We start from the raw sequence: 114,273 nt of genomic DNA, 5'->3' as shown, positions 1-114,273 counted from the left end.
AGACGGGCTGCGGTGACTTGCGCGCCCTCTATCTCGAGGTCGACGGTGATCGGCCCGAGACGCAAGGCGGACAACGTGATTCGGCCCCATTCCGGCGGCACCAGCGGGCGCACGGTGATGGTGCGGTTGGGCACGTCGGGGTCGAGGCCGAGGAACGCGCGCACCAGCAGCAGCGGCGCCGCGCTCGCCCACGCCTGCGGCGAGCAGGAGGTCGGGTACGGCACGGGGGCAGGGAACCTGGACCGCGGGAAGCCGCAGTACAGCTCGGGTAGTCTGCCGTCGAAAGCCGCTGCGGCGTCGAGCAATCCGGTGGCGAGGCGGGTCGCGAGGTCGACCGCGCCGGGCACGTGCCGGTAGCGCAGCAGACCGGCCACCGCGATGGCGGTGTCGTGCGGCCACACCGAGCCACAGTGATAGCTCATCGGGTTGTAGGCGCCCATGTCCGAGGACAGGGTGCGCAAGCCGAAGCCGCTGTCCATCTCCGGTCCCGAAAGTCGTTGCACCAGTTCGGCAGCGTGCCCGTCGGCGGCGATGCCGGACCAAAGACAGTGCGCCACATTGCTGGTGAGCGCGTCGACGCGGCGCTTGCCCTGGTCCAGCGCGATGGCGTACCACCCGCGCTCGGGCAACCAGAACTGCTCGGCGAACTTGCCGCGCAATTCGGCCGCCTGATCGCGCAGCTCGGCCGCGCGCGCCGGGTCGTCGAACGCGTCGGCGAGTTCGGCGCGCGCCAGCAGCGCGGCGTGCACGTACCCCTGGACCTCGCACAGCGCGATCGGGGCCTCGGCGATGTGGCCCTCCAGATCGTTGACGCCGTCCCAACTGTCCTTCCACCCCTGGTTGACCAGGCCGCGATCGGTGGCGCGGCGGTATTCGACGAACCCGTCACCATCCCGATCGCCGTAGTCTCTGATCCAGCTCAACGCCGCGTCGGCCGCGGGCAGCAGCTCCCTGATCGCCGCGGAATCCGCGCCCCAGCGCAGGCATTCGGCCAGCAGCATCACGAAAAGCGGTGTGGCGTCGACGGTTCCGTAATAGATGTTGCCGCCGAGCACCAGCCCGCCCGCCGGCCCGCGGCGCATCTCGTGCATGATCCGCCCCGGCTCCTCCTCGGTCAGCGGATTCACCGTCTGCCCTTGGAGTTCCGCCAGTTGTTGCAACGTGCCGAGCGCCAGGTCGACCTCGAGCGGCAACGCCATCCACGCGGTGAGCAGGCTGTCGCGGCCGAACAGCGTCATGAACCAGGGCGCGCCGGCCGCGACGAACGGCCGGTTCTCGCCGGTGTCGTCATGAATCTGCAAGGCGCCCAGGTCACTTTCGGTGCGCCGCAGCACCTGACTCAGCTCCGGCAGCGACGCCGCGATGTCGGTGGCGGTATGCCGCCAGGCGGCGATCTTCCGTCCGGGGGCACTCACCCCGTAGTGCTCGCCAGGAGCCAGCGGAGCCTGGAACCGTTGATTACCGAGCGTGGGCTGCGCGGCGATGTCGGTCTGCCAGCTCCCGCCGACGGGCACGACCACCCGCCACACCAGAGTGCCCGGCAAGACGGTGGGTTCGACGGTCGCCGACACCGAGAGGCCGCGCATCCGGTCGGCCCGATCCTGGAACAGCAGCTCGCCCTCGGCCACCGTCACCTCGGACCGGCCGTTGCCGACCCGCCCTTCCTTGACCGCGAACAGGTCGACGAAGTCCGCGTCGACGTGCAGTTCGAGGGTGACCGCCGTGGGCTCGCGGCCCATGTTCTCCAGCGTGAGCACCTCGTGCATGCCGTCGGCGATGACCCGCTCGCGCACCACCAGCAGCGTGCTGTCGGCCAGCCCGGCGGTCGGCGGTCTTCGCAGCACGAACCGCGCCGCGAACGCCTCCGGGCTGAGCACCGAAAGCGGTTCGGGCAGATGGCCGTCCACCAGCAGCTCCCACCGGGAGATGACCCGCGCGTCCCGGAAGAACAGGCCGTGCGGACGGCCCGGCTCGACATCGCCGAGCCGGTTCGACAGACAGAAGGTGCCGCCCTCCACCAGCGTCACCGAGCCCGCCCCGCCGAACCCCGTCGGCTCACCGGAATTCAGCGGGGCGGGGCTGAGCGGGGCGGTGGGATCCGCCGTCACGCGAGACCGCTCGCCGCGGCGGGCATCGGGACGGCCTGGTCCTGGTACCAGCGGTAACCGGTACGCTTACGCGCCCGCATCAGCTTGCGGTAGACCAGTTCGTAGCCGCGCCCCAGCGTGTCGGAGCCGAAATTGGCCTCGACGTGCGCGCGGCAGGCGGCCGGATCCATGGTCTGCACCTCGGCGATGGCGGTGGTGAGCTCGGCCGGGTCGTCGCACACGCGACCGGTCACCCCGTCGACGATCACCTCGGCCACCGCGCCGCCGCGCAACGCGACCACCGGGGTGCCGCACACCATGGACTCGATCATCACCATGCCGAACGGTTCCTCCCAACGGATCGGGAACAACAGACATTTCGCGCCCGCCAACAGCTTTCGCTTGTCCGTGGCGTCGGCGAGGCCGAACACGTGGTCCTGGTCGGTCAACAACGGGCGTACCTGCTCCTCGAAGTATTTGATCTCGGGCGGCTCGCTGCACTTACCCGCGAGCACGAGTGGCATGCCCGCGGCGTGCGCGGCCTCCAGCGCCAGATGCGGCGCCTTGCACTCGTTGAAGCGGCCGAGGAACAGCGCGTAGTCGTCCTTCTCCGCACGGAACGGCCACTCCTCGGGATGCAGAGCATTATGCACTCGCCCAGCCCAATTCAAATCCGGAGCCAGCTCGCGCTGCCGGTCGCTGATCGCCACGAGCGAGATGTCGTCGCCCATTTCCCGGTAGTACTCATGGCATTCGCCCTCGACCGGCCCGTGCACGGTGACCACGGTCGGCAAGCCAAGGGCCCTATACGCCGGTGCGTTCAACGGGCCCGCGAAGGTGTGCTCGTGCACCAGGTCGATGCTGCCCGCGGCGGCCAGCTTCTCGATCGCCCGGCGCGCCCGCAGCGCGTGCAATACCTCGGGGAACGGCTCGCCGAGCCGCTCGGGGCAGATGGCGTCCCACAGCGGAATGAACCTCGCGGCCTTGGTGCCCGGTTCCCCCGCACCGAGCAGGGTGACGTCGTGTCCTCTAGCCACCAGCGAGTCCACCAGATCGGCGACGACGGCCTCGACACCTCCGTACGCCTTGGGTGGCACATCGAAGTACGGGGGAACAACCATCGCGATGCGGAATCGGGACCCGCTGTGATCGATCGACAGCAAGTCCGAGGTCGAAGCCTGGCGCGAAACCGCCATGGGAAACTCGCTCATGACCCTCCTTCCAAAGGGCACAACCGTGCAGGGACACAACCATTTGCTTGGGCACAAACCGTGAGCAATTCGCACACCCCGCGCTTCGAGCGCACGCGGAGCATCGAGCTGTGGCCGCCTCGGCGGAGGTGAAGCGTTGCCGCACCGCCGGTCCGTAGGGCTTGGTTGGCCTGATCATCAAGCGCGATCAGGAGGGGCCGCCAGTGATGTACCTCACCGGCGGACGCTCAAACCATGCAGTTGGATATGTTGCCGATCGATAGCCGTAATCGCCAGGTGGGAGTGGCTTTTACCAATTTTTCCCGAATACGTCTACAGGGCTGGATATTCGCTCACCCCTCGATGACGACCTTCCCGTCCTGACCGGGAACGACGAAGGTCAGCATGCGCTCGGCCTCGACGCGCAGCTCCTCCGCCTCGGCCGCCGACAACGGATGCCACGGAGTAACCCGAATAGTGCTGTCGTCCAAGGACCACCGGCCGTGCACGAAACCGTCGACCAGGTACATCGGCACACCCCCGGACGCCTCCCCGGCGATCCGCCGGTAGTCCTCGTCGCTGATGATCCGGCGACGGTCCTTGTGGCCGAGCAGCGCATTGTCGAAGGCGGGCAGAAACCGCACCGGCACGGCCAGATTCGGATCGGCCAGCGGCGCGTCCGGCAGGTCGAACAGCACCCGATGCTGGTCGTCGGTGAAAACGCGCAGCTCGGTACGCATCTCGTCGACCACCTCGGCGAGCCGGGTGACCCCGGCCCACGCCTGCATGTCGGCGACCGTGGCCGGGCCGAACGCGGCCAGGTAGCGCAGAATCAGGGTCTGCGCCTGCGGTTCCGTCGCCATCGGCCGGCCGATCCACTCGTCGGCCAGGGCGACGGTCACCGAACGATTACGCCACTTGCCCCAGGCGCCGGTGACCGGACTGTGCACCATGGGAACCAGCAGCTCCGCCGACTCGGCGAGCCTGCGCGGGAGCCGGCCCGGAAAACGCTCGCCGAGCAGCTGACCGAGGTCGCCGCGGGACAGGATGCGGCCGGACAACGCCGCCCGGCCCGCGTCGGCGAGCTCGTCCAGATCGATGCCCTCGATCTCGTCGCGGTAGTAGGCCGCCTGCAGCGCGGCGTGCACGACCGGGCGCACCGTCGGGCGCAGCCAGCGGAAGTCGTCCGCGTCGGCCAGGTGCACGGTGCGCCGGATCATGGCCGACCGCACCAGTTTTCGCTCGCGCAGCAGCGCGGCCAGGTCGTCGTGCGCGAACTCGGTCAGACGGGTCCACAACCCGACGTAGGGCCAGTTGGGTTCCTGCCCCTGTACCGCCACCAGATGGCGCACCAATTCCAACGGGGTCATCGCGACCCGCTGCGCCAACATCTGACGCACCAGCAGGGTTCGATTCAGCTCACGCAGCGATAGTTCCGTCATACCTGCCATCTTCGCCGATACCACCGACAGATCGGGGCCCTTCGGCGATCAACCGCGCATACGTATACGTACAATTAACCTATGTTCGATCCCCTCACCCTGGCGGTCGGCGCCGCGATCCTCGGCGTCGGCTGGGCTGCCGGGCGATACGGCCACCGCGGCGCCCTCGGCGGCACGACGAAACGCAGCGTCGCGAACTGCGGATGCGGGCACGACCTCGCCATCCACGACGCGCAGGCCGGCGAGTGCCACGCCGAGGAGCGGCGGTCGATCGCACCGGCCACCTGGGAGTGGGTGCGCTGCCCCTGTCGCCGCTACACCGGGCCGCTGCCGGTCGAGGACTACTTCACCCGGCCGATCCTGCCGCCGACGGACTGATTCCCGCCGCGAACACAGCCCGCCCGGCAGCCTTCAGCCGCCCGAGCGGCGTCAGACCGCCCGCCATCGGCGACCCGTTGCCGATGAGACACACCCGGCGTAGTGTCTCCCGTGAGACATCACAGTGGGTGTGTCTCACGTGTTGACGGGGCGCCCGGTCGGCGCGCCGACCGACTACGAATCGAGGTTCGGCAGATGGGCGCACAGGACGGTTTCGATTGGAACTGGGCGAGCGGCACCGGCGGCAAGCTCGACCGGCGGCAGATGGGCAGACTCCTCATCGCCGCGGCCACCTTGGTACCCGGCGCGTTCAGCAGTCATACGCTGTCGTTTCTGGGCGTGCAGGGGTCAGCCGGCCTGAACGAGGTCCAGATGCGAATTCCGGACACCGCGCTGGCGCGAGAAGCCGAAGAAGAGGCGCGCCGCAGACTGACCCCGTGGGTGCTGGAACACTCCTACCGCGTCTACTACTTCGGCAAGGCGCTGGCGAAGCTCGACAACGTGCCACTCGACGAAGAGCTGCACTTCACCACCGCGATTCTGCATGACATCGAGTTCGAACACCCCGTTCCCGGAAGGTGTTTCGCGGTGCGCGGCGCCGAGGACGCCGAACGTTTCCTCACCGGCCTCGGAATAGCCAGGGACAAGGTGGTGCTCGTGCGCAACGGCATCTCCGGCCACATCACCTTCGGTGTCGAGAAGGATCTGTCAGATCTGGCCGGCGTCGTCTCGGCCGGCTGCGAAACCGACCTGGGCGGCACTCGCATCGAGGAAATGAACCGCGCGTGGGTGGATGCGGTGGTGGCCCAGCATCCGCGGCTCGACTTCAAGCGGCGGGTGATCGAGGCCGTCCGCAGGGAATCCGAAGCCGTGCCCGACGGACGCACCGCGTTGATGCGCGAACTGGGATTCGAGCCGGGCGTGCTGAGCGCGCCCTTCGCGGAGTGATATCCGCGGGCGGCGGCTAGCGGAGCAGCCGCCCGATGATGACCGCCGCGGCGCCGGGATCGGCCGGCTCGCCGGTGATGAACTCGCGGTAGTAGAAGGATTCGGCGACGCGCACCACGGAATAGGCGAGGGTGCGGCTGTCGATGTCGTCCGGTTCGCCGATTTCCGCGACGATCCAGTCGGTGATTTGGGCGATGAACCTCTGCTGAACCACACCGTGCCGCGAGGTCAGTACCTGCAATGCCGTATCGGTGTGCTCAGTGAGAAATGTCCGCATCGAGGTGCGAACGACACTGCGGCGCAGTAACTCCTCGATGGACTCCGCGATTCCGGTCGCACCCCGGCCTCGATGCCGGGCACGCAGGTCGGCCAGATCGGCGGCGGCCTGTGACCACACCACTTCGCCCAGAATGCGGTCCCGGTCGCCGTAGCGGCGATACAGCGTCGCGCGACTGACTCCACTGGCCGCGCCCAGCCTGCGGACATCAATCCAGCCGTCACGCACGAACATCTCCAGCGCGCGGGCCAGCACCGGATCATCGACAGGAAACGGGGCCGACGCCTGCTGCAACACCACGGGATAAGTGTCTCACACGCCGCCGGCACCCCCCGGTCGCCCGCCGATCCGCTTGCGCGTCAGTCGACGTCGGGCTGCATCCGCAGCGGCACCCCGATACGGTTCCACAGGTTGATCATCGCGGCGACCGCCACCAGGCCGGCCGCGGCGCCCTCATCGAAGTGCTGCTCGACATCGGCCCACACCTCGTCGCTGACGCCGTGGTCGCCGAGCGTGGTGACCGCTTCGGTGTAGGCGAGGGCCGCGCGTTCGGCGTCGGTGTAGAGCGCGGACTCCCGCCAGGCGTTCAACTGGAAGATGCGCTTCTCGGTTTCCCCGGCCAGCCGGGCATCGGTGGTGTGCAGGTCGATGCAGTAGACGCAGCCGTTGATCTGCGAGGCGCGAATCTTGACCAGCTCCCGGGTCACCGGGTCCAGCGGCCCGCGGCGAATGGCGCCCTCGGCGGCGAACCACGCCTGGTACAGCTCCGGAGCCACCTTCGCCAGCTTCATCCGTGACACGTTGTCGTCCTTTCCTCGGCGTTTCCTACATCACCTAGACGAGACAGCCACCGGATGTGTGACGCGGGCTCAGGAATCCGGCAGGCACCGCCCCGGATCGGGCAGATCGGCGCACGGCGCGTTGCCGTGCGCGCGCAGCACGTCCTTGCCCGCCTGGTCGACCAGGAAGTGCAGGAACGCGGCGGCCAGCGAGTCGCCCGGCAATTCGCCGTAGCTGTAGGCGTATTCGACACCCCAGAACGGGTATGTACGGCCGATCGCCGCGTCCCGCCCCGCGGCGACCCCGCCGATCGTGACCGTCGGCAGACCTGCCGCGAGCGCTTCGGAGGACTCCGAATAGCCGATGGCGCCGGGGATTTCGCCGACCGCCTTGTGCATGTCCTTGGTCACCTGCACGTCGCAGTGCGTCGCGGCGGAGATCACCGTGCCCTTGATCGCGGTGCAGCTCACGTGCGGCCGATCCGGTTGCCCCGCGCCGAGCAGCCTGCGCTCGAACGTATTCCGGGTGCCCGAACCCGGGATCCGATTCACCAGCACCACCGGCAGATCGGGTCCGCCGACCTCGCGCCAATTGCCGATCCGGCCCTGATACAGATCGCGGATCTGCGCGTCGGTGAGGTTCCGCACGCCGACGCCCTGGTTGACGATCACGCTGAACAGCGACAACGCCAGCGGTCGAGGCACCAGCGCGGGATACCCGCTGCCCTTGGGTCCGTCGCTGATGGCCAGCATGCTCGAATCGTCCTTGCCCGCTTCGACCAGCCGGTCCAGCCCGCGTTCGGTGCCCTCGAAACCGAACGCGAATTCAGCCCCGGTACAACGCTTTCCGTATTGATCGGCGGCCTGCCGCACGACCGGCGCGAACGCCGACGAGCCGATCACGGTGAGCTTGCCCGCGGCACACTCCAGCGGCGTCGGATCGGGTTCGACCGCGGCGACGATGAGCTGAACCGCGATCACCAGCACCAGAAAGATGGTCAGCCCCACCATCATCCGGGGAACGCCGGTGCGGCTTCGGGTTTCGAGGATGCGCCCACCCTTGATGCCGCCGGTCAGCACCGGAACCGGGTACTCCCCCGCGCCCTCGGCGCGTTGCAGGATGGCCAGGATCTTGTAGTGCTCACCGCGATTCAGCGGCACCTTGGGCAGATCGATCACGCCGATGTGCCCGGCCATGTCCTCACGCACCGCGATGCCGGAATCGCCGTCCAGGCTGTCGGCCAGGCCGGGGTCGCTGAGCTCGGTCACCGCCATGCCGATCACCAGGCGCTGTGGGAACCGCAGATGCAGGCCGACCCGGGCCGGATCGGGCGCCCGGTAGTCGCTCGTGTCGATGGTGGTCGCACCACTGTTCTCGATGCGGACCAGGACCACCGACAGATCCTTCAGGTCCGGACTCGCGCCGTCGCGCGCGGGACGCAGCTGCGGCAGCACGCCGGGGAACACCGACTCCACCTCGCCGGTGACGGGCGTGTCCATCTGCACGCGGTAGCCGAGGCGCTTACGCCCGACGAAGACGAACTCGTACAGGAACGCGCCGATCGGCACCGCGATACCGATGAGCGCCAGCACGATCTCGACCGGAAAGTCGCCCAACGGTCAGTCCACCCCCACACATTCTGTCTGGCAACCATTTTCGGCCGGGAGCGGCGAAAATCGCCGAAACAGCCGGACTATTCGGCAACCGTTAACCCGGCGGCCATCACGCGCCGGCCGACTCCGTCCAGGCCAGCAGGTCGGCCAGCGGCCAGGTGTTGATCACCCGTTCGGCCGCAACACCATTGGCGAGGGCACGTTCGCAACCATAACCCTGCCAGTCCAATTGGCCGGGAGCATGGGCGTCGGTGTCCACCGCGAAGTAGCAGTCCATCTCGACCGCCAGTTGGATGAGCCGCGACGGCGGGTCGCGGCGTTCCGGCCTGCTGTTGATCTCGACGGCGGTGCCATAGGCCCGGCACGCCTCGAAGACCAGCTCCGCGTCGAAGGTGGACTCCGGGCGGGTGCCGCGCCCGCCCTCGACGAGGCGGCCGGTGCAGTGGCCGAGCACGTCGACGTTGGGGTTGGCCACCGCGTAGACCATGCGTTTGGTCATCGTCGCGCTGTCCGCGCGCAGGTGCGAGTGCACACTCGCCACCACGATGTCGAGTTCGGCGAGCAGGTCGGCCTGCTGATCGAGGGTGCCGTCGTCGAGGATGTCCACCTCGATGCCGGTGAGAATGCGGAACGGCGCCAAGCGGTCGTTGAGTTCGGCGATCACGTCGAGTTGTTTGCGCAGCCGGCCGGCGGACAGCCCGTTGGCGACGGTCAGGCGCGGCGAATGATCGGTCAGCGCGCAGTATTCGTGACCGAGCGCGGCCGCGACACCCATCATTTCGGCGATCGGGCTGCCGCCGTCGGACCAGTCCGAGTGCGTGTGCAGGTCGCCGCGCAGCCGAGCGCGCAGCGGTTTGCCCGGCACACCGATCGGCTGGGCCGCCTTGCGCAGGTCGAGCAACTGCTGCGGCACCGTGCCGGAGTAGGACTCTTCGATGACCGCGGCGGTCTTCGGCCCGATCCCGGCGATCTCGCGCCAGCTGCGTGCGGTGCGGTGCGCCGCGCGCTCCTCGTCGGACAGCTCGGCTACGATGTCGGCCGCGCGGCGGTACGCCTTGACCCGATACGTTTCCGCCCGCGAGCGTTCCAGCCAGAAGCCGATCTCGCGCAGCACCTCCACCGGACCCGGCGTGGCGGCCGGGTCCGCGGCGATCGAATCGTCGTCCGCCACAGCGGTTATCGCATCCTGCTGTACTTCATGAAGGCCACTCCGTCCTCGAACACCCGGCTGGTGATCACCCGGAACTTGGCCGCGTCGGGCAGCCGCGGCCCGGAACCGAACAGCGACTTACCCCGGCCGAGCAGCACCGGGTACAGCTTGAGGAAGATCTGATCGATCTCCGGCAGCAATTCCTGCGCCAGTTCGCCGCCGCCACACAGCCAGATCCCGAGGCCGTTGTCCCGCTTGAGTTCTCGCACCTTCCCCAGCGGATCGGACGCGATCAGCTCGACATCGGGATCGGGGTTCTCCGGCAGCGTGGTGGAGACCACGTACTGCTTCAGGTGCGCGTACGGGCTGGAGGTGCCGGTGCGCACGCCGAAGTCGTGCGTCTTGCGTCCCATCAGCACGGTGTCGAAGTAGCGATTGCGCTTGTCGATACCCATCGATTCCCGCACCTTGGTCGGCAGGGTCTCGGGGTATTGCGCGGTGATCGCAGGCCCGTGGTCGCCGCCGACCGGGAAAAAGTCGACCGATCCCTCTTCGGTGGCGATGTATCCGTCGATGGTCGACGCTACGTAATACGTGAGCTTGCGCATGTGTCCTTCCTCCACGGCCGGACCGACTTCCCGAACCGCCTACAAGAAAGGTAGCTTGCCCTCGCTAACGGAGGCGAGGCTTCGGTTGGCACCGCGGGCAAGAATACGAGGAACGATTCATGAACTTTTCCCGCCGAATCGGCGCACCGCAGCGACGGCACGGCTCGTCTTCGCGGCCGTAGACGGCGAGCGAGCGTTCGAAGTAGCCGGACTGGCCGTTGACGTTCACGTACAGCGCGTCGAACGAGGTGCCGCCGGCCGCGAGCGCCTCGGCCATGACCGCACCCGCGTCGGCGATCAGGCCGCGCAGGGCGGGCCGGGACAGCCCGGAGGCGATGCGCAGGCTGTGCAGCTTTGCCCGCCACAGGGATTCGTCGGCGTAGATGTTGCCGATGCCGGAGATGACGTTCTGATCGAGCAGCAGGCGCTTGATGTCGACCTGCTTGGCCCGCATCCTGGCCACCACGGATTCGGCGTCGAAGCGCGGATCCAGCGGGTCGCGAGCGATGTGCGCGACCGGCTCGGGCACCAGGGTGCCGTCCACCTCGACCAGTGGCGCGAGCGCCCAGCCCCCGAATGTGCGCTGGTCGACGAAGCGCAGCTGGGTACCGTCGTTGAGGCTCGCGCGGATGTGCGCGTGCTTCTCCACCGGTGCGTCGGCGGCCTGGACCAGCATCTGCCCGCTCATGCCGAGATGCACGACGAGTGCGGTGTCCGGCTCGTCGAAGGTGAGCCACAGGAATTTGCCGCGCCGCTCGGCGGACTCGACCTTCAGGCCGGTCAGCCGGGCGGCGAGATCGGCGGCGCCCTCCAGGTGGTTGCGCACCGCACGGGGATGGCTGATCGCGACCGATTCGATGACGCGTCCGACCACGTGTTCGGCGACGCCGCGCCGCACCACCTCTACCTCGGGAAGCTCTGGCACGATTCAGGATTCCGCGGTCAGCGCCTGGTAAGCGGTGCCCGCGGCCTTCTGCTCGGCTTCCTTCTTGGAACGACCGACGCCCTGGCCGTAGGCCCGGCCGCCGACCACGGTGGTCGCGGTGAATTCCTTGTCGTGATCGGGGCCCGTCGAGGTGATCTCGTAGCTGGGCACGCCGAGGCCGCGTTCGGCGGTGAGCTCCTGCAGGCTGGTCTTCCAGTCGAGGCCAGCCCCCATCCGGGGACCGCGCTCGAGCAGGTCGGCGAACAGCCGCAGCACCACCTCACGCGCGACGTCGATGCCGTGCTCCAGGTGCACCGCACCGAGCAGCGACTCCATGCCGTCGGCGAGGATGCTCGGCTTGTCCCGGCCGCCGGTGAGCTCTTCGCCCTTGCCGAGCAGCAGGTGCACGCCGAGGCCGCCTTCGCCGAGCTGACGCGCCACCTCGGCGAGCGCGTGCATGTTCACCACGCTCGCCCGCAGCTTCGCCAGTTCGCCCTCGGACTTGTCCGGATGCTCGTGGTAAAGCCGCTCGGTGATGCTCAGGCCGAGGACGGAGTCGCCCAGGAATTCCAGGCGCTCGTTGGTCGGCAGGCCGCCGTTCTCATACGCGTACGACCGGTGCGTCAGCGCCAGGCGCAGCAACTCCGGCCGCACCTCGACGCCGAGCGCCGCGAGCAGGCTCGCGTGTCCACTGGACGAGTCGGGTTCGTCAATCACGTCGATACGACAGGTTGAACTGTCAGACAGCTGCGGTGACCTGACGGCCCTTGTACGTGCCGCAGGAGGGGCACGCGATGTGCGGCAGGGTCTTCTCGCCGCAGGCACGGTTCGGGCAGGTGATCAGGGTCGGCGCGGTGGCCTTCCACTGGCTGCGCCGCGACCTGGTGTTGGAACGGGACATCCGGCGCTTGGGAACGGCCACGACTACTTCTCCTCTGTCCTATTGCTTGCCATTTCGGCTGACTGGTCTGCTGCTGTGGCCGCACCCTGGTCGGGGCTGCCGTTGCCGGGCGATGCAGTGGCGAATTTCGCCAGCCCGGCCCAGCGAGGGTCAAGTATCTCATGCGAGTGCTCGGATCCCGCAATCGCCATCCGGACGCCGCATTCGGCGCACAGTCCGGCGCAGTCGGGCGTGCACAGCGGCTGCAGCGGGAGCTCGATGCCGACCGCGTCGATGGTCACCGGTTCGAGGTCGATCGTGTCGTCGACCATGCGGTAGGAGTCGTCGTCATCGGTGGTCTGCTCGGTCGTGCTGTCCGGATAGGCGAACAGCTCGGTGAGGTACACGCTGACCGTGTCGGTGAACGGCTCCAGGCAGCGCGAGCACTCGCCCTCCAGCGGCGCGCTGGCCGTGCCGGTGACCAGCACCCCTTCGGATACCGCCTGGAGTTGCAGGTCGAGCTCAAGTTCGGCACCCACCGGCACCGCGACGAGATCGAGCCCGATCCGCTCGACAGTGGTGATGGTGCGCTGGAACTCACGCATCGTCCCGGGCCTGCGGCCCAGGCTGCGGACGTCCAGCACGAAGGCCGCGTCGGGTTCCCGGCGCACGACCGAGCCTTTACGCGGGGCAGAACTGGAACCGGCGGACATCACGAACTCACTTCACTATCGAGGGATTGGGCAACCACACCACGATACGCGAGCGCCCCACTCGACCCAAATGCGGCGCGGCGTCAGCGCCGGTAGTCGGCCGCGTAGTCGATGGCGCCCGCGCCGGAGCGAAGCTGGTGCCGGCCGCGGCCGACGGTGCGCAGGGTGTTGCTCAGGGTCTCCTCGAAGTCGGCGAGCTTGGAGTCGACGTAGACGTCGCATTCCTCGCGCATCCGGTCGGCCTCGGCGTGCGCGCCGTCGATCACCCGCGCGGATTCGGCGTGCGCGGCGCGCACCACCTCGGTCTGCGCGACCAGGCGATCGCGCTCGGCCTCGCCGTCTGCGACGGAACGCTCGTAGGAAGCCTTGCCCGCCTCGATCATTCGCTCGGATTCCAGCCGGGCCCGGCCGGTGACCGCCTCGAACTCGGCGTTGCCGTCGGCGACGATCCGGTCGGCCTCGGCCTGCGCGGTGCTGACCAGATGGTCGGCGTGCGCGCTCGCCTCGGCGACCATCCGGTCGGCGTGCGCCTTCGCGTCGGCGAGGATGCGGTCGGCTTCTTCGCGGGCCGCGCCGATCGTATGACTGGCCTGCTCGTTGGCGCCGGTCACCGTGGCATCGGCGGCGGAACGGGCGTCCGAGACGATCTTGTCCCGGATGTCGAGCACGTCCTGGGCATCGTCGAGCTCGCCCGGGAGTGCGTCGCGCACGTCATCGAGCAGCTCGAGCACGTCGCCGCGCGGCACGATGCAGCTGCGGGTCGGCGGGATGCCACGCGCCTCCTCGACGATGGCGACCAGCTCGTCGAGGGCTTCGAATACGCGATACATGCTGACTACCCCACTCTCCTACGACTCTGTGGCGAACTGTCCGCCGAGCCCCAGTGTGCCCCTCATCACGGTCTGTGCCGAGTCACCCTCCGGTGTGTCGTCGCAGTGTCTCGTACGCCACACAAATCAAGTGGAGGATCTGTCTCCGCTTCGTGTTATCGTCGATACGAAGATCGACAAGGTCTTCATCCCGAGCGCGGCCCCCACCGGGACCGCGGGATTGAGGAAGCCGGAGGGAAGGGCTCAACCAATCCGCCGAGTGTTGACAGGTTCCGAATGTTCAGCAAATACTGAACACACTGCACGAGCGGAACCTGTCAAGAGTCGGCGGGAAGGAAGCGATCACCGTCGCTGTTGTCCCCAACGAAGGCTCATGTTCGATCGGAAAGACCATGACTGTTCTGGATCTACAGAGATCGGCGGGAGTTAGCACCACCAGCTACTTCATGCCGTGGGTAGGCCCATATCCGGTGCTGACGGCGCCGCCGGTGTCGGCCCGGTTCGAGCAGCTGATGACCTACCTGCGCGGCGACCGCGCCTTCGCCCAGCTGATCCGCTTCGCGCTGGTCGGCGGCTCCAGCAATATCGCCTACGTGCTGCTGTTCTTCGCGATGCACGGCATCGGCCCGCTGCTGGCCAACGTGGTCGGCTCGATCGTCAGCACGGTGATCGCCAACGAGCTGCACCGTCAGCTCACCTTCCACGCGAGCGGCCGCGTCGGCTGGTTCACCGCACAGTGGGAAGGCGGCGGCCTGGCCCTGGTCGGCCTCGCCATCACCACCGCGGGCCTGGCCGCGCTGGACGTCTGGGCGCCGACCATCGGCGGCCCGGCCGAAGCCACCGCCATCCTCGGCATCACCGCGGCCGTCGGCGGCATGCGCTTCCTGGCCCTGCGTGGCCTGGTCTTCTAGGCCTCGTCGAGTGAGGGGAATCAGCCCCGGTCCCAACGATTTCGGGACCGGGGCTGATTTGCGTCCAGGGTCAGCTCTTACGTTCCGCGAGCCGGGCGAGCAGGCGCTTGTGCACCGACGGCGGAAGCATGTCGGTGACGTCGCCGCCGAAGGCCGCCACCTCCTTGACCAGTGAACTGGACAGGAAGCTGAGGGCCGGGTTGGTGGCGATGAAGAAGGTGTCGACGCCGGAGAGCTTCTTGTTCATCTGGGCCATCTGGATCTCGTAACCGAAGTCGGTCGCGTCGCGCAGACCCTTCACGATGGCCGTGATGCCCTGTTCCCTGGCGAAGTCGACGGTCAGGCCGTACCACGACTCCACCCGGATGTTGGGCAGGTGGGCGGTCGCCTCACGCAGCATCTCGATGCGCTCGTCGACGCTGAACATGCCCTGCTTGTTCTTGTTGATGTTGACGGTGACAACGACCTCGTCGAACTGGGCCGCGACCCGGGTGAAGACGTCGATGTGACCGTTGGTCACGGGGTCGAAGGACCCGGGGCACAATGCTCCTGCCATGGTCAGACGCTATCCTGCGGGACCGCCGGGGCGGCACCGAGGGTGCTCGAGCGCACACCGCTAATCGAAAGTCGCCATCTCGATGCGGGTTTCGCCGTACTTGCGCGGCTTCATCGCCGAATAGCCCGCCGGCCATTCGATTTCCGGCGATCGGCGGGCCCGCTCGACCACGACCAGGGCGCCGGGGCACAACCAGCCGTCGGCCAGCGCCCGCAGGTCGGCGAGGACCGCGTCGATCTCGACCGCGTACGGCGGGTCGGACAGCACCAGATCGAACTCGCCCGCACCGCCCAGCGCGAGCACGCTCGCCACGGTCGCGACGCGCAGTTCCGCGCCGGGCAGCCCGACATCGGCGATATTGCCGCGCACGACCTCGGCCGCCTTGCGATCGGCCTCGACCAGCAGCGCGTGCCCGGCCCCGCGGGACAGCGCCTCCAACCCGAGCGCACCCGAGCCCGCGTACAGGTCGAGCACCCGGATGCCGTCGAAGTCGATCCGCGCGTCGAGGGCGCTGAACACGGCCTCGCGCACCCGGTCCGAGGTCGGACGGGTGCCGGCGGGCGGCACGCGCAGCCGCCGCCCGCCCGCCGTTCCGGCGACGATCCGGGTCATTCGGACTCGCGCACGGCCAGCTCGATCAGCAGGTCGCCGCCCTCGACCTGCTGTACCCGGCCGATCGCGACCCGGCCGACGGTGCCCGCCCGCGGCGCGGTGATGGCGGCCTCCATCTTCATCGCCTCGATGGTGCCGACGGTGTCGCCGGCCGCGATCGAATCGCCTTCGGCGACAGCCAGGGTCACGACGCCCGCGAACGGAGCGGCGATGTGGCCGGCATTGCCCTTGTCCGCCTTCTCGGCCGCGGGGACTTCGCTGGCGATGGAGCGGTCCCGCACGGCCACCGGGCGCAATTGGCCGTTGAGGATGCACATGACGGTGCGCATGCCGCGCTCGTCGGGCTCGGAGATGGCTTCGAGACCGATGAGCAGGGTTACGCCCTTCTCCAGTTGGACGCGATGTTCCTCGCCGTGGCGCAGACCGTAGAAGAACTGGTTCGCCGACAGCCCCATGGTGTCGCCGTACTTCTCCCGGTGCGCGTTGAATTCGGCGGTCGGCGCGGGGAACAGCAGACGGTTCAGGGTCGCGCGACGCTCCGCCGAGGTACCCGCCAGGCCGGCCTCATCCGCCGCGGTGAGCGGAGTCTCCGGCTTCGCCGTGCCGCGCCCGGCCAACGCCCGGCTGCGGAACGGTTCGGGCCAGCCACCCGCCGGAGTGCCGAGTTCCCCACGCAGGAAACCGATTACCGAGTCCGGGATGTCGTAGCGGCCCGGATCGGCGGCGAAGTCCTCGATGTCGACACCGGTACCGACCAGGGCGAGGGCGAGATCACCGACGACCTTCGACGACGGGGTGACCTTGATCAGGCGCCCCAGAAGACGGTCCGCGGCAGCGTATTTGGCTTCGACTTCTTCGAACCGGTCACCCAGGCCGAGGGCGATGGCCTGCTGGCGCAGGTTCGATAACTGACCGCCGGGGATCTCGTGGGTGTAGACGCGGCCGGTCGGTGCGGGCAGTCCGGATTCGAAAGGCTTGTAGACCTTGCGCAGGGCTTCCCAGTACGGCTCGAGGTCGCACACGTTCTGCAGATTCAGGCCGGTGTCGTAGTCACTGTGCGCGGCCGCGGCGACGATCGCGGAAAGCGCGGGCTGGCTGGTGGTTCCGGCCATCGCGGCGCTGGCGCCGTCGACCGCGTCGGCACCGGCCTGCCAGGCGGCGAGGTAGGTGGCGAGCTGTCCGCCGGGGGTGTCGTGGGTGTGCACATGGACCGGCAGGTCGAAGTTGGCGCGCAGCGCGGTCACCAGCTTCGCGGCGGCCGGAGCACGCAGCAGCCCGGCCATGTCCTTGATGGCGAGGATATGCGCGCCGGCGTCGACCATCTGCTCGGCCAGCTTGAGGTAATAGTCCAGGGTGTAAAGGGTTTCATCCGGGTTGGCCAGGTCGCCGGTGTAGCTCATCGCGACTTCGGCTATGGCGGTGCCGGTTTCGCGGACCGCGTCGATCGCCGGACGCATCTGGTCGACGTTGTTGAGCGCGTCGAAGATCCGGAAGATGTCGATCCCGGTCGCGGTCGCCTCGGACACGAACGCCCGCGTCACCTGCTCCGGATAAGGCGTGTACCCCACCGTGTTCCGGCCGCGCAGCAGCATCTGCAGACAGATGTTCGGCACGGCCTCGCGCAGCGCGGCCAGCCGCTCCCACGGGTCCTCGTACAGGAACCGCAGCGCCACATCGTAAGTCGCGCCGCCCCACGCCTCGATCGACAGCAACTCCGGCGTCAGCCGGGCGACGTGCCCGGCGACACCGAGCAGACCATTGGTCCGCACCCGGGTCGCCAGCAACGACTGATGCGCGTCCCGGAACGTGGTGTCGGTGACCCCAACAGCCTTCTGCGCCCGCAACGCCTGCGCGAAGCCGTCCGGCCCGAGCTGCAACAGCCGCTGCCGCGACCCGTCCGGTGGCGGCACCGACAGGTCGATGGCGGGCAGCTTGTCATGCGGATACACCGTCGTCGGCCGCTCCCCATGCGGCTTGTTGACGGTGACATCGGCCAGATACGTCAGGATCTTGGTCCCGCGGTCGGCCGAACCACGCTGGTTGAGCAGCTCGGGTCGCTCGTCGATGAACGAGGTGGTCACCCGTCCGGCCCGGAAGTCCGGATCGTCGAGCACCGCGAGCAGGAACGGAATGTTGGTGGTAACACCGCGAATTCGGAACTCGGCCAGCGCCCGCTGGGCCCGCGACACCGCGGCGGGGAAGTCGCGCCCGCGGCAGGTGAGCTTCACCAGCATCGAGTCGAAGTAGGCGCCGATCTCCGCGCCGAGGTTGGCCCCGCCATCCAGGCGGATGCCCGCGCCGCCCGGCGTGCGGTAGGCGGTGATCCGGCCGGTGTCCGGGCGGAATCCGTTGTTCGGGTCCTCGGTGGTGATCCGGCACTGCATCGCGGCGCCGCGGATGCTGACCGTGTCCTGGCTGAGCCCGAGCTGTTCGAGGGTCTCCCCCGCCGCGATGCGCAGCTGCGACTGCACCAGGTCGACATCGGTGATCTCCTCGGTCACCGTGTGCTCGACCTGGATGCGCGGGTTCATCTCGATGAAGACGTGGTTGCCGCGCTCGTCGAGCAGGAACTCGACGGTGCCCGCGCAGCTGTAGCCGATCTCCTTGGCGAAGGCCACGGCGTCGTTGCAGATGCGTTCGCGCAGTGCGGGATCCAGGTTCGGCGCGGGCGCGAGCTCGATCACCTTCTGGTGGCGCCGCTGCACCGAGCAGTCGCGCTCGAACAGGTGCATCACGTTGCCGTGCTGATCGGCCAGGATCTGCACCTCGATGTGGCGCGGGTTCACCACGGCCTGCTCGAGGAAGACGGTCGGATCGCCGAACGCCGACTCGGCCTCGCGCGACGCGGCCTCGATGGATTCGCGCAGGTGATCGGCGTCGGCGACCCGGCGCATGCCGCGCCCGCCGCCGCCGGCCACCGCCTTGACGAAGATCGGGTAGTCCAGCTCGTGCGACGCGGCGAGCAGCTCGTCCACGTCGGCGGACGGTGCGCTGGAGCGCAGCACCGGCAGCCCGGCCGCCTTGGCCGCCGCGATCGCCCTGGCCTTGTTTCCGGCGAGCTCGAGCACCTCGGCGGACGGGCCGATGAAAGTGATCCCCTCGCGGGCGCAGGCCGCCGCCAGATCCGGATTCTCGGACAGGAAGCCATATCCCGGGTAGACGGCGTCGGCGCCCGCCGACTTGGCCGCGTCGATGATCGCGTCGATCGACAGGTACGCCCGGACCGGGTGCCCCTGCTCGCCGATCTGGTAAGACTCGGCCGCCTTCGTCCGATGGACCGAGTTGCGGTCCTCGTACGGGAACACGGCCACCGTCCCCGCGCCGAGTTCGTAGGCCGCGCGGAAGGCCCTGATGGCGATCTCGCCGCGGTTGGCTACCAAGACTTTCGTGAACATTGGCCTAAGGTACCCGGACCGAGCCCCCGCACAGGCACGGAAGGGGCCTTCGCAAGCATCTTCACAACGAGGTCTAGCAGCGTTGCGAAGATCCGTTCATCCGGCCGTCACATCCTCAGAGCCAGTGCATCGTGTGGTGCCGCAGCCCGCCGCGGAACTGACCCACCGCCAGTCCGATCATCAATCCGCGCTCCTCGGGAACCAATCCACGGGTAAAAGGGAGCCGAATCATCCGTAACATAACTTCCGGAAGATGAATCTCGGGTAAACCATTTCCGGGGAATTCGGCATTCAGCCGCGCCAGACCGATTCCTCTGCTACGCCCCTGCCGGTAGCCGGGCCGGAAACCTTGACGATACCGATAGGCGACGAGCGCCTCGGCGAGATAACCGAGCCGGTACCCCTCCCGGTGCGCGCGCCAGCCGAATTCCAGATCCTCGTTCGCCGCGTAGCTGACATCTTGTCCGCCGAGCTTGCGATAGACCTCGGCGCGGCACGCCATGCTCGTCCCGACGATCACAGGTGCATAAACACCGGGTGGCTGGAATTGGTCGGGCGCCGGGATGTTGGCGACCCGCCGCGGGTGCTCCGCGTTGAGCGAATCGCCCTCGATCGCGGAACATGTGAGGTCGTACCCCTCGTCCAGGAACGCGAGCATGCGGCTTATCCAATTCGGATGCACACGATCGTCGTGATCACAGAACAGCAACGTCTCACCGGTGGCATGCGCGGCTCCGACATTCCGCGCAAATGCGGCACCCGGGGTGCCTGACGCGTCAACATATCTGATCTCGAGCCGATCCCTCGCCGCGAGGCTTTCAATATGAGCCTTGACATTGACAGGCGAGCCGTTGTCGGCTATCAAAACATCGAATTCCCCCCTATAATCTTGACGCGTCAAGGCGTCTAGTTGCACATCCAGGAGATCACGGCTCTCGGCCGTCCCGACGTACGTTGGAATGACGATCGATACCGACCGTTCAGTCACCACATGCACTCCCGCTATCGATTCCCCACGCTGGAGCCCTCCCCCAAGGGTGACAACTTTAGACACAATTCGGAAATTCGGGCTACACCACACTTCCGTGGGCTTCCTCACAGACTTGGACAAACGACCAAACCGCGGTGGGCGGACCGTCGGCCTTCGCCGGCGCTCCGCCCGGCCGCACCACGCGACCCTCGCTCCCCCTATGCTGGTGAGTGCAGCTGGTTCACCGCGCGCGTACGAGATGGAGCCCCGTCGTCGTGTCGCGGAGCCGAGTTCGTCCGCCTCGAAAGGGTGGACGGGCGAGAGGGAACCCGGTGGGAATCCGGGACTGTCCCGCAGCGGTAAGCAGGAACGACCGCCGTCACACGCACTGGGCCTCAGGCCCGGGAAGCGACGGCCAGTAGGTCGGCCGAGAGGCCGGTGCCTGTGAGTCCGAAGACCTGCCAGCCGTGTCGGGTACGCCGTATCCGACGGCCACCGCCTCGTGGATCTGGGCGCGCGGTTCTACCAGTACGTGATGTGTCGGGGCTCTGTTGGCGGAATCTCCTGACATATCTCCGGTAGCCGCGTGTGCCCGTATGGCGACGGCCTACGACACCAGCACTGGAGAGACAACGTGACTGTTGTAAATCAGACACCGTTCACCGCAACGGTTCTCGGGCTACCTAGGGTCGGACCGCGGCGTGAGCTCAAGCGGGCCACCGAGGCCTACTGGGCCGGCAAGATCGACGCCGAGCAGCTCCATACTGTCGCGCGCGACCTGCGCCACGCCCAGCTCACCGAATTACTGGCCGCGGGCCTGGATTCGATCCCGGTCGGCACCTTCTCGTACTACGACCAGGTGCTCGACACCGCCCTGCTGCTCGGCGCGCTGCCGCCGCGGGTGGCCGGGATCGCCGATCCGCTGGACCGGTACTTCGCCGCCGCGCGCGGCAACGAGACGGTCGAACCGCTGGAGATGACCAAGTGGTTCGACACCAACTACCACTACCTGGTCCCGGAGATCGACCAGGACACCGTGTTCGCGCTGAACCCGGAGAAGCTGCTCGGCGAGGTGCGCGAGGCACTGGCGCTCGGCGCGCCGGCTCGTCCGGTGGTGATCGGCCCGATCACCTTCCTGAAGCTGGCCAAGGCCACCGGCGGTGCGCCGCTGGACCGGCTCGCCGAGCTGGTTCCGCTCTACCGCGACCTGCTCCGGCAACTGGCCGAGGCCGGTATCGGCTGGGTGCAGATCGATGAGCCGGTGCTGGTCACCGATCTCACCGACGACGAACTCGCCCTGGTGCGAAGCACTTACACCGAGTTGTCCGCCGCGTCCGAGCGCCCCGCGATCGTGGTGGCCACCTACTTCGGCCACACCGACGCCGCGCTGACCGCGTTGGCGGGCACCGACATCGAGGGCATCGCGCTCGATTTCACCGCGGGCACAACCGTTTCCGACGTGGCCGCGGTGCCCGCGCTGGCGAGCAAGCTGCTGGTGGCGGGCGTGGTGGACGGGCGCAACGTCTGGCGCGCGGACCTCGACGCCGTGCTGTCCACCCTGGGCACGCTGCTGGGTTCGGCTGCGTCGGTGGCGGTTTCGACCTCGTGCTCGCTGCTGCACGTGCCGTACACGCTGGCCGCGGAGACCAAGTTGGACGAACGGCTGCGCTCGTGGCTGGCGTTCGGCACCGAGAAGGTGACCGAGGTCCGGCTGCTGGCCACCGCTCTGGCCGAGGGCACCGACGCGATCGGCGCCGAATTGGCCGACACCCGTGCGGCATTGGCGACCCGGCACAGTGACCCGCGGCTGAACGACGCGCAGGTGCGGGCCAAGCTGGCGGCGCTCGGCCCGGACGCGATCCGGCGCGCGCCCGCCGACGAGCGCCGGGTGTTGCAGCAGGAGCGGCTCCAGCTGCCGCCGCTGCCGACCACCACCATCGGCTCCTACCCGCAGACCTCGGCCATCCGGTTGGCCAGGGCCGCGTTCACCAAGGGCGAGATCGACGAGGCGGAGTACGTCCGCCGGATGCGCGCCGAGGTCGCCGATGTGATTGCGCTGCAAGAGAAGCTGGGCCTGGACGTGCTGGTGCACGGCGAACCCGAGCGCAACGACATGGTGCAGTACTTCGCCGAACAGCTCGACGGCTTCGCCGCCACCGAGCTGGGCTGGGTGCAGTCCTACGGTTCGCGCTGCGTGCGGCCGCCGATCCTGTTCGGCGACGTCAAGCGGCCGACGCCGATGACCGTCGACTGGAGCAGCTACGCCCAGTCGCTCACCGACAAGCCGGTCAAGGGCATGCTCACCGGGCCGGTCACCATCCTGGCCTGGTCGTTCGTCCGCGACGATCAGCCGCTCGGCGACTCGGCGCGGCAGGTCGCGCTGGCCATCCGGGACGAGACGGTCGACCTGCAGGCCGCGGGCATCCGGATCATCCAGGTCGACGAACCGGCACTGCGCGAGCTGCTCCCGTTGCGCAAGGCCGATCAGCAGGCCTACCTCGACTGGTCGGTGCAGTCGTTCCGGCTCGCCACATCCGGCGTCTCGGATGCCACCCAGGTGCACACCCACCTGTGCTATTCGGAGTTCGGCGAGGTGATCGACGCGATCGCCGGGCTGGACGCCGACGTGACCTCGATCGAGGCCGCGCGTTCCCGCATGGAGGTGCTCGACGACCTCAACGCGGCGGGCTTCGATCTCGGCGTGGGGCCGGGCGTCTACGACATCCACTCACCGCGCGTGCCCAGCGTGGAGGAGATCACCACCTCGTTGCGCGCGGCATTGAAAGCCGTTCCCGCCGAACGACTGTGGGTCAATCCGGACTGCGGCCTGAAGACCCGCGGCCAGGCCGAGGTGGAGGCGTCCCTGCGCAACATGGTTACCGCCGCGGCGTCGGTGCGCTGATCGCCCCGGCAGTTCGCTGACGTTCAGCCCCCTTCGCCGGACGAAGGGGGCTGAACCGCTCCTCACTCGGATTCGGGCTCCGGTCGCAGACTCTGCCGTGGCCTGCGCGAGGTGTACCGCTCACACGGCTGCGCGGCCCGCGCGACCGGTTGCTGCCGCGACCTGGAGCTCATCCCTCGTCGCCACGCCGTATGACACCCGGGACACCGATCCATCCCAACCCCTCCTTGCACCTAGTGAAACCCACTCCATGAATCGCCCCTATCCACCTTCGACGCGTGCCGCGGCGGTTCGGTTCCGACCAGTCGCCACGAATCTTCCGGGCGGACGCCGGTCAGCTGTCCGCGGCGAACGCGCTGTTGATGGCACCCATGTCGAAGTAGTCGCGCCAGGCGACGATGGCGCCGTCGGCCACCTCGAAGACGCCGGTGACCGGCAGCGGCACGGCCCGGCCTGCGGTGCGGAGCGTGTCGGTGCGTTCGTTCATCACCAGGTTGCCGGAGGTGATCTGGTGATGGATGTCGAAGTCGACGCCCTCGAAGGTGGCCAGGAAGCCCGCGAGGAACTCCCGGATGGCGGCGCGGCCGACCACCGGTTCCATCGGAATGTTGTGGTAGACGGCGTTTTCGGCGAAGAAGGACGCGATGCGGTCGGGGTCCGGGTCGGACCAGCTGCGGCACATATCGCGGACGAGTTCGTCGGGAGTCGGCATGGACGGGCTCACTTTCTGCTGCCGGGCGGGCGAACCGCGTTGTGCGCAACGCCCTCTCGATTGAACCAAGCAATTGCTCGGTTCGGAACCCCTGGGCAGTCAACGCCCACGGCCGACCGGCTTAGGCTGGGGGTATGAATGATCGTCCCCTGCGCTACCGCTTGATCACCGGCGTCGACGACGCCTCGTTTTGCGAGCGGATCAGCGGCCTGCTCGACCAGGGCTATCGCCTGCACGGCTCCCCCGCGGTCACGTTCAACGGCACCGACGTGATCGCGGCGCAGGCGCTGGTCTGGGACGGCGAGTAGCGACCGGCGCTCTTCGCACGCTACGCAGCCGGGGTCTCGCGCAAAATACCTTGCCGCAGCATATTTCCAGACAAAACAAGTGCGGATATTGCGATGATTGCGAATGTCCAGGTCTACGATCTTTCCGTGCGGAAGATGTATGCGGGCGCGCGCCTTCGGCGGTTGCGCGAGGAACGCAGACTCACCCAGGCGGCGCTGGCCAAGTCGCTCGATCTGTCGCCCAGCTATCTCAACCAGCTGGAACGCGATCAGCGCCCGCTCACCATCCCGGTGCTGCTGAAACTCAACTCCACCTTCGATCTCGACGTGCAGTTCTTCGCGGCCGACTCCGACGCCCGCCTCGTGTCCGACCTGCACGAGGTGCTGATCGACGCCGCGGGCGGGCACACCGCGCCGCTGACCGAGGTGGAAGAACTGGCGACCAGGCAGCCCGATGTGGCCCGGATCGTCGTCGCGATGCACCGCAGGTTGCGCGCCGCCACCGACCAGCTCGATCTGCTCTCCGCCCGGGTGTCCGCGCCGACCGGCGCCCCCGGCATGCCCATGCCCTACGAGGACGTGCGGGACTTCTTCTACGACCATCACAATCACATCCCGCAGCTGGATCTCGCCGCCGAGCAGCTGTTCGAGCAGTCCGGGCTGACCATCGGCTCGCTGGATCGCCAGCTCGCCCGGGTCGCCGAGGAACGCGCCGGGGTCACCGTGCTGGTCCGCGGCGACGGCGCGGACCCATCCATCCCGAAACGGCACTACGATCCGGACAGCCGCACGCTGACCCTGGCCCGGCGACTTCGACCGGGGCAGCGCGCCTTTCAGATCGCCACCACCTTGGCCTTCCTGCTGTACGGGACCGAGCTGGACGGGGTGCTCGCCGAAACCCCCTCGCTCACCGGCGAATCCCGCACGCTGGCCCGGGTCGGGCTGGCCAACTACTTCGCCGGCGCGCTGGTGCTGCCGTACGGGCGGTTCTTGCGCTCGGCCGAGGAACTGCACTACGACATCGACCTGCTCGCGCTGCGCTTCGAGGTGGGCTTCGAAACCATCTGCCACCGGCTGAGCACCCTGCAGCGGCAGGGGCAGCGCGGGGTGCCGTTCTTCTTCGTCCGCACCGATCGCGCGGGCAACATCTCGAAACGGCAGTCCGCCACCGCCTTTCACTTCTCCCGGGTCGGCGGCAGCTGCCCGCTGTGGGTGGTACACGAGGCATTCGCGTATCCGGGCCGGATCCTGACCCAGATCGCGGAGATGCCGGACGGGCGGCGGTACCTGTGGATCGCGCGCACCGCGATGTCCGCGCCGCACGGATTCGGCACCGCGACAAAGAACTTCGCGATCGGGCTGGGCTGCGATATCGAATACGCGGACCGGCTGGTGTATTCGTCCGGACTTCAGCTCGACGATCCGGCGACGGCGGTGCAGATCGGCGCGGGGTGCAAGGTGTGCGAGCGGACGTCCTGTCCGCAACGCGCGTTTCCGCACATCGGCAGTCCGCTCGCCGTAACCGAGAACACCAGCACCGACCTGCCCTATCCGCGCGTCGGGCACTGATCCGCCGCGGTACCCGGCCGCCACGCATTCCACTTCCGCGGCAAGCGGTTCGAGGCAGACGACGGATATCTTCGCCGAGACCGAGCACGGGTGCCGGTATTCGCTCGCCCACATCACGCCGTCGCGGCGGGATGCACCGATTCGATTGCCGGACAGCCGGTTACGACTTGGCCAAGTACTCCAGGCGTTCGGAGTCGACCGCGGCGTGCATCATGCTCGCCAGCCCGGGATGCTTCCGCAAGCCCGGGTCGGCCTCGACCACCTCGCGGGCGAGTTCCTGTGCGGCGGTGATGACTTCGAGGTCGTCGAGCAGCGAGAGCAGCTTCAGCGAGCGCGCGGTGCCGGACTGGGCCGCGCCGAGCACATCACCCTCACGGCGGGTGCGCAGGTCGAGCACGGCGAGTTCGAAGCCGTCGGTGGTGGCGGCGACCGCGTCCAGCCGGGCCATCGCCGAACCGCTCGGCGCGGAATCGGTGATGAGCAGGCACAATCCGGGGTGCTTGCCACGCCCGATGCGGCCGCGCAGCTGGTGCAGCTGGCTGACGCCGAAGCGGTCCGCGTCGACGATCACCATGACGGTCGCGTTCGGCACGTCGACGCCGACCTCGACGACGGTCGTGCAGACCAGCACGTCGACGGAGCCGTCGTTGAAAGCCCGCATCACCTGGTCTTTTTCGTCCGCGGGCAGGCGCCCGTGCAGCAGGCCGACGCGGAGTTCGGACAGCGGACCGGTGCTCAGCATCTCGAAGACGTCGATGGCGGCCTGCGTGGTCGGGCCCTCCTTCTCCGGCTCCGCCGCCTTCTTGCCGTTACGGGTCTTGCCGGCGCCTTCCTCGTCGTCGCCGATGCGGGAACACACCACATAGGCCTGCCGACCGGCCTTGACCTCCTCGACGATGCGCTCCCACGCCCGGTCGACCCAGTTCGGATGCTGCTTGCGCGGAACGACTTTGGAGGTGATCGGCGAACGTCCGCGGGGCAGCTCGCTGAGCGTGGAGGTCTCCAGATCGCCCAGGGTGGTCATCGCGATGGTGCGCGGGATCGGCGTCGCGGTCATCACCAGCAGGTGCGGGCTGGTGCCCGCCTTCGCCTTGGCGCGCAACGCGTCGCGCTGCTCGACGCCGAAGCGGTGCTGCTCGTCGACGACCACCATGCCGAGGTCGAAGAACTCGACGTTGTCCTGGATGAGCGCGTGCGTGCCGATGACGATGCCCGCCTCGCCGGTCATCGCCTCCAGCAGCGCCGCCTTCTTGGTCGCCGCCGACATCGAGCCGGTGACCAGCACGACCTTGGTCGCGTGCTCCCCCGCGCCGAGTTCACCGGCGTTGCCGAGATCGCCCAGCATCCCGCGCAGCGACCGATAGTGCTGTGCGGCAAGCACTTCCGTCGGTGCGAGCAACGCGCACTGCAGGCCGGCGTCGACGATCTGCAGCATCGCCTCCAGCGCGACGATCGTCTTGCCCGAGCCGACCTCGCCCTGCAACAACCGGTGCATCGGATGGGTGCGGGACATGTCCGCGGAGATCTCCGAAACCACCTGCTTCTGCCCGGCGGTGAGCTCGAAGGGCAGGCGCTTCTCGAACTCGGCCGCGATGCCGTCTGGTCGCGGCGGACACGGCCGCGCGGCCCGGCCGGACACCTCGTGCCGCCGTTCGGCGAGCACGAGCTGCAACGCCAGCGCCTCGTCGAAACGCAACCGCTCCTGCGCCTGATCGATATCGGACTTGCGCTCCGGCAGGTGGATCAGGCGCAGCGCGTCGGAGATCTTCATCAGCGAGCGGTCCGACCGCAGGTCGTCGGGCAGCGGGTCGTCGATCGGATCGAGCTGGTCGAGCACCTGGCGCACACACGCGAGCACGTCCCAGCTCTGCACCTTCGCGGTGGCCGGGTACACCGGGATGAATTCGCGCTCCATGAACGAGGTGTCCACGCCCTCGGCGCCTTTCGCGCTCTGCGCGAGCCCGCGCAGGTCGCCGCCGCCGCGCACGGTCTTCACCGCGCCGACCGACTCGTCCTCGTTCTCCGGCAGGATCAGATAGCCCGGATGGTTCAGGTTCCATTGGCCCGGCCGCCAGTAGCTGACCGTGCCCGACATCATCGCCCGAAGACCTTCCCGGACAACGTATTTCACCTTGTCACCGTTGAAGAAGGTCACGTCGACGCCGCGGCCGGTGCCGGATCCGGTGTCCAGCACCACCTTCAGCAGCGAGCCGCGCCGGTTGCGCATCGGCCGCAGCTCGGCCTTGGTGATCCGGCCGATCACGGTGATGTGCGTGCCGTCCTCCGGCTCGTCCTCGGTGAGCGGCTGCCCCTGCGTCGCGTAGCGCAGCGGGTAGTGCCGCAGCAGGTCCTCCACCGTGTGCATGTCGAACGCGTCGACCAGCGAACCCGCCGCCTTCACGCCGAGAATATGGTCGAGCCGATCACTCAGGGTCGCCATCTACTCCACTCCGATCTGCACCAGATCCCCGTGCTGCCCACCGGAATACACGGTGACCTCCACGCCGGGAAAGCTTTCGCCGATGTGTGCCGCGAGTTCGCCGGCCAGGCCGTCCGGGGCCGCCGCACCCATCAGCAGGGTGACCAGTTCGCCGCCGAAGGCGAGCATCCGGTCCAGCAGGGTCAGGCCCGCCGCGCGCACATCGTGGTCGATCACCACCACATCGTGGCCGACCAGGCCGAGGCCGTCGCCCGCGGCGCAGGTTCCGACCATGGTGAGCGCGCGTTCCGGTGCGGCGCGCAGCGACCCCCAGCGGGTGGTCGCGGCCGCCTCGGACATGGCGAAGGCGTCGTCGACGGCGATCCGGCCGCGGTCGTGCACGGCCAGCGCGGCCAAGCCCTGGACCATGGACGCGCTCGGCAACAGCAGGACGTCGCGGTGCGCGTCCCGGGCGGCGACACCGATCGCGACCAGGTCGTGCGCGGGTAGCGCGCCGTTGGGCAAGACCAGGACCTCGCGGTTCGGCATCGCGCGGATCGCCGCGAGCAAGCCGGCGGCGGTCACCTCGCCATCACCGGCCAGCACCACGGCGCCGGCGTCCTCGAACAGTTCGGCGGCGCCGGCACCGGCGGCCACGGCCAGGACGCCGCGGTCGGCCGGTCCACCGGTTTCCGTCGCCGAGCCCATCGTGGCGGGCGTGCCGAGGCGCCCGGATGTCATGTCGTGCGGTGCTGTGTTGTCGTGCGGTGCTGTGTTGTCGTGCGGCGCGCCGTGGTCGGCGGTCGCGAAGCTCTCGATGCGGATTCCGCTGAGCTTTCCGGCGGCGAGACCGGCCTCCACCGCCGCACCCGCGTCCGCACAGTGCACGTGGGCGGACCAGGAACGATCGCCGTCGCCGACGACCACCACCGAGTCGCCGAGTTCGGCGAGCCGGGTGCGTAGTCGCGCGATCCGTTCCCGATCGGTGTCGGCGAGCAGGTACATCACCTCGTATCGCGGTTCCGCCGAACCGGTTTCGAGATTGCCCGCGGCGGGGCGCGCGGCACCGGGATCCGGCGGGTGGTACTCCGGCCGGACCGGGATCTCGCCGAGCGTGAGCTCGACCAGGCAGTCCAGCAGCACCACGAGTCCGCGCGCGCCCGCGTCGACCACTCCGGCCGCGCGCAGCACACCGAGCTGCGACGGAGTGTCACCGAGCGCTTTGGCCGCGCCGTCGGCCGCGGCCAGGGCCACGTCGGCGAGCGAGGTGTCCGGGCATGCGGCCGCGCTGGCCGCCGCGCAGTCGAGCACCGTGAGGATGGTGCCCTCGATGGGCTCGCTCAGCGCTTCGCGGACCAGGACCGAGGCCCGGTTCAAGGCATCGCGCAAGGTCGTGGCCGTCAACGGCTCGCTCCGCACCGCTTCGGCGATGCCGCGTAAGACCTGCGACAGGATGATCCCGGAGTTCCCGCGCGCGCCGATGGTCGCGCCGCGCGCCATCGCCGCCGCCACCTCGTGGGTCGTCAGCACGTCCACCGGTCCGCACGCCGCGGCGGCATCCATCGCGGCCCGCATGGTCGCCAGCAGATTGGTGCCGGTATCCGCGTCCGGGATCGGGAAGACATTGAGTGCGTTGATCTCCGCGCGCCGGTCGGTCAAACCGTCGAGGCAGGCTCGGCCCCAGCGCAGCAACGCCGTGCCGTCCATCACATCCCGCACTCCGGGCACCGTCACCCCTTCTGTATCCAGTGGCGCCACCAGCACCGCCCGCAAGATTAGCGGGCCAGACCGACATACTGCTGGTACCCACCACGTGTTCCGGCTACGTCCGGAGCGCACCCGGTTTGGTGGATCGGGGGCGGTCCCGCTACCCTTGCAGGGTTGCCTCGCGTGGCCGTTTCCGGTTTGCGCTGGCCGATGTCCATCGGCAGGGGTACGTCAAACATTGTTTCCGGACATGTTGCCCGCGGGCGACGGTCCTCCACATGACATGAAGGAGTTCGCGACTATGGCTGCCGTCTGCGACGTCTGCGCCAAGGGCCCCGGCTTCGGGAAGTCGGTCTCGCACTCGCACCGGCGCACCAACCGTCGCTGGAACCCGAACATCCAGACCGTTCGCGCCCAGGTTGCGCCGGGTAACACCCGTCGCATGAACGTGTGCACCTCCTGCCTCAAGGCGGGCAAGGTCGTCCGCGGCTGATTGCCCCGGCCGACCCGAGTACGAGAATTGACGCACGCCCCGGCACCCATCACGGGTGATCCGGGGCGTAGTCATTGACGGGGGACCATGACCCGGTCCGACTGGCGCATCGCCCCACTTGCCGCCGAGCACACCCACAGTCTCGCCGAATGCCACATCGCCTGCTGGCGCGAGGCCTACCGCGACCTCGTGCCCACCCACGTTCTCGACGCGTTCGACGTCGATCGGCGGGCCGAGCAATGGGAGCGCAATCGGGTCAGGTACCCCGGACGCACCTGGGTGGCGCTCGTCGGCACCCGGGTGATCGGCTTCGCCGGCGCGGGCGCGACCCTCGACGACCCACCGGAACCCGCACTTCAGCTGAACGCGCTCTACGTCCGTTCGGACTGGTACGGCACGGGCGTCGCCCGCGATCTGCTGTACGCCGCGGTCGACCCGACCGCCGAACACTCGCTGTGGGTCTTCGAGCAGAATCCGCGTGCCCAATCCTTCTACCGCAAGCACGGATTCGTGCTGGACGGCACCAGCCGCGTCGAGGCGTTCTCGCCGTCGATCGAGGTAAGGATGCGGCGCGCGCCCGGTCCCTGGAGCTGAGCACCCGGCTCCCCCGCACGCGTCCCGGCCGGACATTTCCACGCGATAGGGTGCTGATCATGACCTCCACCGAGCAAGCCGGGTACGTCAGCACCGTCGACGGCGTTCTGCAGATCACCATCGCGACCGCCGCCAACGGCACGTCCATGGACTTCGGCGGGATCGTCGCCGGCACCGCCGCGCTGCGCTCACTCGCTCCCGAGGTCGGCGCGGTCCTGCTGACCGGCACCGGCGCGAACTTCTGCGCGGGCGGCAATGTGCGCGGCTTCGCGGCCGCCGACGATCGGGCCGCCCACATCTACGGCCTGGCCACCGATCTGCACCACTTCGTGCGCGCGCTCGACGCGACCGCGGTCCCGGTGGTCGTCGGCGTGCAGGGCTGGGCGGCGGGCGCGGGCATGAGCCTGGTCTGCGCGGCCGACATCGCGCTCGGCGGGCCGAGCACCAAGCTGCGCCCGGCCTACCCCGGCATCGGCCTCAGCCCCGACGGCGGCATGTCCTGGACGCTGCCGCGCATCGTCGGCCTCGGCCGGGCCCGCGAAATCCTGCTCACCGACGCGATTCTGGACGCCGACGAGGCGGTGCGGCTCGGCATCCTCAGCCGGCTGGTCGCCGACGAGGAGGTGCAGGCCGAGGCGCTGACCCTGGCCCGAAACCTCGCCGCCGGACCGCGTTCCACCTACTCGAGCATCAAAACGCTGCTCGCACTGTCGGCTTCGTCGGCGCTCGGCGATCAGCTCGATCGGGAACGCGACGCGATCGCCGCCGCGGCCAACGGCGCGACCGGCCGTGAGGGCGTCGACGCGTTCGTGGCGAAGCGCAAGCCCAATTACGCGTAGCGGCTAAGTCGCGGTCCGCACAACGAATTTCGCGACCGCGTCGGTGAAAGAGTCATTGTCGTCGCTGGCGGCGGTGTGCGCCGCGCCGCCGATCTCGACCAGCTGCGCGTGCGGCACCAGCCGCTGAAAGGCCGCTGCCCCTTCGGAACTCACCACGTCCGATTGCATGCCGCGGACCAGCAGCACCGGAATCGTCAGCTTGCGCGCGGCCGATTCCATCTGTTCGGTCATGTCCGAGGGGTCCTCGACGCGCTGGGTCAGCATGTCCGGATCCCAGTGCCAGTACCAGCGGCCGTCGCGCTGACGCAGATTGCGCAGCAGGCCGTCGGTGTTCTTCGGCCGCGGCCGGTGCGGCAGATACTCGGCGACCGCGTCGGCGACCTGTTCGAGCGAGTCGAAGCCGTCGCGGTGCTTGCCGAGGAAGTCGATCACCCGCGCGACCCCGGCCTGCTCGGGCCTGGTCACGATGTCGACGAGGACGAGCGCGGTGATCGCCTCCCCGCCGGGGACGGCGGTGGCTAGCAGGCCGGTGACGCCGCCCATGCTCGCCCCGACCACGACCGCGGGCGCACCCAGCTGTTCGAGCACGAGCAGCAGGTCGCGCACCATGGTGTCGCGGCGGTAGTCGCCGTCTTCGGACCAGGCGCTGTCGCCGTGTCCGCGCGCGTCCAGCGTGACCACGCGCAGGCCGGCGGCGCCGAGCTTCGCGCCGGTTTGTTTCCACGAGTGCCTGGTCTGCCCGCCGCCGTGCAGAAAGACGACGAGCGGACCGTCGACCGGGCCGAACTGGTCGGCGGCCAGCTCCAGCCCACCCGAACCGCGCAGGCGCAACGGTGCGGGGTCGAGCAGATTGTTCGCGTTACTCACGAACCGAGGATCGCATAGAACCGGTTACGGTTCGCGGGCGAGCCTCCCGGACACAGGTTCCGCCTCAGCAGTCCCACTTGCCGGAGGCGCTGAGCGTGCGCTGCAACAGGCAGGCGACCTTCGCGTTGACCGAGGAGGAGATGGTGGAGGAGCCGTTGGACGTGAATTCCTCGCCGATCTGCGTCGACGGGGTGTTCGCGGGCACCGAGGTGGTGTCGGTGGCCGGCTCCAGCGGCAGGCCCGCCGCACTCGCGGTCGCGGCGCCGCCGGCGAGGGCGGCGCAGAGGGCCAGGGTGGCGGTGGTGCCGCGCAATGCGCCGCGAACAGTGGTGTTGGGCATAGAAAAGCTCCTCACTCGAATCAATCTAGATAACTCACACACAGACGCCTGCTCACGGCAGGCGCCAGTCGACGGGTTCGGCGCCCAGCTCGTCGAGCAGTTCGTTCACTCGGGAGAACGGGCGGGAACCGAAGAAGCCGCGCGAGGCCGACAGCGGTGACGGATGCGCGGATTCGATGTAGGGGATCTCGGCCTCGGTCAAGGTCGGCTTGAGCGTCGACGCGTCGCGGCCCCAGAGGATGGCGACCAGCGGCTCGTCCCGCGCGACCAGTGCGCGAATCGCCTGCTCGGTCACGGCCTCCCAGCCCTTGCCGCGATGCGACGCGGGCTGGCCGGGGGCCACCGTCAGCACCCGGTTCAACATCAGCACACCCTGATCGGACCAGGGGCTGAGGTCGCCGCAGGACGGCGTCGGGTGGCCGAGATCCTTGGTGTACTCGGCGAAGATGTTCGCCAGGCTGCGCGGCACCGGCGAAACATCCGGCGCGACAGAGAAACTCAGGCCCATGGCATGGCCGGGGGTCGGGTAGGGATCCTGGCCGACGACCAGCACGCGCACCGCGTCGAACGGACGTTGGAAGGCGCGTAGCACGTTCTCACCGGCCGGTAGGTAGCCGCGGCCCGCCGCGTTCTCCTCGCGCAGGAACTCGCCCATGGCGGAAATACGTTCCGCCACCGGCTCGAGTGCCTTCGCCCATCCCGGATCGATGATTTCCGACAGTGGTTTCGCGCCCATGACCGCACAACTTAGCGTGGTTGGCTCGCGCCCGCCGAGCCCGCCCCACCGAACGATTCCCAGCCGGCACTTCCCGGCCGGGGCGCGCCGTCGACCGTGACGCCCTGACCGGCGCACACGCGCCCGATCGGCCGCCAGCCGGCGGGCAGGTCACAGTCCGGTGACCACGTGCCGGCGAACGCGTGATCCTCGCCGCCGGTCAGAATCCATTGCGCCGCATCGGCATCCATTCGCGCGGCCAGCTGTTCGAGCGCGGAGTCCCGCACCGCCGCCGGATCCAGATCTATAGCGACACTGGATGACTGGGCGATATGGCCGAGATCGGCCAGCAGGCCGTCGGATACGTCGGTGAGTGCGTTCAGGCCGGTCGCCTCCATCGCCTCCAGTACCGCCGGGTAGGGCGGCTGCGGGACCCGGTGCGCGGCAAGCGCTTCGGCGAAGTCCCCGGATTCCGCGCCGGCGGTGAGGATCGCGAGCCCCGCGGCGGACCAACCGAGGCGGCCGGCGACGGCGACCGTGTCGCCCACGCGCGCACCGGCTCTCGTGATCGCCGACCGGCCGCGCAGATCGCCGAACGCCGTGACGGAGATGACCAGATCGCGGCTGCGCACCAGATCGCCGCCTGCGATGGAAGCGCCGGCCCGGGTCGCCTCCGCCCACATGCCCTCGGTCAGGCCGTCGATCACGTCCAGGGGAGTATCGGCCGGGCAGCCGAGGGCCACCACGAACGCGCTCGGCCACGCGCCCATCGCGACCACGTCGGCCGCGTTCTGCGCGATCGCCTTGCGCCCGATGTCTGCCGGACTCGACCAGTCGAGCCGGAAATGCCGGTCCTGCACGAGCATGTCGGTGGTCACCACGAACCGGCCGTCCGGCGCGGCGACCAGCGCGGCATCGTCGCCTGGACCCAGCAGGACGCTCGCCGCCTGGACCCGGCCGCGGTTGATCCGCTCGATCAGCGCGAACTCCCCCAGTTCACGCACCGTCCTGGGTCCCGTGTGCTCGCTGATGACCGGTCCTTTCCGACGCGCTGCCGACTGGAAACGACCCGAAGGTACCCTTTTCAGGGCAATCGACTGCTACCGGGCCGGTCACGGCGCCGCCCGGTCAGCGCGACAGGAAGGATCGGTGAGCATGGCGGCGGAATCGTCGGACCACGATTCGGCGAAGGAGCCGGCCGGGCAGGTCACAGGGGCTGAAACGGCTACCGACACCGAGCCCGCTGCGACCCCGAGCACCGACTCGACCGCGAGCACTCGCCAGTACTCCCCCGCGCTCATCGCCACCGCCGTCGCCTTGCCGGTCGTGCTGGTGGTCACCGTGCTGGTGCTCGCGATCCTCGCCGCCCGCGCCCCCGTCGAACGCGAACCGCTGGTCCTCGGCCCGGTCCCCGCGCCCGCCGCGGGCGGCCCCGCCTGCACCAACCTGCTCCCCGCCCTGCCCACCGAACTCGGCGACTACACCAAATCCACCCTCGTGGAGCCCTCCCCGCCGGCCACCCGCGCCTGGCAGCGCAGCGACGGCGGCGATCCGATCGTGCTGCGCTGCGGGCTCGATCGCCCGCTCGAGTTCAACCGCGCCTCGGCCTTACAGATCGTGAACGGCGTCCAATGGTTCGAGGCCCGCGACCAAGCCGCCAAGGCGAGCACCTGGTTCGCCGTCGACCGCGAGACCTACATCGCGCTGACCGTCCCCGACGGCTCCGGCCCGACCCCCCTGCAAGCGGTCTCCGACACCATCACCGCCACCCTCCCGGCCACCCCCCTCGACCCGGGCCCCCTGCCCAACTGAGGCGCTAACGCAGCCCGGTACCTCGCGCGATCGCCGTTTCGATCAAGGTGGACACCAGGTCTCGGTAGCCGATGCCGGTGGCCTCCCACATCCGCGGGTACTGCGAGATCGGGGTGAAGCCGGGCATCGTGTTGATCTCGTTGATCACCGGACCGTCGGCGGTGATGAAGAAGTCGACGCGGGCCAGCCCCTGACAGTCCAGCGCGCGGAACGCCCGCACCGCGAGTTCGCGGATGCTGTCGGAGACCTCGTCGTCCAGCTTGGCCGGCACGTCGAACTCGCAGACGTCGTCGAGGTACTTGGTCTCGAAGTCGTAGAACTCGGGGTTCGTCGCGGTGGCGGACTCCTCCGGGATCCGGATCTCCGACACCACACTGGCTTCCACCCGGCCGTCCGGGAATTCCAGTACGCCGCACTCGACTTCGCGGCCGACGATGCCCGCCTCCACGATCACCTTGGGATCATGGGCACGCGCCGTGGCGATGGCCGCGTCCAACGCGGACCAGTTGGTGACCTTGGTGATGCCGATCGAGGAACCGCCGCGCGCCGGTTTCACGAACACCGGCAGCCCGAGCGTCGCCCGGTCCGCCTCGCTCAGCGTGTCGGTGCCGCGCCGCAGCACCACCTGCCTGCCGATCGGCAGGCCTTCGGCCGCAAGCAGTTTCTTGGTGAACTCCTTGTCCATGCCCGCCGCGCTGGCCAGCACGCCCGCGCCGACATACGGCACACCGGCGAGTTCCAACAGGCCCTGCAACGTTCCGTCCTCGCCGAACGGCCCGTGCAGCAGCGGGAACACCACGTCGACCCCGCCGAGCGCGGCACCGGGATCGTCGAGTGCGACAAGCGCACCCGAGTTGCTCGGGCCGGAGGTCAGGGTCAACGCCGTGCCGCTGCTGTCCACCGACGGCAGCGTGCGATCGTGGAAACCGAGCGCCGCGACGTTCGAATCCGCCAGCACCCAGGCTCCTTCGGTGCTGATGCCGATCGGCACGACGTCGTACTTCTCCGGATCCAGGTTCGGCAGCACGCTGCCCGCCGACACACAGGAGACGGCGTGCTCATTGCTCCGCCCGCCGAAAACCACAGCCACCCGGATCCGGTTCGTCATGCCCCGAACCGTACCCGTCGCGGCGGACAAGCCGCACCGCTGGGACTACTCCGGCTTGATCCGCCGGCCGAGCAGATTGCCGACCGCTTCGCGGACTGCCATGCCCTCGTGGCAGACCTGGTTCACCGCGGTGGTCAGGGGCATGTCGACGTCGTGTTTCACGGCGAGCGCGCGGATCGATGTGCAGGACTTGACGCCCTCGGCCACTTGGCCGTGCGTCGCCGCCTGCGCGGTCTCCATCGAACCGCCGGCGCCGAGCGCATGCCCGAACGAGCGGTTGCGCGACAGGGGTGAGGTGCAGGTGGCGACCAGATCGCCCACCCCGGCCAGGCCGGCCAGGGTGGCGGGTTCGGCGCCGAGCGCGACCCCGAGCCGGATGATCTCGGCGAGGCCGCGGGTGATGATGCTGGCGACGGTGTTGTCCCCCAAGCCCATTCCGGACGCGATGCCGCAGGCGAGGGCGATCACGTTCTTGCACGCGCCGCCGACCTCGCAGCCGATCACGTCGGTGTTGGTGTAGGGCCGGAAGTATCCGGTGGCGCTGGCGTGCTGCAACGCGACCGCCCGGTCGGCATCGGAGCAGGCGATCACGGTGGCCGCGGGCTGCCCGACGGCGATCTCGCGGGCCAGATTCGGTCCGGACAGCACCGCGATCCGGCTCTGGTCGGCCCCGGTGACCTCGCCGATCACCTGACTCATCCGCAGCAATGTGCCGTTCTCGATGCCTTTGGCCAGACTGAGCAGCGACGCGTCCGGGGCGATCAGTGCCTTCCACTGTTCGAGATTCGCGCGCAACGACTGCGACGGCACCGCGAGCACCACGATGTCGGCGCCGTCGAGCGCGACGGCCGGGTCGTGCGTGGCCGCCAGCGGGGGCAGCGGAATATCGGTGAGGTAGGACGGATTGCGATGTTGAGTGTGCAGTACCTCGGCGACCTCGGCTCGTCGCGCCCAGATGGTGACGTCGGTTCCCGCGTCCGCCAAGACCTTTGCGAACGCGGTCCCCCAAGATCCCGCGCCCAGTACTGCCGCCCTCGTCATCTGCCCAATATGCCATGGAAGGATTGGACGCATGCGCCCGCACGCCGTGCATGCCGTGATCGCGGTCAAGAGCCTCGATCAGGCCAAGAGCCGACTGGCCGACCGGCTGCGCCCGGAACACCGGGCCCGGCTGGTCCTCGCCATGCTCGCCGACACCCTGGCCGCCACCGCGGCCGTCGCGGAGATCGTCTCGGTCACCGTCGTCACCCCGGATCCGGCCGTCGCCGACCTGGCCTCGTCCATGGGCGCCGCGGTGCATCCCGAGCCGCTGATCGGCGAGCACGACCCGCTCAACCGCGCCCTGGCCGACGCCGCGGCCGGGCTACGGCACCGGTACGGCCCGGTAGATCTGCTCGCCTTGCAGGCCGATCTGCCCGCGCTGCGGCCGGCGGAACTGGCCGACGTGCTGGCCGTCGCGCCGCGCGGATCGCGCTCGATCGTGGTCGACCACGCGGGCACCGGCACCGCCGCGCTACTTGTCCGCGACCCGGTCGCCGGTCTGGAGCCCCGGTTCGGCCCCGGTTCGGCGGGCAAGCACATCGCCGCCGGGGCGGTCGACCTGACCGGCGATTGGCCGGGTTTACGACTCGATGTCGACACCGCCGACGACCTGGACCTGGCGATTGAGCTCGGCGCGGGGAACGCGACCAGAGTCGCGCTGCACGACATCGGCTGGCCAGATCGCGTTCACCAGCCGGTTCGCCGGGTGTGCTAGGAGATCGCCAGACTGCGGTGACGCTCACGTCAATCATAGTGTCGGGCTCCACACCACCCGGTTCGTAGGGGATGATCGTTGGCGTGAGTGAGCGAAGCGAGCTATCCAACCGTCAGCGCGCATCGCGCGTGTCGGGGTCGATCCCCAGCGAGGTGACGGCATGAGCGATACCGAGACCGTCAAACAGCAGATGCTTCCGACGCCGCCACCCGCGGCGACCCCGGTGCCGACCGATGCGACCATCGAACAGTTGCCACGTGATCGCTACCTCAACCGCGAGTTGAGCTGGCTCGATTTCAACGCCCGCGTGCTGGCCCTCGCCGAGGACGCGTCGCTGTCCCTGCTGGAACGCGCCAAATTCCTCGCCATCTTCGCCTCGAACCTCGACGAGTTCTACATGGTCCGGGTCGCCGGCCTCAAGCGCCGCGCCGAGACCGGCCTGCTGGTGCGTTCCGCGGACGGCCGCTCGCCCGGCGAGCAGCTGGAACTGATCGCCGCCCGCGCGCAGGAGATCGCCGTGCGGCACGCACGGGTCTTCCTGGACGACGTGCTGCCCGCGCTGACCGCCGAGGGCATCGCGATCATCGACTGGACCGACCTGAACGACGATGAGCGCCAACGCCTCTCGGGGCACTTCCAGGATCAGGTGTTCCCGGTGCTCACTCCACTCGCGGTGGACCCGGCGCACCCGTTCCCCTACATCAGCGGCCTGAGCCTGAATCTCGCGGTGACGGTGAAGGATTCCGCCACCGGCGGCGAGCACTTCGCCCGGGTCAAGGTGCCGGACAACGTCGATCGGTTCGTCCGGGTGCGCCGCACCGACGCCGGATCGACCATCGCCGCGTTCCTGCCCATGGAAGAGCTGATCGCCGCGCACCTCGATCTGCTCTTCCCCGGCATGGAAGTGGTTGAGCAGCATTCGTTCCGGATCACCCGCAACGCCGACTTCGAGGTCGACGAGGACCGCGACGAGGACCTGTTGCAGGCCCTGGAACGCGAACTCGCGCGCCGGCGCTTCGGATCGCCGGTGCGCCTGGAGGTTTCCGACGACATGACCGAGCACATGCTCGAATTGTTGTTGCGCGAACTCGATGTCGACCCCGGCGACGTCATCCAGGTGCCCGGCCTGCTCGACCTGTCCTGCCTCTGGCAGGTGTACGGGGTGGACCGGCCGAACCTCAAGGACGCGCCCTACGTGCCCGCCACCCCGCCCGCGTTCGGCGAGCGGGAGACCCCGCGCAACGTGTTCGCCGCGCTGCGCGAGGGCGACGTGCTGGTGCACCACCCGTACGACTCGTTCTCCACCAGCGTGCAGCGGTTCATCGAACAGGCCGCCGCCGACCCGCAGGTGCTCGCGATCAAGCAGACGCTCTATCGCACCTCCGGTGACTCGCCGATCGTCAACGCGCTCATCGACGCGGCCGAGGCGGGCAAGCAGGTCGTCGCGCTGGTCGAGATCAAGGCCCGCTTCGACGAACAGGCCAACATCAAATGGGCACGCGCACTGGAACAGGCGGGCGTGCACGTGGTCTACGGCCTCATCGGCCTCAAGACGCACTGCAAGACCTGCCTGGTGGTGCGCCGCGAGGGCGCGACCATCCGCCGCTACTGCCACATCGGCACCGGCAACTACAACCCGAAGACCGCGCGGCTCTACGAGGACGTCGGATTGCTCACCGCCGCACCGGAAATCGGCGCGGACCTGACCGACCTGTTCAATTCGCTGACCGGTTACTCGCGAAAAGAGAACTACCGCAACCTGCTTGTCGCGCCGCACGGCGTGCGGGGCGGCATCATCGAGCGGATCCAGCGCGAGACCGAACTGGCGATCCAGGGCAAGGACGCCCGAATCCGGTTGAAGGCCAATGCGATCGTCGACGAGGAGATCATCGACGCGCTGTACCGGGCCTCGCTGGCCGGGGTGCCGGTGCAGATCGTGGTGCGCGGCATCTGCGGGCTGCGCCCCGGCGTGCCGGGGATGAGCGAGAACATCGAAGTCCGGTCGATCCTCGGCCGGTTCCTCGAGCACTCGCGGGTGATGCACTTCCAGGCCCAGGATCAGTACTGGATCGGCAGCGCCGACATGATGCACCGCAATCTCGACCGGCGGGTGGAAGTCATGGCACAGGTGAAGGATCCGCGGCTGACCGAGCAACTCGGCCAGGTTTTCGACTCCGCGTTGCATCCCGACACCCGCTGCTGGGTACTCACCTCGGAGGGTAACTGGCTCGCCCGGCCCGAGCACGCGGGCGACGACGACGTCAAAGTGCGTGACCACCAAGAGTTCCTGATGCGCCTGCGGAGGCCCGAACAGCAGTGAATGGTGCTACGGGGTACGAGATGGAAGGGGGTCCCTTCTGGGATCCCCGTATTACCGCCAACATTCACGCCGCGGGTGCGGTGGTGTGGCGGCGGGCGAGCAACGACGCGCTGGAGATCGCCGTCGTGCATCGCCCCAAATACCAGGATTGGTCGCTGCCCAAGGGCAAGCTCGATCCCGGGGAGACGCCGGTGCTCGCCGCGGTCCGCGAGGTCCGCGAGGAGACCGGCCTGGACTGCACGCTCGGCCGTTACCTCGGCCACGTCACCTATCCCGTTCCTGGACACCGCAAACTGAAGCGGGTGGACTACTGGGCGGCCGAGGTGGCCGGCGGCGAGTTCATCGCGAATGACGAAGTGGACGTGCTGGATTGGTATCCGCTCGACCGGGTGATGGAGCAGCTGTCCTACCCGATGGATCGCCAGGTGCTGCGCGCGTTCACCCGGCTGCCCGCGAGTACCCGCACGATGCTGCTGGTCCGGCACGCGAAAGCTGGTCGGCGCGACCGCTTCTCCGGCCCGGACCCGTTGCGCCCACTGGATCGGTCCGGGCAGGCCCAAGCGCAGGCGCTGGTGCCGAATCTGCTGGCGTTCGGGGCATCTCGGATCCATTCGGCCGATCCGGTGCGCTGCGTGCAGACCGTGACGCCGCTGGCGGAGAAGCTCGGGGTGGAGATCGTCCTGGAACCGCTGCTGTCCGAAACCGGTTATGCCACAGCGCAGGACGAGACGCGCAAGCGAATCATCGAGCTGGTGCCGGATTCCGGGGTGCCCGTTATCTGTAGTCAGGGCAAGGTGATTCCCGATCTGCTGGACTGGTGGGCCGCGCGCGACGGCATCACGTTGCCGTCCGCGCGGAACCGCAAGGGCAGTGTGTGGGTGCTGTCCTTCGTCGACGGCAGGCTGGTCGCCGCCGACCATCTGGACCGGTCGTTGAACGCGGGCTTCGTGAAGCCCTGAGCCGAACGGCCCCCGAAGGCACGAGCCTGACGGGACCGCCCCCGAATGATGGGTACGGACAGACGAAACGGCCCCGGAAGCATGCTTCCGGGGCCGTGTTCGATCGGTACAGCGGATGATTCGGCCGCTCGGCCGGTCATCCGGCGCCAATACCGTACTGGCGCAGTATCTAGCGGCGACCGCGAGCGGGAGCCTTCTTGGCCGCCGTCTTCTTGGCCGGCGCCTTCTTGGCGACCGTCTTCTTGGCGGCGGTCTTCTTGGCCACCGTCTTCTTGGCGGCGGTGACCTTCTTGGCCGGCGCCTTCTTCACAGCCGACTTGGCGGCCGTCTTCTTGGCGGGCGCCTTGGCCGCAGTCGTCTTGCGAGCAGCGGTCTTTGCGGGCGCCTTCTTGGCGGCCTTCTTCGCCGTGGTCTTGGCCGGGCCCTTGGTGGGGGTGGCCTTCTTGGCGGCGGTCTTCTTGGCCGCCGTCTTCTTGGCGGCCGCCTTCTTGGCTGCCACCGGGGCATTCACGCCGCGCTTGACGGCGGGACCGCTCTGGGCGAGCTTCTGCTTACCCGCGATCACGGCCTTGAACTGAGCGCCCGGACGGAACGCAGGCACCGAAGTGGGCTTCACCTTGACGGTTTCGCCGGTGCGCGGGTTCCGGGCAACTCGAGCCGCACGCTTGCGCTGTTCGAACACACCGAATCCGGTGATTGTGACGCTCTGCCCCTTGTGCACCGCGCGCACGATGGTGTCGACCACATGCTCGACTGCCGCGGTGGCCGTGCGCCTATCAGTACCCAACTTTTCGGTCAGAACGTCGATCAGTTCCGCCTTGTTCATTGAATCCTCCGCAGACTAATGGCCCGTCGTCGGACCGACTAGGTACCACGGTAAACCCACAATGGGCAAGAGTCTATGTGCCACGCCAAAATTCATGTGGTTTAGCACACGTCCAGCTATCGGCCCCGGTGCCATCCAGCTAACACCCAAGGGTGTTTAGGACTGCGAAATACGTGCTGGGAGGGTAGTGGGTTTCCATGCTGGCCTTGCGTTTTCGAACTCCGCGATGGTGTCACTGCGGCGCAGCGTGAGCCCGATGTCGTCCAATCCTTCGAGCAGACGCCACCGCGTGTAGTCATCAATATCGAACGGCAACACGGCGGTTCCGGCGGTCACGGTGCGCGCCTCGAGGTCCACAACCAATTCGAGTCCAGGCTGTTCCTCGAGCAACTTCCAGAGCATTTCGACATCGTTCTGTGACATCTGAGCCGCCAACAGGCCGCCCTTACCGGCATTGCCGCGGAAGATGTCGGCGAAGCGGGACGAGATCACCACCCGAAAGCCGTAGTCCGACAGCGCCCATACGGCGTGCTCACGCGAGGATCCGGTGCCGAAATCCGGTCCTGCTACCAGCACGCTGCCCCGGTTGTACGGCTCGTTGTTCAGAATGAAGTCCGAATCGTTACGCCACGCGGCGAACAGTCCGTCCTCGAATCCCGTGCGGGTCACCCGCTTCAGGTACACAGCCGGGATGATCTGATCGGTATCGACATTGGAACGGCGGAACGGCACGCCGATCCCCTTGTGCACGGTGAAGGCTTCCATTGATTCTCCTGAGTCGGTTGGGGTATCGCGTCCGGTCAGTCCAGATCCGCAGGTGAGGACAGGGTTCCGCGCACCGCCGTGGCGGCCGCGACGAGCGGCGAAACCAGGTGCGTACGGCCACCTTTGCCCTGCCTGCCCTCGAAGTTCCGGTTCGACGTCGAGGCGCAGCGCTGGCCCGGGGCGAGCTGATCCGGATTCATTCCCAGGCACATTGAGCAGCCCGCCTGCCGCCATTCGGCGCCCGCCGCGGTGAAAATCTCACCCAGTCCTTCTAATTCGGCCTGCGCGCGAACCCGCATAGAGCCCGGTACAACCAACATTCGCACCGAGTCCGCGACCCGGCGTCCTTTTAAAACCTCGGCCACGGCACGCAAATCCTCGATGCGTCCGTTGGTGCACGAACCGACGAATACCGTGTCGACCGCCACATCACGAAGCGGAGTTCCCGGCTCCAAATCCATGTACCGCAGCGCTTTCGCCGCCGACTCGCGCGCCGTCTCGTCCGCGATCTGGGCGGGGTCCGGCACCGATTCGCCGAGCGGCGCGCCCTGTCCCGGGTTGGTGCCCCAGGTGACGAACGGGGTCAGCTCGGCCGCGTCGATGTGCACCTCGGCGTCGAAAGTCGCGCCCTCGTCGGTCTTCAGCGCTTCCCAGGCGGCCACTGCGGCCGTCCAGTCGGCTCCCTGCGGGGCGTGCGGGCGCCCTTCGAGGAATTCATAGGTGGTTTCGTCCGGGGCGATCATGCCCGCCCTGGCGCCCGCCTCGATGGACATGTTGCAGATGGTCATTCGCGCTTCCATCGACATGGCCCGGATCGCCTCGCCGCGGTACTCCAGCACATAGCCCTGACCGCCGCCCGTGCCGATTTTCGCGATCACGGCCAGGATCAGGTCCTTGCTCGTCACCCCGGGCGCCAGCGTGCCGTCCACCGTGATCGCCATCGTCTTGAACGGGCGCAGCGAGAGTGTCTGGGTGGCAAGGACATGCTCGACCTCCGACGTGCCGATGCCCATCGCCAGCGCGCCGAACGCGCCGTGCGTCGAGGTATGACTGTCTCCGCACACCACCGTCATGCCCGGCTGGGTCAGGCCCAGCTGCGGGCCGACCACGTGCACGATGCCCTGGTCCAGATCGCCCATCGGATGCAGGCGCACACCGAATTCCGCGCAGTTGCGGCGCAGGGTGTCCACCTGGGTGCGCGAAATCGGGTCCGCGATCGGCTTATCGATGTCCGCGGTCGGGACATTGTGGTCCTCGGTCGCGATCGTCAGATCCGGCCGGCGCACCGGCCGGCCCGCCGCGCGCAGGCCGTCGAACGCCTGCGGGCTGGTCACCTCGTGCACGAGATGCAGATCGATGTAGATCAGGTCGGGTTCGCGCGCGGCGCCCTCACCGGAACCGTGGGCGACGACGTGCTGCTCCCACACCTTTTCGGCCATGGTGCGTGGCTCTGCCATGTCTGGATCACCTTTCGACGAGCATCCGGTCGCGGCCCGGGCTGGGAGCGCGGCGTCGGCTGCACAGGTTTTTCGGCTATGTGCGAGGTCGGATGCCCCCTGAGAGATTCGTCGCCGCTATCACCGTGGCAGTGGATTTCCCAACATCCGAGACGCTAGTATCGTTCTATGAGACAGCATAGCGGCATCGGCGTCCTCGACAAAGCAGTGGCGGTGTTGTACGCCGTCGCCGAGCATCCCTGCGGTCTCAACGAGCTGTGCGCCCGCACCGGCCTGCCCCGCGCCACCGCCCATCGCCTGGCCGTCGGCCTCGAAGTGCATCGCCTGCTGGCCCGCGACAACACCGGAATGTGGCGACCCGGTCCCGCCCTCGCCGAGCTCGCCGCCGGGGCCACCGATCCGCTCCTGGAGGCCGCGTCGGCCATCCTGCCCCGATTGCGCGAGATCACCGGCGAAAGCGTCCAGCTGTATCGCCTGGACGGCAATGCGCGCATCTGCGTCGCGGCCCTGGAGCCACCCGTCGGACTGCGCGACACCGTCCCCGTCGGCGCGCGCCTGCCCCTGACCGCGGGTTCCGCCGCCAAAGTTCTGCTCGCCTGGGCCGACGCGGACCTACAGCGAACCATCCTCGCCGACGCCGTCTTCGGCGAACGCGCCCTCACCGAGGTGCGCAAGCGCGGCTGGGCCCAGAGCGCCGCCGAACGCGCCTCCGGCGTAGCCAGCGTCTCCGCCCCCGTCCGCGACGCGGGCGGCACCGTCATCGCGGCCGTCTCCGTCTCCGGCCCCATCGACCGCATGGGCCGCCGCCCCGGCGCACGCTGGGCCGCAGACCTGGTAGCCGCCGCCGAGGCCCTGCACAAGCGCCTATAACACGTTACAGAAATGACGTTCTAGAGTGAGCCCATGGGAGTCAACCAACGGGCACAGATCGTCATGTCCGACACCGAGATCAGCGAGTTCCTCGAGCGCAGCCGCATCGCCACCCTGGCCACCATCGGCCCCAAGGGCACCCCGCACCTGACCGCCATGTGGTACGCCCTCATCGACGGCGAACTCTGGTTCGAAACCAAAACCAAGTCCCAAAAAGCCGTCAACCTGCGCCGAGATCCCCGCATCACCTGCATGATCGAGGCCGGCCAAACCTACGACCAGCTCCGCGGCGTCTCCATCGAGGGTCACGCGGAGATCGTCGACGACCCCGACAAATTGTTCGCCGTAGGCGTCAGCGTCTGGGAGCGCTACACCGGCCCCTACACCGAAGACGTCCGCCCCATGGTCGAAACCATGCTGCACAAACGCTCCGCGATCAGAGTGATACCCGATCGCATCCGCAGCTGGGACCACCGCAAGCTCGGCCTCCCTGAACTCCCGCTCGGCGGCACCACCGCCCACCCCCTCGACTGACCCGCCTATGCCTTGCACCACACCCCCGCCCGACGCGCCCCGATATCCGCCTGACATCCCCCACCCCGACGACTAACGTCGAACCGTTCGACCCACATCGGCCGGCCCCCGCAGCCCCGCCAAGGGCGCGCACCCCGGCCGCCACCACGAGGAGACGGCGATGACGGAATCAGCTAGTTCCAACGGCTCAGCCACCCCCGAGCCCACCAGCGCCGAAGAGTTGAAGCGCAAGTTCAAAGCGGCCCTCGACCGCAAAAACCAGCACAACGCCCACACCGCCGACCACCTCGACGGCCGCTCCAAAGGCGCCAACGCCACCCACGGCAGCGCCAGCACCAAACGCGAATTCCGCCGCAAGAGCGGATAAGCAAACCAGCGAAAAGGCCCCCCGGTCACCAAACCAGGGGGCCTTAGCTTTACCCACCCTCCCCCTCACGCCCCTCGCCGACAAGACCCGCACCCCTTCCCGACATCCGCACCGCCCACCCCCAGAGCGTGCGCAGATCCCAAGCGTGCACGGATCCCGGAAGAGGCATGCCTGGCAGCGAGGCAGCGAGGCAGCGAGGCAGCGAGGCAGCGAGGCAGCGAGGCAGCGAGGCAGCGAGGCAGCGAGGCAGCGAGGCAGCGAGGCAGCGAGCAACCCTAACCCCCAACCCAAACCACAGCAACAAACTCCCCCACCCCACCTGCCCCCATGAGCGCCGGGGGCGAAGCCTCCCGGCCCCGGGGGTCCGGGGGCGAAGCCCGCCGGGCGGGTTTTGGGGGTTGCACCCCCAAAAAACACGCGGAAAACCAGAAAAGGCTCATGCTCGCAATGAGCATGAGCCTTCCACTGGTTTGTAGCCCCGACGGGATTCGAACCCGCGCTACCGCCTTGAGAGGGCGGCGTCCTAGGCCGCTAGACGACGGGGCCAGGACTGCTTCTCGTTTGCACAAGGAGCACCTTCGGTTGATCTTTCGATCAGGAGGCTCGGCTAGCTTAGCTGGCCGGAGCGTGGCGACCAAATCGCCAGCTGCTGTGTTGATTTCGGCCGCGCACCGATCTCGACAAGCAATCTCTCCGCTGGGGTACCAGGACTCGAACCTAGAATGGCTGAACCAGAATCAGCTGTGTTGCCAATTACACCATACCCCAATGACCAGGCGTTTCAGCCTCGCGTCTGGGTGACTGCGAGGCCTTGTTCCGAGCCGAGAAGAAGAGTACCAAACCGCTACGGGTTAACTACAAATCGCCTGGTCAAAGCCATGTTTTCGGCCGTTTTCGGAGTTTCAGGCCGTGGCCGACCACTCCTGTGCGGAGCGCAGCCGGTCCAAACTGGCGTCGCGGCCGAGCAGTTCGAGCGACTCGTACAGCGGCGGGCTGATGTGCGAGCCGGTGACCGCTACCCGCACGGGCGCGAATGCTTTGCGTGGTTTGAGGCCCAGATCTTCGATCAGCGCGGTTTTCAGCGCATCTTCGATAGCGGCGGTCGACCACTCGGTCAGCGGCTCCAGCGCGGCAATAGCGGATTGCAATACCTGATTTGCGTCGGCGCCGAGATTCTTGGCTCCCGCAGTGGGGTCGATCGCAAATTGTTCGGCGGGCGCCAACAGGAAACGCAACAGTTCCCAAGCATCGGACAAGACGACGATCCGGGTCTGCACCAGTTCGGCCGCGGCGGCGAACATCTTCTCATCGATTTCGGCGCCGATATGACCTTGCCCGGTCAGGTACTCACGCAGTCGGTTGCTGAAATCACCCGGTTCCAGCAATCGGATGTGCTCGGCGTTGAGCGCGTCCGCCTTCTTCTGATCGAATCGAGCCGGATTCGAATTCACTTTCGATATGTCGAACGCGGCAACCATCTCCGCCATGCTGAACACGTCGTGGTCGTCGGCGATGCTCCAACCGAGTAGTGCCAGGTAATTCAGCAAACCTTCCGGGATGAATCCGCGGTCCCGGTGGACGAACAGATTGGACTCCGGATCGCGCTTGGACAACTTCTTGTTGCCCTGTCCCATGACGAACGGCAGGTGGCCGAACTCCGGGGTGAAGTCGGCGAGGCCGATCCGGCGCAGGGCGCCGTAGAGCGCGATCTGCCGCGGCGTCGAGGAGAGCAGATCCTCGCCCCGCAATACGTGGGTGATCTTCATCAGCGCATCGTCGACCGGGTTGACCAGGGTGTACAGCGGATCACCGGTGCCGCGGGTGAGCGCGAAGTCCGGCACGCTGCCCGCCTTGAAGGTGGTCTCGCCGCGCACCAGATCGTGCCAGGTGATGTCCTCGTCGGGCATCCGGAGCCGAATCACCGCGGGGCGCCCGGCATCTCGGTACGCCTCGATCTGCTGAGCGGTGAGCTCGCGATCGTAGTTGTCGTAGCCGAGCTTCGGGTCGCGCCCGGCGGCGCGATGGCGGGCCTCGACTTCCTCAGGCGTGGAGAAGGATTCGTAGGCCTCGCCGGCCGCCAGCAGCCGCCGGACCGCGTCGAGATGCAGATCCTTGCGCAGTGACTGGCGGTACGGCTCGTAGGGGCCGCCGACCTCCGGGCCCTCGTCCCAGGTGAGGCCGAGCCAGCGCAGCGCGTCCAGCAGCGCGCGGTAGGAGTCCTCGGAATCCCGTGCCGCATCGGTGTCTTCGATGCGGAACACGAACTTTCCACCGTGGTGCCGGGCGTAGGCCCAGTTGAACAGCGCCGTCCGGATCAGGCCGACGTGCGGCGTCCCGGTCGGCGACGGGCAGAAGCGGACCCGTACTTCAGTCATGGCTCTCTTTCGACTAGCGAGGCTTGGCGGCAACAGGATTGATCAGTGTTCCGATGCCCTCCACGGTCACGGACACCTGCTGTCCGGCCTGCACCGGACCGACGCCCTCGGGCGTTCCGGTGAGGATGACATCGCCTGGCAGCAGCGTCATCACGGTGCTGACCCATTCGATGAGCTTCGGAATGTCGTGCAGTAGAAGCGAAGTGCGGCTGCGCTGGCGGACCTCGCCGTCGAGCTCGGTGATGATCTCCAGATCCGATGGATCCAAGGAGGTTTCGATCCACGGACCGAGCGGGCAGAAGGTGTCGTAGCCCTTACCCCTGGTCCACTGCCCGTCGTGGCGCTGCTGATCGCGCGCGGTCACATCGTTGGCGACGGTGTAGCCGAGCACCACGTCCAGCGCGCGGGCGGCGGACACGTCCTTGCACGGACGGCCGATGACGACGGCGAGCTCGCCCTCGTAGTCGACCTGAGCGGAACTGGGCGGCAGGATGATCGGGGCGTTCGGCCCGATGATCGCGGTGTTCGGCTTGAGGAAGATCACCGGGTCTTCCGGTGCGGGACCGCCCATTTCGGCCGCGTGGGCGGCGTAGTTCTTACCGATGCAGACCACCTTGCTCGCCAGGATGGGCGCGAGCAGGCGCACATCGGCCAGCGGCCAGCTCCGCCCGGTGAACGTCGGCGTACCGAACGGGTGTTCCGCGATTTCCTTCGCGATGCTGTCGCTTCCGTCCCCCTCGATGCTGACGAACGCGACCCCATCGGGACTGGCTACTCGACCTAGACGCATGCCGGGCAGTCTATCGACCGGCTTCCACCTGCTCGAACGCGCCCAACCGAGCGGTACGCGGGGCGGGCGGGGCGGGAATTGCGCCGGTTGTGAGGAGTCTGACAGCGAACCGCCGGAATCCACTTGCCCACCCGGTGTAACGTAAGCCCCATTGCTCAACAAATGGGAACTACATCCCAAATAATGAGATTCAGAGGTGAGACCGATGGCTACCGTGACGCAGATCAAGGAGACTCGACGGTGGTCCATGCTCGGTCTCGGCGTCTTCGCGCAGGCGGCGAGCGCGGTCTTCGTGCACGGCGTCGCGTTCCTGCTGCCCGCGCTCACCGATCGCGGTATGCGATTGGCCACTGCGGGATTGCTGGTGGCCATGCCGACCCTCGGACTGGTCTGCACCCTGATCGCCTGGGGGTACGTGGTCGACCGGATCGGTGAGCGCAAGGTGCTGATCGGCGGCCCGCTGCTGATGCTGGCCGCCGGTGCCGCCGCGGCCGCCACCTCGAACGACATCGCTTTGGGCGCACTGTTGTTCCTGGGCGGCGTCGGTGCCGCGAGCACCAACGGGGCCAGCGGCCGGCTGATCGTCGGCTGGTTTCCGCCGCACCGGCGCGGGCTGGCGATGGGCATCCGGCAGACCGCGCAGCCGCTCGGCGTCGGCATCGGCGCGCTGGCCGTGCCCGCCGTCGCCGCGACTTACGGTGTGCCCGCGGCGATCCTGGTGCCCGCGGCGATGGCGGGCCTGGCCGCGGTGGGCGGCCTGATCGGCATCGTCGACCCGCCGCGACCGGAACGCTCGGCCGATGTGGCGTTGCGCGCCAATCCTTATCGCGGCGATTCGACGCTGTGGCGCATCCACGGCGTCTCTGTGTTGCTGGTCATACCGCAGGGCACGGTGTGGACTTTCGCACTGCTGTGGCTGCACCGCGACGTCGGCTGGTCGTTGGCGGCGGCCGGAATTCTGGTCACGGTCACCCAAATCCTGGGTGCCGCAGGCCGAATCGGCGCGGGCGCGTGGTCCGATCGGGTCGGCAGCCGGCTGGGTCCGCTGCGCGCCGTCGCCATCGCGGCGGTGCTGTCCATGGCGGCGCTGACCGTGGCCGCCTGGACCCACATGTGGTGGGCCGCAATCCCGTTGCTGGTCGTCGCGTCGGTGATCACCGTTTCCGACAATGGGCTCGCGTTCACCGCGGTGGCCGAAATCGCGGGCCCCTACTGGAGCGGCCGCGGGCTCGGCATCCAGAACACCGGCCAGAATCTGGCCATGGCCGCGGTGCCGCCGGTATTCGGCGCGCTCATCGCGACAAGCGGTTTCGCGGCCGCCTTCCTGCTGGCGGCGGGGCTGGCGGTGGCCGCAGTTCCATTGGTGCCGACCGACCGTCGCCCCAATAACCGCCCGGCCCAGGGGGATTGACGCCGGGCCTGCACGTTGGAGCAGGTGTCGACTGGCGAATGTGTCCCGCACGACATGTGAAGTCACACCTGTTCTGACGCGGCGAAGATCACCCCGGGGCACTGGGAACGACTAGCCCGCAACACCTTTGGTACGGCAGCGCCATTCGGCGCACAGAGCACCTTCGGATCCCCTGGCCATTCCCGCTGCCCCCGAGCACAACCGAACAGAATCACAGCCGTGTCATCCCTCACATCCCTCCTGTCGCCTTTCGCGACACCATGTCGCCAACAGGTACGATGGAAACATTCCGTCGCCAACCCCGGGAGTGCGATGCCCAAGATCGACGCACCGACCGTCGCCGAACACCGGGCGAATCAAGAACGCGCGCTGCTCGACGCCGCCCGGATGGTGCTGCTGGAGAACGGCCCGCAGGCGGTGTCCCCCGCCACGGTCGGCGCGGCGGCCGGTCTCGCCCGCAGCAGCGTCTACAAGTACTTCCGCTCCGGCGACGAGATCCTGTTCCGCATCGTGGCCGACGCGCTGCTGGAATGGGGTGAGCGCGTGCGCGATACGGTCGACCGCGCCGAGACCGCCGAGGGACAGGTGGAGGCCTACGTGCGAACCACCCTGGCCCTGGCGGCCTCCGGCGCGCACCGGATCGCCGTCCTCGGCAGCACTCTCCCCCGCGACGAAACGGCCCGGCGCGATCTCGCCGACGCGCACTACGAGGTGGCCGCGCCGCTGCGCACGGCGCTCACCGCCCTGGACAACCCGAACCCCGAGTTGATCGCCGACCTGATCGACGGCGCGCTCGGCCGCGCCGTCGAACGCATCGATACCGGCCGCAACCCCAACGAGATCGTCCCGGAGACAGTCGCGTTCATCCGCCGCGCGGTCGGCATCCACCCGCGCCCGACTCGCCACCACCACAAGGGATAGCCCCCACCCGGCTCGAACCGCAAGCAGCCCCGGCTCAAACCGCAAGCAGCGCAGCGGGATCGAACGTGACGTGAAACGGCTTGTCGGCATCCACCACCGCGTCGAAGACGCTGCCGGAACAGACCACCGGATCGGCCCCATAACCGCCGTCCCCCAACACCATCCGATGCACCTCGACCTCGGGCTGATGCTCGACGATCCAATACTGCGGAATACCCACCGCCGCGTACTCGCGCACCTTCCGCACCCGATCGGTGCGTTCGGTCCCGCTCCCCGGCGCGATCACCTCGACCGCGAGCCGCACCTCGGATCCGGGAATCCGCTTGGGCACCTCCGCGACCACGGCGGCGCGGGCGACCTCACGCGGAATCACGATGATGTCCGGCTTGCGCACCCCGCTGCGGGTGCTGACCTCCCAGCCGCTTCCGACACACAGGTGCACGGCCGCCCCGACCGCCCCGGCGTCGATGAACCGGCCGAGTCGTTGCGTCACGTGATTGTGCCGAGCCCCGCCCGCCACCTCGACCAGCCAGCCGTCCTCGAGCTCGAAACCCTTGCCGCCACCGGGGACATCGCGCAGGTCCAGCCCGGCATACGGACCGGCCTGCGCCCTGCGATTCCCACGCCGCTCGCTCACCGATCCTCCGTCTCACCAGGTCAGTTCCTCGATGAGGGCATACCACCGTGAGGCCGTTTCACACCTCGCCGAACGGTCCCGCACCGGAAGCAGTCCGGCCGGGACCCGTTCGAGCTCCGCTCAGACGATCGCGGCGATGCGGTCGCCGACCTCGACCGTCGACGCCGCACCCGAGCGCGACGCCAGATCCTTGGCCACGGCGGACTCGATGCGCGCCGCGGCCTCGGTGTTGCCGAGATGGTTCAGCAGCAACGACACCGACAGGATCGCGGCGGTCGGATCGGCCTTGGACTGACCGGCGATATCGGGGGCGCTGCCGTGCACCGGCTCGAACATGCTCGGGTTGGCGCCCGACGCATCGATGTTGCCGCTGGCGGCGAGCCCGATGCCACCGCTGACGGCGGCCGCGAGGTCGGTGATGATGTCGCCGAACAGGTTGTCGGTGACGATCACGTCGAACCGGCCCGGATCGTTCACCAGGTGGATGGTCGCGGCGTCGATGTGCTGGTAAGCCGTTGCGACATCCGGGAATTCGGCCGCGACCTCGTCGACCGTGCGCTGCCACAGCGAGCCGGCGAAGGTGAGCACGTTGGTCTTGTGCACCAGCGTGAGGTGCTTGCGCCGGGCCTGCGCCTTGGCGAAGGCGTAGCGCACGACGCGCTCGATGCCGAACCGGGTGTTGGTGCTGACCTCGGTCGCCACCTCGTGCGGGGTCTCGACCCGGATCGCGCCGCCGGTGCCGGTGTACGGGCCCTCGGTGCCCTCGCGGACCACCACGAAATCGATGTCGGGGGTGCCGGCCAGCGGGCTGGTCACGCCGGGAAACAGCTTGGACGGCCGCAGGTTCACGTGATGATCCAGCGCGAACCGGGTGCGCAGCAGCAGCCCGCGCTCGAGCACGCCGCTGGGCACCGACGGATCGCCGATCGCGCCGAGCAGGATCGCGTCGTGCTGTTTCAGTTCCGGCAGCACGGATTCCGGCAGGATCTCACCGGTCGCGTGGTAGCGCTTGGCGCCGAGGTCGTACTCGGTCTTCGCGACGCCGGGCTGGACCACGTCGAGCACCTTCAGCGCCTCGGCGATGACCTCGGGCCCGATGCCGTCGCCGGGGATGACAGCAAGCTTCATTGCAACGCTCCGTTGTTAATCCGGGGGCGCGCCCAGTCGTGGGCGCGCCCCCGCACGCGATCAGAACAGGTCGACGACGACGACCTTTGCGGCGCCGACGGATTCGGCGATCGCGGCCTCGACGGCGTCGGGCACCTCGCGGTTGACCCGCAGGATCACCGTGGCGCCTTCCTTGTCGACGTCCTGGCTCAGCTGCGCGGCGAGGATGTCGATGCCCGCCTCGCCGAGCTTGGTGCCGATCTTGCCGAGCGCGCCCGGCTTGTCCTCGTAGTTCAGCACGGCCATGTTGATGCCCTCGGCGCGCATGTCGTAGTTGCGGCCGTTGATGTTGACGATCTTCTGCACCTGCTGCGGCTCGGTCAGCGTGCCGGCCACGTTCAGCGTGCGGCCGTCGCCGAACACGGCGCGCAGGTCGACGAGGCTGCGGTGGCTCGGGCTGTCCGGCACGGTGTTCACCTGCGCGGTGATGCCGCGCTCCTTGGCCAGCGTCGGTGCGTTGACAAAAGTAACCTGATCTTCGACCAGGGCAGAGAAGATGCCGCGCAGCGCCGAGAGTTCCAGCACCGCGACGTCGTGCGCGGCGAGCTCGCCGCGCACCTGCACCTCGACGCTGACCGGCAGCTCGTCCGACAGCGCACCGAGCAGCGCGCCCTGCTTGCGCACGATGTCCAGCCACGGCGCGACGTCGTCGTCGACACTGCCGCCGGTGACGTTCACCGCGCCGGGCACGAATTCACCGGCGAGCGCGAGCAATACGGACTTGGCCACGTCGGTGCCGGCCCGGTCCTGCGCCTCGGACGTGGACGCGCCGAGGTGCGGGGTCACCACGACCTGCGGCAGCTCGAACAGCGGGCTGTCGGTGCACGGCTCGGTCTCGTACACGTCCAGGCCGGCGGCGCGCACATGCCCGGACTTGATCGCGTCGGCCAGCGCCTGCTCGTCGACCAGGCCACCGCGCGCGGCGTTGACAATGATGACGCCCGGCTTGGTCTTGGCGATGGCTTCCTTGCCGATGATGCCCTTGGTCTCCGGGGTCTTCGGCAGGTGCACCGAGATCAGGTCGGCGCGCTCGAGCAGCTCGTCCAGGCTCAGCAGCTCGATGCCGAGCTGGGCGGCGCGGGCGGGCGAGACGTAGGGGTCGTACGCGACGATCTTGGTCTCGAACGCGGCGAGCCGGGCGGCGAACAGCTGCCCGATCCGGCCGAGGCCGACCACGCCGACGGTCTTGTCGAAGATCTCGACGCCGTTGAACTTGCTGCGCTGCCAGGTGTGCTCACGCAGCGTGGCATCGGCGGCCGGGATCTGGCGCGCGGCCGCGAGCAGCAGCGTCACCGCGTGCTCGGCGGCGGTGTGGATGTTCGAGGTCGGCGCGTTGACGACCATGACGCCGCGTTCGGTTGCCGCGGGCACGTCGACATTGTCGAGGCCGACGCCGGCGCGCGCGACGATCTTGAGGTTCTTGCCCGCTTCCAGCACCTCGGCGTCCACCGTGGTCGCGGAGCGCACGAGTAGCGCGTCGGCCTCCGGGACCGCGGCGAGCAGAGCCGGGCGGTCGGGGCCGTCGACCCACCGGACCTCGACTCCGTCACCGAGCGCGTCGACGGTCGACTGGGCAAGCTTGTCGGCGATCAGGACAACAGGACGGCCTGCTTGGCTCACGGTGGAGTACTCCTGGGGAAAGGGGTCGGCAATTACCGCCGATCAGCTTAGTGGGCGTCGTTTCGGCATGTGCTACCCCCTCGTAAGGCGGCCGTCGTCAGTATGACCCATGGGATGACCCATTGGTCAAAATATGAAGACCGGTCTACAGTTACCGCATGGGCGCCAAAGGAACCGAGACCCGCAGCCGGTTGATCGGCGCAACGCGCGAGCTGGTGGAGAAGCACGGATACTTCGGGGCCGGCCTCAACCAGATCATCGAGACCAGCGGAGCGCCGCGCGGATCGCTGTACTTCCACTTCCCCGGCGGCAAGGACCAGCTCGTCGCGGAGGCGGTCGCCCAGGCGGGCAACGAGATCTCGGCACTGATCGACGCGGTCGAGCCCGGCGACACCGCGGGGGCGGCGACCAGCCTGCTCAACGCGTTCGGCGATCGACTGGAGGCCTCCGAATGGAGTCAGGGCTGCCCGGTTGCCACTGTCACCCTTGATGTTTCGGCGGCCAACGACGTGATCCAGGCCGAATGCGCGTCCGCCTACGCGAGATGGGAAGAGGCGCTGCGGATTCGGCTGCGCGCCGACGGGCATCCGGATGCGGCGGATCTGGCCGCGGCGATTCTCGCGATGATCGAAGGCGCCCTGCTCTTGGCGCGAGCCCAGCGCAGCCGCGAGCCGCTGGAACGCGTGGCCCGCACGATCCGCACGATGCTCTGAGTTCAGTCAGATGTTCTGCCAACAGTTTCGCAGATCCACTGAATATGTAGACCGGTCTATTAAGGAGATTTATGTCCCACAGCATCGTGCTCGGCGCCGCCGGGTTCATCGGCCGCGCGGTGGTCGCGCAGCTGCTCGAACAGGGCGAAACCGTGATCGCCGCGGTCCGGCCGGGCGGCGAGCAGCGGCTCGGCGCGTGGTTACGGGCGAGCGCCGTCGATCAGCGCGGACTCCGCGTGGTCGCCTGCGATATCACCGCAAGGGATCTCGGCTTGCCCGCCGACCTGGACGTGACCGACATCCGCGACGTCTACAACTGCGCGGCGCGCTTCGCCTTCGGCCTCGGCAAGGACGACGCGTACGCGGTGAACGTGACCGGCGCGCTCAACATGCTCGACTGGGCCGCGACGCTGCCCGCCTTGCGCCGCGTCGTCCACATCACCGGCTATCGGATCACCGTCGAGGAGTCCGACGAACAGCATTACGACAGAGGGGCTTACGGCGCGTCCAAGTTCGAGTCGGATCCGCTGCTGCGCCGGCACGCGGCCGAGCGCGGGATTCCGCTGACGATCGCGAACCCGAGCAGCGTGCTGGGTCCCGGCCAATACGTCGGGCTCGCAAGCATTGTCGAAGACCTCTGGCACGGCCGGCTCCTGGCGATCCCCGGCGGGCGCGAAACCTTCGTTCCGATAGTCGATCTGGACTACTTCGCGAAGTTCCTGATCAGCCTGCCTGATCAAGCGGACACAGCCGGGCGTTCGCTGACCGTGCTCGATCCGCGAACGCCGGTGCTGCCGGAGCTGATTCGGCTGCTCGCCGGGCATTTGGGCGTGCGGGCGCCGCGGTTCTCGGTGCCGGTCGGCGTGATCGAGAAGCTGCCGCGGGCGCTGACCGGCGCCGATCCCGAGACGCTGCCGTTCATTGCCGACGACAGGTACGACACCTCGGCGGCGGACGAGTTCGCGCGGGCGGCCGGCCTCGCCATGCCGGAGGCCGGGTCCGTGCTGCGCACCTGGGCCGATCACCTGGTGGCGAGCCGGTTCGGGGCGGTCGAGGAGGATCCCACCGCCGGGTTCGTCGACGGCACTTGGGTTTCCGGGGATCAGTCGAACCCGGACTACGTCTTCCTGCACGGCCTGCCCGTCGACAGCGAGTCCTGGATCGAGGTGCGGGCCGCCCTCGAAGCGCCCAGCCTGGCCGTCGACCTGCCCGGCCTAGGACGATCCGCGCCCGGTGAGATCGATGACGTGCTACCGCGATTGATGCGAACGGTGCGCAGTCGTCCTGTGCTGGTGGGGCATTCGCTGGGTTGCGGCCCCGTGCTGAGATACGCCGCAGCGCACCCGGATCGGATCTCCGGTGTCGTCTTGGTGTCGCCCGCGTTCCTCCAATCGCGGACCGGCCTTCTCCTGCGTTCGCCGCTGGCCGCCACGGCATTGCGGCGAATGACGGCCGCCACCTTGGCCGCTCGGCTCGGTCTTCCCGCAGGCCCGGCCGTGGACAGTGCCGCGGCCAACCTGCGCAGGCCCGGCGTCGCGAGACGCACGATCGCCGCGCTGCGGCGCGCGAGCACGCGCGCGCGGCGAGACGAGTTGGCCTCCCTGCTCGCGAGGCTGGAGGTACCGGTGCGGCTCATCGCGGGCGCGGACGATCCGCTCACGATCACCGCGCCGCGCGAACCGGCCGTGATCGAGGGGACAGGACACTACCCGCAGCTGACCCATCCCGGACAGGTCGCCGCGGAGATCGCCCGGATCGGCGTGCACGCGCCGACCGGATAACGCGGAGGGCCCCGCACCACCCGGGTGCGGGGCCCTCTCCGGAATCACGCTCACCGAGCGCGAGACCCGGTCGATCAATCGACCATCACGTTGACATCAGCGGCCGAAGGAGCCCGTCCACAGAGTGTTGACGATTCCGTGCAGGGCGGCACCGAAGGTGTCCAGGAAACCGCCGAGGGCAGCGCTACCGGTGTCGATGATAACGGGGATCATTTAAATACCTCTTCATTGAAAGACAATCCAGTCGTACTGGCTGACACAAGGCACATCGGCGTCCGAACAAAGACGGTTACGAAATTCGACTATTTAGTGACATAGGTTACAGACACATCACGAAGATCCCCTGGTCAAGTGACCAACAGAGGTGTACGCCCTGAGAACCATGGGCTTGACCACGCAGTTCGACCACGATCACGCGTTCCCAATCCACCAGCGCGGTAAAGATAAAGAACCTCTAAGAATTAGATAGCACCCCAATAAGAGGGCTATACACACCCCGCGAAGCCGGACATTTCCGACAGCCCGACGAAACTCTGTAACAAGCACACGAATTCGCCGATTGCTTCTCCGAGAAGGAGTCGTGTACACATCGCCGGATCGCGCATTCGACGCACGCCGATTCACCCATATCCGCGTCGGATAAAGTGCCGCGCACTATCTTTCGCTGACCGGCAATGCCCCTCAGCTCACCGCGGCGACCGCCCGCGAGAAGTCCCGCACCCGCGCGGTTTCGCGGTTGCGATGCCAGACCAGCCCCAGCCGGGAATGCGCCAGCCCGGTCACCGGCACGAAGTTGACCTCCGGCCGATCGTGGAACACCGCGGTCGGATGGCACAACAGCATCGCACCCCGACCCGCCGCCACCAACTCGATCCCCTCTTGCAACGTGCCGACGCCGGGTCCGACCGGAACGGTCCGCCCGCCCGGCGTGACATCCACCGACTGCGCGCGGCGCCAGTAGTGTGGTGCGGGCCCGCGCACACCGATCAACGAGAACTCGGCCAGATCCTCCGGCGACAAGCTGTTCCGCGCCGCCAACGGATGCCCCTTGTGCATGGCCAGCATCTGCGGCTTCTCCGAAAAGACCTGCCCGAGAACCAGATCGCTCTCCCCCATCGGCAGCAGCACGGCCGCGATATCGACCTCGCCGCGCTGCACCGCACCGAACGGATCGGCCAGCGGAATCTCGACCACCTCGGTGACGCAGGCGGGGAAGCGGTGCCGGAACAGTTCGATTGCCTCCGTGAGGTATTCGCTGCCCGACCCTTGAATGCCGATGCGCAGCACGCCTTCACCCCCGCGGGCGGTCGCCCGGACGTTGTCGACCGTCGCCCGCAGCGCCGTGTAGGCGGGCTCGAGCTCGGCCAGGAAGTCCGCGCCGAGCGGCGTGAGCGTGACCTTGCGGCTGGTGCGCTCGATCAGTCGCGCGCCGACCCGTTGCTCCAACGCCCGCAGCAACTGACTCACCCGGCTCTGCGAAACATAGAGCCGCTCCCCCGCCCGCCCGAAGTGCAATTCCTCGGCGAGCACCAGGAAGGCCTCCAGCTCGCGTACCTCCAGGCCGGTCATGGGCGTCCTCTCCAGCGTCGATGAGCTCAGCTCATAGAACGATGAGACCTTCGCCGTTGTTTCCGCCCCGGCCGATCGGTTGGCTGAAGGCATGACACAGGTTCAAGACAGCGTGAATCCGGCACCCGCGGCGCAGGTTTCGGCCCTGCGCGGCTGGCTCGGCGTCGGCGCCGTGACCGGGGCCACCTTCACGGTCGTCACCTCGGAGATGCTGCCGGTCGGGTTGCTCACCCCGATCAGCCGTGCGTTGCGGGTCTCCGAGGGCGCGGCCGGGCTTTCGCTGACCGCTACCGGCCTGGTCGCCGCCCTGTCCGCGCCGCTGATCACCGGCGCGCTCGGCCGCACCGACCGCAGGCTCGTGCTCTGCGCGCTGCTCGCAGTGCTGACCCTCGGCAATGTGGGCGCGGCCTGGTCGCCGAACGTCGCGGTCATGATGGCGGCCAGGGTGCTGGTCGGCATCGGGATCGGCGGGGTGTGGGCGATCGCGGCGAGCCTGGCGGCGCGACTGGTGCCGGCCGAGTCGATCGGCGCCGCCACCGCGCTGGTCTACAGCGGCGTCGCGGTGGCCTCGGTGATCGGCGTGCCCGCCGGGACGTACATCGGTGCGCTCGCCGGGTGGCGCGCGGCTTTCCTCGTCATCGCGGCGCTCGCAGTGGTCGTGTTGATCGCGATTGCGGTGTTGCTGCCGAGATCGACTGTTGCGCAGTCGGTTCCGCTGCGCGAAGCACTGGGACTGACCCGCGAGCCGCAATTGCGCACCGCGCTGCTGGTCGTCGCGTTCCTGGTCGCCGGCCACTTCGCCGCCTACACCTACATCCGTCCACTGCTGGAGAAGGTGACCGGCATCGGCGCGAGCGCGATCGGCACCTTGCTGCTGGTGTACGGAATCGCCGGTGTCATCGGCAATTTCAGCTCAGGAGCCGCGGGTGTCCGCGATCCGCGCCGGATGCTGATGACGATCACCGTCCCGCTGGCCGGCACTGTGCTGCTGATCCCGGTGCTCGGCGGTTCACTGTGGCTCGCCGTCGTGCTGATGGTGGCGTGGGGCCTGTCCTACGGCGGCGTGTCGGTCACCACACAGAACTGGGCCTTCGCCGCGGCACCCGACGCACGCGAGGCGGCGTCCTCGTTGAACGCGTGCGTCTTCAACGCCGCCATCGCCCTCGGCGCGCTGGCCGGTGGACGCGTGGCGGACGCGTTCGGCGTCACCTCCGCGATGTGGCTCGGCGGCGCGCTGGTGGTCGTCGCGTTGCTGGTCGCCGCCTGCGGTCGCGCCCCGGCGAAGGCCTGAACTGCATCGATGGCCGGAAAATGACCTGCGTTCCGGAGTAACCAGGACATAGCATCAGTGCCATGGCCCTACGCGCGATTCCCGCTTCGATGGACCCGACCGTGGTCGGGTCCATCGACTTCGAGCTGGACCGGGTCGAGCGCGAACACCGCGTGTCCGTCCGGCTCGCCATCGAAAGCGGCAGCCGGGCTTGGGGTTTCCCGTCGCCGGACTCCGACTACGACTGCCGGTTCGTCTATGTCGCGAGCCTGGACACCTACCTGTCGCCGTGGCGCACCCGCGACGTGATCGAGACGCCGCTGGCCGGCCTGCTCGACGTGAACGGCTGGGACCTGGCCAAGGCGCTGCGCCTGCTGGTCGCGGGCAACGCCGTGCTCATCGAATGGCTGATGTCGCCCATCGTGTACCGCGGTGACAGCCGGTTCCGCGACGATCTGCGTGCGCTGGCCACCGAGGTCACCGACCGCAACCGGGTGGCCAGGCACTATCTGCACCTGGGCGCGAAGCAGTGGGAGTTGTTCGACCGCAACCGATCACTGAAGAAGGTGTTCTATTCCCTGCGCCCGGCCATGGCCCTATGCTGGCTGCGCGAGCACCCGGGTGCGGCGGTGGCGCCGATGCACCTGCCGACGCTGATGGACGACTGCGACCTGACCACGGATCTCGTTGCGGCAGTGGCGGAGTTGACCGAACTCAAGTCCCGGACCCGCGAAATGGGCAGCGGTACAGTGCCGGTGCCGATCGCCGCGTTCATCGAGGCCGAATTCGAGCTGGCCGCAGACGCTTTCCCGAAGACGGCAGACCCGGACCTCGACCGGGCCAGGCAGCTCACCGCGGAGTTCTTCCGGGCCGAAGCCGCCGGACCGGCTTAGCGCTCAGGCCTCGGCGACGGCCGCCGCGTAGGCCCGCGCCAGCCGGTCCGTCGCGGTCGGCCGGTCCGGGTCGGGCCGGGGAATCCCGAGGTGCGACTCGCGCAGTTCGTCCATGAACTCCGTCCACAGCTCGGGGCCGCCCTGCTCGAGCAGTTCGGCGCGCACCCGCAGCTGCCGGGTGGTCGGCCGGTGCCGCAACCCCCACGATCCGAGTTGGGCCATGATCGGCACCAGCTGGATGGCCGGCTCGGTCAGCCGATATTCCGCCTTCTGCCCCGGCCTGCTGTCCTCCCGGCTGAGCAGGCCCGCCGCGACCAGCCGTTTCAGCCGGTCGGACAGGATGTTCGAGGCGATGCCCTCGTCCGACGCGGCCAGCAGCTCCCGGAAGTAGCGCCGGTTGCCGAACATCACGTCGCGCAGCACCAGCAGGGTCCACCGATCCCCGATCACCTCGATCGTCGCGTTGATCGGGCAGCCCGAGCGTCCCTCGTCGCGCATCCACCGCTCCTCACTCCGCGAAATCCTTCGAACTTCTGCTTGCAATATACAACCAGTCCGTCCTAGTCTGTACCCAAGCGATTGCAAACTGCAAGCACTCAACCGAAAGACAAAACCATGGCGAAGCTCCTCGTACGCAACCTGGCGATCTCTTTGGACGGCTACGTGGCCGGCCCGAACCAGGGTCCGGACAACCCGATCGGCGAGGGCGGCATGCGCCTGCACGAGTGGGTCTTCGCCACTCGCACCGGCAACGAATGGTCCGGCACCGAGGGCGGCGAGACCGGTATCGACGACGATTTCGTCAAGGCCGGCGACGTCGGTATCGGCGCAACCATCATGGGCCGCAACATGTTCGGGCCGATTCGCGGCGAGTGGCAGGACGAGGAGTGGAAGGGCTGGTGGGGCGACAACCCGCCGTACCACCACGACACGTTCGTGATGACCCATCACCCGCGGCAGTCGCTGCCGATGGCGGGCGGGACCACGTTCCACTTCGTCGACGACACCCCGGAGGAGGTGCTGCGGCAGGCAGTCAAGGCCGCCGACGGCAAGGACGTGCGGCTGGGCGGCGGGTCGTCGGTCGTGCGGCAGTTTCTTCGAGCCGGCCTGGTCGACGAGATGCATCTGGCCGTCGTGCCGATTCTGCTCGGCGGCGGCGAGCGCCTCTACGACGATCTGGGCACGCTGCCGGGCTACGTGGTCGGCTCGGTCGTCCGCTCCCCCTCGGTCACCCATGTGACGTTCACCAGGGCGTGAGCACTCCCCGGAAACGGGGAAAGGCCCCGCACCTTGCCGGTGCGGGGCCTTTCGAAAGCTTAGGAGCGATCAGAGAACGCGAACGTCCTGCGCCTGCGGGCCCTTCTGGCCCTGGCCGATCTCGAACTCCACGCGCTGCCCCTCATCGAGGGACCGGAAACCCGCGCCGCTGACGGCCGAGTAATGCACGAAGACGTCGGGGCCTCCGCCGTCTTGCGCGATGAAGCCGAAGCCCTTCTCGCTGTTGAACCACTTCACAATGCCCTGAGCCATTTCATACTTTCTGTAGACGAGCCAGATTCTGCCAAATGGAATGGCCTGGTCTCGAGATCAACGATGCCATGATCCGACGAATTTCTCCACTTCTTCCCCGGTCAACTGTGAGCAAAACAACGCTGACTAGGGGGTTGTTGCCGTCACCTCCCCCGCTCTGACAGGCCGAGATCCGGGAAAACCACCCGGAACAGTCGGGCCGGTACCTGAGCTTCTTGCCAGGCGCGTTCGTCGTCCCCCTCCGACGAATCCGCCTGTACCGCCGCCATCGCGTAGTTCGCGGCGTGCACCGCGTGACCCGCCACATGAGCGGTCGCGGCGGCGTGCCCGGCCGACCGCGCGGCGAAAGTGGCCGCGCCGATGGACTCGCGGGCGGAGTCGTGGGCCGCGAAGGCGGCCTGACGCGCTTCCGGCATCGTCAGGTCGCCGCGCACCCAGGCGCGGGCGGCCTCGATCGCCGCGCCCGGTCGTGGGTCGTCCGGTCGCGCGCGTTCGAACAGCGGCAGCACGTGTTCGGCGCAATCCGCCGCCCACCGCGCCAACGCGGCGTGGTCGACCCGGTTGAGGGTCACCGGCCCGCTCTGCTCGCCTCGGTCCGCACAGACTTTCCCCTTCTCGACGCAACTGGTCACCGATACTCGGTCAAGTCCCAGTTATCTTGTGCCGCAAGGGCCATCGCTATCAGCGCCCCGATGCGCCGTTAAGTCATCCTACGACTTTCCGCCGAGTAGCGCAGCACCTTGTTTCACCTCGAGTTCAATGTTGCAGATAGCGCAACTGGCGTGGTTTCGCCTGGACATGGGCGGTGTGCCCGGACAGATACTCCGGAACGCCGACCTCCCACCAGGCGCCCGCCTCGGTCCAGGACGACGGCTGGGTGCGGATCACCAGCACGGCCGGGCGGGACTCGCGGACCGCGGTGTCGCGCGCGGCGGCGTAGGCGTCGCGGAATTCGGCCAGGTCAGCGGCAGTGAAGACAGCACAGCCCAGGGCGCGGGCGTGCGCGGCGAAGTCGACCCGGGGCGGGTCGTCGTGCGCGGTGCGGCAGTCGGCGTAGAAATTGTTGAACGGTGCGCCACCCTGCCCTTCCTGCAGGCGGGCGATCACCGCGTAGCCGTCGTTGTCGCAGACGACCGCGACGAGCGGGTGGCCGGCGAACGCGGCGGAGAACAGTTCGGAGTTCAGCATCAGATAGGAGCCGTCGCCGAGCATCGTGGTGACCAGGCCGTCGGTGTGCGCCATGGCCGCGCCCCACGCTCCCGCGAGTTCGTAACCCATGCAGGAGAATCCGTACTCGACGTCCATGGTCGGGGCGCCACCGGCCGCGCGCCAACCGCCGACGAGTTCGCCGGGCATGCCGCCCGAGGCGGTCATCACGTAGTCGTTCGGCCCGCTGAGCTCGTTGACCAGGCCGACCACCTGGGCGTAGCTGGGAGTGCCGAGAGTATGGGCGCGTAATTTGTCGATGTGCGCGTCCCAGGTGCCGCGTTCGGCGGCGGCGCGGGCGGTCCATTCGGGGGCGACCTGCCATTGCCGGGTGCGTTCGCTCAGGTCACGGATCGTTGCGTCGGCGTCGCCGACGACCGCGAGGGCGCCGTGTTTGACCGCGTCGAAGCGAGCGGCGTTGATCGTGACGAGGCGGACGTCGGGCGCGAAGACGGTCCACGAGGCGGTGGTGAAGTCCTGCAAGCGGGTGCCGACGGCGAGAACGAGGTCGGCCTCGGCGGCCAGCACGTTGGCCGACGTCGAGCCGGTGACGCCGAGCGGACCGGCGTAGAGAGGATGCCCGTGCGGTACCAGGGTGCGGCCCGCGGTGGTTTCGACGATCGGAATGCCATGGCGCTCAGCGAATTCGAGCGTAGTTCTCCCCGCGCCCGAGTAGCGGACGCCACCGCCGAGGACCAGCAGCGGCCGCGCCGAGTCACGCAGCGCCACTTCGGCATCGGTCAGTGATCGCTCGTCGGCGCGCGGACGCAGGATGCGGTGGACGACCGGTTCGAACAGTGCGTCGGGGAAGTCGTAGGTCTCGGCCTGGACGTCCTGCGGTAGAGCGAGCGTGACCGGACCGGCCTCGGCCGGATCCGTGAGCACCCGGACTGCTTGGGGCAGTGTGGAAATCAGCTGCTCGGGGCGGGTGATCCGGTCGAAGTAGCGGCTCACCGCGCGGAACGCGTCGTTGACTGTGGCGGTCGCGTCGCCGAAATGCTCGACCTGTTGCAGCACCGGGTCGGGTGCGCGGGTGGTGAAGGTGTCGCCCGGGAGCAGCAGCAGCGGAAGCCGATTCGCGTGCGCTACGCCGGCGGCCGTCACCATGTTCAGTGCGCCCGGCCCGATCGACGAGGTCGCGACGCCGACCTGGCGACGATGAGTCGCTTTGGCGTAACCCACGGCAGCGAGGGCCATCCCCTGCTCGGTGTGCCCGCGCCAGACCGGGATCTCCTCGCGTCGCTCGTGCAGGGCGGTGCCGAGCCCGAGCACGTTACCGTGTCCGAAGATGCCGAAAACCGCAGGGAACAACGGCACTTCGCGGCCATCCAGGGTTTCCGAGCGTTGAGCGATCAGCCAGGCCACCAGCGCCTGCGCCGCGGTCAGTTTCATCGGAGCCGTCCTTCGTGGTTGGTGACCGGGCAGCGGGGATCGCGCGGCTCGTCGTCCCAGGCGCCGCGCACCCAGCTGTGCGCCGGGTCGTCGCAGAAGGCCATCGAACGTTCCGTGGCGGGGCCCGCGAGCACGTTGAGGTAGTACATCGGGTAGCCCGGGGCGGCGATGCACGGACCGTGATAGCCCTGCGGGACCAGAAAGACATCGCCGTCCCGTACCGCGACGTTTTCATCGAGTGCACCGTCCGCCGTGTATGTGCGATGCATTCCGAATCCGTCACGTGACGGAGTGATCCCGTCTCGTCCGGCGATGCGGAAGTAGTAGATCTCCTCGTTGACGACCTCGCAGTCGCTCGCTTCGTCATGCTTGTGCGGCGGGTAGGAGGACCAGTTGCCGTCCGGGGTGATCAGTTCGCAGGCGTTGAGTTTGTCGGCGTGATCCCAGACGCCGGGGACGCCGAAGTTGGTGACCTGACGGGTGGCTTGTCCCGCGCCGCGGATATCGACCGGGACCTGTTCCGCGGGGCCGTATTTCGGGTCGAGACGGTTCGTGCAGCGGGCCATCGGCAGCGCGAGTTCCAGATCGCTGCCTGCCGTCAGCTCGACCGTCGCGTCGCGCGGGATGTAGGCGAAGTCGGTCACCCGGGTGAAAACCGAGTCGCGGCCGGATAATTCGAAGGTCAGGCCGTCGACGCGGACTGTGCACGAACCAGCCAGTGGCAGGACGAAGGCTTCGAACTCGCCGGTGTCGAGGGTCCGGGTTTCACCGGCGCGCAGGTTCAGCACCTGTAGGCCGGTGTAGGTCCACCCGGCGTCCTCCGGAGCGAGGTGAACCGAATCCCCACCCACACTGAGCGTTCCGGAAGGTCGATGTAACTTCATCCCACTCCCCCACGTCGAACGATTGCCCCCGAACCGGTCGCCGCAATGTCTGTCAGTCGCAGCGCACGGCTTCGCGCCGCGCGTGCATAACCGCCGACGAAATCCTGCGCAGCAGGACGATTCGCACGCGGCGAACGACCACCGCGCAACCCGTCGGCACCTTGTCCGTGTGAGCGCACGGCGCTCCGCCCGTCGGTGTGCCTATGCGGCGCGCACATCATGGCGCATTGCGCACGAAAGCGCGTCGCGCGCATATATCGGCCGGCCAATTCGCGCGCGGCACAACGATTCGCGCGCAGCAGTCGAGCTCCGTGTCGCATCTTTGGAGCCAGGGAGTCCCGGTGTGCTGCATGCCGCCCGTGGCCAGGCGAACGCGGCGCGCTCATCATGGTGCGCCGTGCACGAATTCGCCGGCGAGCTTGTGCGCGCGACGATAAATTGCGCGCGGTACTCGCGGCCAGCAGCGCACAGTCAGCAGACGGACGGGTCGAGGTCGCGTGGTGGCCACGGTTCATCGGGTCTCCTTCAGCATCTTGGCCGCTGTGTCGACCGCCGCGCCGACGTCGCCGTCGGGCGGGTAGAGCAGCGTCCGGCCGACCACCAGGCCGCGGACCACATCATGGCCGAGAGCGCCGTCCCAGTACGCGATGTCGGCGACCTGGTCACCCGAGGGGGCGCCACCGAGGACCACAACCGGCAGGGTGGTTGCGTCGAGTACCGAAATATCCTCCGGGGCAGGGATCTTCAGCCAGGTGTAGGCGGAGGTGACGCCGAGGCCGGAAGCGACCGTGATGGCGCGGGACAGGGCGGCCGCATCCTTGCTCATGACCAGGGCACCGGATTCGTCGCGGTGGTACGGCAGCGGCTCGACCATCGCCATGAGTCCGTTCGCCGCGAGTTCGGAGACCGCCTGTGCGCACGCCTGCAAGGTCGGCACCGTGCCCGCGTCCGAATCCACCAGGCGCAGCAGCATTTTGCCGCCGTCGAGCCGGAAGCGGGCGAGCGAGTCCGCGTCGTAACCGGTGAAGCGGTCGTCGATTTCCCACTCCGCGCCGGCCAGCCCGCCCCGGTTCATCGAGCCGATGACGACCTTGTCGTCCAGCGCGTCCAGCAGCAGCAGTTCCTCGACCACGTCCGGGGAACCGAGCACGCCGTCGACGTCCGGGTGGGCCAGCGCGATCAGCAGCCGCTCCAGCAGCGCGCGCCGGTCCGCCATCGCGGTCAGGTCCGAGCCGACGCCGAGGGCGCCGCGGGCCGGGTGGTCCGCGGCGATCAGGAACAGGGTGTCCTTGTCCGCCAACAGGTTCGGTCGGCGGACCCGCTTCGCATATGCCCGCTCGACCGCCGCCGGGTCCGTCGCGCGGACGCGCAGCAGCTCACGCCAGCGTTCGTCGGTCAAATGCACGGTAGTTCCTCCAATTCCAGATGGGCGCACCGCGTTCATCGGCACAGCAGTTCTTCGATCTCCGAGTCCGTCGGCATCGCGTCGGCGCACGCCAGCCGGGAGGCCACGAGCGCGCCCGCGGCATTGGCGTAGGTGGCGATGCGATGCGGATCCCAGTCCGACAGCAGGCCGTGGATCAGCGCGCCGCCGAAGCCGTCACCCGCTCCGAGCCCGCAGACCACCTCGACCCGGCACGGCGGCACCGTCCACCGTTCGTATTCGGTGGCGACCAGCACGCCCTCGGCGCCGCGTTTGATCACCGCGAGCCGGACCCCACGCGCCAGCAGCCGGTCGGCCGCCTCGTCGGGATCGGCTGTGCCTACCGCGACTTGGACCTCGGTACGGTTGCCGACGACCACGTTGACGTGATCGACCATCCAGCCGATCTCGGCTCGCGCGGTCTCGACATTCGGCCAGAACATCGGCCGGTAGTCGAGGTCGAGCACGGTGTGCCCGTGCCGGTTACGCCGTTCGAGAATCCGGCGCTGGGTGCTGCGTGCGGGTTCCGCGCTTACTCCGGTCCCGGTAACCCACAGCAGCGGAATCGAATCCACCACCGACCACGGCACCTCGTCCTCGGTGAGGGTGAGATCCGGCGCAATGGGCGCGCGGTAGAACAGCAGCGGCGGGTCGGCGGGCGGCTTCAACTCGCAAAAGACCACCGGTGTCAGGAGTTCCGGCGAGGTGCCGACATAGTCGGGCGATACGCCGAAGTCCGCCAACGCCGTTCGCACGTAGTCGCCGAAGCCGTCCTTGCCGACCTTGGTCAGCACCGCGCTGCGCCGGCCGAGTCGCGCGGCGGCGACCGCGACGTTGGTCGCGGTGCCGCCCAGGAACTTCGCGAACGACTCCACCTCGGCGAGACCGACACCGCTCTGCTGCGGGTAGAGATCGACGCCGACGCGGCCGATGGTCAACGCTTCCAGACCGGTCACGACGACACGACCCGCTGCAATTCGTGCTGCAACGCGTCCAGCTCGGCCCCGCCCGCCATCTGCCGCGTGAGCTCCGACAGGTCGATCTCGTCCTTCTCGTACGAGCCGAGCGCCGTGCCGCGTTTCAGCAGCAGGAATCGGTCGCCGACCGGGAAGGCGTGGTGCGGGTTGTGCGTGATCAGAACGACCCCGAGACCGCGATCCCTGGCCTGGACAACGTATTTCAACACCACTCCGGCCTGCTTCACCCCGAGCGCGGCGGTGGGCTCGTCCAGGATCAGCACCTTCGCGCCGTAGTGCACGGCCCGCGCGATCGCGACGCACTGCCGTTGCCCGCCGGACAGCGTCCCGACCGGCTGCTCCATGTCGCGGATCTCGATGCCCATGTCCGCCAGTCCGTTACGCGCGATCTCCCGTCCCTTGCGACGGTCGAGCAGCCGGAACGGGCCGGAGGTGGGCTCCGAGCCGAGCACGAAGTTGCGCCAGACGCTCATCAGCGGGACCACCGCCAGATCCTGATACACGGTCGCGATGCCGTGGTCCAAAGCCGCACGCGGCGAGGACAACCGGACCGGCTGCCCGTCGATCCGCAACTCGCCGCGGTCGTGCTGGTGCACACCGGCCAAGATCTTGATGAGCGTCGACTTGCCCGCGCCGTTGTCACCGAGGATGCAGGTGACCTGCCCCGCGTTCACCACCGTGGACACGTCTTCCAGCGCGACCACACCGCCGTAGCTCTTGCCGATGCCAACGGCTTCGATCAATGGAGTCGGCCCGCCCCGCGTCGAATCGTTTCGCGATGCTGTAGTCATCGGCGTACCCTTTCGGCTCGCTTCTGGAATCTGTTGTTGACCAACACCGCCGCCAGCAGCAGCACGCCGAGGAACAGCATGAACCAGTCACTGTCCCAGCGCGCGAACACGATTCCCTGACGTGCCATGCCGAAGATGAGCGCGCCGATCGCGGCGCCGACCGCCGACCCGAATCCACCGGTGAGCAGGCAGCCGCCGACGACCGCGGCGATGATGTAGTGCAGTTCCAGCCCCACGCCCTGATTCGCCTGCACACTGGCGAACCGCAGGATGCTGCACGAGCCGACCACCCAGCCGGCGAACGCGGTGGTCATGAACAGCACGATCTTCGTCCGAGTGGCCGGCACGCCGACCGCCCGCGCGTTCTGCAGCGCGCCGCCGACCGCGAAGATCCAGTTGCCGAACCTGGTGCGCACCAGCACGATCGAGGCGATCACGGTCAGCACGATCCACCAGATGACCGAAGCCTGGATGCGCGCGTCACCGATGTTCAGCGTCGAGGCGAACACCCAGCCGGCCGAGTTGTACCCGTCCGCGCTCCGAATCCCCGCTACCTGAACGGTTCCGGTGACCATCCTGGTCACGCCGAGGTTCAGTCCCTGCAGCGCAAGGAAAGTGCCGAGGGTGACGATGAAACTCGGTAGTCCGGTGCGCATCACCAGCCACCCGTTGAACGCGCCGACCAGTAGCGCGAGGACCAGCGAGGCCAGCAGCGCGAACCAGACGTTCCAGCCGGCGTGCACCGCGAGCAGGGCGGTGACCAACGCCGTCGACGCCGTCATCACGCCGGCCGAGAGGTCGAATTCGCCGCCGATCATCAACAGCGCCACCGCGATCGCCATGATGCCGAGCGTGGACGAGTCGTCCAGCCAGGTCGCGACGCCCAGTGGGCTCAGGAAACGATCGGTGATGATCGAGAAGAACACGAACACGAGGAGCGCGCCGAGCGCGGCGCCGATCTCCGGCCGGACGACCATCCGCTGCATCAGCGTCGGCCCCTTCGGCTCGGTGGCCGGTTCGGCCGCGGATGCTTCTGTCGCAACAGTCATTTCATCTACTCCCTGACCTCAGCGCGTGCCCTGTGCCACAAGCGCGGCGACGGCATCGACGTTGTTCTTGTCGACGAAGGCCGGACCCGTCTGCACCGGTGTGCCACCACCGACGGTGTTCAGGTTGGTCCGGTAGGCCTGCAACAACACCACGGGCAGGTAGCCCTGCTCGTACTGCTGCTGGTCGACGGCGAACAGCAGCTTGCCCGCGCGGATGGCCTCGACCACATCGGTATTGAGGTCGAACGTCGCGACCGTCGCGGCGGACTGCGCTTCCTTCACCCCGTCCACCGCCCGCGCGGCGACCTGCGAATTGAGCGTCAGCACAGCGTCGATCGACTTGTCCGCCTCCAGCGCGCCCTTGATCCGGGACTGCGCGTCGGTCGGGTTGTTGATGTCCACCTGCAGCGTCGTCCCGTTGCCGAACGCCTTGGTCGCGCCCTCGCAGCGCTGATTGGCGCCGATATTGCCGGCCTCGTGGATCACGCAGAGCAGCTTGGTCTTCTTGGCGTCGGCGAGGCGCTTGCCGGCCGCCTGCCCCGCCAGCGATTCGCTCTGTCCCACATGGCCGATGGCGCCGTACTTGACGCTCTCGCCCTCCCCCGAGTTGATCGTCACCACGGGAATGCCCGCGGTGATGGCCTTTTGGATCGAGGGAAGCAGGGCGTCGGGGTTGGCCATCGAGACAACGAGCCCGTCCACGCCCTGCGCGACCGCGTTGTCGATCAGCTTCGCCTGCTGGCCGGGGTCGCCGGCCGAGTTGTATTCGACCCGGACGCCGAGGTCTTTGCCCGCCGCCTCCGCACCGTTCTTGACCACGTTCCAGAACGCGTCGCCGGGGCTGCCGTGCGTGACCACCGCGACGGAGTTCAACTTGCCCGCGGCGACCGGGGAATTCGTCGGCGCGACCGCGTCCGTGCCCGGCCCGCTGCACGCGGCCAGCACCGCGGCCACGGCCAGCCACGGCACCAGGCGGCGCGAGCGGTGCCACCCTCGGCGAACTCGAAGAGACATCGTTGTCATCACTTCCCAACTAGATTCGTGCGGCGGAAGTCGCGAGGCCGGCGAGGTGGCGCAGGCTGCGTTCGGTGTCCCGGCTCGGCAGCTCCGCCGAGTCGGTGGGCCGCAGGGCGGTGTCCTGCTCCATCACGTACCAGCCGCGGTAGCCGGCGGCCCGCATGGTCTGCACCAGGGCGGCGATGTCGACATCCCCGTCACCCAGGGGGACATACAATCCGCGGCGCACCGCTTCGCTGTAATCTATTGCGCCGCCGCGAACTTCGTCGGCGAGTGCGCCGCGGACGTCCTTGAGGTGAATGTGGCCGATCCGGTCGGCATGTCGCTGCGCGAGCAGCACCGGGTCGGTGCCGCCGATCAGCAGGTGGCCGGTGTCCAGGCAGATGTCGAGGTCCGAATCGGCAAGGAAGCGTTCGACCTCGGGTTCGGTCTCCACCTGCGTGCCGACGTGCGGATGCAGCACCGTGCGCAGCCCGTGCTCGGCCGCGAGATCGCGGATCGCGGCGGAAGTCTCGATGAGCGTGGACCATTCGGCCGCGGTGAGCCGCGGGCGGGCGTCGTATCCGTCCAGCCCGGTCGCGGCGGCCAGGACCAGCACCTCGGCGCCGGTCGCGGCGAACAGCTCGGCGGCCTCCTTCGCCGCGACGAGCGCGCGCTCCGGTTCGGTGTGCAGCACCAGCGCCAAGAAGCCGCCGATCGCGGTGATCCCGAATGTCGCCAGCAGCGAACGCAATTCGTCCGGGTCCGGCGGAAGATAGCCCGGCGGGCCCAGTTCGGTCGCGGACAGGCCGAGCGCGGCCATCTCCGCGAGCACGGTCTGCGCGTCGAGCACGTGACCCCAGCCGGGAACTTCGCACACTCCCCAGGAGATCGGGGCGGCCGCGATGCGCAGCGGGTAGAGCGGTTCGGTCATCAGGACTTCTCCGACCTTCGATGTCGAGTTGAAGCGCCCCAAGCGATTGGAGCGCTCCAACTATGTAACGCGGGTCATAGTGTGTCAAGAGGGTGCACAGCACTCAGATTAGCGCTACCACCAGGTGATATCCGCGTTTCCTGGGCAAATGTCGGAGATTTCGATGAGAAGAAAGTCCGATTAGAGCGCTCTATTGATTCGAGCGCGCCGACCTTGTAACGTCCGACACGGCACGGATCACCGAACGCGGAACGGAGGCGGCATGGCGCGACCCACCATGGAAGACGTCGCCGAGCGCGCAGGCGTCTCCCGCGCCCTGGTCTCGCTCGTCATGCGCAACTCCCCGAAGGTCAGCGAGCACCGTCGCCGCGCCGTGCTGGCGGCCGCGAAAGACCTCGGCTACCAGCCGGACATCATGGCGCGCTCGCTGGCCAGCCGGACGTCGAACATCGTCGGCGTCATGGTCTCCGACCTGCACAACGCCTTCTTCGCCGACGTCGTCGAGGGAATGGACACCGCCGCACAGGAATCCGGCCTGGAGCTGATCCTCAACACCGGCCGCCGCAGCGCCGCACGCGAGCGCACCGCGCTGGAGAGCCTGCTCGCGTTCCGGCCCGGCGGCATCATCCTGCTCTCCCCCATCCTGCCCGCCAGCGCCATTCGCGATGCGGCACAACAGGCTCCGCTCGTTCTGGTCTCGCGCAGCTCGGCCATCGCCGACGTCGACACGGTCAACGACGACGGCGAGGTCGGCACCGGTCTCGCCGTGGATCATCTTGCCTCCCTTGGCCATCGGCGCATCGTGCACCTCGACGGCGGCACCGCGTTCACCGCGTCCCCACGCCGCAAGGGTTATCAGACCGCGATGGAACGGCACGGCCTCGAGCCGATGGTCGTCCCGAGCGAGCACACCGACTCCGCCGGCATCGCCGCGGTGCAGAAGCTGCTGAACCTCTTCACCCGCGACAACTTCCCCACCGCCCTGGTCTGCGGCAATGACTTCAACGCCGTCGGCGCCATGTCCGCCCTGGAAGAGGCCGGCCTACGCGTCCCGGAGGACGTCTCCATCGTCGGCTACGACAACACTTCCCTGGCCGCCCTCCGCCACGTCTCCCTGACGACGATCGACCAGCCGCGCGTCCAAATGGGCCGGCTCGCCATCGAAGCGCTCGTCGAACGTCTCCGCGCCGACCGCACCGAACCGGTCCGGCGCCGCCTACAGCCGTCCCTCGTCGTCCGCTCGACGACGAGCGCCCCACTCCGCTGAAACATCCACTGCCCCAGGCAGTTCCCACCGAACGTCGCGCTCACCAGGAGGAAAGTCGATGACATCCCACAAAGCCGTCACCCTCGGCCTCGCCGGCACCGGCCGCATCGGCACCTCCCACGCCGAAACGCTCGAGAACTTCCCCAACGTGGCCAACGTCATCGTCGCCGACGCCGACCCCGAGCGAGCCCGCGCCACCGCCACCAAACTCGACCTCGAATTCGCCCCCGACCTCGACGCCCTCTTCGCCGCCGACCTCGACGGCCTCATCATCACCACCGCCACCGACTCCCACCCCGAACTCATCCTCCGGGCCGTCGACGCCGGCCTCCCCGTCTTCTGCGAAAAGCCCGTCGCCGCCGACATCGAAGGCACCCTCGCCGTCCTCGACCACCTCCAAAACACCACCGTCCCAGTGCAAATCGGCTTCCAGCGCCGCTTCGACGCCGGCTACCGAGCCGCCCGCGCCGCCATCACCTCCGGCTCCCTAGGCTGGCTCCACACCCTCCGCGCCACCACCCTCGACCCCACACCCCCGCCCGCCGCCTACATCCCCCACTCCGGCGGCATCTTCCGCGACTGCGGCGTCCACGACTTCGACATCATCCGCTGGGTAACCGGCCAAGAAATCGTCTCCGTCTACGCCACCGGCACCAACCAGGGCGCCCCCATCTTCACCGAATCCGGTGACGTAGACACCGCCGCCGTCCTCCTACATCTCGACAACGAGACCCTCGCCACCGTCTCCCTCACCCGCTACAACGGCGCCGGCTACGACGTCCGCTTGGAAGCCCTCGGCTCCACCGCAAACGCCATCGTCGGCCTAGACGACCGCTCCCCCTTGACCTCAGTAGAACCCGACTACATCCACTCCACCTTCCCCGCCTACCCCGGCTTCATGGACCGCTTCCGCACCGCCTACACCGAAGAACTGTCCGCCTTCATCTCCGTAATCACCAACAACCTCCAAAACCCCTGCACCCCCACCGACGCCCTAGAAGCCTTCTACGTAGCCGAAGCCTGCGAACTCTCCCGCAGGGAGGGTCGCGCAGTAGAGATCACCGAAGTCCGACGTTGAACGTGTATCGACCTGTGGGCAGTTTCGTGTGTCGACCACAATCACTGCCACTCGGCTCGGACGGCCTACCTGCAGTTCTTGAGGTGTTGTTTTTATCCACGATGCATGCTCTGTCTCATAGGACAATTTCAGCTTGTGCGATTTCTCTAAAGCGAACATATAACCAAACGCCAGTCTTTCAATACCTCCTGGGCAAAGTCAGAAATGAGTGCCAATCTCAGCCAGCAGGCAGCTTCGCTTGCGCCAAAGCCTGAAGCCACAGGCTCCGCAACCTGTTCCGAGTCGGACAGAACGGAATTAAATGACTTCTACAGTCGTACCTAAACGGCCTGCGATCACGATGGAGCTGGAGCTTATTGATCCGAGAAAGGCCGAGCAGTACCTCGGAAAGGATCATTTCAACAGAAATCTACGGAAAGGACACTACCTTTCACAAGCCAGTGACATGACGGCTGGGCGATGGCAATCAAGCCATATGTCGATAGCTTTTGACACAAAAGGCAAGTTGATCGATGGCCAGCATCGCTTGCATGCAATTGTTGAGTCCGGAAGCTCAGTGTGGTTGTTTGTTGCTCGTAATGTCGACGCTTCCGTCCAGGAAGTAATCTATACAAGCGCCGCCCGCACTGGCGCCGATGCCCTGAAGCTGTCCGGCCGCGTAGATTCAAATCACCCGCGGTCGCCGCCGCTGCACGTACGGCGATCTTATGGTCTGAAGGCCATCATCGCCCAGTCCGCCGCGGCGTTAACGGGGCCCGAAAAGTAACTAATAGTGAGATTACTAGCTGGGTAGACGTTCAGAACCAGCTTCCCGCGGGCGCCCTGTCGATTACGGGCGCCGTGGCACTGGCGCGTCAATGGCACTACGTAAACGACCCTGATGTCGTTGGGACTGACCAGTTTCGCTACCCTCTTTCTGGGAATTATTGATTTAGACGCTACTGTTGTATTTTTTGGAAAACTTGAAATTCGACAGCGAAAGCGATCCAGTCAAACAGTTTATCTTCGGAAAATGAAGCCAAAAAGAGCAAGGACCAGATGCGTATCTCTGAGCATCTGCATTTCCTGATCACAGCTTGGAACGCTTTTCGCATTGCCAAGCCATTGGATAAGCCTTTCTCCAAAAGCTGGCCATCGGGGAAGTTTACGCCGACTAAGCTCGAAGGCAAAGTTAATAGGCAAGAATAATGATCTACCCGCAAGTTCCTGACCCGATTTAGAAGCCATCGATCTAAGAATCTGCATCAAATGCACCGGCGTGCCGCGGCTTTGTCGTATCGCGCATCCCTTGCGATACACGATACGCCCCATACCGTTGAAATTTCAACCCGGCTGGACAATTCGATGCTTGTTCTCTGGTTCATCCCAATGGCAATCAGAAAATCGCGTCCCGTCTTCCTTGCAAAATTCGGCCGGGGGCCGTTTTCTCGATCAAGCTATTCTTTAGAGAATCCCTGCCAAGCTACTCAACCACACTGCGTGACGACGGAAATTTATCGTTCAACCACTCCTGTGTCGACACGACATCACTGAGACCTTCTTCGCGACGCAACGTCTCGACCACGTCAAGCCCACATATTAAGGCAATCTGATGGCTATCAGCCCGGACTTCGCGGTAGACGGTTTCCGCAAAGTAGGAAAGTGTTACAAACACTCCAAACTCGCGATGCCGGAGGCTTGAGAACAAGCCGCTCACGTCGGTGACAGACTTGCCTGGAACACCGGGATCCGCCTCCAGAATAAAGCCTACGGCTGCCCTGCCACTGCCTGGCGGGCCGATCAAATATTCCCCACCCAGATAGCCCCGGGCAAACCGCCCTCCACGAGTAAAGACTCCAGTCCCGGTTCCTGGCGCCATCATCCTCCACACAGCAAGTGCAAAATCTCGAAAGTCACTTCTATCAGAAAAGTGATTACGCAACGTGCTCAGCAATTCCTTGCCGAGTGTGTCCACTGGCACCTGCTTATCCAACCTGCGAACCAAGTCGGTCGACGGTGCAACAAGCGCCTTGTAAGTACGGTTCTCCACCCATTGGCGCCAAGCCTCTGGACACCCTTCACTTAGTGGCGGCTTGCCCAAAACAAGACCGGCAATCCAGGTGCGCGATATTGTTGGTGCGTCGAGTATGGTAAATCGTGCGCAGTAGTTTTGGAACCGTTGCCCATCCTTGGTCCACCACAGTGCGGCCAAGTCCTCCGAACTTGTCGACGCTTCGGTACCCGGCACGGCAATACCGCGAAAACGAACCAAAGATCCTTCCTTCTTCACTCGCTCAAAATAGAAGAAGGGCGAGACCGTCCGACGGTCTTCTTCCGAACCTCTACCCGCACTGAACGCATTGAACAATGCAGTGTTTCCGTGAAGGTGCGTTTCAAACAAACCGCCGCCTGGCTTTTTATTGTCACCATAATAAGTCAATATCCCAGTCTGAGCGTCCAATTGGTCACGCCAGTCTGGATCCTCGCCAGTAGAGTACAGAACTACCAACTGAATAGACTTTTTTATTGCCGACCCTTTAAAACGTATCCCACCCTGCACTCCAACCTTAAAAATTCGACTAATCGGATCAAGACTTCGACCGTTGGAGGTCTTACCCGCGTAAATCCGGTCCACATGTAGATCTGCAGCATCCAGATTGTCGTAAGAAACAATGCGGTCGCTGTCGGACACTATCCACCCCTAAATTCTTCGAATCGAAAACATGAATGCCTTACGATACCAACGACAACTGGCCGTCCAGCCATTCCTCTACCTCGGCAGCGTTCGTGCACCCACGTGTCTGAAGTACGTCAATTACATCTTTACCGCAGACCACCGTTACCGGCTGCTGCTCCGACCGGATATGCTGGTACACAGCTTCTTCGACATACGATAAAGTCAGAAATACCCCGAAATGGCAGTTCCTAATTCGGGAGATTAAACGCTCCATCGCGGAATAGTCAACCCCTTTGGCGACAGGGTAACAGCGAGCATCGAGCTGGAACTCCAATTCTATGCGGTCGTCGATAGGCCCCAACATGTACTTGCCGGCGACTGTACTCCCGTTCTTGGCCCGAACTATTTCACATTTCCCGGTAGTTGGCTCAATTAGCCGCCATATCGAGAGAGCACATTGCAAAAAATCGGATTCCCGGCCGTCAAAACGCCGCCTTATAGCATCAAGCATTTCCAGCCCGGTAGAATCATCCGGCAGCTGTTGACTTACCGTGGGCACATCCGATACCACGGACGAATACGCCGAGTTTCGAGCAAACTCAAAGTTCTCTACATTATTAGTCCCACGCTGGTTAGGTCGCGGCAGTCCATTGGAGATAAGCCGCTGAGTGAGCTTCCCGTATATGGTAGATAGATTCAGGAACTCATCACCACCTGGCACTCCATGCCTGATTAGTTCGACTAAGGCATTCGTGAATGAAGTGCGACTGTCCTGACCTCCGGAACTGGGAACGTGGGCCGCTTGCTCGGCGGCCGTGAGAGTGTATGCGCCACTTATTTCAGTTCTGTCTGCAATCTCAGAATCGGAACCAGACAACGCCTCGATCGCTTTTCCGGAATGGCAGCAATCTAAAATCACGATCTTGGTCCTGGCTTGACTATTTTTCAGATGAGCCCTCAGCTTGTCGTACTCAAGTCCAGAGAAATCCACGTCGCTTTGCTCTGTTTCCTTCAACACGAGGCAAAGTTCACCGAGCTCGTTCAACACCCCGTGCCCGACAAAATAAACAAGTAAAGTGTCAGCTTCGGTAGCATCCAAAGCAAACTTTCGTAGTGGTCGGCCTACATCAATTGGCCTATGCGGGTCCTCGATGACCGTTACACATTCCTTTGGCCAACCGCACAGATTAGGATCGGTCAGTATGTTCTTGAGGGCACGGACACTATTCAACGCCGCCGGAACATTACGAAACTCATCGTCGTCGTATTCGGCGACGCCGATGAGCAGTGCCCGCCAGCCGGACCGGTCAGTCACTCCGCAGAACCTGCCTGGGCTTCGAGAAGGGCCTTCAATAACTCCGGCAGATCTTTCGCGCGACCTGCATCTACCTCGATGCTGTCGTTGCCATGCTTGATCTTAATAGTCGTCCGAGGCCGGTTTCTAAACCACGCTTCTAGACTCGTAGCGAACGCTGCAAACATTCCGCCTGACCCGACAGCAACCGAGATCATCTCCCAGGCTCCGCCCAACTCCTCCTCGGACGGCGGCCTGTTCACCATGGTTATTTTGCCTGCCAGATCTCGCTCCCGACGCAACCACTGACTCAGCGACACCAGATCCTCGTCTGCCCGTCCCGACGTAACCGTTACCTCAAGCTGCATGGTCCTTCTTCACTGTCTCAAGCCATAGTGACGTGCGGTGGGGCCGCACCCATGTGTGCGCGGGAACTTGACGATCACCCCGCTGCACCGATACCTATCATGCCCCCCGTCCGCGATGCGGGAGGCGCGGGGGACAATCCAGCTGGAATTATCCAAACCGAGCGGTCGCGAGTCAGACTGAAGAATGCTCGACGCCTGGCACACCGGCCGAACCGACTACATTCATGCGCTGCGGAAAGGAATGACAGCGCCAACCGCCCAATTGGCCCTAGATGATTGAGATGGTGCCATCCCATACACTGGCCTGCCCGCTTTAGGCCGGAAGCAAACGTCCGATGACCTCGGCGAGTTGTTTGACGTCGCGGCACTCGTGCATGGTGATGTGGTTGGCGTAGACGTGGGCGGCGGAGTCGCCGGTGGACCAGGAGCGGGAGGGTTCGGGGTTTAGCCAGTAGGCGTGTTTGGCTCGGGCGCACATTGCTTGTAGGGCTGGGAGATTGGGGTCGGTGCGGTTGGTGCGGGCGTCGCCGAGGATCAGGAGGGAGGTTCGGGGGCCTAGGGCGTCTAGGTAGTGGTCTACGAAGCCCTGTAGAGCCTCGCCGTAGTTGCTGCTGCCGTAGCGGGCGACGTTGGTGTCGCGGACTATGCGGGCGGCCGTGCCGGGGGTTGGGGGGTCGCCGGGGGTGAAGAAGGGGGTTATTTCGTCGCAGGTGTCTATGAAACCGAAGCTGCGGACTCTGGTGAATTGGTCTTGTAGGGCTTGGATCAGGTGGAGGGTGAATTCGGCGAAGCCGGTTACGGAGCCGGAGAGGTCGGCTAGGACGATGAGGTCGGGGCGGCCGTGTTTGCGGGAGCGGAGGACGGGGGCGATGGGGACGCCGCCGGTGGACATGGAGCGGCGGAGGGTGCGGCGCATGTCGATGTGACCGCGGACGGATTTGCGGCGGCGGGCGGCGAGGCGGGTGGCAAGTTTGCGGGCCAAAGGGGTTACGAGGCGGCGCATTTCGGCTAGGTCCTGTTCGCGGGCGCCGAGGAAGTCGATCTGGTCGGCGCTGGAGTCGATGCCGCGGCGGGCGATGTATTCGGTGCCGCGGAGTTGGGCGGAGCGGAGGCGGGCCTCGGTTTGGAGGGCGGTGCGGAATTGGGTGAGGCGGCGGTTGGCTTCGATGGTGCGGACTGCGGCGTCGAGTTCGGTTGCGCTGCTTGTGTTCGCGACGATGCGGGCGAGGAGGTCGTCGGGGTTCAGAGCGCGCATGGTGAGGTAGGAGGACCAGCCTGCGCCGGACGCGGTAGTCACCGGGGCAGTGGTCTGCCCGGTGCCGGCTCCGCCGTAGGCGCCGAGTTGGGTGAGGGCTTGGCGGGCGAGGTCGGCGGCGGCTTCTGGGTTGTCCTCGGTGAGCGCTGCGGCCAGTCGATCGCGAAGCGACTCAATGGGTTCCGGTGTTGTGGGCCGCGGTAGCTCGGTGGTGAGGAAGTAGAGATCGAAGAGTTGGTCGAATACGGCGCGCTGGCCATTGCGGCGAAGTAGGCAGGCGGCCATGCCTGAGCGCAGCCTGTTCCGGTCTGACAAGCCGAGTGCGAGCATTGCCTCTGCGGCGTCGATGGTTTCGCTGGGGCCCGCGTTGATTCCGTGATCACGGAGTAGCCCGACGAACTCGACGAGGCGGTCGGTCATCGTGTCGGAAGGTTGCTGCGGAGCAGTTGCTCGACCCGTAGACGTCATCCCGCCGCCCCCGTCCGGATCACCGCGGTCCGCTCGCTGCACCCGAAGCGACCAGCAACGACGCCCGCTGGGCGCCGACGGGCTCCAGCCCCAACCACTGCACGCGGCGGCGAACCGAACCACCCGGGCTCTGAACTATCGGCGGTCCCTGAATCGGCCGCATCCGCTACTCGGGCGGCGCGAACCAGTCTCGAGCGAACGGTCCTGCGCCCACCTTCAGATTCCATCGAGATCACTTCTGAGGGCTCGATGCGCCTGCGCGAGATCGGAAGAACCCTCACTTCGCCGTCCCCTCATCAGCGTCCAAAGCCAGGCGTTCGGCGGCAATGCGGTGGTCTGCTTGGTATTTCAGCAACGCTCCGAGGGTGGAGCGCACTACTCCCCCGGTCAGCGAGCGGGTACCGAGGGCGACGAGAGTTCTTGCCCAGTCGATGGTTTCGGCGATAGACGGCGGTTTGCGAAGCGACAGTTCGCGTAGGGCGCCGACGACGCGGACGACCGGTTCGCCCAGCGCCTCGTCCAGCTCGGGCACCTTCATCCGGACGATCGCGCGTTCCAATTCGGCTGTGGGGTAATCGATATGGAGGTAGAGGCAGCGCCGTTTCAACGCCTCGGACAGTTCGCGGTTGGCGTTGGAGGTGACGATGACGAAGGGCTTGCGTACTGCGGTGACGGTGCCGAGTTCGGGGATGCTGATCTGGTAGTCGCCGAGAACCTCGAGGAGCAGACCCTCCAGCTCTACATCGGCCTTGTCGAGTTCGTCGATCAGCAGGACTGTGGGATCCGGGTTGCGGATCGCGGCGAGCAAGGGGCGCGCGAGCAGAAACTCCTCGGTGAAGACATGGTCGCGAGTGCTGTCCCACGCCTCCCGCTCGGAGGTGATGCGCAGCAGCTGTTTGGCGTGGTTCCACTCGTACAAAGCGCGGGCCTCGTCGATGCCTTCGTAGCACTGCAGCCGCACGAGGTCGGCGGTGGAGGCGGCGGCGACGGCCTTGGCCAGCTCCGTTTTGCCCACACCGGCGGGCCCCTCGATCAGGAGGGGCTTGCCGAGGTGGTCGGCGAGGAAGACGGCGGTGGCGATGTCGATGGACGGGAGGTACCCGGCATCGGTGAGCCGCCCGGTCACCTCGTCGACGGAGCCGAAGAACTTACTCATCAGTAATAGTCTAGATCGGCAGACCGCGACTCACCGCCGCCCAGGTATTGATCTGAACTGCGATTGAGGTTCTATGGTCGCGATATGAGTTTTACCGACGTGGAACGCGCCTACCTCGCCGGCCAGAAACTGGCCCGTCTCGCCACCGTCACCACCGCGGGGGCCCCGCAGATCATCGCCCTGGGTTTCCGGCTCAACGACGACGACACCATCGACATCGGTGGACCGAATCATATTGCGACACAGCGCTATCGAAACATCCTGGCCAACCCTCGAGTCAGCCTGCTGATCGATGACATGACGCCGGACGAGCCCGGCGCGGTCAAGCCGGGCTGGGGACGTGGCGTGGAAATCCGCGGCGTGGTGGAGACGCTGACGGTGGATGTCCCGCCGGTCGCGCCCGAATGGTTCTCCCACGACATCATCCGCATCCACCCCCGCCGCATCCGGAGCTGGCATATCGACCCGGCCGACCCTGACGGCGGCGCGCGCAACGTCGAATAGCCCGCCGCCGGCACCCACCAGCGCGGAGCGCATGATCAACGGGACATAGTGGAGCGTTCACTCGCACAACGCCACAACCATGTCCCGTTGATCTTGTTTGATAGCGTCGTCAGCCTCGCCTTTCACTATCCGCGGAGGACTCGCATGGAAACGATGCTGGCGGCCCGACTGCATCTCCCCTCGCACACTTTGTCCATGGAGCAGGTCCCCAAGCCGGTGCCCGGCGCGGGCGAGGTCCTGGTCAAGGTCGAGGCCGCGGGCGTCTGCCTGTCCGACGTGCACCTCATCGACGGCGGACTGCAGCCGCAGCTGCTCGAGGGCGACACGGTCACCCTCGGCCACGAGGTCGCCGGGACGATCGCGGAGGTGGGGCCGGACGTCACCGGCCTCGCCGTGGACGATCGGGTGGCATTGCAGGCGGGCGAGCTGCGCAAGGGCATGGTCTACACGCGTGGCGTCGACTACGACGGCGGCTGGGCCGAATACGCGCTCGCCACAGCCGAGTCCGTGATCCGGATACCGGACAGCCTGCCGTTCGAGCAGGCGGCGATCATCCCGGACGCGGTCTCGACGCCATGGGCCGCGATCACCGCGACCGGTGATGTTCGCCCGGCGCAGGCCGTCGCGGTCTGGGGCATCGGCGGGCTCGGCGCGCATGCGGTGCAGTTGCTGCGCATCGCCGGCGCCTATCCGATCATCGCGGTCGACCCGAACGCCGCCGCCCGGGATCGGGCCGTCGAGTTCGGGGCGGATCTGGCGCTCGACTCGGCCGACCCCGAGCTGGCGAAGAAGATCAAGCAGGCCACCGGCGGTACGGGCGTCGAGGTCGCGTTCGACTTCGCCGGCGTGGCCGCGGTGCGCGAGCAGGCGCTCCGGGTGCTGGCGCTTCAGGGGCGGCTGGTGTTGATCGGCATCGTCAACGAACCCTTGACCATCAAGTACAGCGCGCCGTTTGTAGTCGCCCAGCAACAGATTCGCGGGCACTACGGTTCGGGTCCCACCCACGTGCCGCAGCTGATTCGGCTGACCGCCGGTGGGCGCCTTGACCTTTCGCGTTCGATCAGCGGCGTGTTCCCGCTGGCCGAAGCCCCCGCCGTGGTCGACCGGCTCGTCCGCAAAGAGGGCGACCCGATCCGACTCATCCTGCGTCCCTGACGGATCGGGAGTCCCATGTTCATCGCGATCGCGGCCACGATGACGGTCATCCTCATCTGGTCCTGCCTGTCCCGCTCGATGGCTCGCTGGAAGGTGACCGCACCGCTGGCCATGGTGGTGGTCGGCGCGGTGGTGAGCTGGAGCAGCGATCACTGGCTGGCCACCGCGGTCAACACCGATTCGGCGCAGCGGGTCGTCGAATTCATCTTGGCGCTGTTCCTGTTCACCGACGCGACGGAGGTGCGCAAGGGACTGACCGGCCGTCGGCGCACGGGCGTCTTCCGGCTGCTGTTCATCGCCTTCCCGCTGAGCCTCGCCGCCGCGTATCTGCTGGGATTCGCTCTCCTGCCGGGCATTTCATGGACGGTGATCCTGTTGATCGCCTGCATCGTGGTCCCCATCGACCTGGTGCCCGCGCAGGCGATCGTGCGGGATCTGCGGGTGCCGGAACGGGTTCGGCACGCGCTCAATGTGGAGAGCGGGTTCAACGACGGGCTGGTCGCGCCGATCTTCCTGTTCGCGCTGGCCGCCGCGGAGGCGAGCGCGGAGTCGGATCAAGCGCTGCACGCGCTCGGGCAGGCGGTGCCCGCGGTGGTGAAGTCGGTGCTCATCGGCCTGCCGATCGGCGCGCTGGCCGGGTATTGCATGTCTGTGGCGGCGCGCAAACAATGGACGGACGCGCGGGCCGTGCGCATCGGGACGATCGCGATTCCCGTGCTGACCTACAGCGTCGCGGTGTGGCTGGACGGCAACGGCTTCGTGGCGGCCTTCCTCGCGGGCATCGCCTACAGCACGCTGCGCCGCGAATTGCCCGGCGAGCCACTGCAATCGACCGAGGACGTGGCCGAGTTCGCCGGTCTGGCAATGTGGTTCGCGGTCGGCAACGTCGCGGCGGCGACGTTCACCTGGCTCAGCTGGCAGGTCGTCGTGTACGGACTGCTCGCGTTGACGGTGGTTCGCTTGATTCCCGTCGGGTTGTCGTTGCTCGGCTCGGCCTTCACCCAGCGCGAGCGACTCATGATCGGCCTACTGGGTCCGCGCGGTGTCGCGTCGATCGTGTTCGCACTGCTCGCGTTCAATGGACTGCGCGATGACGAGGACGCGTTCCTCGTGATCGGCGTGACGCTGGTGGTGGTCGTCGGCAGCGTCTTCCTGCACGGAATCGGCGCCCCGCTCGTCGCCGAGCATCTCGGCAAGCGGCGACGCGACAGCGCGCCGAAGTAGCAGGCGCACACCCCGGGGCAGATGTCAGAAGCATGTTGCGCTTCTGGGGGTTAACCCCTAATACCCAAGGTTGAAAGTTTCCGCATACCTGCCAACACCCGTGACCTTTCGGTCGAAATGCGCGAGAGTGAGACCGTGCAGTCGGTGCTGCGCCGGGTATGCCGGGGGCGCCCGCAAAGCGGCGGCGACACAGTTGATCCCGACCTGCCGACGGGTTGCGCGCCAGCGACCGCTGTGCGTCATCGCGTGGGCAGACCGCAGCGGGGGATGGTGAACGAACAGTTCACCGCAGAGTGAAAGGATCCATGTTGTTCTCCACAACCAAGTCCACGAATTCGCGCCGCGTGCTGGCCCGCGTGGCCGTCGCCGGCGCGATCGTCGCGGTTCCGTTGACCGCGTTGGCGATTCCCGCCTCGGCCGACACGCAGGTCGGCGTCCCCGGTGTCACCGAGGTCCGGCATCACCATCCGCGCCACGATCCCAACTGCGACTTCGGTCCGTTCAAGAACTGGCGCTGCAACAACGGCCCGTTCTCCGGCAACGACCAGGATCCGTTCTGGCAGTTCCGGCAGAACCGTCCGCACGGGCTGTTCGGCAGCAGCTAGAACGCTGCGGCCCGGCCCCATTGCGGAGCCGGGCCGTTCCCGTCTCGGCGAACGTTTCGGTCGCACCCAGTAAGCAGCCGGACGATCAGCCACTGAATTCGGTCAGGGACAATACGTTTCCGTCCGGATCGGTGAACCAGGCGACCTGGTCACCGCCCGGCGTGGTCCAGACACCGTTGTCGGCCTGCCCGATTCCGTCGTACCGCACGAATTCCACACCGCGCGAGACGAGTGCGGCGACCGAGCCGGCGATATCCGCGACCGCCCACCCCAGCACCGTGAACGGTTGCGGGACCAGCTTCTCCACCGCGGTGACCCGAATCATGGTGCCGCCGTTACGCACCACGCACGCGAGCGAACGGGGTCACCTCGACGATCTCCAGTCCCAGCACCTCATTGTAGAACCGGCGCGAGCGTTCCAGATCGGTCGACGGCGCGAACGCGATGACTTCGGCCGCTGCGAGAGGCGTCATGGGCGAAGGCTACCGGCACCACCCGTTCTCGACGGACAATTTCGGCGCGACATAGACGGTATTCATCTGGTCGGCGGCGAGAATGTCCGCGCAGACCGGACCCCGTCCGCACACAACAGCGGCCCGGCACCACTCGGTGCCGGGCCGCTGTTCAGCTGAAACTCAAGCGGTTTCGGTGATCGGCCGGTCGACCCAGCTCATCAGGCCGCGCAGCTTGGCGCCGGTGACCTCGATCGGGTGCTCGGCGTTGGCCTTGCGCAGACCCTCGAGCTCCTTGTTGCCGCCCTCGACGTTGGCGACGAGGCGCTTGACGAAGGTGCCGTCCTGGATGTCCTTGAGGATGTCCTGCATGCGCTTCTTGGTGTCGGCGTCGATGACCCGCGGCCCGGACAGGTACCCACCGAACTCGGCGGTGTCGGAGACCGAGTAGTTCATCCGGGCGATGCCGCCCTCGTACATCAGGTCGACGATGAGCTTGAGCTCGTGCAGCACCTCGAAGTACGCCATCTCCGGCGCGTAACCGGCCTCGACCATGACCTCGAAGCCGGTCTTGACCAGCTCTTCGGTGCCGCCGCAGAGCACGGCCTGCTCGCCGAACAGGTCGGTCTCGGTCTCTTCCTTGAAGGTGGTCTTGATGACGCCGGCGCGGGCGCCACCGATCGCCTTCGCGTAGGACAGCGCGAGCGCCTGGCCCTCACCCTTCGGGTCCTGGTCGACGGCGATCAGGGCGGGCACGCCCTTGCCGTCGACGAACTGACGGCGCACCAGGTGGCCGGGCCCCTTCGGGGCGACCATCGCGACGGTGATGAACTCCGGCGCCTTGATCAGGCCGAAGTGGATGTTGAGGCCGTGGCCGAAGAACAGCGCGTCGCCGTCCTTGAGGTTGGGCTCGATGTCGTTGGTGAAGATCGACGCCTGCGCGGTGTCGGGGGCGAGCACCATGATCACGTCGGCCCACGCCGAGACCTCGGCCGGGGTGCCGACGGTCAGGCCCGCCTCTTCGGCCTTCGGGCGCGACTTCGAACCCTCCGCGAGGCCGACCCGGACCTCGACGCCGGAGTCGCGCAGGCTCAGCGAGTGCGCGTGCCCCTGGCTGCCGTAGCCGATGACCGCGACCTTGCGGCCCTGGATGATCGACAGGTCGGCGTCGTCGTCGTAGAACATCTCGACTGCCACTTGGTTGGTTCCCTTCTGGATACTGTGCTTAGGTCTGAAAGTTGTTTAGTTGGAAGCGAATCAGCTGGTCAGCCGGTCCTTTCGGCTGGCCCATCGAACGCAGCGCGGCACGGCGGCGAGCGCTAGCGAGTCGCCGTGATCGACTTGGGCCCACGGCCCACCGCGACCACACCGGACTGCACGATCTCCCGGATGCCGAACGGCTCCAGCATGCGCAGCAGCGCGTCGAGCTTGGACCGGGTTCCGGTGGCCTCGACGGTGAGCGCGTCCGGCGAGACGTCGATCACTTTCGCCCGGAAGAGCGTAACCGCCTCGATCACCTGGGTCCGCACGCTGGCATCGGCGCGGACCTTCACCAGGATCAGTTCGCGGGCCACCGAGGTGTCGGAATCCTGCTCCACGATCTTGATGACGTTGATCAGCTTGTTCAGCTGCTTGGTGACCTGCTCGAGCGGCAGGTCCTCGACGGTGACGACGATGGTCATCCGGGAGATCTCCGGAATCTCGGTGCCGCCGACCGCGAGCGACTCGATATTGAAGCCGCGCCGGGAGAACAGCGCCGCAACTCGGGCCAGCACGCCGGGCTTGTCCTCGACAAGCACACTCAGCGTGTGAGTTGTACTCATGCCTCCACCTCGCTAGCGCTCGGCTCCGGCACGAGCACACTCGTAGTTGTGTCTTTTGTTCGCTCGCTGCGCTCGCTCATGCCTCGCTCACCTTGTTCTTCTCATGCGACATCGCCTCGTGGATGACCGCAGGCTCGGAGGCCTGCTCGTCGTCGTCGAACAGCGGGCGGATGCCGTGGGCGGCCATGATCTCGTCGTTGCTGGTGCCCGCGGCGACCATCGGCCACACCTGGGCGTCCTTGCCGACGATGAAGTCGATCACCACCGGTCGGTCGTTGATGGCCTGCGCCTGGCGGATCGCGTCCTCCACGTCCTCCTCGCGCTCGACCCGGATGCCGACGCAGCCGAGCGCCTCGGCGAGCTTCACGAAGTCGGGGATGCGCAGGGTGTGCGTGCCGAGGTCGGTATTGGAGTAGCGCTCCTGGTAGAACAGCGTCTGCCACTGGCGGACCATGCCCAGGTTGCCATTGTTGATCAGCGCGACCTTGATCGGCACGCCCTCGACGGCACAGGTGGCCAGCTCCTGATTGGTCATCTGGAAGCAGCCGTCACCGTCGACCGCCCACACCTCTTTGTCCGGCATGCCCATCTTGGCGCCCATGGCCGCCGGGACGGCGTAACCCATGGTGCCCAGACCGCCGGAATTCAGCCAGGTGCGCGGCTTTTCGTACTTGATGAACTGCGCGGCCCACATCTGGTGCTGGCCGACGCCGGCACAGTAGATGGCGTCGGGTCCGGCGAGGCGGCCGAGCGCGTCGATGACGTACTCGGGCGAGAGCGAGCCGTCGCTGGGCGCGGTCCAGCCGAGCGGGTAGCTCTTGCGGACGCCGTCCAGGTACTTCCACCATTCGGTGAGGTCGAGCAGCGGGGACTTGGCGGCCGGATCGGCCTTGAGGGTCTCGATCAGTTCGACGATCACCTCGCGGCAGTCGCCGACGATCGGCACGTCCGCGTGCCGGTTCTTGCCGATCTCGGCCGGATCGATGTCGGCGTGGATCACCCGAGCGTCCGGCGCGAACGAGTCCAGCTGGCCGGTGACCCGGTCGTCGAACCGGGCGCCGAGGGTGATCAGCAGGTCCGAACGTTGCAGGGCGGCAACCGCGCCCACGGTGCCGTGCATGCCGGGCATCCCCATGTTGAGCTGGTGGCTGTCCGGGAACGCGCCGCGCGCCATCAGCGTGGTGACCACTGGGATACCGGTCATCTCGGCCAGCTCGAGCAGCTCGGCCGAGGCGTCCGCCTTGATCACGCCGCCGCCGACGTAGAGCACCGGCGACTTGGCTTCCAAGATCATCCGCGCGGCCTCGCGCACCTGCTTGCCGTGCGGCTTGGTCACCGGACGGTAGCCGGGCAGGCGCATCTCCGGCGGCCAGCTGAAGGTCGTCTGTGTCTGCAGCACGTCCTTCGGGATGTCGACCAGCACCGCGCCCGGGCGACCGCTGGCCGCCAGGTAGAACGCCTCGGCGATGATGCGCGGGATGTCCACGCCCTCGGTGATGAGGAAGTTGTGCTTGGTGATCGGCATGGTGATGCCGGAGATGTCGGCCTCTTGGAAGGCGTCCGTGCCGATCAGGCCGCGGCCGACCTGGCCGGTGAGCGCGACGATCGGCACCGAGTCCATCTGCGCGTCGGCGATCGGCGTGACCAGGTTGGTCGCACCCGGACCCGAGGTCGCCATGCAGACGCCGACCCGGCCGGTGGCCTGGGCATAGCCGGTCGCGGCATGACCCGCGCCCTGCTCGTGCCGGACCAGCACGTGGCGCACCTTGGTCGAGTCGAACAGCGGGTCGTAGACCGGGAGAATCGCGCCACCGGGAATGCCGAATACGGTGTCGACGCCGAGCTCCTCGAGCGTGCGGACGACCGACTGCGCGCCGGTGACCCGCTCGGGCGGGAGCTGGCGGCGGTTGGCCGACGTCGTCGAACTGCCAGCGGGCGCGCTCGGCTGATTAGCCGAGGGCGCTGGCCTGCGGGCCGAGGGCCCGGGCCGTGCGGTTGGTGCACTCACCGTCTTCGTTCCTAACTGCTTGTCGTTCTGACCCCGGATTTGTGTCTGACATGCGGTGTCTTGCGACTCGCCATGCCGGACAGACCGTCCGAACACAAAAAAGCCCCCGACAGCGCATGGCTGTTCGAGGGTGGCGCGTCGCAACGCGAGCTGACGTATTCGACTCAGATAGTCAGGCTCAACGCTGGACGCGCCGGCCGATTACGAGAAGCTCGTTTCGATTCACGCGCATGACGGTATGTGTGCGTGAGCCGAAGAGTCAAACAGGTCCCATTATGTGGGATAGTGCGGCTGTTTGGTCCTTCACCAGGGATGCGAGGATGGTGGTGTGTCATCACCGCATCAGTCCGTGCCACCGGCTAAATCGTCCCACACCGCCACCGAGGGATCGGATACGGGTGGCGGCTCGGCTGCCACTGTGATCCGCATCCCACGCCTGGCCTTCCTAGGCGTGTTCATCCTGTTCATGTGCGTGTTCTTCATGTTCGTGGGCTGGCCGATCGGGTTGTGGTGGTTGCTGCTGATTCCCGTCGCGGTAACCGTCTGGGTGCTGCGGACGCAGACCACGGTCTCCGAATCCGGGCTGGATCTGCGGACGGTTTTCGGGTCGCGGCACCTCGACTGGTCTCAGCTGAAGGGGGTGCGGATCCCGAAACGTGGATACGTCCGCGCCGACCTGATCGACGGCACCGAGATGAAGTTGCCCGCGGTGAGTTACGACCGGGTGCGCGATCTCGCGCTCGCGTCGCAGGGCCGGATTCCGGACCCGTACGCGGTGCCCCCGGCCGCCCCGAAGTCAGCGGAAGCCGCTGATTCCGCGACGGACGCCACCCCCGGCGAGCCCGCCGACGGCAAGGGCGACCGCGCCGAGTAGTGCCGCCGCACACCTCCTGATTTCCCGCACACGCCATCGCATGCGATTCGGTATGCGGGAAATCACCAGGTGTGCGGGTGACGAGCGCCGTTGCTCGATGCGGCGATGACACCGCGACGAGCGCGAGCAGGAACAATCGCCGACGGTAGGATGTTGTCGGCGAAGCAGTGACCGTGTCGGGAGGACCGATCTCCGGCTCGCACACCGCCACCCGACGGGCCGGCAACTCCGGCGAACCGTCAGCGTCGACGATCACCATTCGCGGCGACACCAGCACGGACTGACACCGAGAACGGATCGGGACGACGGCCACGAGCCGCCCCGACCGGCAGGTAGGCCGACCGCCACGCGGGAGTACCGTGGAACGGCCGCCGAGCTAACTCTGCGCAGTCGCACCCCAGCCCCCGCGACCCAGATCGAGGACCATCAATGCCACCGCTTCGTTCACGCACCACCACCGTCGGCCGCAATGCCGCAGGCGCCCGCGCACTCTGGCGCGCCACCGGCATGACCGACTCCGACTTCGGCAAGCCGATCGTCGCCATCTCGAACTCCTACACCCAGTTCGTGCCGGGCCACGTGCACTTGAAGAACGTCGGCGAGATCGTGGCCGAGGCGGTGCGCGCCGCCGGTGGCGTGCCCCGCGAATTCCACACCATCGCGGTCGACGACGGCATCGCGATGGGCCACGGCGGCATGCTCTACTCGCTGCCCTCGCGCGAAATCATCGCCGACTCGGTCGAATACATGGTGAACGCGCACACCGCCGACGCGCTGGTGTGCATCTCCAACTGCGACAAGATCACCCCGGGCATGCTCAATGCCGCTATGCGGCTGAACATTCCGACCGTGTTCGTCTCCGGCGGGCCGATGGAGGCCGGTAAGGCCGTGGTCGTCGGCGGGGTCGCGCAGGCGCCGACCGACCTGATCACCGCGATCTCCGCGAGCGCGAATCAGGCTGTGTCCGAAGAGGGTTTGAGCGAGGTCGAGCGGTCCGCCTGTCCGACCTGCGGCTCCTGCTCGGGCATGTTCACCGCGAACTCGATGAACTGCCTCACCGAGGCGCTCGGACTCGCGTTGCCGGGCAACGGTTCCACGCTGGCCACCCATGCCGCGCGCCGGTCGCTGTTCGAGCGGGCGGGCACCGTGGTGGTCGACATCGCCAACCGCTGGTACCGCGAGGACGACGCGTCCGTGCTGCCCCGGAACATCGCCAACGCCAAGGCTTTCCGCAACGCGATGGCGCTGGACGTGGCGATGGGCGGCTCGACCAACACCGTGCTGCACACCCTCGCCGCCGCGCAGGAGGGCGAGATCGACTTCGACCTGCACACCATCGAGGAGACCAGCCGCCGGGTGCCGACCCTGTCCAAGGTCTCGCCGAACTCCGACTACCACATGGAGGACGTGCACCGGGCCGGCGGCATCCCCGCCATCCTCGGCGAACTGCGCCGTGCGGGCCTGCTGGAAACGGACGTGAGCACCGTGCACACGCGCAGTTTCGACGAGTGGCTCGACACCTGGGACATCCGCTCCGGCAAGGCCTCCGAGGAAGCGATCGAGCTGTTCCATGCCGCGCCGGGCGGCGTGCGCACGGTCGAGCCGTTCTCCACCGAGAACCGCTGGTCCTCGCTCGACACCGACGCGGCCGGCGGCTGCATCCGCGACTACGAGCACGCCTACACCCGGGAGGGCGGGCTGGTCGTGTTGCGCGGCAACATCGCTCCGGACGGGGCCGTGCTGAAGACCGCGGGGATCGACGAAGAGCTGTTCACCTTCCAGGGGCCCGCGCTCGTCGTGGAATCCCAGGAGGAGGCGGTGTCGGCGATCCTCGGTAAGAAGATCAAGGCCGGCGACGTGCTGGTCGTCCGCTACGAGGGCCCCGCGGGCGGGCCGGGCATGCAGGAGATGCTGCACCCCACCGCCTTCCTGAAGGGCGCCGGCCTCGGCAAGCAGTGCGCGCTGATCACCGACGGTCGCTTCTCCGGCGGCACCTCCGGCCTGTCCATCGGCCACATCTCCCCCGAGGCGGCCAGCGGCGGCACCATAGGCCTCATCGAAACCGGCGACCAGATCCGCATCGACGTCAGCACCCGCGCGCTCGAGGTCCTCGTCGACGACGCCGTCCTCGCCGAGCGTCGCGCGAAAATGGAAGCCTCCGAACGCCCTTGGCAACCGGTCAACCGCGACCGTACCGTCACCACCGCCCTGCGCGCCTACGCCGCTCTGGCCACCTCGGCCGACAAGGGCGCCGTCCGCCACGTCCCGTAACCTCCACCACCCCAACCCCATCCGGCGCTCCTCCTTCGAGGGGCGCCGGATCTCGTTCTCCCCCAGCCCATCCCCGCACGAGGCATATCCTGACACCCGCCGGGCGGCCGATAGACGAGCGGCGCCCCTCGAAAGTTCAAGGGGCGCCGGAGGATTGGGGTGGGGTGGATCAGTCGAACGGGCCGATGCCGGTGAAGGGGTTGCCGCCGTGGAGGTACCAGTAGGTGGCTACGGCGGCGGCTACGGCGAGGAGCAGGACTACGAAGGAGCCGGCGAAGGGGCGGGTGGCCCAGCCGCGGTTGCGGTCGAAGGCCCAGCGGCCGGGGCCGGTCAGGATGATGACGGCGGCGGTGCCGGCCAGGATGCTTTCGAGTTCGACGCCGGTGGGGACGGCGGCCTTGAATTGGAAGCCGGGGAGCATGCCTTGTTTCCAGGCCCAGGCGTCCAGGATGACCGCGAGCACCGCGCCCGCGGCCAACGGGGTGGCCAGGCCGAGCACGAGCAGCGCGCCGCCGCCGACTTCGCCGATGGTGACCAGGATGGCCGCCAGCGTCGGGTGATCCCAGCCGCCGTTCTCCATCATGTCGCGGGTGCCGTCGAGGCCGGGGCCGTTGAACCAGCCGGTCAGCTTCTGCAGACCGTGGTAGATGAACACGCCGCCGACCATCAGGCGCAGCAGGAACAGGCCGAAATCCAGTGTGCCGCGACGGTTGTCGCCGTTGCGGCGGCGCAGCCTGCCGGTGTCGGTGGGCGCGTTCGCGGCGGGCGGGATGCTGGCGTAGGCGTAGGCGGGCGGCGCTTCCGGCGAGGTGCCGCTCGCGTCGACCGACGGGACCTGCGGGTCCAAGCCGAGCTCGTCGTCCGTGCGTGGCACGTCCTTGGTCAACTTGGGAAACTGCTCGGTCGGCGAATCGAACGGAGAACTCACACCTCGACCGGTGGACGACACCGCCGACTGCTCGGCCGTGGACGGCACGGAACGCTGGGCCGCCGAGGGGTCGGATGTGTCTTTCGGCTTCTCGGTCACGGCCAATACCCTATGCTGCGCCGCCGCACAGCGGGCCCCTAACACCACGGCGTGGTGGTCGGCTTTTAAAACATGTGCGCCCATCGGTGGGCCGGAGGGGCGCGGACGGAGGGTTTTCCGTAACGTCTGAGCTATGAGGTTGGTTGTCGTTGGTCGCGTTGCGGCGAGCTTGGCGCTCGGGTCCGTGCTGGTGACCGGATGCGCGCGGTTCGATGACTCGGCATCGAGCCCGTTCACGCCGGAACCGACGTTGCACGGAGCGAACATCGACCCGAAGAAACCGTCGCAGCCGCCGACCTCGACCACCCGGCCCAGCGGGCCGTGCATCGACCCGGATCCGGCGGTGGTGGCCACCTGCCTGGACACCACGGGCGGGCTGGTCGCGCTCGGCGACGGCGCACTGGTCGCCGAGCGGCGCACCGGACGCATCCTGAAGGTGGCGCCGGATACGCCGCCGAGCGAGTTCGCGCAGGTGGATGTCGACAGCTCCGGCGACGGCGGGCTCAGCGACATCGCGCTCTCCCCGACCTTCTCGGAGGACGGGCTGATCTACGCCTACATCACCACCCCCAGCGACAACCGGGTGATCCGCATCGCCCGCGGCGGCGGCGCGCCCAAGCCCATCCTGACCGGAATCCCGAAGGGCCCCACCGGAAACCACGGGGCCATCGACTTCGCCACGCCGACCCAGATGCTGGTGCTGACCGGCGACTCCGGCAATCCCGGCGCCGCGAGCTCCCCGTCCTCGCTGGCGGGCAAGCTCCTGCGGGTGAACTCCCCCGCGCCGGGCGCCACCGCGGAGATCGCGGTGTCGGGCATCGGCGTCGCGGGTGACGTCTGCCGGGACAGCAAGGACAGCGTCTGGATCACCGACCGCACCGCCGTCGAGGATCGGTTGCAGCGGCTCGGCGCCGACGGCGTGGTGACCACCGCGTGGACCTGGCCGGACCGGCCCGGCGTCGCGGGCTGCGCGGCCGCGACCGACGGCGTCGCCATCTCGCTCACCAAGGCCAAGGCACTCGCCATCGCCGCGGCCGACGCCACCACGCACGCGGTCACCTCGGCCCCGACGCTGATCGCGCAGGACAAGTACGGCCAGCTCGGCGGGGCCGCGGTCGGCGCGGACGGCGCGATCTGGGTGGGCACGGTGAACAAGACCGACGGCCAGCCGACGCCGAATGACGATCGGGTAGTGCGCATTCCGCCGCCGCAGGCGGGTGGCAACGGCCCGGACTAGACACCGGGGTGAACGTAACAGGGCCGGCTCTACGGAGTCGGCCCCGTTGCGTTGTGCGCGAACGACTTCGGGGGGCGCACGCCGAACGGGTCACCACCCGCCCCGGTGCAGCGTCATCGAATATGCTCCGGCGCTGGCACTTTCTGTCCAACGCCGCCGTGTGGACCATCGCGGCGGGACCACGAGCCGGTCCTGCCGAAACTCAGCAGGACCGGCGGCGAACCACCTGAACGCGTTGCGAGACAGCCGAACTCAGCTGCAAGCGGCGATCACGAGTTCACGCACGCGGGCCGCGTCGGCCTGCCCGCGGGTCGCCTTCATGACATCGCCGACGATCTTGCCCGCGGCCTGCACCTTGCCGGAGCGGATCTTCTCGGCGATGTCCGGGTTGGCCGCGAGCGCCTTCTCCACCTCGGACTGCAACGCGCTGTCGTCGCTGACCATGCCGAGCCCCTTGGCCTCGACGATCTGCGCGGGCTCGCCCTCGCCGGCCAGCACGAAGTCGACGACCTGCTTGGCGACCTTGTTGTTCACCGTCTTCGCCTCGACCAGATTGATCACCTCGGCCACCTGGGCCGGGGTGATCGGCAGCTCCTCGAGCGAAACCTCGCGCTCCTTGGCCTTTTCGGTGAGGTAGGCGACCCACCACGAGCGGGCCTCGTTGGCGGGGGCGCCCGCGTCGACGGTCGCGATGATCAGGTCGAGTGCGCCCGCGTTCACCAGGTCGCGCATGACCTCGTCGGACAGGTTCCAGTCGGTCTGGATCCGAGCGCGGCGCAGCCACGGGTACTCGGGAATGGTGCCGCGCAGCTGCTCGACCCAGTCTGCTTCCGGCGCAACGGGTTCCAGGTCCGGCTCGGGGAAGTAGCGATAGTCCTCGGAGGTTTCCTTGATCCGGCCCGACGAGGTGCTGCCGTCGGTCTCGTGAAAGTGCCTGGTCTCCTGGACGATGGTGCCACCGTCGGCGAGCACGGCACCCTGGCGGCGCATCTCGTAGCGGACGGCGACCTCGACGCTCTTGAGCGAGTTCACGTTCTTGGTCTCGGTGCGGGTGCCGAATTCCTTGGCGCCGATCGCCATCAGCGACACGTTGGCGTCGCAGCGCAGCGAACCCTGCTCCATCTTGACGTCGGACACGTTGAGCGACTTGAGCACCTCGCGCAGCGCGGTCACGTACGCGCGGGCCACCTCGGGCGCGCGCTCCCCCGCGCCGGTGATCGGCTTGGTGACGATCTCGACCAGCGGCACGCCGGCCCGGTTGTAGTCGAGCAGCGAGTGGCTGGCCCCGTGGATGCGGCCGGTGGCGCCGCCGACGTGGGTCGACTTGCCGGTGTCCTCTTCCATGTGCGCGCGCTCGATCTCCACCCGGAAGGTGCTGCCGTCGTCGAGCAGCACGTCGAGGTGCCCGTCGGTGGCGATCGGCTCGTCGTACTGGCTGATCTGGTAGTTCTTCGGCTGGTCCGGGTAGAAGTAGTTCTTCCGGGCGAAGCGTCCCCACGGGGTGATGGAACAGTTCAGCGCCAGACCGATCCGGATCGCCGACTCCACACCCTTCTCGTTGACCACCGGCAGCGCACCGGGCAGGCCGAGGCAGACCGGGCACACCTGAGTGTTCGGCTCGGCACCGAATTCGGTCGGGCAGCCACAGAACATCTTGGTCGCGGTGTTCAGCTCGACGTGGACCTCCAGGCCGAGCACCGGCTCGAAGCGAGCGATGACGTCCGAGTAGTCCATCAAATCGAGTGTGGGTGTGCTCATGCCTGCGCCTCGCTAACGCTCGGCTCCGCCATGACCCCACAAGTGGCTGTGCCTAATTTCCGCTCGCTGCGCTCGCTCATGCGGAACATTCTATGTAAGCGCCCAAGCGCAGGCGCACGGGCTCCTAGGCGCCTACTTCGGCTGGATGCGCTGGGTCAACCAGCTTGTGACGAAGGTGAGAACCTCCGGCGAGATGGTCGTCTCGATGGTGGCGTACTCGGTGGGCAGGCCGGTCTGGGTGGGTTGCATGAGATGGTTCAGACCGGGGAAGACGTGCACGGTCGCGTCCGGGTCGGCGGCGAGGCCGGCGCGCATCGGCTGTTCGCTCTGGGCGGGCGGCACCTGGAGATCGTTGCCGCCGTAGAACGCGAGTACCGGAATGCGCAGGGCGGACAGCGCCGGCGCCGGATCGTAGGCGACGAGCGCGGCCAGATACGGCGTGATCCCCGCGGTGACCTCGGATTCCGGGGCCTGCTGGTCGGCGGGCTTGGCCGCGTTCTGCTTGCGCACGAGTTCCTTCGCGCCTGCCACGTCGCCCACCTTCAACAGCGCGGCCAGTTCGGTGGTTTCCCGCACCTGCTTGTCCACCACCTCGGCGGGGGCGCCGTTGGCCGCGGTGATCAACCGGGTCTGCTCGACGAGCACATCGGCGCCGGGCACGCCGGGTCCGGCCATCAAAATGGCGAACGCGACGCCGCTGTCGGGCCGCGCGGCCACCAGCGGCGCGAGGTAGCCGCCTTCGCTGTGGCCGAACAGCCCGACGCGCGCCGGGTCGATGTCCGGACGCCCGCGCAGGAACCCGACACCGGCCGCGGCGTCGTTGGACAGGTCGGTGTAGTTCGCGTCGTCCAGCTTGCCGCCGGTGCCGCCGATGCCGCGGTCGTCGGTGCGCAGGACTGCGTAGCCCGCCCTGGTCAGCGTATCCGCGACCAGCAGGAAAGGCTTGTGGCCGAACAGTTCTTCGTCGCGATCCTGTGGTCCGCTGCCGGTGATCAGCAGGACCGCCGGAAACGGGCCGTTGCCTTCGGGTTTGGTGAGCGTGCCCGCGATGGTGATGTCGCCGCTGCGGTAGGTGACGTCCTCGGACTTGTACGGGAACGGCGGCTTCGGTTCCTGCGGGCGGTTCAGCGGGGCGACCTTACCGCGCTCCAGCGACAGCTTGAATGTCTTTCCGCTCTGGACGAAGTCACCCGCGATCCGGTCGGTGCCCTGGTCGAAGGCGCCCTGAAACTTCGGCTCACCGGGGACGTCGGCGATCGCGAAGGACACGCCGTCGCGGCTGGACCGCACGTCCTTCAGCTGCTTGTGCACCACCCCTTGCAACGGGATGTCGATGGTGGCCGTGTCCTTACCGGTGAACGTCACCCCGACCGGGATCGGCTGACCGGGAACCTCGATCACCCCGTGCCAATCACCGGTTGTCGGTTCCGGTGGATTCGAGTCCGACGAGCAACTCGCGACCAGAACACCGACAACGAACAGAACCAACGCGATCAGTCGCCCAGTGCGCATGCCTCAACACTACCGACCGCCGGTGACACCTCCGGCCCCTTCGCCCGGCCAGACCCGGGCCAGTTCCAGCAGTTGCCGCAGTTCGGTGTCGAAGTCCTGGGCCGCCGGAAACGGTTGCGGCACAGCCCCTGAGCTGGGCGGTAGGGCGCCCGACCGCCTCGATCGGGCGGCCTCCGCCAGGCGGCACGCGTACTCCCGCAATTGATCCTCGGCCCCGTCCGGGCGAGCCGCCGACGATTCGGCGCGGGCGGGCATGGCGGCCAGATAGGGGCCGAGATGCAGGAGCGCGTCCCGGATCTCGACGGTCATCCGCAACAGGCGGGCGGTCGTATCGCGCCGGGCCGGCCCGTCATGGGGAGACATCACGATCTCCGGGACCGCCGCGGTGACGTCTCGCCACAGTGGTCGCAACCGGCGGCAGACCCGCCCGTCCCGATCCAGTCCGGCATGCTCGAGCAGGTGCCCGATCACCGGCGCCGCGACCAGCGTGGTGGCGAAGAATCCGATACTGGTGCAGGCGATTTCGACCCGCACGAGATGCGGGTAGGGCAGCTGCCAGCCGCAGAACACTTCGCCCGTGACGAGCGCGACGTCGGTGTAGAAGGGCACGATGGACAGCAGCATCAGCACACACAGCGCCCGAACCAGCGGCCGGTGGTTCTCCGCGCGCAGCTCACGAACGCACAACCGGGTGAACACCAGCATGGACGCGACCAACGGCAGACTGTTCGCGGTCCAGAAGATCAGCCCACCCCAGTTCAGGTTGTGCTCGACCAGCCGCCCGGCACTCCCGGCGGACGGACCGGCCAGCATGATCACCACCGTCGAGACCACGGCGACCGCACAGTAGATCCGCTGGCGCCGCCAGGTCTGCGTCGACTCGGCGCCCGCCTCCCACAACCGGACCAGACCGTAGAGGTACATGACGATCATCGCGATGCACCCCAGCGCGAGCTGGTTCGGCACGCTGCGCACGCTCGCGATCGGCGTGCACCGGTACAGCACCAGACAGATCAGAAACCACAGCAGCATCCGATTGGCCAGCTGATCGAAGGTCGTCTTGCTGGTGAACAGCAGTCGGCCGACCCCGATCAGGGCGGTGTAGCCGATCACCGTCCACCCGACGGCATCGGAAATCGGCGATATCAACGATGCTCCCTGCCGGCCGACCGGTCCGCGCGCGGCGAGGGCCGGCTAACGATCCCGCCCGGAATCGGTCATTCGCCCCGGGCGTAGCGGACCGACGCCGCGACGGATTCCATGTCGAGGTTCAGGCTCGGATCGAGCGCTTGCGCCTCGTGGAATTCGAGCATGACGTCGTCGAAGGTACTGCGGCGCGCGGAGGTGATCAGGGCCTGGCGAACGTAGTCGCTCAGCGGTTGACCGGCGGCGTAGGCCCGACGGCCGAAGATCGCGAGGGCGTCGGCGGGCAGATCGTAGACATCGAAGAGGGCGACGGCGGCCGCGTCGATCTCCGGAATCAGTTCGCGGCCTTCGGACTCCAGGAATTCCACGATCGTGTCGTCGGCGCTGCGCCTGCGGGCCAGCGCGATCAGTTCCGCGCGCACGTAACCGAGCAGCGGGAGTCCGGCGGCGCGGGCCCGGCGGCGCAGCACGACGACATCGGCGTCCGGCAGGTCGTTCACGTGTAAGTCGGCCATACCCGCCAGCGTAACCCGGCGGGCACGACCGCACCGCCGGGGATGCGCTGATCGGCTGTGGCGCTGGCCAATTCGGCGATCAGCCGAAGAACGCCTCGGCCTCGCGGTAGCGCTCGTCGGGCACCCGCTTGAGCTGCTTGGTGGCCTCGGCCAGCGGGACCAGGTCGATGTTGCTGCCGTGCAACGCGACCATCTGGCCGAACTGCCCGGCATGCACCGCTTCGGCGGCGTGCAGGCCGAACCGGGTGGCCAGCACGCGGTCGTACGGGGTCGGGCTGCCGCCGCGCTGTACGTGGCCGAGCACGGTGGTGCGGACCTCCTTGCCGATGCGGCGTTCGATCTCCGCGCCGAGCTGCTGGGCGACGCCGGTGAATCGCTCATGGCCGAATTCGTCGATCCCGCCCTCACGCAACGCGAAACCGGATTCCTCCGCCGGATGCGAGCCCTCGGCGACCACGCAGATGAAGTGCTTGTCGCCGCGCTGGAAGCGGCGCTTGATCATCGCGCACACCTCGTCGACGTCGAACGGCACCTCGGGCACCAGGGTCAGGTGCGCGCCGGCCGCCATGCCCGCGTTCACCGCGATCCAGCCGGCGTGGCGCCCCATCACCTCGACCAGCATCACGCGCTGGTGCGATTCCGCGGTGGTGTGCAGCCGGTCGATCGCCTCGCTGGCGATGCTCAACGCGGTGTCGTGGCCGAAAGTGACGTCGGTGCAGTCGATGTCGTTGTCGATGGTCTTCGGCACGCCGACCACCGGCACGCCCTCGTCGGACAGCCAGCTGGCCGCGGTGAGCGTGCCCTCGCCGCCGATCGGGATGAGCGCGTCGATGCCGTTGTCGTCCAGGGTCCGTTTGATCCGGCCGAGCCCGGCGCGCAGCACGTCCGGGTTGGTCCTGGCGGTGCCGAGGATGGTGCCGCCCTTGGTGAGCAGCCGGTCGGTGCGGTCGTCATTGTGGATCTGGATCTTTCGATCCTCCAATAACCCGCGCCAACCATCCTCGAACCCGACGATCGCGTCGCCGTAGCGGCCGTTCGCGGTGCGAACGACAGCACGGATGACGGCGTTCAGTCCAGGGCAGTCTCCGCCTCCGGTCAAGACTCCGATGCGCATGGCCGCTATCTTGCCCCGCCGGGCCGCGTTCGGCAGGACGACCCCCGCCAAGCCTGGGTAATCGGCCATCAGTAGATGTACACAATCGCGCGCTCGCCGCCGTTGCAGGTGACCAGACCGTCGCGGGTGACGCATTCCATGGTGTAGTTCTGTTGCGTCGCCGGGCTGAACGCGATGACCTGCCGGGTGCCGTCGGCGTCGCCGCCCACGCTGTAGGCCTTACGGAGTTCCTCGGCGAAGTCGCAGCTGGTGAACACGTTGCCGATCGCCGAGTAGGTGAACCGGCCCGCGGGTGGGTATTTCGTCGCACACCCCTTGGCGGTGTCCGGCACCGGCGCGAGGGTTGGCGTGACGGGTCCGGGGAAGATCGCGTCGCGCTCGAGCCAGCCGATCGCGCCCGCGAGTGCGAGCACGACCACAAGCGCACCGGCCACCTTGACCCATGTGCCCCGGGACGAACTCTTCACCGGGCTCGGCGTCTCCGGCTCATCCGCTCCGGCCGGTGCCACTACGGCGGGCTCAGGACCGGTATCCGGCTGGTTCGGCTCCTGGACCCGGTGCGGTTCCCGGCGAGCGACCTCGCCGCGCCGCGGTTCCGGTGGCCGCACGATCCGGTTCGACCCGGGTTGGCTGGGCGAGAGCGGTCGCGCGATCGCGTCGGTGGGCAGGGAATTCGCGATCGCCGGTTGCGATCCGACGTTCGGGAACACCACCGTGGGCGGCGCCTTCGGCCGCACCGATCGCATTCGATCGGTGGGCAACTCGGTCACCGCGACGACCGCGCGGCCGGTCAGCGCCGACTTCGCCGCCGATGCCAGCCCGCTCGCGGTCGCGTAGCGATCCGTCGGCCGCTTGGCCATGCCGCGCGCGACCACCTCGTCCAATGCCGCCGGGATGCCGGGCCGTACCACACTCGGCCGCGGCGGCGGCATCGAAAGATGCGAGCGGATCAGCACACTCATCTCGTTGGCCCGGAAAGGCTGTGTGCCGGTGAGGCATTCGAACAGGACACAGGCGAGCGAGTAGACGTCGGCGGTGCCGGTGATCGGGCCGTTCTCGAAACGTTCCGGCGCGATGTAGCTGTAGGAGCCGACCGCGGCCGCGCCGGTGCCGGTCATGTCGGGATCCTTGGCGGACCTGGCGATGCCGAAGTCGGCCAGATAGGCGAAGTCCGAGGCGGTCACGAGGATGTTGGCGGGCTTGACGTCGCGGTGCACCAGGCCCTCCGCGTGCGCCGCGTCCAACGCCGCGCCGATCTGCTCGATGATGCCGATCGCGCGGGCGGGGGTCAGCGGTCCCTCGCCACGCAGCACCGAGCGCAGGTCGTGGCCGCGGACCAGGCGCATGTCGATGTAGAGCACGCCGTCGATCTCGCCCCAGTCGTGGATCGGGATGACGTGCGGTTCGCCGACCCGCGCGGCCGCCTGCGATTCGCGGCGGAATCGCTGCTGGTACATCGGGTCTTTGGCGAGCGCGGTCGGCAGCAGTTTGACCGCGACGACCCGGTCCTTCACCGTGTCGTAGGCCTCGTAGACCTCGCCCATGCCGCCGCGGCCCAGCAGCGAGCGCAGCTCGTAAGGACCGAATCGAGTCCCGATCCTCGTCCGCGGTCCGTCCACCCCGTCACCTCCACTCACGTGCGCGACCCGGCGCACCGTAGGCCCGGCGGCCTACATCCGATAAGTCGGGATTCTCAGGGGTACCCGTTACCCGGTCAAGTTCGGCGGATCAGGCGGCGCAGTGACCGCCGGCCAGCTCGTTCAGGTGCTGGGAAATAACCGTGGAGAGCTTGTCCAGCATGGTCATCCCGTCGGAGAACGCGCCGGAATCCGGCTGCGCGGCGAACGCGACCGCCAGCTGTCCGGTGGGGGTCGAGATCAGCCCGAACTGCCGCACCAGGTACGCGCCCGACGCGTCCGGACCCCAGCCGCCCTTGAACTCGGCGCCGCTGAACGCGCCCAGGCCCCAGCGCTGCGCCGCCTGGACCTGTTCCATCAGATTGATCACCGGCGCGGACTGCGGCAGGCAGGGCAGCCGCGAGGCGAACCGAACCTGGTCGGCGAGTGACCAATCCGCCTGCCCGAAGGCCGAGTTCTCCGGCCTGGACCGGGTGGCGGGCACGGTGGTCTTGGCGTCGCCGCCCTCCCGCAGCACCGACTGAACCGCCTGCGCCGCTTCCTGATTGGTGCCCAGCGATTGCCACAGCGTGTCGGCGGCGGCGTTGTCGGAGGCGGTGATCGCGGCCGACGCGGCATAGCTCGGGCTTCCGCCCGACAGCCGCAGCGCGGCAATCGTCAACGGCACCTTCATGGTCGACCAGGCGGGGCCGGTGGTCCAGTCACCGAAGCTGACCACCTGGTCGCCGCCGACCGGCATGATCGCCAGGCCGAGATGGCCGCGGGTACTGGCCTGTAACTCGGCGACGCCCGCGGCGAGCGTGCCGGGAACCGTGATGGACAGACCCTTCTGGTCCGCGTGCGACGCCGCCGCGGTGATGCTGGTCTCCGCCGCGTCCGAGCCGTTGCCGCCGGATCCACATCCGGCCACCAGGAATACGGTTAATGCCGCGTAGCCCAATGCTTTTCGCACACGAGCCACCCGGGGTCGATCAATATACATACACCACCGCATTTTCGCCGCCACTACACGTGACGAGCTGGCCTTCGCTGAGGCAATTCATCGTGTAGGTCCGGCCGGTGACCGGACTGGTCGCCACGACCGAGCGCGACGACTCCCGCGACGCCGTGCTCGCGGTATTCGATTCGGCGTACGCGCGCCGGACTTCCTCGGCGAACGCACAGGTGGTCGCGGCGGATCCGGTGGCGGACTTGGTGAATGAGCCCGCGGCCGAACTGCCCTGAGTGCACGGCTTGGCGCCGGCGGGCAGGGTGACCGTGGTCGGCTTGGCCGGCGTGGACGCGACCGGCGGGGGCGAGGAACTGCCCGGCGCCGGGGGCTGCGCGCTCGCCGTGGGTACCGGTGCGCCGGCCTGCTGGTCGGCCGGTGGCGCGACATTGCGGGAGGTGAAGACCTGCCAGCCGATCGCGCCGACGACGGCGATCACCACGATCACCACCACGCCGATCAGGATCGGCAGCACGACGGAGCGGCGCTTGCCGGTCGAGGCGTACGAATCCGCTTCCGGCCCATAGTCTTCGTAGTCGTCCGCGTAGCCGGGCTCCGCGTACTCGCTCTGCGCGGCGTAGTTGCTCGGCGGCGGATAGTCGGGGCGTGCGTGGCCGCCGCGGGCGGAATATCCACCGGCGCCGTAATACTCGTCGGGCTCGGAATACGCCTCCGGCGCGTGGTAGTTGCCCGGAGCCGAATAGGCCTGGGTGGCCGAATGATCGGGCGGGTAGTCGTCGGCGGGCGGCGGGAAACCCGGCGGGTCCGGGAATTTCGCCGTCTCGTACTGCTGGGGATCCGAGTATGCCTGCCCGCCCGCGTAGGGCTCGCTCTGCGAATAGGCCTGCGCGCCGGGGTGTTCGATAAACGCCGTGGGCTGGTCCGAATATGCCTGCACCCCAGGTCGTCCCGCATACGGCGGTTCGGGTTCATCCGAATACGGCTGTCCACCATGTGGTTCCGGGAACGGTCCGCCCGCCTGATCCGAAAGCGGTTGCCCTCCGCGGGAGCCCGGGTACGGTCCGTCCGGCGGATCCGCATATGGCTGTCCGGCAAGCGGTTCTGGGAACGGTCCGCCCGCCGGATCCAAGTACGGCTGCCCGCCGCGCGGTTCTGGGAAAGGTCCGCCCGGCCGATCCGGGTACGGCTGGTCTCCACGCGGTTCCGGGTGCGGCCCGCCCGACTGACCCGGGTACGGCTGACCACCACGCGGTTCCGGATACGGCCCGCCCGGCTGGTCCGCATACGGCTGACCACCACGCGGTTCCGGGAACGGTCCGCCCGACTGATCCGGATACGACTGTCCGCCAGGTTCGTCGGAGTACGGTCGTCCCGCGCCCGGATCCGGGTACCGCGAGCCACCGGACTGCGCCGAGAACGGCTTGTCCACCTCCGGATACCGCTGCTCACCGGGCTGCTCGGGATACGGCTGGTCCGAGTACGGCTGTCCCCTGATCGGGTCCGGATAGGGCACGCCGACCGGACGATCCGGGTACGGTTGCGCACCGGATTGCGCCGAATACGCCTGTCCGCCGGCCTCTTCCGAGTACAGATGCGCGTCCGGGAACGGCCGCACCGGCGGCAGCGCCTGCTCGGGTGTCCACCGCGGGGCCGGCCCGAACGGCGCCGCGGGCTCCGGAGGCCCGGACAACGTCGTGAACTGGATCTCGGTCGGCCGCACCACGGTCGGCGCGCCCGGCAGGATGACCGCGGAGATCTCCCCCGTCGACTCCGGCGGCACCGCTCCCGGCGCACGAACCACCAGCATCGGCCCGGTCGGCGGCGGCACGTTGGGCGCGGGTGGGTCCGCGGGAACTTCGGTCGCGGGCATCTCGGCCGTGCCGGTCGGCGGCGCACTCGACAACGCGGCCCGCGCGGCCAGCGCCAGCGCGGCGGCGGTCGGCCACCGGTCGGCCGGATCCTTGGCCATGCCCCGGCTGATCACCGCGTCCAGCCCAGCCGGGATCCCCGCCTGCTGCGCGCTCGGCCGCGGCGGTGTCTCGGAAAGATGCGACCGGATCAGCACGTTCATGCTGGCCGCCGGGAACGGCGAGGCCCCGGTCAGGCACTCGTGCAGCACACAGGACAGCGAATAGATGTCCGCCCGGCCGGTGACCTGGCCGACGTCGAACCGTTCCGGCGCCATGTAGATGTAGGAGCCGACGGCCATGCCCACGATCGTGACGGCGCTGTCGCCCTCGGTGTGCGCGATGCCGAAGTCGGCGAGGTAGGCGTGATCCGCGGCGGTGACCAGGATGTTCGCCGGTTTCACGTCGCGATGCACCAGACCGCCCGCGTGCGCGGCGTCCAGCGCGGAGGCGATCTGCTCGATGATGCCCACCGCGCGAGCCGGACTCAGCGCGCCTTCGGTGCGCAGCAGCGTGCGCAGGTCGACGCCGGGCACCAGCTGCATGTCGATGAACAACACGCCGTCGATGACGCCCCAGTCGTGAATGGGGACGATGTGCGGTTCGGCAACCCGCGCGGCCGCTTGCGATTCGCGCCGGAACCGGACCTGATAGGCGGGGTCGCCGGCGAGTTCCTCGTGCAGCAGCTTGACCGCCACCACCCGGTCCTTCACCGTGTCATAGGCCTCGTAGACCTCGCCCATGCCCCCCTTGCCCAGCAGCGATCGCAATTCGTACGGCCCGAACCGTGTACCGGTTCTCGGCCCAGGTGCCTCCACCCCGTCAATCCTCCACATCCCGGGCCAGGAGTGCACGCATAACTCTCGCGACGCCTGCCCGTCAAAGAGTGGATTCTCCGGGTGTCACCACCCCGTGGTCAAACGCAAAGACGATCGCGGCGGCCCGATCCCGCAGCTCGAGCTTGCCGAATATGTGTCCGACATGGCTTTTCACCGTGACTTCGGAAATACCGAGTTCGCGGGCGATCTCCGCGTTCACCCGGCCGCGCCCGATCAATTCGAGCACCTCGTACTCGCGCGCGGTCAGGTCCGACAGCCGGGCGGTGGTGCGGGTCGGGCTCGGCCGGACCGTCCGGTACGCGGACAGCACGCGCTCGGTGACCGACGGGTCGAGCCAGGCGCCGCCGCCCGCGACCATCCGCACCGCGCGGATCAGGTCCTCGGCGGGCGAGTCCTTGAGGATGAAGCCGGCCGCGCCCGCGCGCAGCGCGCCGGAGAGCAGCTGATCGTCGTCGAAGGTGGTCAGCACCAGCACCGGCGGCGCGCCCTCGCGAGCGCGCAGGATGCGGGTGGCGTCGATGCCGCCGACCCGCTTCATCCGCAGATCCATCAGCACCACGTCGGGCCGCTCGGCCGCGACCGCGGCGAGGACCTCGTCCCCGTCGGCGCATTCGCTGACCACGAATCCGTCGCGGCGGCGCAGGATGCGGCGCAGGCCACCCCGGACCAGCTCCTGGTCGTCCACCACCAGCACGGTGACCGCGTCCTCGGCGCCCGCGGGCGCTGCCGCCGTCACCGCACCGCCCCGGGCTCGCCGCGATGTCTCATTGCGCCTCCCGTATCGCCGACGGACCACCGTGCGGCACACCGGCCCAGGACGTGCACATCAATCCGGCCCGCACCGGCGCCAGTGGAATGGCCACCCGCACCGACCAGCCGTCGTCGTACGGTCCCGCGATCATCCGTCCGCCGAGCAGTTCGGCCCGCTGCACCATCCCCGACACACCCATTCCCGCGCCGCGCTGGGCCGGCAGCCCGGCGGGCAACGTGTTGTCCACGGTCAATATCGCCGCCGTGGCATCCACCGCGACCTGAACCAGCGCGGACGCCCCCGGCGCGTGCTTGACCACATTGGCCAGCGACTCCTGCCCGATGCGATACAGCGCGAGCCCGACCGCGGGCGAGACCGCGCTCAGATCCTCGGCGCAGAGGTAACGCACGTCGAGCCCGGCCCTGGCGAAGTCGCCGACCAGGCTCGCGATGTCGTCCACGCCGGGTTCCGGCACGTGTTTCGAGGGTCGAGCGTCGAGCAGCCCGACCGTGCGCCGGATATCGGCCATGGCTTGCCGGCCCAGCTGCTCGGCCTCGGTGAGCGAGTCCACCGCCTCGTCGACCTCGCGATCGGTCTGCAGCGCGTGCCGCGCCGCGGTGAGATGCAGCAGCGTAATGCTCAGCGAGTGCGCGATCACGTCGTGCACCTCGCGAGCGATCCGGCGGCGCTCCTCGTCGGCCGCCTGCGCCGCGCGAATGTCCTGATATCCGCGTTCCTGATAGAGGAATCGGCGCTGGTATTGCAGCAGCACCCCGGCCATCCAGCCGAACGCGATGCTGACCAGATAGGACGGCAGACCCTGAGAAAGGTTGCCGTACATATCGAACAAGACCAGTTCGACCATCATCGCGACGGTGGTCGGCACGCTGACCCGCATTCCCGCGATGGCCGACACCTCCCCCGCCGCGGCGACCAGCACGAACGGCGCGAGATCCGGCGAGACCGGCTGGACCAGGAACAGCGCCTCGGCCGCCATCGCGAACAGCCCGAGCGTCGCGGGCCGCGGCACCACCCCGAGGAACGCGTACATCGGACCGAACGCCGAGGTCAGCAGCACCGCCAGAATCGGAAGCGCGGTCGGGAAGTAGCTGTGCCGCTGGACCGCCGACGCGACCGCGACCAGCATCAGCGCCACATCGACCACGATGATGACCGAGGGCGGATAGTCGAACGGCAGTTCTTCGACCCGGCGCAGGAACGAGGCCACCGGCTGTCTGGTGAAGTCGGCGATCCGGGTGCCGGTGTGCCGCAGTCCGTCGGCGAACCTCCGGTACGCGCGGGTCATCGGCCTCGGCTCGTGCGCCGGGGCGGAGACGCCGATCACACCCATGGGCTAAGGCTAACCGCCCGGTCGCGGCCCGTACATCGTTCCTGGAGCGGGTCGCTTCTCCTACCGTGGGCGGAGACGGATTCGGGTCCCTGGCACGAAGACAACCGGACTCACTCGTCCGTAACGTGAGACCCAGCGTCACACGGAAAGGCGAGGCTCATGTCCTGGAAAGATCAGCATGCCCGCACCGAAATCGTGCACGCCGTCCTAGTCCGCGCCGCCGTCGATCCGGCCGATCCCCGGTTGTTCACCGGTATCCCGGAGCTGGAGCGGTTGTTCGGCGACGCGGACGGGTTGCTGCTCGCGCTGCGTTATCGCTGGAACATCCACCTCGACGCGAAGCTGGATCAGGCCACGGCACAGGGACAGTCGGCGCTCGAGGCCTACCTCGAGCTGGCCGCCGAGCAACCGGTGCTGCGCGCCGTGCTCGATGCCCAGTATCGTCGCCGCCAGCGCGCGCCGGAAGTCATGGCGCGGTAGTGCGGGACACGGAACTGCTGACCGACGCGGACCCGCCGGCCGACCGAACAGAGGGTGGGGCACCGATGCCGGAGCCGGCGATGCTCGAATTGTCCGGGGTCACCAAGGAATATCGCGTGGGCGGGCAGACGGTCCGCGCGCTCGACGGGATCAGCCTGCGCATCGAACCGGGCGAATTCACCTCGATCATCGGGCCGTCCGGCTCCGGCAAGAGCACGCTGCTGCACCTGCTCGGCGCGCTGGACACGCCGGACGCGGGCTCGATCCGGTTCCAGGGGCAGGAAATCGGGTCTCTCGACGACGAGCGCCAGTCCGAGTTCCGCCGCCACCGCGTCGGTTTCATCTTCCAGTTCTTCAACCTGCTGCCCACCCTGTCCGCGTGGGAGAACGTGGCGGTCCCGAAGTTGCTGGACGGCACCGGGTTACGCAAGGCGAAGCCGCGCGCATTGGAACTGCTCGACCTGGTCGGGCTGAGCGACCGGGCGCGACATCGGCCCGCCGAGTTGTCCGGCGGGCAGATGCAGCGGGTCGCGGTGGCCCGCGCCATGATCATGGATCCGCCGCTGATCCTGGCCGACGAGCCGACCGGGAACCTGGATTCCAAGACCGGTGAGTCCATCCTCGAATTGCTCGGCGAGATCGCCGGTTCCGGCAATTCGGTGGTGATGGTGACGCACGATATGGGCGCGGTGGCCTACTGCGACCGGGTGATCACGTTGCGCGACGGGCGGATCGGCGCGAACGACCTGGCCGAGCGGTCGGTCGACGCGTGATCGCCGCCGCATGGGATCGGTTGCGGCTGTTCAATATCGGCGAACTCCTGGCGCATCGCGGGCGAACCCTGATGTCGCTGGTGGTCATGGGGGTGTCGGCGGGGCTGCTGGTCGCGGTGCTGAGCATCTCCGGTTCGGTCACCGGATCGGTGGACCGGCTCACGCACAGCCTCGGCGGCCGGGCCACGCTGGAGGTCACGGGGGTCACCGACGCTGGCTTCGATCAGCAACTGCTGCCACGGATCTCGGCTGCACCGGGGGTCGACAAGGCGGTGCCGATGCTGCGCGCGCAGATCGGCAGCGGGGCCGATCGGGCATTGCTGATCGGGGCGGACCAGACCATCGGCGCACTGGGCGGTGAGCTGGCCGGGCCGATGACCGCACAGGTCGGCAAGCTGATCGCGGTGCCGAACGGGGTGCTGGTCGGGACCGGGATGGGGCACGCGGAGGGCGCGCGGTTCCGCCTCGGCTCCGGAACCGTCACCGTGGCAGGCGTTCTCGATCCGGCGACGTCGAAGCGGCTCAACGGCGGCCATCTCGTCGCGGCTCCGCTGGGGCTCGCCCAGCAGGTCACCGGGCGGGCCGGGCGGCTGGACTCGATTCAGGTCATTCCCACGCCCGGTACCTCGGTGGACACCTTGCGCACCGAACTCACCCAGGTCGTCGAGGGACGCGCGGTGGTCGCCGAGCCGAGCCTGCGCACCGCGCAGGCGGGCGGGGCGGTGCAGCTGGTGCGGTATTCCACCATGATGGCTTCGGCTGCCGCACTGATCGTTTCGGCGTTCCTCATCTACAACGCGATGAGCATGGCGATCGCCCAGCGCAGGCCGATGCTGTCGCTGTTGCGCGCGATCGGCGGCCGGCGCGGGCCGATGGTGCGCGACCTGCTCGCCGAGGCCGCGCTGCTCGGCGTGCTGGGCGGCGGGGCCGGCGCGGTGCTCGGAATCCTCATGGGGCGCATGGCGATCGGTCAGCTGCCCGCCGCCATCATGTCGTCGGTGGAGGCGCGCACCGAATACCTGGTGCCCGGCTACGCGATTCCGGTCGCCGTCGGCGCGTGCGTGCTGGCCAGCGTGATCGCGGCCGGGCTGGCCGCGCGCCAGGTGTACAGGGTGGAACCGGTCGAGGCGCTGGCGCCGGTCGGCGCCGGGCGCACCGACGCGACCGGTCCGCTGCTGCGGTGGGCGGCGATCGCGGCGGGCCTCGGGCTGGCCGTCGCGGCGGTGGTGATCGCCGAATTGGACCTGGGCCGTTATTCGCTCGGCGCCATCTCGACCGCGTTCGTCGCGGCCATCACGCTCTGTTTCGCCGCGACCGGGCCGCTGGTCCGGGCCGCCGCGGCGACCGCGCGCGCCTTCGGTGCGGCCGGCGCGCTCGGCGCGACCACGCTGGAGCGCGCGCCGCGCCGGGTGTGGGCGACCGCGATGACGGTGCTGATCGGCGTGGCGGCCACGGTCGCGATGAGCGGGGCGTCGAGGAACATGATCGATTCGGCCACCGCGACATTCGAGGATCTGGCCGAGACCGATCTGTCTGTCAGCCCGGCATCGATGGCGCAGTTCCCCACCGGACCGCTGCTGCCTACCGGACTGACCGAACAGATCGCCGCGGTCCCCGGTGTCGCCGCGGTCAGCCCGGGGCAGATGGCCTTCGCCACGCTCGGCTCCGGACGCGTGATGCTGCAGGGCTTTCCACCGAACGCGCGCCGAACCCAGATGGGCGCGCTGAACGACGCGGCGGCCGCCCGGTTGTCCGCCGGTGCGGGCGTGGCGATCTCGCGTGACGTCGCGAAATCACTCGGCGTCGGCGCCGGCGCCCAGCTGACCCTGCCGACGCCGACCGGCGAGCACACCGTGACTGTGCTGCAAGTGATTCCGTACTTCTCCGCGGTCTCCGGCGTGGTCATGATGGACCTCGACCTGCTGCGCCGCTGGTACGAGCGGCCGGGCGAGACGGTCCTGACGGTCGACTTCGCGCCCGGCGTGGATCGGGCGGCGGTGCAGGCCGCGATCCGGCAGCTGGTTCCGCCGGACATCCACGTGGACACCGGAGCGAACACGGTCACCGCGGCCGCGTCCAGCATTCGGCAGGGCTCGGCGATGAGCAACGCCATCCTCTGGATCGTCGTGCTGGTGGCCACGGTGGCCCTGTTGAACACGTTGATGCTGTCGGTGCTCGAACGCCGCCGCGAACTCGGCGTGCTGCGCGCCATGGGCACCAACCGCAGGTTCCTGATGCGCTCGGTGCTCGCCGAGGCGGCCGGGATCGGATTGGTCGGCGCGGCACTGGGTCTCGCGGTCGGCATCGCCGTGCAATACCTGGCCACCGTCGCCATGGCGCACGCGCTCACCATCGACATCGTCTACCGGCCGAGCCCGATGCTGCTGGTCTACGGAACGGCGGCGCTCGCGCTCGCCTTGCTCGGCGCGATCCCGCCGGCTCTGCGGGCGGCCCGGTTGCCGATCGTGGCGGCGCTGGCGGTCGACTGAATCCCGTTGCCTACAGCGGCAAGTCGGCGAACCACGCCTTGAACTTCGACTGGGTCATGCCGAAGCCGGAGTCCGGTTGGCTGTCGGTGAGCGTCACCTTGGCGAAGAACAGGTAGCTCGAGCGCGCCGGATCGGATTCGAAGCTCACCACTAAAAACCCGTCCGGGAACCCACCGCCGGGCTTCTGCCAGCGGTAGGTGGTGTAGGACTTACCGCCGTTGCGCTCGGTCGATTTGGTGTTCGACGGCAGGTCGCGCACGGCCGCTTCGGCATCTTCGGGCGTCTTGAACGCGACCGTGATGAAGTCGGGTTCGTTGATCGGCACGCCCCAGCAGTTCCAGCCGGTCGCCCACTTCGGGAAGCCGGGGACGTCGTCGTCGCTGGAAATCTTGTCGCCCGCCTTGGCGGTGTCCAGGAAACAGGTCTTGTCGTGATAGCCCTTGCCGCTGCCGATGCCGAACTGGGTGTCCACGCCCTGCGGGAGGATCTTCGGGAAGGCCTTGGCCACGGTCGTCGGGTCGGCGGGGGTGTCCGAGGCCGGTGTCTTGCCGAAGTCGAGCGGAGACGACGAATCCGACTTGTTCAGCTTCGCGAGCACGACGCCGCCCACGACCAGCAGGATCACGACGATGAGCGCGATCACCACGATCAGGCCGGTGTTCGAGCGGCGGGCCGGCGGCGGATAACCCGGATTCGCCGGGCCGTAACCCATCGGCGGCGGCGCGAAGGCTTGTACCGCACCGGAGTTGGGCGGATAGCCGGGGTTGCCCGGCGGGAAGGACTGTCCGGCAACGGAATTCTGCGGCGGTGCGGAATAGGCCGGGAACTGCTGTCCGCCGGTCGGATTCGACGCGTATTGCGGCGGCGAGTAGGCCGGGGTCGAGGTGGCGTAGGCGGGCGGCGACGCCGGATACTGCCCCTGACTCGGCGGCTGCGCGAGCACCGTCGGGGCGGGCGGCGGGGTGTACGGCGGCGGCGCGGGTAGCGACGGCGCGGTGCCGGAGAGCGCTTGCCGTGCGGCAGCGGCGAAGTCGAGGCAGGACTCGAAGCGCTGATCCGGCCGTTTCGCCATGGCGACCGCGATGACCATGTCCAGCGCGGGCGGCAGACCCGCGCGCCGGGCGGCCGCGGACGGCGGCGGCAACTGCAGGTGGCCGCGGATGATGTCGGCCGGGGCGGGCGAGTCGAACGGCGCGATCCCGGTCAGCAGCCAGTACAGCGCACAGGCCAGCGAGTACTGGTCGGACCGGTGATCCAGATGCGCCCCCGTCATCTGCTCCGGCGAGGCGTAGGCCAGGGTCGCGGTGAACATGCCGGTCTGGGTCAGGTGCGTGGAATCCTCACGCAGCCGGGCGATGCCGAAGTCGGTGAGGAACACCCGCTCCTTGTGGCCGCCGCTGGACCGGGCCAGCATAATGTTGGCGGGCTTCACATCCCGGTGCAGCACGCCCATGCCGTGCGCGTAATCCAGTGCCCCGGCGACGCCTTCGATGATCTGCACCGCCCGCTCGGGCGGCA

The 114,273-nt window shown here is 67.8% G+C and carries 104 protein-coding genes, 2 tRNA genes and 1 riboswitch (2 of these 107 cut by a window edge); of the genes, 36 read left to right on the top strand and 70 right to left on the bottom strand.

Translation table 11 applies throughout. The features are described 5' to 3' along the window. The 3 genes from ACFYO1_RS05560 to ACFYO1_RS05550 all read right to left on the bottom strand — a co-directional run. Positions 1-2,108, bottom strand: the 5' portion of a protein-coding gene (locus ACFYO1_RS05560) for a glycogen debranching N-terminal domain-containing protein (RefSeq protein ID WP_387227475.1). 31 nt of this gene lie to the left of the window's left edge; only the first 2,108 of its 2,139 coding nucleotides appear in the window; its start codon is at positions 2,106-2,108; its stop codon lies beyond the left edge, outside the window. After that, the gene (locus ACFYO1_RS05555; RefSeq protein WP_387231693.1) at positions 2,105-3,208 is read right to left on the bottom strand and encodes a glycosyltransferase family 4 protein; all 1,104 of its coding nucleotides are present in this window, start codon (positions 3,206-3,208) and stop codon (positions 2,105-2,107) included. The genes ACFYO1_RS05560 and ACFYO1_RS05555 overlap by 4 nt, the downstream gene beginning before the upstream one ends. Positions 3,209-3,630: 422 nt before the next feature. Continuing rightward, the gene (locus ACFYO1_RS05550; protein WP_387227473.1) at positions 3,631-4,719 is read right to left on the bottom strand and encodes a winged helix DNA-binding domain-containing protein; all 1,089 of its coding nucleotides are present in this window, start codon (positions 4,717-4,719) and stop codon (positions 3,631-3,633) included. 81 nt (positions 4,720-4,800) lie between these two features. On the opposite strand from ACFYO1_RS05550, the gene ACFYO1_RS05545 reads away from it, so the two are divergent. Together ACFYO1_RS05545 and ACFYO1_RS05540 are read left to right on the top strand one after the other, a co-directional pair. Continuing rightward, positions 4,801-5,097, top strand: a complete 297-nt coding sequence (locus tag ACFYO1_RS05545) for a hypothetical protein (RefSeq protein WP_387227472.1) — start codon at positions 4,801-4,803, stop codon at positions 5,095-5,097. Between the two features lie 195 nt (positions 5,098-5,292). Beyond that, a complete protein-coding gene (locus ACFYO1_RS05540) occupies positions 5,293-6,045 on the top strand; it encodes a phosphohydrolase (RefSeq protein WP_387227470.1) in 753 nt (250 codons plus the stop codon). A gap of 16 nt (positions 6,046-6,061) precedes the next feature. Here ACFYO1_RS05540 and ACFYO1_RS05535 read toward each other — a convergent pair whose 3' ends face one another. The 10 genes from ACFYO1_RS05535 to ACFYO1_RS05490 form a co-directional block, all read right to left on the bottom strand. Further along, positions 6,062-6,622 (bottom strand): QsdR family transcriptional regulator, encoded by a 561-nt coding sequence (locus tag ACFYO1_RS05535; protein WP_387227468.1) that lies wholly within the window; start codon positions 6,620-6,622, stop codon positions 6,062-6,064. Positions 6,623-6,681: 59 nt separating this feature from the next. Next, complete coding sequence (locus ACFYO1_RS05530) at positions 6,682-7,113, bottom strand: carboxymuconolactone decarboxylase family protein (protein WP_387231691.1); 432 nt, start codon at positions 7,111-7,113, stop codon at positions 6,682-6,684. Positions 7,114-7,191: 78 nt separating this feature from the next. After that, complete coding sequence (locus ACFYO1_RS05525; RefSeq protein WP_387227466.1) at positions 7,192-8,718, bottom strand: PstS family phosphate ABC transporter substrate-binding protein; 1,527 nt, start codon at positions 8,716-8,718, stop codon at positions 7,192-7,194. 106 nt (positions 8,719-8,824) lie between these two features. Then, on the bottom strand, positions 8,825-9,886 hold the full coding sequence (locus ACFYO1_RS05520) for a PHP domain-containing protein (RefSeq protein ID WP_387227464.1): 1,062 nt from the start codon (positions 9,884-9,886) through the stop codon (positions 8,825-8,827). Positions 9,887-9,891: 5 nt separating this feature from the next. Next, positions 9,892-10,473 (bottom strand): dihydrofolate reductase family protein, encoded by a 582-nt coding sequence (locus ACFYO1_RS05515; RefSeq protein ID WP_387227462.1) that lies wholly within the window; start codon positions 10,471-10,473, stop codon positions 9,892-9,894. A 64-nt stretch (positions 10,474-10,537) separates the two neighbouring features. Next, positions 10,538-11,398: a bifunctional DNA-formamidopyrimidine glycosylase/DNA-(apurinic or apyrimidinic site) lyase gene (gene mutM, locus ACFYO1_RS05510; RefSeq protein ID WP_387227460.1), complete on the bottom strand. Its 861-nt coding sequence runs from the start codon at positions 11,396-11,398 to the stop codon at positions 10,538-10,540. Between the two features lie 3 nt (positions 11,399-11,401). Then, positions 11,402-12,115, bottom strand: a complete 714-nt coding sequence (gene rnc, locus ACFYO1_RS05505; RefSeq protein WP_387227458.1) for a ribonuclease III — start codon at positions 12,113-12,115, stop codon at positions 11,402-11,404. Positions 12,116-12,137: 22 nt separating this feature from the next. Continuing rightward, complete coding sequence (gene rpmF, locus ACFYO1_RS05500) at positions 12,138-12,320, bottom strand: 50S ribosomal protein L32 (RefSeq protein ID WP_014987105.1); 183 nt, start codon at positions 12,318-12,320, stop codon at positions 12,138-12,140. A 2-nt stretch (positions 12,321-12,322) separates the two neighbouring features. Further along, entirely contained in the window at positions 12,323-12,991 is a 669-nt protein-coding gene (locus ACFYO1_RS05495; protein ID WP_387227456.1) for a YceD family protein, read from the bottom strand. 83 nt (positions 12,992-13,074) lie between these two features. Further along, positions 13,075-13,821, bottom strand: coding sequence for a DivIVA domain-containing protein (locus ACFYO1_RS05490; RefSeq protein WP_387227454.1), 747 nt, complete (start codon positions 13,819-13,821; stop codon positions 13,075-13,077). Positions 13,822-14,213: 392 nt separating this feature from the next. Between ACFYO1_RS05490 and ACFYO1_RS05485 the strand changes: the two genes are divergently transcribed. After that, the gene (locus ACFYO1_RS05485; RefSeq protein ID WP_378722425.1) at positions 14,214-14,732 is read left to right on the top strand and encodes a GtrA family protein; all 519 of its coding nucleotides are present in this window, start codon (positions 14,214-14,216) and stop codon (positions 14,730-14,732) included. Positions 14,733-14,802: 70 nt separating this feature from the next. Here the strand turns inward: ACFYO1_RS05485 and coaD are convergent, their stop codons facing one another. The 4 genes from coaD to ACFYO1_RS05465 form a co-directional block, all read right to left on the bottom strand. Next, the gene (gene coaD / locus ACFYO1_RS05480) at positions 14,803-15,288 is read right to left on the bottom strand and encodes a pantetheine-phosphate adenylyltransferase (RefSeq protein WP_387227452.1); all 486 of its coding nucleotides are present in this window, start codon (positions 15,286-15,288) and stop codon (positions 14,803-14,805) included. A gap of 60 nt (positions 15,289-15,348) precedes the next feature. Then, on the bottom strand, positions 15,349-15,900 hold the full coding sequence (gene rsmD / locus ACFYO1_RS05475) for a 16S rRNA (guanine(966)-N(2))-methyltransferase RsmD (protein WP_387227450.1): 552 nt from the start codon (positions 15,898-15,900) through the stop codon (positions 15,349-15,351). Continuing rightward, on the bottom strand, positions 15,897-19,295 hold the full coding sequence (locus ACFYO1_RS05470) for a pyruvate carboxylase (RefSeq protein ID WP_387227448.1): 3,399 nt from the start codon (positions 19,293-19,295) through the stop codon (positions 15,897-15,899). Before ACFYO1_RS05470 ends, rsmD begins: the two co-directional genes overlap by 4 nt. 115 nt (positions 19,296-19,410) lie before the next feature. Beyond that, complete coding sequence (locus ACFYO1_RS05465) at positions 19,411-20,283, bottom strand: glycosyltransferase (protein WP_387227446.1); 873 nt, start codon at positions 20,281-20,283, stop codon at positions 19,411-19,413. A gap of 257 nt (positions 20,284-20,540) precedes the next feature. After that, positions 20,541-20,746: riboswitch (cobalamin riboswitch) on the top strand. Between the two features lie 153 nt (positions 20,747-20,899). Between ACFYO1_RS05465 and metE the strand changes: the two genes are divergently transcribed. Beyond that, positions 20,900-23,167 carry a 5-methyltetrahydropteroyltriglutamate--homocysteine S-methyltransferase gene (metE, locus tag ACFYO1_RS05460; RefSeq protein WP_387227444.1) on the top strand — a complete coding sequence of 756 codons (2,268 nt, stop codon included), beginning with the start codon at positions 20,900-20,902 and terminating at the stop codon, positions 23,165-23,167. A gap of 334 nt (positions 23,168-23,501) precedes the next feature. On the opposite strand, the gene ACFYO1_RS05455 is transcribed toward metE, so the two are convergent. Further along, positions 23,502-23,879 (bottom strand): nuclear transport factor 2 family protein, encoded by a 378-nt coding sequence (locus ACFYO1_RS05455; RefSeq protein WP_387227442.1) that lies wholly within the window; start codon positions 23,877-23,879, stop codon positions 23,502-23,504. Between the two features lie 134 nt (positions 23,880-24,013). On the opposite strand from ACFYO1_RS05455, the gene ACFYO1_RS05450 reads away from it, so the two are divergent. Together ACFYO1_RS05450 and ACFYO1_RS05445 are read left to right on the top strand one after the other, a co-directional pair. Next, complete coding sequence (locus tag ACFYO1_RS05450; protein WP_387227440.1) at positions 24,014-24,187, top strand: DUF1737 domain-containing protein; 174 nt, start codon at positions 24,014-24,016, stop codon at positions 24,185-24,187. 126 nt (positions 24,188-24,313) lie between these two features. Next, on the top strand, positions 24,314-25,735 hold the full coding sequence (locus tag ACFYO1_RS05445; protein WP_387227438.1) for a short-chain fatty acyl-CoA regulator family protein: 1,422 nt from the start codon (positions 24,314-24,316) through the stop codon (positions 25,733-25,735). Between the two features lie 160 nt (positions 25,736-25,895). On the opposite strand, the gene recG is transcribed toward ACFYO1_RS05445, so the two are convergent. Both recG and ACFYO1_RS05435 read right to left on the bottom strand, forming a co-directional pair. After that, a complete protein-coding gene (recG, locus tag ACFYO1_RS05440; RefSeq protein WP_387227436.1) occupies positions 25,896-28,175 on the bottom strand; it encodes an ATP-dependent DNA helicase RecG in 2,280 nt (759 codons plus the stop codon). Further along, on the bottom strand, positions 28,176-29,861 hold the full coding sequence (locus ACFYO1_RS05435; protein ID WP_387231689.1) for a DAK2 domain-containing protein: 1,686 nt from the start codon (positions 29,859-29,861) through the stop codon (positions 28,176-28,178). 301 nt (positions 29,862-30,162) lie between these two features. On the opposite strand from ACFYO1_RS05435, the gene rpmB reads away from it, so the two are divergent. The 3 genes from rpmB (at position 30,163) to ACFYO1_RS05420 (ending at position 31,787) form a co-directional block, all read left to right on the top strand. Then, complete coding sequence (gene rpmB, locus ACFYO1_RS05430; RefSeq protein ID WP_011210730.1) at positions 30,163-30,354, top strand: 50S ribosomal protein L28; 192 nt, start codon at positions 30,163-30,165, stop codon at positions 30,352-30,354. 87 nt (positions 30,355-30,441) lie between these two features. Further along, positions 30,442-30,948 carry a GNAT family N-acetyltransferase gene (locus tag ACFYO1_RS05425; RefSeq protein WP_387227434.1) on the top strand — a complete coding sequence of 169 codons (507 nt, stop codon included), beginning with the start codon at positions 30,442-30,444 and terminating at the stop codon, positions 30,946-30,948. 59 nt (positions 30,949-31,007) lie between these two features. Next, positions 31,008-31,787: an enoyl-CoA hydratase/isomerase family protein gene (locus ACFYO1_RS05420; RefSeq protein WP_387227431.1), complete on the top strand. Its 780-nt coding sequence runs from the start codon at positions 31,008-31,010 to the stop codon at positions 31,785-31,787. Between the two features lie 3 nt (positions 31,788-31,790). Here the strand turns inward: ACFYO1_RS05420 and ACFYO1_RS05415 are convergent, their stop codons facing one another. From ACFYO1_RS05415 to ACFYO1_RS05400, 4 genes are all read right to left on the bottom strand, one after another. Then, entirely contained in the window at positions 31,791-32,654 is an 864-nt protein-coding gene (locus tag ACFYO1_RS05415) for an alpha/beta fold hydrolase (protein ID WP_387227429.1), read from the bottom strand. A 64-nt stretch (positions 32,655-32,718) separates the two neighbouring features. Further along, positions 32,719-32,994 carry a hypothetical protein gene (locus tag ACFYO1_RS05410; RefSeq protein ID WP_387227427.1) on the bottom strand — a complete coding sequence of 92 codons (276 nt, stop codon included), beginning with the start codon at positions 32,992-32,994 and terminating at the stop codon, positions 32,719-32,721. A gap of 52 nt (positions 32,995-33,046) precedes the next feature. Beyond that, on the bottom strand, positions 33,047-33,730 hold the full coding sequence (locus tag ACFYO1_RS05405) for a uracil-DNA glycosylase (RefSeq protein ID WP_387227425.1): 684 nt from the start codon (positions 33,728-33,730) through the stop codon (positions 33,047-33,049). 11 nt (positions 33,731-33,741) lie between these two features. Next, positions 33,742-34,713, bottom strand: coding sequence for a thiamine-phosphate kinase (locus ACFYO1_RS05400; protein ID WP_387227424.1), 972 nt, complete (start codon positions 34,711-34,713; stop codon positions 33,742-33,744). A gap of 151 nt (positions 34,714-34,864) precedes the next feature. On the opposite strand from ACFYO1_RS05400, the gene ACFYO1_RS05395 reads away from it, so the two are divergent. Further along, a complete protein-coding gene (locus ACFYO1_RS05395; RefSeq protein ID WP_387227422.1) occupies positions 34,865-35,521 on the top strand; it encodes a DUF3515 domain-containing protein in 657 nt (218 codons plus the stop codon). Between the two features lie 4 nt (positions 35,522-35,525). On the opposite strand, the gene ACFYO1_RS05390 is transcribed toward ACFYO1_RS05395, so the two are convergent. Both ACFYO1_RS05390 and ACFYO1_RS05385 read right to left on the bottom strand, forming a co-directional pair. Beyond that, a complete protein-coding gene (locus ACFYO1_RS05390) occupies positions 35,526-36,629 on the bottom strand; it encodes a D-alanine--D-alanine ligase family protein (RefSeq protein ID WP_387227420.1) in 1,104 nt (367 codons plus the stop codon). Positions 36,630-36,674: 45 nt separating this feature from the next. Beyond that, the gene (locus ACFYO1_RS05385) at positions 36,675-37,670 is read right to left on the bottom strand and encodes an NAD(P)H-dependent glycerol-3-phosphate dehydrogenase (RefSeq protein ID WP_387227418.1); all 996 of its coding nucleotides are present in this window, start codon (positions 37,668-37,670) and stop codon (positions 36,675-36,677) included. 31 nt (positions 37,671-37,701) lie between these two features. Between ACFYO1_RS05385 and cofC the strand changes: the two genes are divergently transcribed. The 3 genes from cofC (at position 37,702) to ACFYO1_RS05370 (ending at position 41,664) form a co-directional block, all read left to right on the top strand. Beyond that, positions 37,702-38,385: a 2-phospho-L-lactate guanylyltransferase gene (cofC, locus tag ACFYO1_RS05380; protein ID WP_387227416.1), complete on the top strand. Its 684-nt coding sequence runs from the start codon at positions 37,702-37,704 to the stop codon at positions 38,383-38,385. Positions 38,386-38,545: 160 nt separating this feature from the next. Next, positions 38,546-40,705: an RNA degradosome polyphosphate kinase gene (locus ACFYO1_RS05375; RefSeq protein ID WP_387227414.1), complete on the top strand. Its 2,160-nt coding sequence runs from the start codon at positions 38,546-38,548 to the stop codon at positions 40,703-40,705. 20 nt (positions 40,706-40,725) lie between these two features. Continuing rightward, the gene (locus ACFYO1_RS05370; RefSeq protein WP_387227412.1) at positions 40,726-41,664 is read left to right on the top strand and encodes an NUDIX domain-containing protein; all 939 of its coding nucleotides are present in this window, start codon (positions 40,726-40,728) and stop codon (positions 41,662-41,664) included. A gap of 169 nt (positions 41,665-41,833) precedes the next feature. Here ACFYO1_RS05370 and ACFYO1_RS05365 read toward each other — a convergent pair whose 3' ends face one another. From ACFYO1_RS05365 to leuC, 3 genes are all read right to left on the bottom strand, one after another. Then, positions 41,834-42,490, bottom strand: coding sequence for an HU family DNA-binding protein (locus tag ACFYO1_RS05365; protein ID WP_364720301.1), 657 nt, complete (start codon positions 42,488-42,490; stop codon positions 41,834-41,836). A 156-nt stretch (positions 42,491-42,646) separates the two neighbouring features. Next, entirely contained in the window at positions 42,647-43,255 is a 609-nt protein-coding gene (gene leuD / locus ACFYO1_RS05360; protein WP_150405484.1) for a 3-isopropylmalate dehydratase small subunit, read from the bottom strand. A gap of 35 nt (positions 43,256-43,290) precedes the next feature. Then, positions 43,291-44,712: a 3-isopropylmalate dehydratase large subunit gene (leuC, locus tag ACFYO1_RS05355; protein WP_387227409.1), complete on the bottom strand. Its 1,422-nt coding sequence runs from the start codon at positions 44,710-44,712 to the stop codon at positions 43,291-43,293. Positions 44,713-44,880: 168 nt separating this feature from the next. On the opposite strand from leuC, the gene ACFYO1_RS05350 reads away from it, so the two are divergent. The 3 genes from ACFYO1_RS05350 (at position 44,881) to ACFYO1_RS05340 (ending at position 46,483) form a co-directional block, all read left to right on the top strand. Next, complete coding sequence (locus ACFYO1_RS05350) at positions 44,881-45,582, top strand: IclR family transcriptional regulator (RefSeq protein WP_375903242.1); 702 nt, start codon at positions 44,881-44,883, stop codon at positions 45,580-45,582. A 33-nt stretch (positions 45,583-45,615) separates the two neighbouring features. Then, positions 45,616-46,116: a pyridoxamine 5'-phosphate oxidase family protein gene (locus ACFYO1_RS05345; protein ID WP_387227407.1), complete on the top strand. Its 501-nt coding sequence runs from the start codon at positions 45,616-45,618 to the stop codon at positions 46,114-46,116. 160 nt (positions 46,117-46,276) lie between these two features. Further along, on the top strand, positions 46,277-46,483 hold the full coding sequence (locus ACFYO1_RS05340; RefSeq protein WP_387227406.1) for a DUF5302 domain-containing protein: 207 nt from the start codon (positions 46,277-46,279) through the stop codon (positions 46,481-46,483). 473 nt (positions 46,484-46,956) lie between these two features. Here the strand turns inward: ACFYO1_RS05340 and ACFYO1_RS05335 are convergent. From ACFYO1_RS05335 to ACFYO1_RS05320, 4 genes are all read right to left on the bottom strand, one after another. After that, positions 46,957-47,029, bottom strand: a tRNA-Glu gene (locus ACFYO1_RS05335). 150 nt (positions 47,030-47,179) lie between these two features. Beyond that, positions 47,180-47,251, bottom strand: a tRNA-Gln gene (locus ACFYO1_RS05330). A gap of 134 nt (positions 47,252-47,385) precedes the next feature. Then, positions 47,386-48,858 carry a glutamate--tRNA ligase gene (gene gltX, locus ACFYO1_RS05325; protein WP_387227404.1) on the bottom strand — a complete coding sequence of 491 codons (1,473 nt, stop codon included), beginning with the start codon at positions 48,856-48,858 and terminating at the stop codon, positions 47,386-47,388. Positions 48,859-48,871: 13 nt separating this feature from the next. Continuing rightward, complete coding sequence (locus ACFYO1_RS05320) at positions 48,872-49,648, bottom strand: fumarylacetoacetate hydrolase family protein (protein WP_387227402.1); 777 nt, start codon at positions 49,646-49,648, stop codon at positions 48,872-48,874. 205 nt (positions 49,649-49,853) lie between these two features. Between ACFYO1_RS05320 and ACFYO1_RS05315 the strand changes: the two genes are divergently transcribed. Together ACFYO1_RS05315 and ACFYO1_RS05310 are read left to right on the top strand one after the other, a co-directional pair. Beyond that, the gene (locus ACFYO1_RS05315) at positions 49,854-51,059 is read left to right on the top strand and encodes an MFS transporter (protein ID WP_387227400.1); all 1,206 of its coding nucleotides are present in this window, start codon (positions 49,854-49,856) and stop codon (positions 51,057-51,059) included. Between the two features lie 312 nt (positions 51,060-51,371). Next, positions 51,372-51,980, top strand: a complete 609-nt coding sequence (locus ACFYO1_RS05310) for a TetR/AcrR family transcriptional regulator (RefSeq protein ID WP_387227399.1) — start codon at positions 51,372-51,374, stop codon at positions 51,978-51,980. A 34-nt stretch (positions 51,981-52,014) separates the two neighbouring features. Here ACFYO1_RS05310 and ACFYO1_RS05305 read toward each other — a convergent pair whose 3' ends face one another. From ACFYO1_RS05305 to serA, 3 genes are all read right to left on the bottom strand, one after another. Then, positions 52,015-52,617, bottom strand: a complete 603-nt coding sequence (locus ACFYO1_RS05305) for a Uma2 family endonuclease (protein ID WP_387227398.1) — start codon at positions 52,615-52,617, stop codon at positions 52,015-52,017. A 120-nt stretch (positions 52,618-52,737) separates the two neighbouring features. Then, a complete protein-coding gene (locus tag ACFYO1_RS05300; RefSeq protein WP_387227396.1) occupies positions 52,738-53,745 on the bottom strand; it encodes a 3-isopropylmalate dehydrogenase in 1,008 nt (335 codons plus the stop codon). A gap of 60 nt (positions 53,746-53,805) precedes the next feature. Next, a complete protein-coding gene (serA, locus tag ACFYO1_RS05295) occupies positions 53,806-55,404 on the bottom strand; it encodes a phosphoglycerate dehydrogenase (protein WP_387227394.1) in 1,599 nt (532 codons plus the stop codon). Between the two features lie 158 nt (positions 55,405-55,562). Between serA and ACFYO1_RS05290 the strand changes: the two genes are divergently transcribed. After that, a complete protein-coding gene (locus ACFYO1_RS05290) occupies positions 55,563-56,117 on the top strand; it encodes a TetR/AcrR family transcriptional regulator (RefSeq protein ID WP_387227392.1) in 555 nt (184 codons plus the stop codon). A 71-nt stretch (positions 56,118-56,188) separates the two neighbouring features. Next, complete coding sequence (locus ACFYO1_RS05285; protein ID WP_387227390.1) at positions 56,189-57,898, top strand: alpha/beta fold hydrolase; 1,710 nt, start codon at positions 56,189-56,191, stop codon at positions 57,896-57,898. Positions 57,899-58,579: 681 nt separating this feature from the next. Here the strand turns inward: ACFYO1_RS05285 and ACFYO1_RS05280 are convergent. Next, entirely contained in the window at positions 58,580-59,467 is an 888-nt protein-coding gene (locus ACFYO1_RS05280) for a LysR family transcriptional regulator (protein WP_387227388.1), read from the bottom strand. A 91-nt stretch (positions 59,468-59,558) separates the two neighbouring features. On the opposite strand from ACFYO1_RS05280, the gene ACFYO1_RS05275 reads away from it, so the two are divergent. After that, positions 59,559-60,758, top strand: coding sequence for an MFS transporter (locus ACFYO1_RS05275; protein ID WP_387227386.1), 1,200 nt, complete (start codon positions 59,559-59,561; stop codon positions 60,756-60,758). A 62-nt stretch (positions 60,759-60,820) separates the two neighbouring features. Continuing rightward, a complete protein-coding gene (locus tag ACFYO1_RS05270) occupies positions 60,821-61,630 on the top strand; it encodes a DNA polymerase beta superfamily protein (protein ID WP_387227384.1) in 810 nt (269 codons plus the stop codon). A gap of 3 nt (positions 61,631-61,633) precedes the next feature. Here the strand turns inward: ACFYO1_RS05270 and ACFYO1_RS05265 are convergent, their stop codons facing one another. Beyond that, positions 61,634-62,128, bottom strand: a complete 495-nt coding sequence (locus tag ACFYO1_RS05265; RefSeq protein ID WP_387227383.1) for a winged helix-turn-helix transcriptional regulator — start codon at positions 62,126-62,128, stop codon at positions 61,634-61,636. 117 nt (positions 62,129-62,245) lie between these two features. Between ACFYO1_RS05265 and ACFYO1_RS05260 the strand changes: the two genes are divergently transcribed. Then, the gene (locus ACFYO1_RS05260; protein WP_387227381.1) at positions 62,246-62,887 is read left to right on the top strand and encodes a dihydrofolate reductase family protein; all 642 of its coding nucleotides are present in this window, start codon (positions 62,246-62,248) and stop codon (positions 62,885-62,887) included. A 69-nt stretch (positions 62,888-62,956) separates the two neighbouring features. Here ACFYO1_RS05260 and ACFYO1_RS05255 read toward each other — a convergent pair whose 3' ends face one another. The 10 genes from ACFYO1_RS05255 to ACFYO1_RS05210 form a co-directional block, all read right to left on the bottom strand. Beyond that, positions 62,957-63,160: a cold-shock protein gene (locus ACFYO1_RS05255; protein ID WP_054814460.1), complete on the bottom strand. Its 204-nt coding sequence runs from the start codon at positions 63,158-63,160 to the stop codon at positions 62,957-62,959. 143 nt (positions 63,161-63,303) lie between these two features. Further along, positions 63,304-63,732: a putative immunity protein gene (locus tag ACFYO1_RS05250; protein WP_387227379.1), complete on the bottom strand. Its 429-nt coding sequence runs from the start codon at positions 63,730-63,732 to the stop codon at positions 63,304-63,306. Positions 63,733-63,916: 184 nt separating this feature from the next. After that, complete coding sequence (gene iolD / locus ACFYO1_RS05245) at positions 63,917-65,758, bottom strand: 3D-(3,5/4)-trihydroxycyclohexane-1,2-dione acylhydrolase (decyclizing) (RefSeq protein WP_387227377.1); 1,842 nt, start codon at positions 65,756-65,758, stop codon at positions 63,917-63,919. Beyond that, positions 65,755-66,642: a 5-deoxy-glucuronate isomerase gene (iolB, locus tag ACFYO1_RS05240; RefSeq protein WP_387227375.1), complete on the bottom strand. Its 888-nt coding sequence runs from the start codon at positions 66,640-66,642 to the stop codon at positions 65,755-65,757. The genes iolD and iolB overlap by 4 nt, the downstream gene beginning before the upstream one ends. A 511-nt stretch (positions 66,643-67,153) precedes the next feature. Then, on the bottom strand, positions 67,154-68,086 hold the full coding sequence (locus ACFYO1_RS05235; RefSeq protein ID WP_387227374.1) for an aldolase: 933 nt from the start codon (positions 68,084-68,086) through the stop codon (positions 67,154-67,156). Further along, positions 68,083-69,021, bottom strand: coding sequence for a 5-dehydro-2-deoxygluconokinase (iolC, locus tag ACFYO1_RS05230; RefSeq protein ID WP_387227372.1), 939 nt, complete (start codon positions 69,019-69,021; stop codon positions 68,083-68,085). The genes ACFYO1_RS05235 and iolC overlap by 4 nt, the downstream gene beginning before the upstream one ends. Next, positions 69,018-69,833, bottom strand: coding sequence for an ATP-binding cassette domain-containing protein (locus tag ACFYO1_RS05225; RefSeq protein WP_387227370.1), 816 nt, complete (start codon positions 69,831-69,833; stop codon positions 69,018-69,020). The genes iolC and ACFYO1_RS05225 overlap by 4 nt, the downstream gene beginning before the upstream one ends. Next, positions 69,830-70,882 (bottom strand): ABC transporter permease, encoded by a 1,053-nt coding sequence (locus tag ACFYO1_RS05220; RefSeq protein WP_387227368.1) that lies wholly within the window; start codon positions 70,880-70,882, stop codon positions 69,830-69,832. The genes ACFYO1_RS05225 and ACFYO1_RS05220 overlap by 4 nt, the downstream gene beginning before the upstream one ends. Before the next feature lie 18 nt (positions 70,883-70,900). After that, positions 70,901-71,896 carry a sugar ABC transporter substrate-binding protein gene (locus tag ACFYO1_RS05215; protein WP_387227366.1) on the bottom strand — a complete coding sequence of 332 codons (996 nt, stop codon included), beginning with the start codon at positions 71,894-71,896 and terminating at the stop codon, positions 70,901-70,903. A gap of 19 nt (positions 71,897-71,915) precedes the next feature. Beyond that, entirely contained in the window at positions 71,916-72,812 is an 897-nt protein-coding gene (locus ACFYO1_RS05210; protein ID WP_387227364.1) for a TIM barrel protein, read from the bottom strand. 262 nt (positions 72,813-73,074) lie between these two features. On the opposite strand from ACFYO1_RS05210, the gene ACFYO1_RS05205 reads away from it, so the two are divergent. From ACFYO1_RS05205 to ACFYO1_RS05195, 3 genes are all read left to right on the top strand, one after another. Continuing rightward, positions 73,075-74,079: a LacI family DNA-binding transcriptional regulator gene (locus tag ACFYO1_RS05205; RefSeq protein WP_387227362.1), complete on the top strand. Its 1,005-nt coding sequence runs from the start codon at positions 73,075-73,077 to the stop codon at positions 74,077-74,079. A gap of 58 nt (positions 74,080-74,137) precedes the next feature. Further along, a complete protein-coding gene (locus tag ACFYO1_RS05200; protein WP_387227360.1) occupies positions 74,138-75,157 on the top strand; it encodes a Gfo/Idh/MocA family oxidoreductase in 1,020 nt (339 codons plus the stop codon). Between the two features lie 301 nt (positions 75,158-75,458). Then, positions 75,459-75,923: a hypothetical protein gene (locus ACFYO1_RS05195; RefSeq protein WP_387227359.1), complete on the top strand. Its 465-nt coding sequence runs from the start codon at positions 75,459-75,461 to the stop codon at positions 75,921-75,923. A gap of 696 nt (positions 75,924-76,619) precedes the next feature. On the opposite strand, the gene ACFYO1_RS05190 is transcribed toward ACFYO1_RS05195, so the two are convergent. The 5 genes from ACFYO1_RS05190 to ACFYO1_RS05170 form a co-directional block, all read right to left on the bottom strand. Further along, complete coding sequence (locus ACFYO1_RS05190; protein ID WP_387227357.1) at positions 76,620-77,828, bottom strand: restriction endonuclease; 1,209 nt, start codon at positions 77,826-77,828, stop codon at positions 76,620-76,622. Between the two features lie 40 nt (positions 77,829-77,868). Beyond that, complete coding sequence (locus tag ACFYO1_RS05185) at positions 77,869-79,128, bottom strand: caspase family protein (RefSeq protein WP_387227355.1); 1,260 nt, start codon at positions 79,126-79,128, stop codon at positions 77,869-77,871. Further along, positions 79,125-79,475: a hypothetical protein gene (locus tag ACFYO1_RS05180; RefSeq protein WP_387227353.1), complete on the bottom strand. Its 351-nt coding sequence runs from the start codon at positions 79,473-79,475 to the stop codon at positions 79,125-79,127. The genes ACFYO1_RS05185 and ACFYO1_RS05180 overlap by 4 nt, the downstream gene beginning before the upstream one ends. Before the next feature lie 313 nt (positions 79,476-79,788). Beyond that, entirely contained in the window at positions 79,789-81,150 is a 1,362-nt protein-coding gene (locus tag ACFYO1_RS05175; protein ID WP_387227351.1) for a VWA domain-containing protein, read from the bottom strand. Positions 81,151-81,475: 325 nt separating this feature from the next. Continuing rightward, complete coding sequence (locus tag ACFYO1_RS05170; RefSeq protein ID WP_387227349.1) at positions 81,476-82,354, bottom strand: AAA family ATPase; 879 nt, start codon at positions 82,352-82,354, stop codon at positions 81,476-81,478. Positions 82,355-82,453: 99 nt separating this feature from the next. On the opposite strand from ACFYO1_RS05170, the gene ACFYO1_RS05165 reads away from it, so the two are divergent. From ACFYO1_RS05165 to ACFYO1_RS05150, 4 genes are all read left to right on the top strand, one after another. Further along, positions 82,454-82,858 (top strand): PPOX class F420-dependent oxidoreductase, encoded by a 405-nt coding sequence (locus ACFYO1_RS05165; RefSeq protein WP_387227347.1) that lies wholly within the window; start codon positions 82,454-82,456, stop codon positions 82,856-82,858. Between the two features lie 195 nt (positions 82,859-83,053). Further along, the gene (locus ACFYO1_RS05160; RefSeq protein ID WP_387227345.1) at positions 83,054-84,013 is read left to right on the top strand and encodes a zinc-binding dehydrogenase; all 960 of its coding nucleotides are present in this window, start codon (positions 83,054-83,056) and stop codon (positions 84,011-84,013) included. A 15-nt stretch (positions 84,014-84,028) separates the two neighbouring features. Next, positions 84,029-85,237 (top strand): cation:proton antiporter, encoded by a 1,209-nt coding sequence (locus ACFYO1_RS05155; protein ID WP_387227343.1) that lies wholly within the window; start codon positions 84,029-84,031, stop codon positions 85,235-85,237. Positions 85,238-85,542: 305 nt separating this feature from the next. Further along, positions 85,543-85,842, top strand: coding sequence for a hypothetical protein (locus ACFYO1_RS05150; protein ID WP_387227342.1), 300 nt, complete (start codon positions 85,543-85,545; stop codon positions 85,840-85,842). An 85-nt stretch (positions 85,843-85,927) separates the two neighbouring features. On the opposite strand, the gene ACFYO1_RS05145 is transcribed toward ACFYO1_RS05150, so the two are convergent. The 5 genes from ACFYO1_RS05145 to ACFYO1_RS05125 form a co-directional block, all read right to left on the bottom strand. After that, the gene (locus ACFYO1_RS05145; protein ID WP_387227340.1) at positions 85,928-86,188 is read right to left on the bottom strand and encodes a VOC family protein; all 261 of its coding nucleotides are present in this window, start codon (positions 86,186-86,188) and stop codon (positions 85,928-85,930) included. Further along, positions 86,178-86,315, bottom strand: a complete 138-nt coding sequence (locus ACFYO1_RS05140) for a VOC family protein (protein ID WP_387227339.1) — start codon at positions 86,313-86,315, stop codon at positions 86,178-86,180. Before ACFYO1_RS05140 ends, ACFYO1_RS05145 begins: the two co-directional genes overlap by 11 nt. Positions 86,316-86,477: 162 nt before the next feature. Next, the gene (gene ilvC / locus ACFYO1_RS05135) at positions 86,478-87,479 is read right to left on the bottom strand and encodes a ketol-acid reductoisomerase (protein WP_378719792.1); all 1,002 of its coding nucleotides are present in this window, start codon (positions 87,477-87,479) and stop codon (positions 86,478-86,480) included. 134 nt (positions 87,480-87,613) lie between these two features. Continuing rightward, positions 87,614-88,117 (bottom strand): acetolactate synthase small subunit, encoded by a 504-nt coding sequence (gene ilvN, locus ACFYO1_RS05130; protein WP_150405443.1) that lies wholly within the window; start codon positions 88,115-88,117, stop codon positions 87,614-87,616. Positions 88,118-88,193: 76 nt separating this feature from the next. After that, on the bottom strand, positions 88,194-90,125 hold the full coding sequence (locus tag ACFYO1_RS05125) for an acetolactate synthase large subunit (protein WP_387227337.1): 1,932 nt from the start codon (positions 90,123-90,125) through the stop codon (positions 88,194-88,196). Positions 90,126-90,543: 418 nt separating this feature from the next. On the opposite strand from ACFYO1_RS05125, the gene ACFYO1_RS05120 reads away from it, so the two are divergent. Together ACFYO1_RS05120 and ilvD are read left to right on the top strand one after the other, a co-directional pair. Further along, entirely contained in the window at positions 90,544-90,999 is a 456-nt protein-coding gene (locus ACFYO1_RS05120) for a PH domain-containing protein (protein WP_387227334.1), read from the top strand. 429 nt (positions 91,000-91,428) lie between these two features. Beyond that, positions 91,429-93,270 carry a dihydroxy-acid dehydratase gene (gene ilvD / locus ACFYO1_RS05115; RefSeq protein WP_387227332.1) on the top strand — a complete coding sequence of 614 codons (1,842 nt, stop codon included), beginning with the start codon at positions 91,429-91,431 and terminating at the stop codon, positions 93,268-93,270. A 169-nt stretch (positions 93,271-93,439) separates the two neighbouring features. Here ilvD and ACFYO1_RS05110 read toward each other — a convergent pair whose 3' ends face one another. Then, positions 93,440-94,297 (bottom strand): DoxX family protein, encoded by an 858-nt coding sequence (locus tag ACFYO1_RS05110; protein WP_387227330.1) that lies wholly within the window; start codon positions 94,295-94,297, stop codon positions 93,440-93,442. 133 nt (positions 94,298-94,430) lie between these two features. Here ACFYO1_RS05110 and ACFYO1_RS05105 point away from each other — a divergent pair, with 133 nt between their 5' ends. Further along, positions 94,431-95,534 (top strand): PQQ-dependent sugar dehydrogenase, encoded by a 1,104-nt coding sequence (locus ACFYO1_RS05105; protein WP_387227328.1) that lies wholly within the window; start codon positions 94,431-94,433, stop codon positions 95,532-95,534. A gap of 252 nt (positions 95,535-95,786) precedes the next feature. Here ACFYO1_RS05105 and gatB read toward each other — a convergent pair whose 3' ends face one another. The 10 genes from gatB to ACFYO1_RS05055 form a co-directional block, all read right to left on the bottom strand. After that, entirely contained in the window at positions 95,787-97,292 is a 1,506-nt protein-coding gene (gatB, locus tag ACFYO1_RS05100; protein WP_387227326.1) for an Asp-tRNA(Asn)/Glu-tRNA(Gln) amidotransferase subunit GatB, read from the bottom strand. A gap of 132 nt (positions 97,293-97,424) precedes the next feature. Continuing rightward, the gene (locus ACFYO1_RS05095) at positions 97,425-98,804 is read right to left on the bottom strand and encodes an alpha/beta hydrolase family protein (RefSeq protein ID WP_387227324.1); all 1,380 of its coding nucleotides are present in this window, start codon (positions 98,802-98,804) and stop codon (positions 97,425-97,427) included. Between the two features lie 9 nt (positions 98,805-98,813). Further along, positions 98,814-99,953 carry an MAB_1171c family putative transporter gene (locus tag ACFYO1_RS05090; RefSeq protein WP_387227322.1) on the bottom strand — a complete coding sequence of 380 codons (1,140 nt, stop codon included), beginning with the start codon at positions 99,951-99,953 and terminating at the stop codon, positions 98,814-98,816. A 68-nt stretch (positions 99,954-100,021) separates the two neighbouring features. Continuing rightward, the gene (locus ACFYO1_RS05085) at positions 100,022-100,465 is read right to left on the bottom strand and encodes a hypothetical protein (RefSeq protein WP_387227320.1); all 444 of its coding nucleotides are present in this window, start codon (positions 100,463-100,465) and stop codon (positions 100,022-100,024) included. Between the two features lie 79 nt (positions 100,466-100,544). Continuing rightward, on the bottom strand, positions 100,545-101,579 hold the full coding sequence (locus ACFYO1_RS05080; protein ID WP_387231687.1) for an ATP-dependent 6-phosphofructokinase: 1,035 nt from the start codon (positions 101,577-101,579) through the stop codon (positions 100,545-100,547). A 68-nt stretch (positions 101,580-101,647) separates the two neighbouring features. Beyond that, a complete protein-coding gene (locus tag ACFYO1_RS05075) occupies positions 101,648-103,198 on the bottom strand; it encodes a protein kinase (protein WP_387227318.1) in 1,551 nt (516 codons plus the stop codon). A gap of 109 nt (positions 103,199-103,307) precedes the next feature. Beyond that, positions 103,308-104,168 carry a hypothetical protein gene (locus ACFYO1_RS05070; protein ID WP_387227316.1) on the bottom strand — a complete coding sequence of 287 codons (861 nt, stop codon included), beginning with the start codon at positions 104,166-104,168 and terminating at the stop codon, positions 103,308-103,310. Positions 104,169-104,187: 19 nt separating this feature from the next. After that, on the bottom strand, positions 104,188-106,890 hold the full coding sequence (locus ACFYO1_RS05065; RefSeq protein ID WP_387227314.1) for a protein kinase: 2,703 nt from the start codon (positions 106,888-106,890) through the stop codon (positions 104,188-104,190). A 61-nt stretch (positions 106,891-106,951) separates the two neighbouring features. Next, positions 106,952-107,647, bottom strand: a complete 696-nt coding sequence (locus ACFYO1_RS05060) for a response regulator (protein WP_387227312.1) — start codon at positions 107,645-107,647, stop codon at positions 106,952-106,954. A gap of 28 nt (positions 107,648-107,675) precedes the next feature. Then, positions 107,676-109,013 (bottom strand): sensor histidine kinase, encoded by a 1,338-nt coding sequence (locus ACFYO1_RS05055; protein ID WP_387227309.1) that lies wholly within the window; start codon positions 109,011-109,013, stop codon positions 107,676-107,678. Between the two features lie 159 nt (positions 109,014-109,172). Between ACFYO1_RS05055 and ACFYO1_RS05050 the strand changes: the two genes are divergently transcribed. From ACFYO1_RS05050 to ACFYO1_RS05040, 3 genes are all read left to right on the top strand, one after another. Beyond that, positions 109,173-109,493: a hypothetical protein gene (locus ACFYO1_RS05050; protein WP_387227307.1), complete on the top strand. Its 321-nt coding sequence runs from the start codon at positions 109,173-109,175 to the stop codon at positions 109,491-109,493. 65 nt (positions 109,494-109,558) lie between these two features. Beyond that, entirely contained in the window at positions 109,559-110,266 is a 708-nt protein-coding gene (locus ACFYO1_RS05045; protein ID WP_387227305.1) for an ABC transporter ATP-binding protein, read from the top strand. Further along, positions 110,263-112,755 (top strand): FtsX-like permease family protein, encoded by a 2,493-nt coding sequence (locus ACFYO1_RS05040; protein WP_387227303.1) that lies wholly within the window; start codon positions 110,263-110,265, stop codon positions 112,753-112,755. Before ACFYO1_RS05045 ends, ACFYO1_RS05040 begins: the two co-directional genes overlap by 4 nt. Before the next feature lie 10 nt (positions 112,756-112,765). Here ACFYO1_RS05040 and ACFYO1_RS05035 read toward each other — a convergent pair whose 3' ends face one another. Beyond that, positions 112,766-114,273 carry the 3' portion of a protein kinase gene (locus tag ACFYO1_RS05035; RefSeq protein ID WP_387227302.1) on the bottom strand. The gene runs 310 nt beyond the window's last position, so 1,508 of the gene's 1,818 nt are visible here — the last part of the coding sequence; the start codon falls outside the window, past its right edge; its stop codon occupies positions 112,766-112,768.

It is taken from the genome of Nocardia sp. NPDC006044 (genome assembly GCF_042871115.1).
Classification (GTDB): Bacteria; Actinomycetota; Actinomycetes; order Mycobacteriales; family Mycobacteriaceae; genus Nocardia.
Note: the sequence above shows the minus strand (reverse complement) of the source record. Positions and strands in the feature narration are given on the sequence as shown.

Coding starts and splice junctions, on each gene's coding strand:
- ACFYO1_RS05555 (WP_387231693.1), bottom strand. CDS start 3,208: ATGGTTGTTCCCCCGTACTTCGATGTGCCACCCAAGGCGTACGGAGGT.
- ACFYO1_RS05550 (WP_387227473.1), bottom strand. CDS start 4,719: ATGACGGAACTATCGCTGCGTGAGCTGAATCGAACCCTGCTGGTGCGT.
- ACFYO1_RS05545 (WP_387227472.1), top strand. CDS start 4,801: ATGTTCGATCCCCTCACCCTGGCGGTCGGCGCCGCGATCCTCGGCGTC.
- ACFYO1_RS05540 (WP_387227470.1), top strand. CDS start 5,293: ATGGGCGCACAGGACGGTTTCGATTGGAACTGGGCGAGCGGCACCGGC.
- ACFYO1_RS05530 (WP_387231691.1), bottom strand. CDS start 7,113: ATGAAGCTGGCGAAGGTGGCTCCGGAGCTGTACCAGGCGTGGTTCGCC.
- ACFYO1_RS05515 (WP_387227462.1), bottom strand. CDS start 10,473: ATGCGCAAGCTCACGTATTACGTAGCGTCGACCATCGACGGATACATC.
- ACFYO1_RS05495 (WP_387227456.1), bottom strand. CDS start 12,991: ATGTCCGCCGGTTCCAGTTCTGCCCCGCGTAAAGGCTCGGTCGTGCGC.
- ACFYO1_RS05490 (WP_387227454.1), bottom strand. CDS start 13,821: ATGTATCGCGTATTCGAAGCCCTCGACGAGCTGGTCGCCATCGTCGAG.
- ACFYO1_RS05485 (WP_378722425.1), top strand. CDS start 14,214: ATGACTGTTCTGGATCTACAGAGATCGGCGGGAGTTAGCACCACCAGC.
- coaD (WP_387227452.1), bottom strand. CDS start 15,288: ATGGCAGGAGCATTGTGCCCCGGGTCCTTCGACCCCGTGACCAACGGT.
- rsmD (WP_387227450.1), bottom strand. CDS start 15,900: ATGACCCGGATCGTCGCCGGAACGGCGGGCGGGCGGCGGCTGCGCGTG.
- ACFYO1_RS05470 (WP_387227448.1), bottom strand. CDS start 19,295: ATGTTCACGAAAGTCTTGGTAGCCAACCGCGGCGAGATCGCCATCAGG.
- ACFYO1_RS05455 (WP_387227442.1), bottom strand. CDS start 23,879: ATGCCGACTCCCGACGAACTCGTCCGCGATATGTGCCGCAGCTGGTCC.
- ACFYO1_RS05450 (WP_387227440.1), top strand. CDS start 24,014: ATGAATGATCGTCCCCTGCGCTACCGCTTGATCACCGGCGTCGACGAC.
- recG (WP_387227436.1), bottom strand. CDS start 28,175: ATGGCGACCCTGAGTGATCGGCTCGACCATATTCTCGGCGTGAAGGCG.
- ACFYO1_RS05435 (WP_387231689.1), bottom strand. CDS start 29,861: ATGGACGGCACGGCGTTGCTGCGCTGGGGCCGAGCCTGCCTCGACGGT.
- rpmB (WP_011210730.1), top strand. CDS start 30,163: ATGGCTGCCGTCTGCGACGTCTGCGCCAAGGGCCCCGGCTTCGGGAAG.
- ACFYO1_RS05425 (WP_387227434.1), top strand. CDS start 30,442: ATGACCCGGTCCGACTGGCGCATCGCCCCACTTGCCGCCGAGCACACC.
- ACFYO1_RS05420 (WP_387227431.1), top strand. CDS start 31,008: ATGACCTCCACCGAGCAAGCCGGGTACGTCAGCACCGTCGACGGCGTT.
- ACFYO1_RS05410 (WP_387227427.1), bottom strand. CDS start 32,994: ATGCCCAACACCACTGTTCGCGGCGCATTGCGCGGCACCACCGCCACC.
- ACFYO1_RS05405 (WP_387227425.1), bottom strand. CDS start 33,730: ATGGGCGCGAAACCACTGTCGGAAATCATCGATCCGGGATGGGCGAAG.
- ACFYO1_RS05395 (WP_387227422.1), top strand. CDS start 34,865: ATGGCGGCGGAATCGTCGGACCACGATTCGGCGAAGGAGCCGGCCGGG.
- ACFYO1_RS05390 (WP_387227420.1), bottom strand. CDS start 36,629: ATGACGAACCGGATCCGGGTGGCTGTGGTTTTCGGCGGGCGGAGCAAT.
- ACFYO1_RS05385 (WP_387227418.1), bottom strand. CDS start 37,670: ATGACGAGGGCGGCAGTACTGGGCGCGGGATCTTGGGGGACCGCGTTC.
- cofC (WP_387227416.1), top strand. CDS start 37,702: ATGCGCCCGCACGCCGTGCATGCCGTGATCGCGGTCAAGAGCCTCGAT.
- ACFYO1_RS05375 (WP_387227414.1), top strand. CDS start 38,546: ATGAGCGATACCGAGACCGTCAAACAGCAGATGCTTCCGACGCCGCCA.
- ACFYO1_RS05370 (WP_387227412.1), top strand. CDS start 40,726: ATGGAAGGGGGTCCCTTCTGGGATCCCCGTATTACCGCCAACATTCAC.
- ACFYO1_RS05365 (WP_364720301.1), bottom strand. CDS start 42,490: ATGAACAAGGCGGAACTGATCGACGTTCTGACCGAAAAGTTGGGTACT.
- leuD (WP_150405484.1), bottom strand. CDS start 43,255: ATGGAAGCCTTCACCGTGCACAAGGGGATCGGCGTGCCGTTCCGCCGT.
- leuC (WP_387227409.1), bottom strand. CDS start 44,712: ATGGCAGAGCCACGCACCATGGCCGAAAAGGTGTGGGAGCAGCACGTC.
- ACFYO1_RS05350 (WP_375903242.1), top strand. CDS start 44,881: ATGAGACAGCATAGCGGCATCGGCGTCCTCGACAAAGCAGTGGCGGTG.
- ACFYO1_RS05345 (WP_387227407.1), top strand. CDS start 45,616: ATGGGAGTCAACCAACGGGCACAGATCGTCATGTCCGACACCGAGATC.
- ACFYO1_RS05340 (WP_387227406.1), top strand. CDS start 46,277: ATGACGGAATCAGCTAGTTCCAACGGCTCAGCCACCCCCGAGCCCACC.
- gltX (WP_387227404.1), bottom strand. CDS start 48,858: ATGACTGAAGTACGGGTCCGCTTCTGCCCGTCGCCGACCGGGACGCCG.
- ACFYO1_RS05320 (WP_387227402.1), bottom strand. CDS start 49,648: ATGCGTCTAGGTCGAGTAGCCAGTCCCGATGGGGTCGCGTTCGTCAGC.
- ACFYO1_RS05315 (WP_387227400.1), top strand. CDS start 49,854: ATGGCTACCGTGACGCAGATCAAGGAGACTCGACGGTGGTCCATGCTC.
- ACFYO1_RS05310 (WP_387227399.1), top strand. CDS start 51,372: ATGCCCAAGATCGACGCACCGACCGTCGCCGAACACCGGGCGAATCAA.
- ACFYO1_RS05300 (WP_387227396.1), bottom strand. CDS start 53,745: ATGAAGCTTGCTGTCATCCCCGGCGACGGCATCGGGCCCGAGGTCATC.
- ACFYO1_RS05290 (WP_387227392.1), top strand. CDS start 55,563: ATGGGCGCCAAAGGAACCGAGACCCGCAGCCGGTTGATCGGCGCAACG.
- ACFYO1_RS05285 (WP_387227390.1), top strand. CDS start 56,189: ATGTCCCACAGCATCGTGCTCGGCGCCGCCGGGTTCATCGGCCGCGCG.
- ACFYO1_RS05280 (WP_387227388.1), bottom strand. CDS start 59,467: ATGACCGGCCTGGAGGTACGCGAGCTGGAGGCCTTCCTGGTGCTCGCC.
- ACFYO1_RS05275 (WP_387227386.1), top strand. CDS start 59,559: ATGACACAGGTTCAAGACAGCGTGAATCCGGCACCCGCGGCGCAGGTT.
- ACFYO1_RS05270 (WP_387227384.1), top strand. CDS start 60,821: ATGGCCCTACGCGCGATTCCCGCTTCGATGGACCCGACCGTGGTCGGG.
- ACFYO1_RS05265 (WP_387227383.1), bottom strand. CDS start 62,128: ATGCGCGACGAGGGACGCTCGGGCTGCCCGATCAACGCGACGATCGAG.
- ACFYO1_RS05260 (WP_387227381.1), top strand. CDS start 62,246: ATGGCGAAGCTCCTCGTACGCAACCTGGCGATCTCTTTGGACGGCTAC.
- ACFYO1_RS05255 (WP_054814460.1), bottom strand. CDS start 63,160: ATGGCTCAGGGCATTGTGAAGTGGTTCAACAGCGAGAAGGGCTTCGGC.
- iolD (WP_387227377.1), bottom strand. CDS start 65,758: ATGAAACTGACCGCGGCGCAGGCGCTGGTGGCCTGGCTGATCGCTCAA.
- iolB (WP_387227375.1), bottom strand. CDS start 66,642: ATGAAGTTACATCGACCTTCCGGAACGCTCAGTGTGGGTGGGGATTCG.
- ACFYO1_RS05235 (WP_387227374.1), bottom strand. CDS start 68,086: ATGAACGCGGTGCGCCCATCTGGAATTGGAGGAACTACCGTGCATTTG.
- ACFYO1_RS05225 (WP_387227370.1), bottom strand. CDS start 69,833: ATGACTACAGCATCGCGAAACGATTCGACGCGGGGCGGGCCGACTCCA.
- ACFYO1_RS05220 (WP_387227368.1), bottom strand. CDS start 70,882: ATGACTGTTGCGACAGAAGCATCCGCGGCCGAACCGGCCACCGAGCCG.
- ACFYO1_RS05215 (WP_387227366.1), bottom strand. CDS start 71,896: ATGTCTCTTCGAGTTCGCCGAGGGTGGCACCGCTCGCGCCGCCTGGTG.
- ACFYO1_RS05210 (WP_387227364.1), bottom strand. CDS start 72,812: ATGACCGAACCGCTCTACCCGCTGCGCATCGCGGCCGCCCCGATCTCC.
- ACFYO1_RS05205 (WP_387227362.1), top strand. CDS start 73,075: ATGGCGCGACCCACCATGGAAGACGTCGCCGAGCGCGCAGGCGTCTCC.
- ACFYO1_RS05200 (WP_387227360.1), top strand. CDS start 74,138: ATGACATCCCACAAAGCCGTCACCCTCGGCCTCGCCGGCACCGGCCGC.
- ACFYO1_RS05195 (WP_387227359.1), top strand. CDS start 75,459: ATGACTTCTACAGTCGTACCTAAACGGCCTGCGATCACGATGGAGCTG.
- ACFYO1_RS05180 (WP_387227353.1), bottom strand. CDS start 79,475: ATGCAGCTTGAGGTAACGGTTACGTCGGGACGGGCAGACGAGGATCTG.
- ACFYO1_RS05175 (WP_387227351.1), bottom strand. CDS start 81,150: ATGACCGACCGCCTCGTCGAGTTCGTCGGGCTACTCCGTGATCACGGA.
- ACFYO1_RS05170 (WP_387227349.1), bottom strand. CDS start 82,354: ATGAGTAAGTTCTTCGGCTCCGTCGACGAGGTGACCGGGCGGCTCACC.
- ACFYO1_RS05160 (WP_387227345.1), top strand. CDS start 83,054: ATGGAGCAGGTCCCCAAGCCGGTGCCCGGCGCGGGCGAGGTCCTGGTC.
- ACFYO1_RS05155 (WP_387227343.1), top strand. CDS start 84,029: ATGTTCATCGCGATCGCGGCCACGATGACGGTCATCCTCATCTGGTCC.
- ACFYO1_RS05150 (WP_387227342.1), top strand. CDS start 85,543: ATGTTGTTCTCCACAACCAAGTCCACGAATTCGCGCCGCGTGCTGGCC.
- ACFYO1_RS05140 (WP_387227339.1), bottom strand. CDS start 86,315: ATGACGCCTCTCGCAGCGGCCGAAGTCATCGCGTTCGCGCCGTCGACC.
- ilvC (WP_378719792.1), bottom strand. CDS start 87,479: ATGTTCTACGACGACGACGCCGACCTGTCGATCATCCAGGGCCGCAAG.
- ilvN (WP_150405443.1), bottom strand. CDS start 88,117: ATGAGTACAACTCACACGCTGAGTGTGCTTGTCGAGGACAAGCCCGGC.
- ilvD (WP_387227332.1), top strand. CDS start 91,429: ATGCCACCGCTTCGTTCACGCACCACCACCGTCGGCCGCAATGCCGCA.
- ACFYO1_RS05105 (WP_387227328.1), top strand. CDS start 94,431: ATGAGGTTGGTTGTCGTTGGTCGCGTTGCGGCGAGCTTGGCGCTCGGG.
- gatB (WP_387227326.1), bottom strand. CDS start 97,292: ATGAGCACACCCACACTCGATTTGATGGACTACTCGGACGTCATCGCT.
- ACFYO1_RS05095 (WP_387227324.1), bottom strand. CDS start 98,804: ATGCGCACTGGGCGACTGATCGCGTTGGTTCTGTTCGTTGTCGGTGTT.
- ACFYO1_RS05085 (WP_387227320.1), bottom strand. CDS start 100,465: ATGGCCGACTTACACGTGAACGACCTGCCGGACGCCGATGTCGTCGTG.
- ACFYO1_RS05080 (WP_387231687.1), bottom strand. CDS start 101,579: ATGCGCATCGGAGTCTTGACCGGAGGCGGAGACTGCCCTGGACTGAAC.
- ACFYO1_RS05055 (WP_387227309.1), bottom strand. CDS start 109,013: ATGGGTGTGATCGGCGTCTCCGCCCCGGCGCACGAGCCGAGGCCGATG.
- ACFYO1_RS05050 (WP_387227307.1), top strand. CDS start 109,173: ATGTCCTGGAAAGATCAGCATGCCCGCACCGAAATCGTGCACGCCGTC.
- ACFYO1_RS05045 (WP_387227305.1), top strand. CDS start 109,559: ATGCCGGAGCCGGCGATGCTCGAATTGTCCGGGGTCACCAAGGAATAT.